Raw genomic sequence first — 115,343 nt, 5'->3', positions numbered from 1 at the left:
TGCTCTCGGCGAACCCGGCGCGGCACCAGGCCGGCGCGGCGCTCATCCTGGAGCTGCTCGCGGCGAATCCCGAGTGGCAGGAGCCGCTCGAAGCCTCGTGCGACGAAGCCCAGCGCAAGACGCTCGCGCGCCTGCAGGAAGACGGCTCCGCCGGCGTGGCCGACGCCCCCGCCGCCGACTGGCCCGCGCTGCTGCGCCGCCCACCGTGGAAGAACCGGCAGGCGCTGCCCGTCATCCCGGTACTGGCGCTGCAGCCGCTGCCGCCGACGGCCCGGCTCCATTGGACCGACCTGAAGCCGCCGCAGTACCTGCAGGCCACGGGCGACCTGTCCGACTGGCTGGCGCGCGAGGTCCGGGTTTCGCGCGATCGCTCGAACCAGTGGATGACCGAGTTCACGCGCCACCAGCCCGATGCGCCGGACGCCATCCGCGAAGGCGGCAACCTGCACAAGGCGCTGTGGATGCTGGGCCTGCGCCCCGAACTCATCGACGACGTCATCGCCGGCCGCCACGAGATCACCAGCCCCGAGGACTTCGGCCAACTGCCCGGCTCGCGCTGGGGCGTCGCCGAATACATCTGGCAACTGCCCCCGCCGCTGGCCGTGGCGGCGTTCACGCACGGGCCGGCCGTCGATCACTTCATGGGCGACGTGGCGCGCGTGCGGCCCATCCTCCACGCCCTCGGCACGGACGCGCTGCCGGGGCTGCCGCGCTTCCTCAAGCAGGGCTCGCGGGCGATGTTCGAGCTGGCCTCGGTCATCGAATGGGACCCGCTCGCCGGCTGGATCGCCAAGGGCTTCCACACCAACCGCTGGGTGCGGCGCGAGGCGGCCGCATGGCTGGAACGCTACCCCGACACGGCCGCGCGCGGCCTCGTCCCCGTCGCGCTGGGCGAGCCCGGCCCCGCGCACGAATCGGCGCAGGCCGCGCTGCGCTGGCTGCACGACAACGGCCATGCCGATACGGTGCGCGTCCAGGCACAGGCCTACGGCGCCGAAGCCGCCGACGCGGTGGCGCAGCTGCTGTCCATCGCGCCCGAAGACGTTCTGCCCGACAGCCTGCCCGTGGTGCCGAAGACGCTGCCCCTGCCGTCGCTGCCCCGCCTGATCCTCAAGGAAGGCGGCCTCGCGCTGCCGCAGGCCGTGGTGCCCGACGTGCTGATGGCGATGATGCTCGGCAAGCCCGACGCGCCATACCCGGGGCTCGCCCCGCTGCTGGACGCGCTCGCGCCCGACTCCCTCGCGCGCTTCGGCCGCGCGCTGCTGGCCTGGTGGATCGGCAACGGCCGGCCGGCCAGGGAGCGCTGGATGTTCGCGCTGCAGGGCCGCCTCGGCGACGGCGAAACCGCACGCCAGCTCTACAGCCTGCTGCGCCAGTGGCGCGCCGGGCTCGACCGCGTGCGCGCCTACGACGCCATGGCCATGCTCGGCGAGATCGGCAGCGACGCCGCGCTGATGCACCTGGCCGAACTCGCGCGCCAGACCCGCTACGACGACCTGCGCACCCGCGCCGACCGCATGCTCGGCGAGGTGGCCGAGCAGCGCGGCCTGAGCCTCGACCAGCTGGCCGACCGCACCGTGCCCGACCTCGGCCTGGACGCCCGCGCGCGCCTCACGCTGGACTTCGGCCCACGCAGCTTCGAGGTGCGCATGGACGACAGCTTCCAGCCCGTGGTGCACGATGCCCGCGGCAAGGCACTCAAGACGCTGCCCAAGGCCGGCGCGAACGACGACGCCGGCAAGGCCGCCGCCGCGGCCACGCAGCTCAAGGAACTGCGCAAGCTCGCGAAGACAGTCGCCACCACGCAGATCCGGCGGCTGGAGGCCGCGATGTGCGCGCAGCGCCGCTGGGGCCCCGACGAGTTCATGCCCTTCTTCGCGAACCACCCGGTGCTGCGGGTGTTCAGCCGGCCGCTGGTCTGGGGCCTGTTCGATGCCGACGACAAGCTGCAGGGCACCTTCCGCGTCACCGCCGAAGGCGAGCTGGCCGACCTGCACGACGACCCGGTGAAGCTGCCGGAGAACGCGCGCATCGGCCTGCCGCATCCGCTGGACTTCGCGGCGCTCGATGCGTCGCTCGTCACCGCATGGGCGCCGGTGCTCGCCGACTACGAGATCCTGCAGCCCTTCGAGCAGCTGGCGCGCCAGTCCTTCGTGCTCGATCCGGCGTTGCGCGCGGGCCGCGAGTTGCCGCAGTGGGCCGGCCGCGCGGTGTCGAACGCCGCGCTCATGGGCCTGGAAACGCGCGGCTGGGTGCGCGAGATCGGCGACGGCGGCATGGTCAACAGCTTCAACAAGGGCGTGCCCGGCGAGGGCCAGGTCTGCCTGCGGCTGGAAGAGGGCTGGTTCGTGCAGGACAGCCCCGACGGCAAGGTGCTGCAGACGGTGCACGGCGTGGCGCTCACCGGCACCGAGCGCACGCTGGGCGACCTGCCTGCCATCGCATTCAGCGAGATCGAGCGCGACCTGCAGCGCGCGGTAAGGGAGACAAGCGCATGAACCGCAATCTGTGGCTGCTGGCCATCTGCCAGGGCCTGCTGCTGACGAACAACGTGACCTTCATCGCCATCAACGGGCTGGTGGGCCTGGCCATCGCGCCGCGCGGCTGGATGGCGACGCTGCCGGTGATGAGCTACGTGATCGGCGGCGCGCTCTCCACCGGGCTGGTGGCGCGCACGCAGCAGCGCTTCGGCCGGCGCGGCTCGTTCCAGACCGGGCTGGCGGTGGCGCTGGTGTCGGCACTGCTGTGCTGCTTCGCGGCGGTCACGAAGAACTTCTGGCTGCTGTGCTTCGCCACCGTCATCGCGGGCTACTACAACGCCAACGCCGGGCTCTACCGCTTCGCCGCGGCCGAGCTGGCGGCGCCGCAGTGGCGCGAGAAGGCGGTGTCGATGGTGATGGCCGGCGGACTGATCGGTGCCGTGGCCGGGCCCAACCTCGCCAAGGCCACGCGCGAAGCCTTCGCCGTGCCCTTCGCCGGCGCCTACATCGCGCTGGCGGCGGTGGCGCTGCTGTCGATGGCGGTGATGCACTTCATCCAGTTCCCGCCCGCGCCCGCGCGCAAGGAAGCGGCGGGCGGACGGCCGCTTTCGGAGATCGCGCGCCAGCCGGTGTTCATCGTCGCGGCGGCGGCCGGCGCGCTGGGCTACGGCGTGATGAACCTGCTGATGGCCGCGACGCCCATCGCGATGCAGATCTGCAGCCTGCCGTTCTCCGACGCCGCGCTGGTGCTCGAATGGCACGTGATCGGCATGTTCGCGCCGGGCTTCTTCACCGGCCACCTGATCCGCCGTTTCGGCGCGCTGCCGGTGATGGGCGCGGGGCTGCTGCTGAACCTCGGCTGCATCGCCATCGCGCTCTCGGGCGTGGAGCTGCATCACTTCATCGTGGCGCTGTTCCTGCTGGGCGTGGGCTGGAATTTCCTTTTCACCGGAAGCACCACGCTGTCGCTCACCGCCTACACGCCCGAGGAGCGCGACCGCGCGCAGGGCGCGCTCAACTTCTGCGTGTTCGCCACGCTGGCGCTGACGTCGTTCGCCTCGGGCGTGCTGGTGACCACCCAGGGCTGGCGGCTGCTGAACTTCGGCTCGCTGGTGCCGGTGGTGCTGACGGGCGCGGCGCTGCTCTGGCTGGCGCGCAAGCGCGCCGTCAGCCCCGCTGCGGAAAGCGCCGGTTGAGCCAGCGCTGAAGGGCTTCGAAGACCGGATCGGCTTCGAGCTCGTTGAAGATCTCGTGGTACAGCGTGTCGAAGCATTGCGCCTCGACCTTGCCGCTTGGCGCGGCGGCTGCGGCAAAAGCGTGGCTGGCCGCGGGCCGCACCAGGCGGTCGTCGCCCGCGTAGAGCAGCAGCGTGGGCACCGGCCAGTTGGCGGCGCGCTGCTGCACGGCTTCTCCTTCGTAGGCCAGGAAGCGCGCGAGCCGGCCGCCGATGCGGTCGTGCGTGAGCGGATCGTCACGATAGGCCTGCACCACCGCCGGGTCGTGCGATAGGTAGTTGTCGTCGAGGCCGTTGCCCACGCGAAGGTCGGGCGCGATGCGCGGCAGCACCACGAGCAGCAGCTTCTGGAAACCGTTCAGGCCGGGATCGAGCCCCGGCGAGGACAGCACTGCGGCGTTGACGTGCCGCACGCCGCGCGCAATCAGGCTCGCCACGACAAGCCCGCCGAGGCTGTGGCCCAGCAGCACCACCGGCAGGCCGGGGTTCTCGCGGCGCGCGTCGTCGATCACCAGCGCGAGATCGTCCACCAGCCGCAGCTCGCTCGGCAGGCCGCCGCGCGGGCCGCTGGATTCGCCGTGCCCGTAGTGGTCGTGCGCCCACACCGCGAAGCCCCATTCGTGCAGGCACTCGGCCAGGCCGTGGTAGCGGCCGGCGTGCTCGCCCAGCCCGTGGACCACGACGACCACGGCACGCGCCGGCCCGGGCGCCGGCAGCCGCCGCAATGCGAGCGTCTCGCCGTCCGGCGCGGACAGCGACACGCGCTGCGGCAGGGGCAGGACCGCGCTCAAGCCGCCGCCGGCTCCGACGACGCCGCGCGGTGCGCGGCCGGCAGCGCGGCGATCACCTCGGCCACGGCCGCGGTGAGCTTCTTGGCGTAGGGCACGTGCAGGAACTCGTTGGGGCCGTGCGCGTTGCTCTTGGGGCCGAGCACGCCGCAGACCATCATCTGCGCCTTCGGGAAGCCGGCGCTGAGCATGTTCATCAGCGGGATGGTTCCGCCCTGGCCGATGTAGCCGCAGGAAGCGCCGAAGTGCGCCTGCGAGGCCTTGTTGAGCGCGTCCTCGAACCACGGCGTGATGGCGGGCGCGTTCCAGCCGGTGGCGCCGCCGTTGCTCTCGAAGGTCACGCGGGCCTGGTAGGGCGCGTTGTCCTCCAGCAGCGTCTTGAGGTTCTGCACCGCCTCGGCCGCGTCGACCAGCGGGGGCAGGCGCAGCGACAGCTTGAAGGCGGTGTAGGGGCGCAGCACGTTGCCCGCGTCCTTCAGCGCCGGGAAGCCTTCGGCACCGGTCACCGACAGCGTGGGTTTCCAGGTGCGGTTGAGCAGGGCCTCGACCGGGTCTGTGGTGGTGGGCAGAGCGAACACGGTCGAGCCGCCGCAGTCGTAGTGCGCCCACGGGAAGCGCTTGTAGACCTCGTCGCCGAGGATGGCGGCGGTGGCCTTGGCCTGCGCGAGGCGGTCGGCCGGCACTTCGCAGTGGAAGCTCGCGGGCAGCAGGCGGCCGGTGGCGCTGTCTTCGAGCCGGTCGAGCACCTGCCGCATGATGCGGAAGCTCGAGGGCACGAGGCCCGAGGCGTCGCCCGAGTGGATGCCCTCGGTCAGCACCTCGACCTTGAGCGTGCCGCTGGCCATGCCGCGCAGCGAGGTGGTGAGCCAGAGCTGGTCGTAGTTGCCGGCGCCGGAGTCGAGGCAGATCACGAGCTCGACGTTGCCCAGGCGCGGGCGCAGTGCGTCGACATACGGCAGCAGGTCGTAGGAGCCGCTTTCCTCGCAGGTCTCGATCAGGCCCACGATGCGCGGGTGCGCAGCGCCCTGGTTCTTGAGCGCCTGCAGCGCGGCGATGCTGGCGTACACCGCATAGCCGTCGTCGGCGCCGCCGCGGCCGTAGAGCAGGCCGTTCTCGTACTTGGGCGTCCAGGGGCCGAGGTCGTTGCGCCAGCCGGTGAACTCGGGCTGCTTGTCGAGGTGTCCGTACATCAGCACGGTCTCGCCCATGTCGGTGCCGGTGGCCGGCACTTCGAAGAACAGCACCGGGGTGCGCCCTTCGAGCCGCACGATCTCCAGCTTCAGGCCCTCGACCTTCTGCGCCTCCACCCAGGCGGCGGCATTGCGCAGCACGGTCTCGAGATAGCCGTTGGCCGACCAGTCCTTGTCGAAGCCGGGCGACTTGGCCGGGATGCCGATGTAGTCGGTGAGTTGCTTGAGGATGTCGCCGTCCCATTGGGCGGTGACGTCGGACAGGGCGCGCTCGGCGTCGAGCGTGCCGGCGGGCATTTCGCGGTGCAGGGGGGCGTTCATCGGTGGGTTCTCCGCGGGTGACGAAAGAAAGGACGCATTTTGCGCCCAGCAGCGTCCGCGCGTAGAGTGCGGGCGATCTCAACCCGGAGGGCCACGTGAGCAAGGCAAACATCAAGGTGGGCATCGGCGGCTGGACCTACGAGCCCTGGCGCGACAACTTCTATCCCAAGGGGCTCGCGCACGCGAAGGAACTCAACTACGCGAGCCGCAAGGTCAGCGCCATCGAGATCAACGGCACCTACTACAGCACCTTCAAGCCCGAGACCTTCCGCAAGTGGCACGACGACACGCCCGACGACTTCATCTTCTCGATGAAGGCCTCGCGCTTCGCGACCAACCGCAAGCTGCTGTCGGGCGCGGGAGACTCCATCAAGCGCTTCATCGACAGCGGCGTGGCCGAGCTCGGCGACAAGCTCGGGCCGATCGTGTGGCAGTTCATGCCGACCAAGCAGTTCGACGCGGAGGACTTCGAGGCCTTCCTGGCTCTGCTGCCGAAGAAGGAGGGCAGCCGCGTGCTGCGGCACGTGATGGACGTGCGGCACGAGAGCTTCATCGTGCCCGCCTACAAGGCGCTCGCGAAGAAGTACAAGGTGTCGACGGTGTTCACCGACGCCAAGAAGTTTCCGTCCTTCGAGGAGCCCGAAGGCGACATCGCCTACGCGCGGCTGATGATGGCCGATGGCAAGCTGAAAGCGGGCTATGCGCCCAAGGCCCTCGACACATGGGCCGAGCGCGCGCAGGGGTGGGGCGCGTCGTCGAAGAAGCGTGACGTGTTCGTCTACTTCATCAACGGCGCCAAGGAAAAGGCACCGGCGGCTGCCGGTGCCTTGCTGGAGCGTCTTGGCTGGACCGCACCTACCGCGTGAAAGACGCCTGCGGGCGCCGCCGGGCCGCTCCCAAGGCGGCCCGCGCCTCCCCCTCGGGGGGTGGAGTTACACGCAGCGAAGCGGAGTGAAAAGCCGGGGGGCCTGTTTCAGGCAGCGGCCTGAAGCGAGGGCTTGGCGGCGCCGAAGCTGATCTCGCCGGAGATCTGGCCGCCTTCCTCGATCACGATCTTGCCGTAGCGGATCTTGCCGGTGACCTTGCCGGTCGAGTGGATGACGAGCTTCTCGCGCACGGTGAGGCTGCCGTCGAACACGCCGCGGATCTCGGCGATGTCGATCTCGGCCGAGCCCTTGAAGGCGCCCTGTTCGGCGATCTGCATCAGGCGCGAGTCCATGGTGGCTTCGACCAGGCCTTCGACCACGAGCGTGTCGCAGTCGGTGATCTCCACGCCCTTGAGCTTGATGTTGGGGCCGACGGTGAGCTTGCTGCCGCCTTCCTTGGCCACGGGCGCGGCCGCTGCGGCGTTCAGGCCGCCTTGCTGTGCGGTGAGCGAGGAGGGATTGACGGGGGTTCCGGAGAGGTTGGTGCCCGAACCGACGAGCGGCGCGGGGCGCGATGTCAACGAATCGGTGTCACGATCACGCTTGCCGAAGAAGGGGGACTGTGTAGCCAAAGGGGAGCTCCTCAAGAAAGGGGACTATCGTAAGAACGCACTCACGGCCTGCGGCACTTCATTGCGCAAGAAGCGTAACTGAATAAGTCGATCGGGCGCATGACAATGTGGCGCCATGAGCTCTCCAAACGTCGAACGGAACACCACATCGCGCGCGATGTCGTCCAGCACCGACTCGCGCTTCGACAAGCCCGCGCACGGCTGGCGGCGCACTCTCTTCACCGTGATCTTCGAGGCCGACACGCGCGCGGGCCTGATGTTCGACCTCGCGCTGATCGCGGTGATCGTGGCCAGCGTGCTGGTGGTGATCCTCGACAGCGTGCAGTCCATCCGCGAGCAGTGGCGCCCGGTGTTCAACGTCCTCGAGTGGATGTTCACCATCCTCTTCACGCTGGAGTACATCGCTCGGCTGAGCTGCGTGAACAAGCCGCTGCGCTACGCGACGAGCTTCTACGGCGTGATCGACCTGCTGGCGCTGCTGCCGACCTTCCTCGTGGTCTTCGCGCCGCAGATGGGCCTGGGCTATCTGATCGACGTGCGCATCCTGCGTCTGCTGCGCGTGTTCAGGATCTTCAAACTATCGCGTTACTCCGTGGAGTACCGCGCGCTGGTCTCGGCGGTGGCAGCGAGCCGGCGCAAGATCACCGTGTTCGTGGGCTTCGTGATGCTGGTGGTGCTGGTGATGGGCACGCTGATGTACGTGGTCGAAGGGCCGCAGCACGGCTTCACCAGCATCCCGGTGGCGGTCTACTGGGCGATCTCGACGATGGCCACCGTGGGCTTCGGCGACCTCGTGCCCAAGACCGACCTCGGCCGCGCGATCGCGTCGGTGATGATGCTGGTGGGCTGGGGCGTGCTCGCGGTGCCGACCGGCATCGTGACCGCCGAGATGGCGCGCCGCGGCGGCGACGACGAATCGGTCGCGGTGCCGGTGGCGCAGCGCGGCGTTCTCGCGATGGTCGAACCGGCACCGGCGGTACCGGCCAAGAGGCTCACTCCCGCGGCCAGACGACGCGCCCTTGCGCAGCATCGCCGAGGCGCACGATGAAGGCATCGGCCTCGGGCTCCGGCAGCGAGAAGGCGAAAGCCACGTCGTCGCCGTGCTGCACGCCTTCGAGCACCGCGCCGGCTGCAGCGAGCTCGCGCCGCACCAGCCCTTCGAGCGCATACGGCACCGAGCAGCGCAGGCTTCGCTGGCGCAGCAGCGGCACCAGCGTGGCGCCGAGCAGGGCCTGCGCGATCGCATCGGTGTAGGCCCGCACGAGGCCGCCCGCGCCCAGCTTCACGCCGCCAAAGTAGCGCACCACGGTCGCGAGCGCGCCCTCGACCTGCTGGTGGCGAAGCACTTCCAGCATCGGACGTCCTGCGGTGCCGCCGGGCTCGCCGTCGTCGTTCGCGGCCGACTGCCCGCCCGCCATGAGGGCCCAGCACACGTGCGCCGCCGCGGGATGCTCGGCGCGCAGCGAGGCGACCACCGCCAGTGCCGCCGCCCGATCGGCCACCGGCTGCACGCAGCCGATGAAGCGGCTCTTCTTGATGACGAGTTCGCTGTGGACCGGCTGTGCGAGCGTGAAGCTCATTGCGCCGTCAACCGCCGCCGCGCTCGAACTTGAACACCGCCGTGCTGGCGCGCGCATTGGGCAGCCAGCGCACGTCGCGGCCGTCCTGCAGGCCGAAGGCGTCGAGGATGCGCAGGTTGTTCTTGCCGGCCAGCACCTCGAAGTCCTTGAAGGTGCCGACGCGGATGTTGGGCGTGTCGTACCACTGGTAGGGCAGGCGGCGCGTGACGGGCATGCGCCCGCGCGCCACGCTCAGGCGGTTGGGCCAGTGCGCGAAGTTGGGGAAGGCGACGATGCCGATGCGGCCCACGCGCGCGGTCTCGCGCAGCATGACTTCGGCATTGCGCAGGTGCTGCAGCGTGTCGATCTGCAGCACCACGTCGAAGGAGGCGTCGTCGAACATCGCGAGGCCTTCGTCGAGGTTGAGCTGGATCACGTCGACGCCGCGGCGGATGCACTGCAGCACGTTGCCGTCGGCGATCTCCACGCCGTAGCCGGTGCAGCCGCGCTCGCGCTGCAGCAGGTCGAGCAGGGCGCCGTCGCCGCAGCCGAGGTCGAGCACGCGCGAGCCCTGCGGCACGAGCTCCGCGATCAGACGCTGGTGTTCGAGGTCGCTCATTGCTGGAACTCCTTGGCGACGCGCTCGAAGTAGGAACGCACCACGCCCATGTAGCGCACGTCGTCGAGCAGGAAGGCGTCGTGGCCATGCGGCGCGTCGATCTCGGCGTAGCTCACGTTGCGGCTGTTGTCGAGCAGCGCCTTGACGATCTCGCGGCTGCGCGCGGGGGAGAAGCGCCAGTCGGTCTTGAAGCTCACGAGCAGGAACTTGGCGCGCGCCTGTGCGAGCGCGGCGCTGAGCTTGCCGCCGTGGTTGCGCGCGGGGTCGAAGTAGTCGAGCGCGCGGGTGATCAGCAGGTAGGTGTTGGCGTCGAAGTACTCGCTGAACTTGTCGCCCTGGTAGCGCAGGTAGCTCTCGATCTGGAACTCGACGTCCTGGGTGGAATAGCGGTAGTCGGCGCCCGCCGCCTCGCCATTGTTCTCACCCTCCACGGCGCTGCGCAGGATGCGGCCGAACTTGGCGTTCATCACGTCGTCGCTGAGGTAGGTGATGTGGCCGATCATCCGCGCGATGCGCAGGCCGCGCTTGGGCACCACGCCGTGCTCGTAGAAGTGGCCGCCGTGGAAGTCGGGGTCGGTCACGATGGCGCGGCGCGCCACCTCGTTGAAGGCGATGTTCTCGGCCGTGAGGTTGGGTGCACTGGCCACCACCACCGCGTGGCGCACGCGCTCGGGGTACTGCAGCGTCCAGGAGAGGGCCTGCATGCCGCCGAGGCTGCCGCCCATCACGGCGGCGAGCGTCTCGATGCCGAGCGCGTCGAGCAGCGCGGCCTGGGCGTCGACCCAGTCCTCGACCGTCACCACCGGGAAGTCGGCGCCGTAGACGCGGCCGGTGGCGGGGTTGACGTGCATCGGGCCGGTCGAGCCGAAGCAGGAGCCGAGGTTGTTGACGCCGATCACGAAGAAACGGTCGGTGTCGAGCGGCTTGCCCGGGCCCACCATGTTGTCCCACCAGCCCTCGGAACGGGCCTGGCCCTGGTAGACGCCCGCGACGTGGTGCGAGGCGTTGAGCGCATGGCAAACAAGCACGGCGTTGCTGCGCTCGGCGTTCAGGGTGCCGTAGGTTTCGTAGGCGAGCGTGTAGTCGCTGATCGATGCGCCGCTGCGCAAGGCCAGCGGGCCTGCGAACTGCATCGACTGCGGAGTGACGACCAGAGGTGGTGACGACGACATGAATGAAAAAACCCGGCCTCGCCAAAAACGAGCCGGGTCTGCCGCGCCTGTCTTTAGCTGAATTTATAAAGCGCCCGCAAGCTGAAGCAAATCGGCGCAAGGCAAAGTATATCCCCCAGGCTGCGCGCACTGCGTGTCGCTTCGCCAACCCCCTTGGGAAGGGGGCAACACCGGCGGCCCGGCAAAGCCGGTTCCGCGGTGTTCCTGGAAGGGGCCGGGCTCCGCCTTTTTCTTTTCTTACCAGCCGACGATCATCACGATGCCCAGCACAAGGAAGATCGCGGCGGAGATGCCGTGCACGAGCTTGATCGGCACGCGGCGCACGATCTTCTCGCCGAGCCACACCACGGGCGCATTGGCCAGCATCATGCCCAGCGTGGTGCCCATGACCACCCAGAGGTAGTCGTGCGTGAAGCGGGCGGCGAGCATGACGGTGGCGATCTGGGTCTTGTCGCCCATCTCGGCGAGGAAGAAGGCGATGACCGTGGTGCCGAAGACGCCGAACTTCGATGTGCCGGGGGCATCGTCGTCGTCGAGCTTGTCGGGAATGAGCATCCAGACGGCCATGGCGATGAAGGAGCCGCCCAGTATCCACCGCAGCACCTCGGGCCCGAGCCAGCGCGTGAGGTAGTTGCCGACCGCGCCCGCGAGCGCATGGTTGATGACGGTGGCGGCGAAGATGCCGAGGACGATGGGCCAGGGTTTCCTGAAACGCGCGGCCAGAAGAAGGGCCAAGAGCTGGGTCTTGTCGCCCATTTCCGCGAGCGCGACGACGCCCGTTGCTACGAGAAAAGCTTCCATGATGACGTGGGGTTCCTTGGGCCGAAGGACGCAATTGACCGTGCAACACCTTCGGCCATATTCCCGAAGTTGCACGGTCAAAGGTCTCGCCAGGTGTGTTCACTGCACGCGCCATATCCTGGTGGGACAGGACAAGTCTGTTGACGCGGGCCCTTCTCGCAGATCGGAAGGCGGCTACTCCCCAATGACGGGCGGAATTCTACATGCACGCACGGATGTAGGGCGAAGGACCTCGCTCAATCGTGCAAGTAGGCGCTAGCTTTCGAATAGTTTTGACAGGTGCTACCTCAAGAAGCAAATTCCCGCTTGCAATTCGGATATTTCACCCATAATGCACGAGCCTCCCTCTTCACTTTGGTCGGGGGGCAGTTCGGTGATCGGTCAGTTTCGCGCGACTCGACGCTCTCGTTTGAGTGATGCTTTCGGGACTCCATCGCTTTTCTTGATGTGTTTATAGGAGTCCCTTGATGGGCAACAAACTGTACGTCGGCAACCTGCCTTACTCGGTGCGCGACGGAGATCTCGAACAGGCCTTCGGGCAGTTCGGCGCCGTGACCAGCGCCAAGGTCATGATGGAACGCGACACCGGCCGCTCGAAGGGCTTCGGCTTCGTCGAGATGGGCAGTGACGCGGAAGCACAGGCCGCAATCAACGGCATGAACGGCCAGCCCCTGGGCGGCCGCAGCGTCGTCGTCAACGAGGCACGTCCGATGGAAGCGCGTCCCCCGCGCAGCGGCGGCTACGGCGGCGGCGGCGGCGGTGGTGGTTATGGCGGCGGTGGTGGCGGTGGCTACGGCGGCGGCGGTGGTGGCGGCTACGGTGGTGGCGGTCGCTCCGGCGGCGGTGGTGGCGGCTACGGCGGCGGTGGCCGCAGTGGCGGCGGCGGTGGTGGTGGCGACGGCGGTTTCCGCAGCCCCTACGGCGCTGGTCCCCGTGGCGGCGGCCGCTCGGGCGGTGGCGGCGGTGGTTACGGCGGCGGCAACAGCGGCTACTGAACCCTGCGACTCTCCGAACGAATCACACTCAGACAGGCAAAAGGCTCCCTTGGGAGCCTTTTTCTTTGGGCGGTCGGCGAAGCTGGCCCGATCAGGCTTCGCCGCTGCGCTTCTTCCGTTCGCGCCCCTGCACCGCCCGGTCGAGCACGGCGTTCGGCAGCATGCGCATGATCTTGGCGACCACGCCCATCTGCCAGGGAATCACGCGATAGCTGGTGCCCGCCTCGATGGCGCGCAGCGCCTGGTTGGCGAAGTCTTCCGCTTTCATGAGGAAGGGCATGCCATAGCGGTTGCCCTGCGTGAGGGGCGTGTCGATGTAGCCCGGGCACAAGGTGACGACTTTCACGCCGCTCCCGTGCAGCTCGCCGCGCAGGCTCTCGCAGTACGCCACCACGCCGGCCTTGCTCGCGCAGTACGCGCCGTGCCCCGGCAGCCCGCGGATGGAGGCCACGCTGCCGATGCCCACCAGCCGCCCGCTGCCGCGCCGGACCATCGCCCGCACGAAGGGATGGAAAGTGGCCATCAAGCCCACGTTGTTGGTGGCGAAGGTGCGCGCCATCACGTCGATGTCCTCGCGCTCCCCTGTGTCGATGCCGACGCTGATGCCCGCGTTCGCGATCACCACGTCGGGCAGTCCCTGCTGCTCGATGCAGGCATTGCCGGCGGCGACGATGCTGTCGGTCTGCGCCACGTCGGCGCCGTAGACCCGGTAGCGGTCGGCGCCCAGCTGGCGGGCGCTCGCCCACGATTCGATTTCCCCCGTGCGCCGCGCGACCAGCGCCAGCCGGTAGCCGGCGTCGTAGAAGCTCGCGGCCAGCGCCTGGCCGATGCCGCTGGAAGCGCCGGTGATGAAGACGAGCGGGGAGGTCGTCATGCGGGAGATGCCTTCCTCAGCGCTTCCTGGCGGGAGCAGGAGCTGCCGCCGCCGACGGAATCAGCACGCCGCGCACCCGGCCGTTGAGATTGGCCACGCCGCTCAGGTTGTCGTAGTCGAGCGTGTCGCCGGTGAACTGGTCGGTGCCACGGATGAGCGTGACCGGCTTGTTCGAGGTGACGCGCTCCGTGTCGACGTAGGCATGCAGGAAGTCGCCGCGGAACTCCAGGCGCGGCGTGGGCTTGCCGTTCGGTCCCACCGACGGGTCGCGGATGACGATCGCGTTGCCGAAGAGCTGGATTTCGCTGCCGTCGGAATTCGACAGCCCCCGGTCGGCGCTGCCGCGCGTCACGAGCCCCTCGGGGGACACCGAGCGCATGCGCACCTTGTCGATCTCGATGGTGTCGGTGTCGGGGTAGTGCCGGCCTTCGACGCCGTGCAGTTCGCTGCGCAGGTCGCCATTGGGCAGGAAGTTCTTGATGACGAAGTCGCGCATGAAGTAGTCGGGCTCGTGCGTGGGCGCGACCTTGGGAGCAGGCTCCAGCAGCTTGGGCGCGTTGCGCACCAGCCAGTAGGTGCCGAGCGCGACGGCCGCCGTCAGGATGATCGGCAGGTAGATCGTGGCGCGGTCGAGGACATCGCGCGCCATGCCCCATGCGCGTTTCACGCCGCTCATGCGCCAGGCCCCCGCGCCGCGTCGAGCATGACGCGGTACTGGCCGCAGGCGGTGAGCAGCAGGTCGCACAACTCGCGCGCAGCGCCCTCGCCGCCGCGCGCCCTGGTCACGTAGCGCGCGATGCCGCGCACTTCCGCATGGGCATTGGCCGGCGCCGCCGGGAAGCCGACGCGCGAGAGCACCGGCAGGTCGGGCCAGTCGTCGCCGATGGCCGCGGCCTGTGCCCAGCCGAAGCCGAGCTGGTCGAGCATGGCCTGGGCGGCCGGCAGCTTGTCCTCGGTGCCATAGCGCACGTGCTCGATGCCCAGCGCCTCCAGGCGCACGCGCAGCGGCTTGGAGTCGCGCCCGGTGATCACGGCCGGCACGATGCCCGCCTTGCGCAGCAACTTCAGGCCGTAGCCGTCGAGGATGCTGAAGCGCTTGAGCGTCTCGCCATGCTCGGTGAAATACACGCCGCCGTCGGTCAGGACGCCGTCGATGTCGAAGAAGACGATGCGCACGTCCTGTGCGGCGAGAAGCGTCTCGGCCTGGAACTCGAGGGGCATCAGATGACCTTCGCGCGCATCAGGTCGTTGGTGTTGATCGCGCCGACGACCACGCCTTCGCCGTCGATCACGAACAGCCGGGTGATGCCGCACTGTTCCATGAGCTCGGCGGCTTCCACCGCCAGCGCGTCGACGCGGATGGTGCGCGGGTTGCGGTGCATGACGTCGACCGCCTTGGGACTGCGCAGGTCGGCACCGGCCTCGATCAACCGGCGCAGGTCGCCGTCGGTGAAGATGCCCGAGGCGCGGCCGTCGGGCTCCACCACCGCGGCGGCGCCGAAGCCCTTGTTGCTCATGGCACGCATCAGCTCGCTGATGCTGGCGTCGGGCGCCACGCGAGGAACGTCGTCGCCCGAGCGCATGACATCGCTCACGTGGGTGAGCAGCTTGCGCCCGAGCGCGCCGCCCGGGTGCGAGCGAGCGAAGTCTTCCGAGCCGAAGCCGCGCGCGTCGAGCAGCGCCACGGCCAGCGCGTCGCCCATCGCCATCTGGGCGGTGGTGCTGGCGGTGGGGGCGAGGTTGAGCGGGCAGGCCTCCTTCGACACGCCCGCGTCGATCACGATGTCGGCATGGCGGGCGAGGGTGGATTCGGTGCGGCCGGTCATGGCGATCAGGGGCACGCCCTGGCGCTTGACGACCGGCAGGATGACGGTGAGCTCGTCGACCTCGCCGCTGTTGGAGATGGCGAGCACCAGGTCGACCGCCTTGATCATGCCGAGGTCGCCGTGGCTGGCCTCGGCCGGGTGCACGAACATCGCGGGCGTGCCCGTGGAGGCGAGGGTGGCGGCGATCTTGCGGCCGACGTGGCCGCTCTTGCCCATGCCCATCACGACCACGCGGCCGCGCACTTCGAGGATCTTGCGCACGGCCTCGACGAAGCTGGGGCCGACGCGGTTCTTCAGGCCGGAGACGGCTTCGGCTTCGATGTCGAAGGTGAGGCGTGCCCGGGCCAGGATGGCTTCGGGGTCGACCACGGGGGCCGGGGCGGGACGGGAGCTCATCGCCGGATTTTACGGGCCAGCGGCTTGCCCCCGCGGCCGCCGGGGCGCCTCCGGGTGTCCTCCCTGAGGCGCCGCGCACGGCTCTTGCTCTAGCATCGGCGCATATGTCTTCGTTCGATCTCACGCTGTTGTACTTGCTGGCCGCGGTGATCGGCGTGGTGGCGTGCCGCTCACTCAAGCTGCCGCCGATGCTCGGCTATCTCTCGGCCGGCGTGCTGATCGGGCCGCACGCCTTCGCGCTGGCCCAGAACACCGAGGGCATCCAGCACCTCGGCGAATTCGGCGTGGTGTTCCTGATGTTCGTGATCGGACTGGAATTCAGCCTGCCCAAGCTGCGCGCGATGCGAAAGCACGTGTTCGGCCTGGGCCTGCTGCAGGTGCTGCTGACCATGGCCCTCGCCACCATCGGCGCGCTGCTGCTGGCGCGGCTGCTGCCGGCGGCCTGGCACCTGGGCTGGCAGACCGCGCTGGCCCTGTCGGGCGCGCTCACCATGAGCAGCACCGCCATCGTGGTCAAGCTGATGGCCGAGCGGCTCGAACTCGAAAGCGAGCACGGCAAGCGCGTGATGGGCGTGCTGCTGTTCCAGGACCTGGCGGTGGTGCCGCTGCTGGTGCTGATCCCCGCGCTGGGCGCCCCGCCCGAGGCGCTGGCCAAGGCGCTGGGGCTCGCGCTGCTGAAGGCGAGCTTCCTGATCGGCGTGCTGCTGTACGGCGGCCCGCGGGTGATGCGCTGGTGGCTCACGCTGGTGGCGCGGCGGCGCAGCGAGGAGCTCTTCATCCTGAACGTGCTGCTGATCACGCTGGGGCTTGCCTGGCTGACCGAGCTGGCCGGCCTGAGCCTGGCGCTGGGCGCCTTCATCGCAGGCATGCTGGTGTCGGAGACCGAATACAAGCACCAGGTCGAGACCGACATCCGCCCCTTCCACGACGTGCTGCTGGGGCTGTTCTTCATCACCGTGGGCATGTCGCTCGACTGGCACATCGTGGTCGAGCGCTGGCTGCTGGTGGGCGTGCTGCTGCTGGTGCCGCTGGCCTTCAAGCTGGCGCTGGTGACCGTGCTGGCTCGGGTGCTGGGCGCCACCTCGGGCGTGTCGCTGCGCACCGGCCTGTATCTCGCCCAGGCCGGCGAGTTCGGCTTCGTGCTGCTGACGCTGGCGCAGGAGCGCAGCCTGCTGCCGCCGTGGCTGGCCAACCCGGTGCTGGCGTCGATGGTGCTGTCGATGCTGGCGACGCCCTTCATCATCATGTACAGCAACGCCATCGTGCGGAAGCTGGTGGCCAGCGACTGGCTGCAGCAGTCGCTGCAGATGACGACCATCGCGCGCAAGACCATCAACACCGCGCAGCACGTGATCATCTGCGGCTACGGGCGTTGCGGCCAGAACCTGGCGCGCATCCTGGAGCGCGAGGGCATCCCCTACATGGCGCTCGACCTGGACCCCGACCGCGTGCGCCAGGCCGCCGCCGCCGGCGACTCGGTGGTGTTCGGCGACGCCGCGCGGCTGCAGGCGCTGATGGCGGCCGGCCTGGCGCGCGCCAGCGCGGTGGTCGTGACCTACCTCGACGTGCCCGGCGCGATGAAGGTGCTGGCCAACACGCGCGCCCACGCGCCGCACGTGCCGGTGATCGTGCGCACGCAGGACGACCACGACCTCGAGAAGCTGCAGGCCGCCGGCGCGACCGAAGTGGTACCCGAGGCCATCGAGGGTTCGCTGATGCTCGCGAGCCACGCGCTGGCGCTGGTCGGCGTGCCGATGCGGCGCGTGATCCGCGTGGTGCAGGACCAGCGCGATGCCCGCTACAACCTGCTGCGCGGCTACTTCCACGGCGCGGACGACGACAACGCCGACGAGATCGATCACGAGCGGCTCAACAGCTTCACGCTCGATGCAGGCGCCCGCGCGATCGGCCAGACGCTGCAGGGACTGGCGCTGCAGACGCTGGGCGTGCGCATCGCGAGCCTGCGCCGGCACGACGGCCAGCCGCGCCCGCTGGCCGACGACACGGTACTGTCGGACGGCGACACACTGGTGCTCTCGGGCAAGCCGGCCGCGCTGGCGATGGCGGTCGAGCGGTTGCAGAAGGGCTGAGCGGCAGCAGGCCGCTTTCCGCCGGGACGCTCAGTTGATGAGCGTCGGGTTGCGCTTTTCTTCCTCGATGCGCTGCTGACGGCGCACCGCCTCGCACTGCGCATGGGCCTTGTACTCCGGCTTCAGGCACTGCGCCGCCATGCATTGCGCCCTGGCGATGAAATTGCGGTCGCCGCACATGGCCGCGGGCTCGGCCGCAGCCGCCGGTGCGGGTGGCGGAGCAGGCGCCGCGACGGGAGCAGCAGTCTCCGCAGCTGGCTGGGGCGCCGCAGCGGCGGCCGGCTGCTTGCGCGCCTGCTTGGCGGGCTTGGGCGGCGGGGGTGCTGCCGGCGCGGCTTCCGCCGCAGGCGATGGCGCGGCCTGCTCGGCAGGCTGTGCATCCGTCGCGGCGGGCTCGGCGGGCGGCGGTGATGGCGGTGATGGCGGTGGTGGTGACTCGACGGCAGGCGCCGCAGCGGCGGGAGCCGGCGCGACGGCGGGCGGGGCCGTCTCCTCGACGGCAGGAGCCGTCTTTCGCGTTCCGTAGCCGGACCAGCCCGCCACGATCATCGCCACAGCCACCGCGAGCAGGCCCACCCACAGCAGGATCGCGCGCTTGCGCGGCGGCCGGTCGACCGGAGCGGGCTTGCGGATCCTGACCCGGGGCTTCTTCACCCTTTCGGGCGACGGCGCCCAGCTCGATTCCAGCCCCTGCGGGGTGGCCGGCGGTGCGGGCACGCGCGGCGAGCCGTCGTCGTGCAGCATGAAAACGGTCTGCTCGTCGTCGTCATGCCGCGGCGCGGAGGCAGGCGAGCGGCTGAAGAAGGACTGGCGCGCGGGCGACGGTGCCGGCGGGAGTTCTTCGAGGGGCGCCGGGATGGTCGGCGCGCGCAGTTGGGCGGGCGCCGTGGTGGCCCATTCGCGTTCGGGGGTCGGCGGCGGCGGGATCCGGTCTCCCGCGGCGGACAGCTTGATGCCGCAGCTCCTGCAGAAATTCGCGCCGTCACGGTTCTCCGTGCTGCAGACCGGACAGATCGAGGCCATGGCTTGCTTGCTGACTACTTCTTGCTTCTCGGCGTCCTGAACTGAAATGGCTGGCCTGCATCCGTAGGATCGATCCGGTGGCGGGCGAGTGAGGAGGCCTTCCCGATCAGGTCACCGCGACGCGCTTGGAGCGGTGCGCCATGCGCTTGGCGATCACGGCGCCCAGGGCCATCGCGATCTCCAGCGCCATGTTGGGCTGGCGGTTCGACATCTCGGCGAAGCGGATCGCGGTGAGCCGCCAGACGCGGCCCGCACCGGTGACCACCACGTTGGCAGAATGCGGCTGCCGCGAGAAGAACGAGCCTTCGCCGACCACCGAACCCGCGGTAAGCACGGCCAGCTTCATCTGTTCCTTGCTGCTGACGCGGTGCACGCTGATGGCGCCGCTCTCGACGAAGAACACCGAACGGTCGGGCGTGCCCTGCTCGATCAGCACGTCGCCGACGCCGGTCTCGATGGGTTGCAGGTAACCCGCCAGCGTTTCCCACTGCTGGACGTTGAACGTCAACGCGAACGCGTCGGTGTTGATGTTCTCCGCGATGGCGCGGCTCAGGTTCTGGATTGACATGTGTTTCTCGGCCCCCGCATGTGAGCCGAAGTATCCGCGATGGCCGCGAACTTCGGCTACAAGTGTTTACGTTTTTCGAGGGCGGCTGCCGCTATCTGTGGCTATTTACCAATGCAGAAGCGCGAAAAGATGACGCCCAGCAGGTCGTCGGCGCCGAACTCGCCGGTGATCTCGTTCAGCGCGTTCTGCGCGAGGCGCAGTTCCTCGGCCAGCAGGTCGAGCAGCTGTGCCTGTGCCTCCAGGTGGCTTGCAGCCAGCGCCAGGTGCGTTTCGACCCGGGCCAGCGCCTGCACGTGGCGCGCTCGCGCAAGGTACACGCCCTCGGGCACTGCCTGCCAGCCGGCCATGGCCAGAAGCTGATCGCGCAGGGCCTCGATGCCCAGCCCGGTCTTGGCGGAGAGGGCGATGCCCTGTTCGGGATGGGCCGTGGGTGCCGCGTCCTGCTTGTTCCAGACGTCGAGCACCGGCACGCTCGCGGGCAGCTTCCGCTGGAGACCGGCCAGTATCTCGGCGTCGGCAGCGGCGTAGTCGGTCTGGCTCGCGCGCGTCAGGTCGTGCAGGAACAGCACCGCATCGGCGCTCTCGATCTGCCCCCAGGCGCGTGCCACGCCGATCTGCTCGACCTCGTCGCTGCTCTCCCGCAGGCCGGCGGTGTCGGCCACGTGCAGCGGCACGCCGTGGATCTGGATGGTCTGCGAGACCACGTCGCGCGTGGTGCCCGCCACGGCACTCACGATGGCCAGCTCCGCGCCGGCCAGCGCATTGAGCAGCGAGCTCTTGCCGGCGTTGGGCTGGCCCGCGATCACGACCTTGATGCCCTCGCGCAGCAGGGCGCCCTGGCGCGCGCGCTGCTGCACCGCAGATAGCTGCGACCGCAGCTTCGCCAGCTGCCCGGCCGCGTCGGCCTTCTGCAGGAAGTCGATCTCCTCCTCGGGAAAGTCGAGCGTGGCCTCCACCAGCATGCGCAGGTGGATCAGCGCGTCGCGCAGCGTGTGGATCTCGCGCGAGAAGGCGCCCGACAGCGAGCGCCCGGCGCTGCGCGCGGCCGCCTCGGTGCTGGCGTCGATCAGGTCGGCGATGGCCTCGGCCTGCGCCAGGTCGATCTTGCCGTTGAGGAAGGCGCGCTGGCTGAACTCGCCGGGCTCGGCCACGCGCAGGCCGGGCAGGCGCGGGCGGCCGGTGACCGGGTCGGGCTCGGCCGCCGCTTCCAGGCAGCGCGCCAGCAGGAGCTGCAGCACGACCGATCCGCCATGGGCCTGCAGTTCGAGCACGTCCTCGCCGGTGAAGGAGTTGGGCGAGGGAAAGTGGATGGCCAGGCCGTGGTCGACCGGCTCGCCGTCCGCGTCGCGGAACGGCAGGTAGGTGGCCTCGCGCGGCTTGAGCGCGCGGCCGCAGATCGCGTCGACCAGCGGCGCCAGCCTGGCGCCCGACACGCGCACGATGCCGACCGCGCCGCGCCCCGAGGCGGTGGCGATGGCGACGATGGGGTCGGAGGTGCGGGCGAGCATGGTGCGGATTCTTTCAGTCTTTCAGCAAAAAGGGCCGCTTGCGCGGCCCTTCGTGGGATGGCTTGGAGCGATCGGCCGGCTTACTTGGCGCCGAGCACGCCCAGGCGCTTGTTGATGAACCACTGCTGCGCGATCGACAGCACGTTGTTCGTGATCCAGTACAGCACCAGGCCGGCCGGGAAGAAGATGAACATCACGCTGAACGCGAGCGGCATGATCCACATCAGCTTGGCCTGCATCGGATCGGGCGGCGTCGGGTTGAGCCAGGTCTGGAAGAGCGACGTGGCCGTCATCACGATCGGCAGGATGTACCAGGGGTCGGGTGCCGAGAGGTCGGTGATCCAGCCGATCCAGGGCGCGTGGCGCATCTCGACCGACGACAGCAGCACCCAGTACAGCGCGATGAACACCGGGATCTGGATCAGGATCGGGAAGCAGCCGCCCATCGGGTTGACCTTCTCGGTCTTGTAGATCCGCATCATTTCCTGCTGCATCTCCTGCGGCTTGTCCTTCAGCCGCTCGCGCATTTCCATGATCTTCGGATTGATGGCCTTCATCTTGGCCATGCTGGCGTAGGCCTTGGCGTTGAGCCAGTAGAAGGCCGCCTTCAGCAGCACCACCAGCGCGACGATCGACCAGCCCCAGTTGCCCAGGAGGCCGTGCAGCTGGGTGAGCAGCCAGTACAGCGGCTTGGAGATGATCGCGAAGATGCCGTAGTCCTTCACCAGGTCCAGGCCCGGGGCGATGGCTTCGAGCTTCTTTTCTTCCTCGGGACCCGCGAACAACGCACTGTTCACGACCTGCGTGGCACCCGGGGCGATCTTCGGCAGCGTGGCCACCATGGCGATGGAGAACTGGTTGTCGCCCAGGTCCTTCACGCGGAACTCGCGGCGCAGCTGCTCGCTGGCCGGGTCGCCCTTGAGCAGCCACGCCGAAGCAAAGTAATGCTGCACCATCGCGATCCAGCCGTCGTTGGCCGGCGGCGGCGGTTCGATCTTGCCCTTGGCGATGTCCTTGAAGTCGAGCTTGTGGAACTTCTTCTCGTTGGTGTACGCCGCAGGGCCCGTGAAGGTGTTGGTGCCGAACATGGTGCTGGCAGCCACCGTGCCGTGACGCAGCAACTGCAGGTACAGCTGCGCGTCGCGCGGCTGGTCGCTCACGTTGACCACTTCGTGGCGCACGCCGATAACGTAGTCGCCACGGTGAAACACGTAGGTCTTGATGTACTTCAGGCCGCCGGCGGGGGCGCTTTCGAAGCTCACTTCCAGCGTGTTCTGGCCGTCGGCCATCTCGCGCGGGCCGGGCCTGGGCGTCATCTGCGTCAGGTGGTTCGGGAAACGCTCGCCGGTGTCGACCTGGTTGAGCAGGCCGGTCTGCGCGACATAGCGGGTGGCGGGCGAGCCGTTCTCGAACAGCACCACGTGCTTGGTGCGGTCGGCTTCGTCGTACTTGCGCAGTTCGAGGTGGTTGACCGTGGCGCCTTCGCTGTCGATGCTGGCCTGGAACAGGTCGGTGGTCACCTTGACCTGCTCACGCGGAGCCGCGGCCACCGCTTGCGTGGGCACGGCGCCGGCATTGCCGCTGCCGGAGGCAGCCGGTACGCCGTTGCTGTTGGCCGCGGGCGCGGTGGTTGCGGGAGCGGCGGCCGTGGCGGCCGTGGCGGCCGTGGCGGCCGGCTTGGTCGACGGCAGGAAGGTCGGCTTGTTGCCGTTGAAGACCTGCCATTGGTCCCACAGCAGTACCAGCGAGAAACCAAAAATCACCCACAGTATCGTGCGGCGGATATCGTTCATGACGAAGACTTCTTGTCGGAAGAGAGAAGAGACGAAAACAGCGATCCTGACCTGTCAGTGCGACGCTGGGATTTCGGCGGAACCGGATCGTGGCCGCCCTGGCACCAGGGCTGGCAGCGCGCGATGCGGTGCAGGGTGAGATAGCTGCCCTTGAGCGCGCCATGCACTTCCAGCGCCTCGATCGAATACACGGAGCAGGTCGGCGTGAAACGGCACGACTGGCCGAGCCAGGGGCTCAGCAGCAGGCGGTAGGCCTTCACGATGCCGATCAGCAGGCGTTTCATGGCGAGGAGGAAGGGGCTGCGGCCGGCGCAGGGGCGCGCGCGGCCCGTGCCAGCAGCTGCTGGAGTTCGGCGCGCACGGCGGCCTTGAGCTTGTCCGAAGAGGCGCTCACGAACTCCTTGCGGTCGAAGCCCGCGCGCAGCCGCACCACGTGCGCGGCGCGAGGCAGTGCTGCACCGGATGCGGCGCTCACCGAATAGATCTGGCGCTTGATGGCGTTGCGCGTGACGGCGCGACGCGCCCAGCGCTTGGGCACCATGGCACCCAGCCAGACGTCGTCGGACGCGAACAACGGCTGTGCGCTCGATGCGAGATCGAGCGCACAACGATGCAATGCGAAATGAGCAGTGCGCGCCACGGTGGCACCTGCGAGGACGGCCTGGAATTGCGCGCGGGACTTGAGCCGCTGCATGGAAGCCGGGCCGCTTGTGTCATGCCGGCCCGGGCCAGAAGCCCTGGCGGATGGAGCTGGCGCTGACGGGTCGGCTGCTGGCAACGGCAGGTGGACTGCCGTCAGACGGCCAGGCGCTTGCGGCCCTTGGCGCGGCGTGCGTTGATGACGGCACGGCCGCCGCGGGTCTTCATGCGGACCAGGAAGCCGTGGGTACGGGCGCGGCGGACTTTGGATGCTTGGTAGGTGCGTTTCATGGTGATTTCCTAATTCCCTGTTCGCGCTGGCCCTTCGCGCTTTCGTACTGAAAGCATGAAGTTCCTGCGGGGCGCCGGGGCGGGCGTGTTTCGGATGGCCCCCGAAAGACGCAAAGAGGTTTTCAGGGAAACCCGCAATTATCGCAAACATTGGGGCCCTGAACAATCTTCGAGCAGATTTGCGGGCCTTTCGACACACTCGCCGGCGTGTGGATAAGGTTTTGACAAGTTAGAATGCCGGGCGCCTTCCAGCAGAGAATATCCACAATACCTATACCAAGAAATGCCCGAGGGTCCCTTCACTTTTCCCCACGCCCATGTCGACTGACGGCATCGGCGAAAGCCTCTGGCAGGCCTGCGTCGACCAGCTCGCGCAGGAGCTGTCCGAGCAGCAGTTCAACACCTGGATCAAACCCCTGACGGCCCAGGTCGCCGACGACCTGTCGCGCATGACCGTGTTCGTCGCCAACCGGTTCAAGCTCGACTGGATCCGTGCCCAGTACGCCGGCAAGATCGCCGCCATGGCGGAGAAGATGTACGGCCAGCCGGTTGCCATCGAGTTAGCGCTTGCTCCTCGCGAAATCCCGGTGCGTGCTGCACCCGTGGCCGTCATGACCGAAACGGACGTGCCGCGCGACGTGGCGGGCCCGGGCGAGGAGCCGGCCGCCGCCGGCTTCAAGAACCGCCTGAATTCCGGCCTCACCTTCGACACCCTGGTCGAAGGCACGGCCAACCGCATGGCGCGCGCCGCGGCGATGCACGTGGCCGGCATGCCGGGTCACCTGTACAACCCTCTTTTCATCTATGGCGGCGTCGGCCTGGGCAAGACCCACCTGATGCATGCTGTGGGTAACCGGCTGCTGGCCGACAAGCCGGACTCCAAAGTTCTCTACATCCACGCCGAGCAGTTCGTCTCGGATGTGGTCAAGGCCTATCAGCGCAAGACCTTCGATGAGTTCAAGGAGCGCTACCACTCGCTCGACCTGCTGCTGATCGACGATGTGCAGTTCTTCGCCAACAAGGACCGGACGCAGGAAGAGTTCTTCAACGCGTTCGAGGCCCTGCTGGCCAAGAAGTCGCACATCGTGATGACCAGCGACACCTATCCGAAGGGCCTGGCGGACATCCACGAGCGCCTGGTCTCGCGCTTCGATTCCGGCCTCACGGTTGCCATCGAGCCGCCCGAGCTCGAGATGCGCGTGGCCATCCTGATCAACAAGGCGCGCGCCGAATCGGCCGAGATGCCGGAAGAAGTCGCCTTCTTCGTCGCCAAGAACGTGCGCTCCAACGTGCGCGAGCTCGAAGGCGCGCTGCGCAAGATCCTCGCCTACTCGCGCTTCAACCAGAAGGAGATCTCGATCGCCCTGGCGCGCGAGGCTCTGCGCGACCTGCTGTCGATCCAGAACCGGCAGATCTCCGTCGAGAATATCCAGAAGACGGTGGCCGACTACTACAAGATCAAGGTCGCCGACATGTACAGCAAGAAACGCCCGGCCAGCATCGCGCGGCCGCGGCAGATCGCGATGTACCTGGCCAAGGAGCTCACGCAGAAGAGCCTGCCGGAAATCGGCGAGCTGTTCGGCGGGCGCGATCACACGACGGTGCTGCACGCGGTGCGCAAGATCTCGGGCGAGCGCCAGCAGCTCACCGAGCTCAACCAGCAGCTCCACGTGCTCGAGCAGACCCTCAAGGGCTGACCGGAAAGAAATCGGATGTCGTCCAGGAAGCTCCCCGCGACAGCGGAGAATGGCGCCCTGCAAGCTGATTCAAAGAGATAGGAAGAGGAAGAAGACATGATCGTTTTGAAGGCAACCCAGGACAAGGTCCTCGCCGCGCTGCAGTCGGTGGCGGGCATCGTGGAGCGGCGTCACACCTTGCCGATCCTGGCGAACGTGCTGATCCGCAAGACCGGCGGCCAGCTGCAGCTGACCACCAGCGACCTCGAGATCCAGATCCGCACCACCGCCGAGCTCGGCGGCGACGACGGCAACTTCACCACCACCATCGGCGCGCGCAAGCTGATCGACATCCTGCGCACCATGCCGGCCGACCAGACCGTGAGCCTCGAGTCGAACGCCAGCAAGCTGGTGCTCAAGGGCGGCAAGAGCCGCTTCACGCTGCAGTCGCTGCCCGCGGAAGATTTCCCGCTGGTGCAGGAAGCCGCCAACTTCGGTCCCGTGTTCAGCGTGCCGCAGAAAACGCTCAAGGACCTGCTCTCGCAGGTCTCGTTCGCGATGGCCGTGCACGACATCCGCTACTACCTCAACGGCATCCTCTTCGTGGCCGAGGGCAAGCAGCTGAGCCTGGTCGCCACCGACGGCCACCGCCTGGCCTTCTCTTCCGCCACGCTCGACGTGGAAGTGCCGCGCCAGGAGGTGATCCTGCCGCGCAAGACCGTGCTCGAGATGCAGCGCCTGCTGTCCGACGCCGAAGGCGCCATCGAGATGCAGTTCGCGAACAACCAGGCCAAGTTCAGCTTCGGCGGCATGGAGTTCGTCACCAAGCTGGTCGAGGGCAAGTTCCCCGACTACAACCGCGTCATCCCGAAGAACCACAAGAACACCGTCACGCTCGGCCGCGCGCCGCTCTTGGCCAGCCTGCAGCGCACCGCCATCCTGACCAGCGAGAAGTTCAAGGGCGTTCGCCTGAACATCGAGCCGGGCACGCTGCGCATCGCGTCGAACAACGCCGAGCAGGAAGAAGCCCAGGACGAGCTCGACATCGACTACGGCGGCGACACCATCGAGATCGGCTTCAACGTGACCTACCTGATCGACGCGCTGTCGAACATGGACCAGGACATGGTCAAGATCGACCTGGCCGACTCCAACAGTTCGGCGCTGCTGACCATTCCCGAGAACGCATCCTTCAAATACGTCGTGATGCCGATGCGCATCTAACAGACAGAAACCACGGCGCCTTGCGCACACGACCCGCGGCCTTCCGCGGGTTTGCGCTTTCAAGAGGCGGCGAATTGAGCTTTTGAGAGCCCGAAAAATCACGCGCGAATGCCGTGAGAGACTGAGGAATATCCGAATGAGTGCTGAAGAAAACAAGCCCGACGTGCCGCACACCGAGCCCGTCTACATCCCCGAGATCGAAACCGTGGCCGCCGACACCAGCTATGGCGAAGGCTCGATCACGATCCTCGAAGGGCTTGAGGCCGTGCGCAAGCGCCCCGGCATGTACATCGGCGACACCTCGGACGGCACCGGGCTGCACCACCTCGTCTTCGAGGTGGTCGACAACTCCATCGACGAGGCGCTGGCCGGCCACTGCGACGACATCGTCGTGACCATCCACACCGACAACTCGATCTCCGTCACCGACAACGGCCGCGGCATTCCCACCGGCGTGAAGATGGACGACAAGCACGAGCCCAAGCGCTCGGCCGCCGAGATCGCGCTGACCGAGCTGCACGCGGGCGGCAAGTTCAACCAGAACAGCTACAAGGTCTCCGGCGGCCTGCACGGCGTGGGCGTGAGCTGCGTGAACGCGCTGAGCACCATGCTGCGCCTGGTGGTGCGCCGCGAAGGCAAGATCCACGAACTCGAATTCAGCCGCGGCTTCGTGCAGAACCGCCTGCTCGAGACGGTGAACGGCGTCGAGGTCTCGCCCATGAAGATCATCGGCGACACCGACAAGCGCGGCACCGAAGTTCACTTCCTGCCCGACACCGAGATCTTCAAGGAGAACTCGGACTTCCACTACGAGATCCTCAGCAAGCGCCTGCGCGAACTGAGCTTCCTGAACAACGGCGTGCGCATCCGCCTGAAGGACGAGCGCACCGGCAAGGAAGACGACTTCTCCGGCGCCGGCGGCGTGCGCGGCTTCGTCGAGTTCATCAACAAGGGCAAGACCGTCCTGCACCCGAACTCGTTCTACGCCGAGGGCGAGCGCCCGGCCGACACCTACGGCGGCATCCCCGGCACGCACATCGGCGTCGAAGTGGCGATGCAGTGGAACAGCGGCTACAACGAGCAGGTGCTGTGCTTCACCAACAACATCCCGCAGCGCGACGGCGGCACCCACCTCACGGGCCTGCGAGCGGCGATGACGCGCGTCATCAACAAGTACATCGAGGAGAACGAGCTGGCCAAGAAGGCCAAGGTCGAAGTCACCGGCGACGACATGCGCGAAGGCCTTTGCTGCGTGCTGAGCGTGAAGGTGCCCGAGCCCAAGTTCTCGAGCCAGACCAAGGACAAGCTGGTGTCCAGCGAAGTGCGCGCGCCGGTGGAAGACATCGTCGGCCGCCTGCTGACAGACTACCTCCTGGAACGCCCGAACGACGCCAAGATCATCTGCGGCAAGATCATCGAGGCCGCCAAGGCCCGCGAGGCCGCGCGCAAGGCCCGCGAAATGACGCGCCGCAAGGGCGTGCTCGACGGCATGGGCCTGCCCGGCAAGCTGGCCGACTGCCAGGAGAAGGACCCGGCGCTGTGCGAGGTCTACCTGGTGGAGGGCGACTCCGCCGGCGGCTCCGCCAAGCAGGGCCGCGACCGGAAGTTCCAGGCCATCCTGCCGCTGCGCGGCAAGATCCTGAACGTCGAGAAGGCACGCTACGAGAAGCTGCTGACCAGCAACGAAATTCTCACCATGATCACCGCGCTGGGCACCGGCATCGGCCGCGCCGGCGCGAGCACGCCGGGCGGCGGCGCCGATGACTTCAACGTCGCCAAGCTGCGCTACCACCGCATCATCATCATGACCGACGCCGACGTCGACGGCGCCCACATCCGCACGCTGCTGCTGACCTTCTTCTACCGGCAGATGCCGGAGCTGGTCGAGCGCGGCCACATCTACATCGCGCAGCCGCCGCTGTACAAGGTCAAGGTCGGCAAGGAAGAGCAGTACCTGAAGGACGGCCCCGCGCTCGACGCCTTCCTGCTGAAGGTGGCGCTGAAGGACGCGCGCATCGAGACCGGCGGCGCCAGCTCGACCACGCTCAGCGGCGACACCCTGGCCGAACTGGCGCGCAAGCACCAGGTGGCCGAGGCCGTCATCGCGCGCCTGCGCAATTTCATGGACGCCGAAGCGCTGCGCGCCATCGCCGACGGCGTGGCGCTCGACCTCGACACCACGCCCGCCGCCGAGGCCTCGGCCGTCGCGCTGCAGGCCAAGCTGCGCGAACTCAACACGACCGGCGTGCCGGCCGAGGTGAGCAGCGAGTTCGACGCCCGCACCGACAAGCCCCTGCTGCGCATCAGCCGCCGCCACCACGGCAACGTCAAGAGCAGCGTGCTCACCCAGGACTTCGTGCACGGCGCCGACTACGCCGCGCTCGCCGAAGCCGCCAACACCTTCCGCGGCCTGCTGAGCCCCGAGGGCGCGGTGGTCAAGCGCGGCGAGGGCGACCGTACCAAGGAAGAAAAGGTCGACGACTTCCGCCAGGCCATGAAGTGGCTCATCGGCGAAGCCGAACGCGCCACCTCGCGCCAGCGCTACAAGGGCCTGGGCGAGATGAACCCAGAGCAGCTGTGGGAAACCACCATGGACCCGAACGTGCGCCGCCTGCTGAAGGTGCAGATCGACGACGCGATCGAGGCCGACCGCGTGTTCACGATGCTGATGGGCGACGAGGTGGAACCGCGCCGGGAGTTCATCGAGCAGAACGCGCTGCGGGCGGCGAATATCGACGTGTGATTCTCCCTGTGGGGTGACACGGAAAGCAAAAAGCGGCTCAATCAGCCGCTTTTTTTGGCAAACAAAGGCTCAACAGTCCTGAGCGGCGGATGCGTTCCGAATCAACCTGGCGGACCGCTTTCTACGGGTGCAGCGAGGCATGGGAACAGGTACAGAATTGAGCGACGCACCACACTAGGTCCCAGTGCCAGTCGCAAGATCTGCTCGGGCGCGATCACGCATAAGGGTAAATTGCCGGAGCATGTCCGCCCTGTCATAGCCCCGATACCAATTCACCTCTGTGTCACGGCGCTTCTCGGCTGTTTCGTGGTTGAAATGGGCTGCAAATCTTGCGCTCCGATCTACAGTGAATATGTATGGAACGCCGCCGGAATAGTGCCTGATCGCGCCAGTTCTCATCAGCACCGTCTTGCCATTCGGTGCATATTGCGCGTCGATGCGAACGACCACGAAGTTTGCGGCAACGAAATCGCGAAGCGCTTTTGCCTCAACATCTTGGGCACCTGAGGGCTCCTCGAACATCTTCTGCGTATACCGGGCTTCTGGTCCCGTGGACAAGCCATAGGTATAGCGAAACTCTCCATGCCCACCGCTGATATGGGCATCGAAGACGTGGCACCAGATGCACCACTCTGCGCCATATTCCACGAGCAAAGTCTTGCCCCCGCTGTCAGCTTTTGCCAAGGCCGTTGTGAAAAGAGCCAACTGGTCCCCGCACTCATCGAAAACGCGCGCCTTTCCATTGCGACACTGAGGATCGATCCTCTCCGGAAAGCTGACATACGCCTTGGGCAAGTTCTTCGAATCCTGGCTGCACGCAGCCTGCAGCGCGATGAGAACTGCCGCCCAAATCCATTTCCTTCTCATTACCCTCTCCCAGTTTTTTTTGAATCAACCTGCCCGTTTTTGACAGAGCATGAGGCCGCTCCCGATGCCCGGGCAATGTGACGCACGAGTATCGAGACTTCGAGCGCCGCACATCAGGATGCGCTTGCGTCCCGCGAGCACAGTAAAACTTGGTGTGTTGGACGACACCACCTGGCCATCTGCTGGGATTTCGCGAACTTCGCTGGTGTCCCTGACGGTCATTCACGAAGTGCACGAATCTTTCACCTTGCGTGGGACAGACTGCGGGATTCCTAAAGTAGGTGCCATTCCTCTGTCCCATCCGGCACCGTCACGAGAACGCGCTACCGCCGGTCTAGCCAACAGTAGCGCGCCTTCTGTTCGGTGGCGTGCAAAACAGGCGTTGCGTGACTTATTTGCTGCAGGTTCCCGGCGCAGCGAGGCCCAACGCGGTCACCGCCTTCTTGCCCTCGGCCTCAAGCATCACTTCAAGGTTGGCGCCGCCCACGAAGGCGCCCATCTTGATGTACTGGCGCACGAAGTAGTTCTTCCCCGTCTCGAACATGAGCTTGAGCGTATTGGGCGAAAACTCGGATTCGGTCGCGATCTCGTGTTCCTTGCCACCCGTAACCTCCGTGCGGAAGAACACGTCGGGCGCCGACTCGCCGAGGCACTTTCCGTCGATCCAGATGTCCTTCTTGAGCGCCTTTCCGACAAAGCTGTCTCGATAGACATAGAGGCCGGAGTTGCCCGGCGACGGCGGCGAGAACTTCTTGGCCTGTGCCGAGGCCTCCGCACTTTCCATCTTCACGGAAGCACAGCCTGTAAACAAAACGGACATCAGGGCGATAACTGCGATTTTTCTCATGATCCCTCCGATCGAGTAATTGAAGTTGCTTTATGCCGAAGGCCACTGACGACTACTTCGGCGCATGAAATGTAACTTCATTTCGAGGGATTTCTGAAGTGTCTCTGACGCGCCGTTGTTTACCAGTCTACCGGTAGCAGAATCAGGCCTCGATCGAACGTGAAATGCGCGCAGCTAAGTTAACTACGAGATATCAGTATCTGCAAAGGAGGGCTGCCCAGCCTTGTCAAACTCAGAGCATCGCGGCCTCCTAAATTCGATCTTTTGAACCCCAATTTGTTAATAGCCGGAACTGTCACAGAACAGTTGTTGCAAGTCGTTTTCCACCCGAGTATCGTGTCAACTCAAAATCTAAAAGAGGGTTGGAAAATGGGAGTTAAGAGAACTGCACCTAAGCGCAGGAGGCTGTCGCGCATCTGCGTGCGCCCCCAAAGCAAGCATCAACAACGGCTCTTCGCCGATGGATTTGTTGTCCCTGTCGTCGAGCATCGATTGAACGATGGCATCGATTCGTCGAGACCGCCCATCGGCCTCTCTCCAATGCGAGCGTGATTGCCTCAGCCACGAGCTGATGCGTGATCTGGCGTGAAAAGCCGCAGCTCGTTCACGTCAATTTTTCTACAGCCAGCGCGCCAGCTTTCCCGCGCATGCTGCCTTTCCTTTTCAGGTTTCGATAGCGCCTGACCGCCACCCTTGTCGCCATTCAAAACCGCTCGAACGAGGCGGGAGAGGCTCACGGGAATTCGATGCTGCTTTCCTCGCAGCCAATTGTTTTCAGGGAGTTTTCAATGTCGTCCAAGTCTTTTCGCGCCCGCGCCGGCGCAGCCCTGCTGCGTTCGGCCAACGCCGTCAGTTGCAACTCGGCAAGCCAAACCGAGCCACCGGCTTCGAATTGGAAAATCGAAACCCTCGAACCGAGACTTCTAATGTCGGCGGACTTGGCCCCCGGAGTGCACACCCTGGAAGGAGCCATCGATCAGCCCGGCGAGCAGGACAGCTTCGAATTCGTGGTGACGGAAAAATCCCGCTTTCTTTTCGACGGTGTTCGGGGTGACGAAATCCAGTGGCAACTGAAGGGAAGCAACACCTCCGACCAATTCGACTATCGCCCCCTTACCTCGACAGGCGATCGATTTCTGGAGCTTGATCCGGGTACCTATACCCTGACCGTCGACGGCATCAACGACAAGACCGGAACCTACGCATTCCGGCTCATGGGCGTCGAAGCCGCGCGCCCCCTGACATTCGGCGACAGCACGAAGGGCGTCTTGGCAGCGGGCGCGCAAGCGGCGATGTACAGCGTCCAACTCGAAGCGGGCGACCGTCTTTACTTCCAGCCGGAAAGTGGCAACGGCAGCGGCGGCTGGACGTTGTTCGATCCAGATGCTGCGACTGTCTGGGGCAGGAACAGTCTGCAGGTCGACAGCGGACCTTTCATTGCTCAGCGTGCAGGAACCTTCTGGATGTCGGTGGAAGGACAGAGCGGCGCAACGTCGAGCGTCGACTACGGCTTCACCATGTACAAGCATGCCGCACGCAGCGAGGCGCTCGTACTGGGACGGACCTACACGGCAGCACTCGATGGCCCTGGCGACGCCGCCAGTTATTCCTTTGAAGTGGACCGCGCCACACAGGTGCAATGGGATCAGCTCTCGGCCTCTCTGAGCAACGTCAACTGGGTGATCGCCGATGCGAAGACCGGCAACACGATTACCAGCGGCACACTGAGTACGCAAGACGGCGTGCAGAGCCCTGTGCGACTCGCCGCGGGAAGCTACGTTCTGCGCGTCGAAGGCACGTGGCAGGGCCAGGGTAGCGCATCGTTCCGCTTGCTGACGGCCAGCCAGGCGGCCGAAGGCAATTCCGAGGTCCAGGCGTCTCCCGAGGGCAGCCTGGGAGGTCAGGTGGTGCGGGTCGATGCGACGTCACCCGGCACGCTATCCCTGGCGCATGCACCGCAGAAGGATGCTACCGGGGCACCACCCGATGCACAGTGGTTCATTACCGACGGCAACGGCGTACGGCTGGGCAACGGCAGGTTGAGTTCCGGGCAGATAGCGACGGTCGCATTGCCCCGTGCGGCCAGCTACTACCTGTGGACCAATACCGCATTGAGCGGAGGCCGGCCAGGTGTCCTGCGCGTGGCGCAATGGTCCGATGAGGCGCCGACACCCGTCGCTGTAGACCAGGTCACGCCGAAGACTCTGAGCAGCAACTTGCGGCACAGCGGCCAGACCCTGGTCCACGACATCACGGTGAGCGAGGGCGGCGTATGGGCCTTCGAGCCGACGCAGTTCGTCGAGGGAGCACAGTGGCGCCTTGTCGGCCCGCGTGGCACTGAATTCGACTGGACGGCGCTTTCCACGAGCCGGGGCGCGTCTGCTGCTATGCGTTACCTCGCTCCGGGAGCATATCGACTCGAAGTGCGCGCCGCGGGGCTCGGTACGGGCGTTGTTTCCACTTCGGTGACGCCCTTCGGGCCTGCCACCACGCTCGTACCAGGCACGGCCTCGAATGCTGTTTCGAATCTAGCGGTGGGCGCATCGGCGCTGCTGCGTGCCGACTCAAAGCGGTACGACGATTTCAGGCTTGCCTTCTCGGCCAACAACGCCGACTTCCTGGTCCATTCTTACGACGCGTATGGCCGCGCGTTGACAGTAAGCGCCGCAGGCGCGTTCTCGGCCGGACAGGCCAGCGGCGCGGTATTCATGCGCATCACGCGGCTGAGCCGCTCCAACGAAACGCCTGTCGAACTCAGCCTGACGCGCACTCCCGGCCAGGCTGCCGGGCTGGGCGACGTACCCGACACGATGAAGGCGCAAACCACCATTGTTAAAACGATCGAGCCGGGCGTCGAAGTCAATGACACCAACGAGGAAGGCGGCATCCCGACCTATCGCTTCACACAAGCCGCGGATGGCTGGATGGCGCTCCAATGGCAGAGGGGCAACTGGACCAACTGGAAGCTCGTTGGCCCGCGTGGCATCGAAGCCGATGGCGCCATCCGCGAAATCTTCTCCAGCGATCGCAGCCGCACTTGGTCGGCTCCGGTACGCTGGCTGCCAGCCGGCGAATACACGATTGAACTAACGGGCGGCACTGGCGCGGCACGTTTCACGGTGAGCAATGCGGCTCAAGCGATGCCGCTTGCCGTCGACACCCCGGTGGCGGTCGACCTCGCATCGACGGATGCCTATGCAGCGTTCGATGTAGTGCTCGACGCCGAGGTCAACACCTACCTGCGCGGACTGGCCGGCGCGGGTGACGACAACTGGTATCGGTTGTACGACGCTGGCGGGGTGCTGGTGTCCCAGGGCAACCCGGCCACTGCTGCGCCGACCGCACTCAGCGTGCCGCGCGATGGCCACTACCTCTTGATGGTAGCGCGCAACACCTTCGCCGCGGGCGGCGATGCACTGCGCTTCGACTTGCCCACTACGCCGAAGGCAGCGCAGGCAATCGCCATCGGCGACACGATCAGCGGCCGGTTCGTGACCAGCTACGAGGCGCGAGACTTCATCTTCGATGTCAACACTGCGTCGCACCTGGTCCTGACGCAGAACGGCAGCACCGGTCATGCCAAGACCTACCAGATTCTCGATGCAAGCGGCAATGCGATCGAAAAGCTCGCTGCCTACGGGGGCAGCGCATGGGGATTGGCAACTGGCCGATACACCCTGCGCGTGAGTCTCAACGAGTACTACAGGACACCCGGCCTGGACGACACGTTCGACCTGACGCTGGCTGCAATCAACGCTCCGCGCTCGCTCGACACCGTGAGCAGCACATCACTGAAAGTGAGCGACGGGATAGCAGACGGTGTGCTCAAGATCGATCTCGAGGCCGGCCAATCCTACCGGCTCAACGCTGCGGCACCTTTGGACTACTACTCGTCCATACGCGCGCGCGTGTTCGATCCCAGCGGGAATCTGGTGGTGCACTCGATCATGGGGGGTGGATGGTGGTCGACACAAGGAGACATCAAGATTGCCGCCTCTCAGACTGGCACCTACACGGTCGTTCTTGGAGCCTGGGACTCGTCCAAAGGCTTGACTGGAAACTATGCTTTCAAGCTTCGGCAGGCAAGCCTCACGACGACCGCCCTGCCGTTGGAGGGAGAGACAAGCGGCTCGCTCAAACTTTCCATCGACGAGGCACGCTACTCCTTCACGCTCACGCAACCCACTAGGGTCTGGCTGAGCGTTTCGGGCGACAACTACAACGCAAGCCTGGTGCGGACGGACTCGATCGGCAATGGCACCGTCATTGGATCGACGAACATCGTCAATGGCGGTTTGATGCGCGTCGTCGAACTGCCGCCGGGCAGCTATGAGGTACGCCTGCTGCCCACACGAGACGATCCGGGCAGCTACCGTGTGACGATCAACGATGTGTCAAAGCTTTCCACGCTTGCGCTTGGCACCACGGCAAGCACTTCAGTCGCGCAAAGCCGGTGGGCGACAGCCTGGGCCTACGACGGAACCGCTGGGCAGAAGCTGTTGGTCGATCCACGCACAACGACGGCTGCCTACGGTTACTGGGAGCTCGTCGGCCCCAGTGGCGAACGCGTTGCCTCGGGCAACCAATACGGTTCCGACGCCACGCTCCAGCGCGTAACGCTGCCGGAGACCGGTCGCTATGTGCTTCATCTGCAAGGACCAGGCTCGATCTCCGCCCCGCGTACTTCCACGATCCTGCTTCGCGAATTCAGCGAGCCCACGACGCCCTTTGCCCTAGGCAACCAAGTCAACGCGACCATCGCCGCTCTGGGCAATATCGACCGCTACAGCTTCACTTTGCCCGAAGACACCACGATCGTGCTCGACCCCCAAGGCGGCGCCGCGAATTTGGTGCTTCGGGGCGCGACCGGCAGAGAGCTGGACCTGGGGCTCCACCGCGTGGAGAACTTCTACACACGTCGCCTTGCGGCCGGCAGCTACACCATCGACGTCACGCCGCAGAACATAGCTACGACGCCCAACTACGGGTTCAAGCTCGCTAAGCTTCAGGACATGGCGGTCGTACATGGCCAAGCCACCCAACTCAGCGGCGACATGCCTGCCGGTCGAAACCTGGCGGTCCACGCGTTCGACGTCATCGCCGGGCGCGAATACAGCTTGGCATTCACTGCCCCGACAGCCAATCCCGATCACTTCCTTTACGCAGTGGTCGATGCGTCGGGCAGGACGGTCACTGGAACTACTTGGACACAGAGCCCTGCTGTGAACTTCACGGCCCAACAGAGTGGCCCATTGTTCCTCGTCGCCAAGCAGTACTACAACGCAACGTCACCCGTGCATTTCGAGACGACGCTGCGGCAACCTTCCAGGTCAAGCCAGGAGCTGTCTTGGGACGCGCCCATGGCGGCTTCGCTCGCCACACACAGCGACGTACAGGACTACCGATTCACGATGGCAAAGGGAGGCTGGCTGGAGCTGCAGGATATCGCCACCTCGGCGGGTCAGGCGGCGCTGCAGGTGATGGCCTCCAGCGGAAGGGTTTTTTCCTCAGGCAGCTACGGCACTGATGCGGGCCAAGTCCAGCGGGTGTACCTTTCTCCAGGGCAGTATGTGGTGCGCGCCACCGGCGCAATAGACAGCACGACTGTCGCGCTCCAGTTCACTGCGCGCCAAGTTCCCGAGGCGCACCGCCTCGATCGGCTCGCCACCACCCCTAATGCACTTGAGGAAGACACTGGCAGCCAAACGCTCGGGCTATGGACCCTGGGCGCCGCGGCAGGGGATCATCTGCGCCTGAAGACCACGGCCTGGAGCGGAACTGGAACGGTCCAGGTCCTGAACCCCGCAGGCACTTGGCTGGCAACGTGGGACCCGGGCTCCGATGCTCCGCTGGACCTCGACCTGAGTATCGCAGGCACATACCTGCTGCGCGTCGAGCGTGCAGCGCAAGGTGGCTCCGTTGGCAGCAACGCCTACCGCATCGAAGCCTCCTGGGCTACGGCTGCCACGTTCGATCCCGACGCAAGCACCGTTTCCGCGGCGGGCACGCTGGAAGAATACGGAAAGCGGAACTACTCCTTCGAAGTCTCGGAGCCTGGGCTGTGGTATCTGGACCGCAACAGCAACCTTCTCGATTGGGATTCGTTCTATTACAACACCGCACGCGTGTTTGATGCCAACGGTACTCAGGTCGTCATCGGATGGGACCGGGCCATTTGGCTGAAACCCGGCAGGTACACATTGGAGATCACCTCCGACCCCTACGCCACGACTTATGACTTCTCGTGGCGCCGACTAGATACGGCATCGCTCATCAGCTACGGCCAGTCGACCACCAGTGCAGCGGCTTCTGATTTCCTGGAGCGCAGCTATCGCATCGAAGCCGCGGCGGGCGAGAAGATCCGCTTCAAGGCGCTGGCGACCACTGGCAAGAGCGTGCCGGATTGGGCGTTGTTTGACGGCTTGGGCCAAAAGCTGACCGAATGGACCACGGCCAACAACGACGGCGATGAGATCGCCATTGCGTCCGGCGGCCCGATATATCTAGTCTTCGACTACGTGAAGTACGACTACGGCATAGACCTGAATAGCGCCGTGACATTCCAGGTCGACAAGGTCACGAATGCGCAGCCGCTGGAATTAGTGCTGGGACAAGCCGTCTCGGGAACGCTCGATCCGCAGCATCGGTCGCGCAGCTACACCTTCACGCTCAACGAACCGAAGACGCTGCAGTTCGACCGCTTGAATGCGAGTGTCGGTGGCGATGGCGACTCTTCACGATGGCATCTGAGTGGCCCGTACGGCACCAGCATTGTCAGCGGCGAGTACTTGCCTCTTGGCACCAGCGAGCCCTACACGCGCGTTCTCACGCTCTCGCCCGGCGTCTATCGGCTCGACGTATCGAAGACGTCGCTGACAACCTCCACCTACGCCTTCCGCCTGCTCGACCAAAGCACTGCGGTGCCGCTCGCCAGCGGCCAGGTGGTGGAAGGCCGCGTCGAACCTTCGGGCGAAATGATCGCCTACAGCATCGATGCCGACGCCGGCGACCGCCTCTTCGTCGATTTCCGCGACCTCACGGCGCGGACCTATGCCTACGACCCCGTCGTCGGGCAGTACCGCTACAACTACACCGGCGGTGTGCGCATCGTCGACCCCTATGGCCGCGACGTCACGAGCGCCGCCCTGGGTGATGCGGAAGCCGTGGCCACCGTGTCGGGCCGCTACACCGTGCTGCTGGACGGCTACTACGCTGCCGACACTGCAGCCGCCTACCGCATGGTGGTGTTCGTCAACAAGCCCGGCCAGCCGCGGGTGATCGACCTGAACTCGACCGTCACGGCCATGGACCTCGCAGTCCAGGGAGTCGCGGTAACCCCCGCCGTGGCAGGCGCCGCGATTGCATCGGGAACACCGATCAATGTGAGCTGGCGCACCACCAACCAGGGCATCAGCACCACGCTGGGCGACTTCAGCGAACGCGTGATCGTGCGGCGCGCGTCCACCGGCGAAGTGATCGCCCAGCTGAACTTGCCCTACACCGAGGCCGATGCGGCCAACGGCCCGCTGCTCCCGGGCCAGTCGATCGTGCGATCCGCGGTGCTCAGGCTCCCGGACGGTCCGGCGGGCGCAGGCGATCTGACGGTAACCGTCGAAACCGATGCGGACGACACGCAAGCGGAAGGCAGAAGCGCGGAAGAGAACAACCGCGCGTCCACGAATTTCTCGAGCACGCTGGCAGCCTATGCGAACCTGCAGCTTGCCGATCTCGCCATCGAGCCCACCGGCAACTGGACAGCGGGGCAGGAAGTCACGGTGCGCTGGAACACGCGCAACGGCGGCAACCTCGCCGCGACCGGCGGATGGACCGAGCGGCTCGAACTGCTAAACCAGTCCACGGGCGTGATGGTGGTCAACATCGGTCAGATCCTGACGGCCCAGGACATCGCCCCGGGCGAATCGGCAGCGCGCAGCGCCACCTTCAACTGGCCTACCGGCCTCAACGCCATCGGCAACTACCGGCTGCGTGTGGTGGTGGACGCGCTGTCCGAAATCCCGGAATACGACGCGAGCGGCTCCCTGGAGACCGACAACATGGTGCAGCAGGCGGTCACCGTCGGCCCCGACCTCATCGCTCGCAACGTGCGCCTGCAGCAGTCTTCGGCACAAGCCGGCGACACCGTCACGCTCCTGTGGGAGGACATGAACCAGGGCAGCGTGCCGACGCCCACGAACTACCAGGATCGCATCGTCATCCGCCAGCGCAATGCCGATGGCAGCCCGGGGACGATCGTGTTGAACAGCTCGGTGGCCTTCGCCGGATCGGCGGCACTGCCGCTGGCTCCGGGGGAGGCGCGTGCGCGTTCGTTCACTTTCAATCTGCCAGACGGTCTCTTGGGAACAGGCACGTTCGACGTGGTCGTGAGCGTCGACAGCGCGACGACCGGCGCCGGTGTTCTCTTCGAGACCAACGCGGTCGGGAACGCAGAGACCAACAACGACGCAGATGGCAGCTTCAACACCACGATGCGCCTCTACGCGGATCTCTCCGTGACCAATCTGGCGGTGCCGCCCAGCGCCGAATCCGGCGGGAGCGTGAGTGTGACCTGGACGGTCGCCAACGTCGGCGCCGCAGATGCCCAGGGGCCGTGGGTCGACCGGATCGTGCTGAGCGCCGACTCGGTGATCGGCAACGCCGACGACGTGGTGCTGGCCAATGTCACTCGCAGCGACGCACTGCCCGTCGGCGGCAGCTATGTGGGCAACGCCACCGTGCGTATTCCGACGCGCCTCGAGGGCACCTACCGCATTGCCGTGGTCAGCGACGCCAACGCCAGCGTGCGGGAGCCAGATACGCGGGCCGACAACCGCCGCATCTCCGGGACGGTGAATGTCATCCAGACCTACGCCGACCTTACGCCGAGCATCACCGTACTGCCTGCTGAAATCTTCGCGGGACGCGACGCACGCGTGGAGTGGTCGGTCCGGAACAACGGGACGGTGGCCACCGACGTTAGCCGGTGGACCGACGTCGTGTACCTCTCGACCACGCCTGCGCTGACCTCGAACGCGGTGCAGGTCGGATCCATCACGCATGTCGGCGCGCTGGAGGTCGGTGCGAGCTACGGCACCGGCATGGACGTGCAGATTCCACGCAATCTGTCGGGCCCGATGTATTTCATCGTCAAGACGGATGCTTTCAACCTGGTCTACGAGCTGGGACGCACTACAAACAACGCGGCCGTGGCCAGCAAGCCTCTCAACGTGCAGGCCGAGCCCCAGCCTAACCTCGTGGTCGAAAACCTCGGTGCGCCTGCCACCTGGCAGGTCGGTCAGACCGTGCAGGTGAGCTACACGGTGCGCAACATGGGCAACGACCGCGTCGCTTCATACACCAGGGAGCTCGTGCGTCTGGTCGATGCAGACGGTGTCAAAGCGCCCGTGGTTCTGGCCGACTGGGACAACTGGGCCTCGCGCACGCTCGAGCCCAACGGCAGCTTCTCGCGCAATCTGCGCATCGACGTGCCAACCCTGGCGACGGGAGCATGGCGGCTCGAGGTACTGGCCGACAGCGGCAACTACGTCAGCGAGTCCGTCGAAACGGACAACACGGCGAGCACCACGGTTGAAGTAGTCAGCCCCGACCTCGTCGTCGGGCAACTGAGCACGATCGGCTTGCTGCAGGGAGGCGAGGCGATCACATTGCGATGGAACGTCACAAACGGCGGCACGGCCGTCGCGAGCAATGTGCGCGATGTCGTCTACCTGTCGCGCGATGGCGTCGTGGGCACGGGCGACATCAAGCTGGGCGAAGTACTGCACGCCAGCGTGGACGCAAGCGCGAGCGCGGCGGGCGAGCTCGCCTTCACGCTGCCGGTGGATCTCGAGGGCGAGTGGCGACTGGTCGTCGTCACCGACTCGGCTAACGCCAACAACGAGAACGGCGCTGGCGAGGACAACAACGTGCAGAGCCTGGGCGTGAGCATTGCGCGCGACTTCCATGCCGACCTCGCCGTGACGGCGGTGCATGCACCGACGCGCGTCATCGACGATCCTGCCAGCGCGACCATCGAATGGACCGTGTCCAACCTGGGCACCGGCGTCGGCCGCACGCTGAGCTGGACAGACCGGATCATCTACACCACCAACGACGTCATAGGCGACGGCGACGACATCGTGCTCGGGAACGTCGTGCATGAAGGAGGCCTTGCCGCCGGCTCGAGCTACACGAAGAGCCTCGACTACCGCTTCGGTCCGAACTTCAGCCGTCGCGGCACCGTCGTGGTGCGTAGCGATGCCACCGGCGCCGTCTGGGAAAACGCGCAGGAAGCCAACAACCAGCGCGCCGCAGCGCAGCCGATGGACGTCATGCCCATCCCCTACGCCGACCTGCGCGTGGAAGCGGTCGGCACGCCGAGCGACGCCTTCAGCGGCCGCACCATCGTTGCCCAGTGGACCGTCGCCAACCGCGGTATCGGCATCACCAACAGCGGTTCGTGGTCGGATCGCGTATGGCTCAGCAGTAATGCCGACGGCACCGGCGCGCGCCATGAACTGGGCTCGGCCGGCCATCTGGGTCAGATGGCCGCCGGAGACAAGTACAACCGTGGCATCCAGGTCACCCTGCCAGAAGGCATCTCGGGCACCTGGTATCTCAACGTCGCCACCGGCGGACCGTTCGAGTTCATCTACACCGACAACAACATGGGCAGCTCGCTCGCAGTGCCGGTCCAGCTGTCTGCCTCGCCCGACCTGGTGGTGGAAAGCGTCAGCAGCCCGGAGACTACCAGCGAAGGCGCCCTGGTCGACCTGACCTGGACCGTGCTCAACAAAGGCGAAGCGCGCGCCAGCGGGCAGTGGCAGGACACCGTGCTGCTGGTGGCGCCATCGGGCGGCACCGTGGTGCTGGGCAACTTCACCTACGACCGCGGACTCGACGCAGGCCTGCGCTACACCCGTACGGAGCAGCTGCGCCTGCCCGCCAAGATCGAAGGTGGCTATCGGTTGCGCGTAGTCACCAACAGCATGCTGGGGACCAGCGGCGCCCAGCAGGTCTACGAGCACGGCGCGGCTCGCACCAACAACACGACCACCGCGACTCAGTCGATGGACGTCAGGCTCAACAAGCGTGCAGACCTGCGTGTCGGGACGATCACCGTGTCCGACCGGGTAACGGCCGGCACCAGTACAGCCGTGCGCTTCACCGTGGCCAACATGGGGCCCGAGGCGACCTCAGGACAGTGGACGGACTACATCTACCTGTCGCTCGACGGCATGCTGGACGCCAGTGACCTGCTGGTCGGCCGCGCCGACAGCGGCGCCGCGTTGGCGCCGAGCGAGAGCTACGCCACCGAATCGGCAACAGTCGAGGTCATCAAGGAAGGGCAGGCCCCGAAGCTGTTGACCATCGACATACCGATCCGCTATCGCGGGGATGCATACATCATCGTCGTGGCCGACGGCAACAACCGGATCGACGAATACCCCAACGAGACCAACAATGCCAAGGCCCAGCGGGTGTACATCGATCCCGTGCCTTTGGCCGATCTGGTGACGAGCAATGTCGTTGCACCCGACCAGGCGGTGCATGGCGGGACCGTCGAGGTCCGCTACAAGGTCACGAACAAGGGCTCCGCCACCACGCGCGGCGAGACTGCCGCGGTCAACAGCTGGACGGACACCGTCTGGCTCACCACGGACAAGCGCCGTCCCTCGCCGGGCAAGGGCGACATCCGCCTCGGCCAGGTCACCCACACGGGCCAGCTCGCCGTGGGCGAGGACTACCTGGGCGCGCTGAACGTGCAGATTCCCGAAGGTACGCGCTCTGGACAGTATTACCTGATGGTCTGGAGCGATACCTACGACGCGATCCTCGAGGACACGCTGGCCTCCAACATCAATCCCGACGATGCGGGACAGGTCGACAACAACAACTACCAGGGGCAGGCCGTCAAGGTGCTGGGCATCACGCCGCCCGACCTTGCCGTCGTGCAAGTGGCGGGCACACCTTCAGTCACCGCCGCGGGCGACTACAGCTTCAGCTACACGGTGCAGAACCGCGGCGACGCCTTCAATGGCAGTTGGACCGACAGGGTCTGGGTCAGCGACAGCGCCGACCTGAGCACGGCCAGGGTCAAGTGGCTGCTGGGCTCCTACGAACAGAAGCGCAGCCTGGGGCAGGGCGAGAGCTACACCACCGCACAGACACTGTCTCTGGCGCCATCGATCAGCGGCGGTTTCATCGCGATCGAGTCGGACGCATTCTCGAACGTCGCCGAGTTCGATGAAACCAACAACCGCCGCTCGGCAGTCTCCGTCGTGGACAACCGGCCTGCGGACCTGCGCGTGACAAGCGTGACGACCGAGCCTGAAAACTTCTCCGGCGAAGAGACGCTCGTCACATGGACCGTGACGAACTTCGGTGCCGACGTCTGGTCGGGCACGCGCGGGTGGATCGACAACATCTACATCAGCGCCGATCCGGAATTCATCGCCAGCCGCGCAACGCAGATCGGATCCACGGTTCACGTCAACATCACGCCGCTCGCCAGCGGCGCGAGTTACAGCGCGAGCGCCCGCGTACGGCTGCCGGTCGGCGCCGAAGGCAAGTACTACATCTACATCGTCGCCGATGGCCTGCATCCGGCGGACTCGCTCACACCGCATTTCGGGGAAGCGTCGCAGAAGCTGGCACAGAACGAAGCGCTGGCCGGCGATCCGATCACCAACGCTGCCGCGCGCGACGCCCTATACGCCACCTCGGCCTTCGAAGGCCTGCGCAACGACAACAACCTGGCGCAGGGCACGCTCAACATCTCGTACCGAGAGCCCGACCTGCAGATCGATTCTGTCGCGGTCAGCAACCCGAACCCCTCGTCGGGCGAGACCATCACCGCCACCTGGACCGTGACCAACCGCGGTACGCGCGCAACCCGCGTGGCGGGCTGGTCAGATGGGGTCTACCTATCGCGCGATGCCTCGCTGGACGCCAGTGACTATCCCGTCGTCGACCGAGGCTCGTACGGCGAAATCCTGTCACGCGTGAAGAGCACCTACCTTGTGGATGCCCAAGGCAGACCGCGCTACCTCCAGCCCGGCGAGTCATATACGAACTCGACCACATTCACGCTCCCGTCTTCAATCAGCGGGGACTTCAAGCTCATCGTCAAGACCGACACGAGCGAAGTCAACGACCCAGATCGCAGCACCGCCAGCACCGTTCGAGCCAAGCTGCCCGTGATCGCCCCGCGCGGCGCCAACTCGGTGCAGGAGTTCGCGGACGAAGGCAACAACGTCAGGATGATCGCGCTGCCGATCTCGCCGTCGACGCCCCCCGACCTGCAGGTCACGCTGGTCAAGGCGCCCGACGCGGTGCTCGCCGGCCAGGCCTTCACGGTCGAATACACGGTCGAGAACAAGGGCGGCAAGACGCCCGCCGACCAGGGCAGCTGGTACGACATGGTCTACATCTCGAAGGACCGTTTCCTCGACATCGAGAAGGATCGCTACCTCGGCTATGTGCAGCATTCCGGCGGCCTTACGGCCGGCGGCAGCTATGGCGGGACGCTCAGCTTCACGGCGCCGCGCGACCTCGAAGGGCCGTACTACGTGTTTGTCGTGACCGACCCGGCGCGTGCCTGGGGTACGGGCGATGGCGGCCGCGTGCTCGAATTCGGCCTGGACGACAACAACAACGCCGCGGCCGTCCAGCCGATGCGCATCGAGACACCGCCGCCCGCCGACCTGCAGGCCACCGACGTGGCGGTGATCAGCGGTGGCGATGTCGGCGCGGATGTGGAGATCGGCTTCACCGTCACCAATGCATCGGCCAACCCGGCCTACGGCCGCTGGACCGATGCGCTCTATCTGTCGGCCGACAACGCCTGGGACCTGTCCGACACGCTGCTCGGGAAGGTATTGCATGTGGGAGACCTGCAGGGCAACGGCAGCTACACCGCCACGCTCAAGGCCAAGCTGCCGCCGTTGAAGGATGGCGCCTGGCGCATCGTGGTGCGACCCGACATCTACAACGAAGTCTTCGAAGGCCGCATCGTCTATACCGATACCGGCCTCGATCTGCCGCCCGGAGAGGCCAACAACCGTGTGGCCTCCGCGACCACCCTCAAGGTGACGGTGCCTCCGCTCGCAATCGGTTCGCCAACGAAGACCACGCTCGCCACAGGCAGCGTGCAGTTGTACAAGGTCAGCGTGGCTGCCGGTGAAACGCTGCGGGTCGTGCTCGACTCCAGCGCGACCGAGGGTGCCAATGAGCTCTATGTCCGTTGGGGCGAAGTTCCCAATGGCTACGCCTTCGACGCGGCCTACAGCAACCCGGTGTCCGCCGACCAGGAGGTGGTGATCCCCACCACCAGGGCGGGTGACTATTACATCCTGGTGCGCTCGCGCCAGTCGGCCGCAGCAACGCCGGCAACCTTGCGCGCGGACCTGATGCCGCTCGCGATCACGCGCGTCACACCCGATCAAGGCGGTACGGGCGACGATGCCCATCGCTGGGTCACGGTCGACATCGAGGGCGCCCGCTTTGCAGCGGGCGCGCTCGTCAAGCTCAGCCGCCCGGGCGAGTTCGAGATCGAACCCGAACGCTGGCAAGTGCTTGACGCGACGCACATCCGGGCGGTGTTCGACCTGCGCCATGTGCCGCACGGCCTGTACGACGTCACCGTCATCAATCCGGATGGCCAGCGCGTCACCGAGCCTTACCGCTATCTGGTTGAGCGTGCGATCGAGGCCGACGTCACCATCGGCATCGGCGGTGCGCGCAGCATCAACCCGGGCGACTCGTCCACCTACAGCGTGTCGCTGCAGAGCCTCACCAACGTCGACACGCCCTACGTGCGCTTCAACGTCGGCGCCACCGACATGGGCGACAGCACCAATGTGCTGGAAGGATTGAACCTGCCGTACGTGGTGTTCTCGTCCAACGTCGGCGGGCGGCCCGACGGTGCCATCGCTCCAGGGGCCGGCAACACACAGGGTTACGGGGCCACCCCCACCAAGGCGATGCGCAGCGACATCCCGTGGGCCTCGCTCGACGGCAGCAGCAACACCAGCGGCTGGAACCTGGCGCCGGGCTATGCCTTCGACGTCAGTGCCAACGGCTTCGCCGGCTTCACCTTCAACGTGCAGACCTATCCCGGCCTGGCCGAGTGGATGGCCTACGACTTCGAAGGCCTGCGCGCCAAGCTCTACGCGATCCGGCCCGAATGGAAGGCGAAGGGCCTGCTCGACGGCGGCGTGGGCGACCTGAACAAGATCTCCGCCGGCCTCGCGGCCAGGTTCCTGTCGCTAGACCCGGAAATCCATCTCACCAAGCTTGAAGCGCTGGCGCTGCCGTTCCGTTTCGACACGCTGGGATCGGCCACAGCGCTGACGCGCGAGGATTTCATTGCCGACCAGACGGGCTATGCCAAGAAGCTTCGAGCGGCCATCCTCGCCGATGCAAGCGCCCCCAGCGCCCTTGGGGTGCTGGCGGCGGACGAGGTCCAGTGGGTGCAGGGTTGGCTGGCCGCGCTGGAGGCGGGCGGCCTGCTGAGGCCCGCCGCCGAAGCGCCGCCGATCCGCAATGACGTCAAGGCGCTGAGCCTGAACGCCACGCTCGCCACCGGCATCCTGCTGAGCAAGGCCGGTGACAACTACCGCACGCAGGCCGATCTGCTGGGCTTCTTCTCGAAGGTGCAGCAGTGGTATGGCGACACGGCGCGCTGGGCAGGCGATCCGGGCGCCAAGCATGCTCCCATCGACTACGTCGAGGTACGCCGCACCGATGACGGCGAGGTCCAGGTGCCCGTGCCGGTGGCACCGAACCCCGCCAACTACGCCGTCAAGGCCGCGCGGGACACGCACTTCATCAGCTTCGACGTGTTCGCCGGCGGCCGGGCCGAACTCGAGTACCTGCGTCACATCGGCGTGCTTGACGAGAACTTCGCGCCGGTCGGCCCCCAGGCGCTCAACCTCACCCAATACCTGCAGCAGGCTGCGGCGCGCGACAACGCTGCCAACGTCTCTGTACGGGGTCCGCAGGCGCTGCCGTCAGGCAACGGCTCGTCGTACGTGCCTGCCGACTACGCGCTGCCGTACACGGTCGCCTTCAGCAACCCCGCCGCGCGAGCCGTCGGCGAGCTCCGCCTCGTGACGCAGCTCGATGCGGACATCGATCCGCGCAGCCTGCGCCTGGGCGACCTGAAGATCGGAGACATCAACATCCACGTGCCCTCAGGCCAGGCCGTCTTCCAGGGTGACTTCGACTTCACCGGCAACAAGGGCTTCGTGCTGCGCGTGAGCGCCGGTATCGACGCCGAGACGCGCGTTGCCACATGGCTCATCCAGGCCATCGATCCCGACACCGGTGAAGTGCTGCGAGATCCAACCCGGGGTCTGCTGCTGCCTGACGCCAACGGAAAGGCCGGCACGGGCTTCGTCGGCTACACCGTTCGGGCGCTGGATCTTGCGACAACCGGCGCGACGATCGAATCCTCCGCCCGTGCATTCTTCGACGACGCACCGCCGATCGACAGCGCGACGGTATCGAGCACGCTCGATGCCAAGGCACCGGTAACTGCGCTCACCGTGATTTCGAACGGGAACGACATTCAGGGCCGCCCCACGTACAGCGTGGCATGGAAGGCAACGGACGATGCCAGCGGCGTCAAGCACGTGACCGTCTACGTGTCCGAGAACGGCGGAGACTTCCGCATCTGGCGCAAGCAGATGCCGGGCGGAACGAGCGAGTCGCTATTCACCGGAGAGGTTGGCAAGCGCTACGAGTTCCTGGCGGTCGCCACGGACAACGCGGGCAACCGCGAAGCCGCGGCGGTGGCCAATGCGGTCCTGCCCGACGACGGCAGCCGAGAGGAGGCGCAGCGCGGGCTCGGGGGCATCGACGTGGTCGACTTCACCGCCGAATTGCCCGCGGCCACACCGGGGCGCAGCTACCCCGGCAACACGCTCTTCGAGCAGGCCACGAAGCGCCTGCCAGGCTTTGTCGCTCAGGCACAGCCCGGCGACCTGCAAAGCGTGCTCGCACCCATGCAGGTGCGAGGCTTCGCCAGCGGCTTCACCGGCAGCAACGGCGACATCGGTGCCCTGGCACTGGTTCAGCTGGCTGATAGTTCAGTGCTCGCCAGCGCGGGTGCAGCGCGCAACGAAGTGTTCCGCTTCGACCTGAACGGCGGACGCTCGACCACGCCGCTGTTCACCCTCGATTCGCCGGTGTTCGACATGGCCGTCGACACACTCGGCCAGCTATGGGTCATGACGGGCAAGGAACTGCTGCTGGTGGATGCAGACAGCGGCGTCATCATCGAGCGCCGCGTCGGTCCCGGCGACGACCCGCTGACGCATGCGCTCGCGATCGACCCGAACAACGGGCTGATCTATGCATCTTCCGGCAACGGCATCGAGATCTTCGACCCCAAGGCCACAGATGCCACGCGCGCGTGGCGCCATTTCTCGAACACCCGGGTAGGCGACCTGGCCTTCGGGCCGGATGGGCGCCTGTGGGGCGTTCGCTGGACCGGCTCCACCATCAGCGGTGCGTCGCCCGATGCCGTCACCGAGATCATCAGCTTCCCGATGAGCGGTCGCACTGCCGGCCGCGCCGAAGTCGAGTACCGCCTTGCGGGCCTGATCGACAGCATCGCCTTCGGTCGCGAGGGCTCGCCGCTCGACGGCGTGCTGGTTGCCAGCAGCAATCTGTCGCAGCGCCCCGTGTCCGCCTCCGGCTCGGAGGCGTCCCATTCCAGCAGCGTCTGGATGGTCGAGCTGCAAAGCCGGCGCACGCTGCAGCTCGCCAGCGGCGGAACGCGCGGCGAAAGCCTGCTGACCACGGCCGACGGCCGCATCCTCGTGGCCCAGACCGGCCACATCGACGAAATCGCGCCGATCAAGGCGCCGAAGGTGGTCGCCTCGAGCATCGCGGACGGCGCCCTCGTGCCGCTGCCGCTCACACAGGTTTCGGTCACTTTTGACCAGGCCATGTGGACGGGTGCGTCCGGCATCGACACGGCCGATCTGTCGAGCGTGCTCAATCCGGCGAATTTCCGGCTGGTCGCCACTGGTGCCCACAGCAGCCTGGTGCTGCAGCCTCAAAGCGTTCGCTGGGACGCGGGCTCGCGCTCAGCCGTGCTCACGCTGCCCAATCTGCCGGCCGGCGGCTGGCGACTCGAAATCGCTCCCGACATCCGCAGCGCGGCACAGGTGCGCCTGGACCAGGGCTACATGGTGGCCTTCACCGCGGTGGCCGACCTGAGCAACGTCGTGCAACTGGTGTTCACGGACACCCGCGCCGATCGGCTGACCGGCGAGGTGAGCTATGACGTGAGCATCACCAACATCGGCACCGACGACCTGCGCGGCCCGATGATGCTGCTGCTCGACCCGGGCCGCTATTTCGGCGACCAGGTGGTGGGCGGCGCGCAAGGCAGCGGCAACCAGTCGGATCTGTGGGTCATCGATCTCAATGCGGCGCTGCTTGCCGCGGGCGGCCGTCTGGCCACCGGTGCCACGCTCCAGAAACAGACGGTGAGCGTGCGCCCGGCCAGCGTGTTCGGCACCACGCCTGGCTCGAGCAGCCTGGTCAAGTTCAACCTGGGCCATGGCATCTACGCCGTGCCGTATGACAACACGCCGCCCACGGTGGCGCTGGTCGATGCATCTACCGCGCCGGACCCCGATGTGCTGCCGCCCGCAACCGCGGGCCAGACCTGGACCGCCACGCTGCAGGCGACCGACACCGACGGCTCGCTCTTTTACTGGGAGCTTGTGCAGGCGCCGCAAGGCCTCACGCTGACGCAAGCGGCGCTGGTGGAAAGCTCCGCCAGCGGCTACGGCAATCGCGCCACGCTGAGCTGGACGCCGAGCGCCACCGACCGCGCCGACAGCGAGGTGCTGGTGCGCGTGGTCGACAGCCGCGGCGGCGTGGCATTGCGTCGTTTCACCCTCGCGGTGGCCGGCGCCAACCATGTGCCGGTGATCGATTCGATCCAGTCCGTCACGCTCGCGGAAGGCGGCACGCTTCGCCTGCCGATCCTGGCTGCGGATGCGGACGGCGACGTCGTCACCGTGACGCTGCGCAACCTGCCGGCCGGCGCACGCTTCGACGCCGCCAGTGGGCTGCTCATCTGGACGCCGAGCTACGACCAGGCGGGCGAGTACAAGGACATCACCGTGGTGGCCAGCGACGGCAAGCACACGGTGCTGCAGCGCTTCAACCTCAAGGTCGAGCAGGGCTATGCGAAGCCCGAACTCGGCGCGCTGCTCGCGCAGACGCTGCGCGAAGGCGAGCGCTTCTCGCTGCAGCTGCCGGGCACGATGCCCGGTGGCCTGACGCAGGCCGACGGCACCACCATCAAGCTCGAATACTCGAGCCCGTGGCTGCCCGGAGGCGCCACGCTCGACAGCGAAACCGGCTGGCTTCAATGGCAGCCGGGCTTCGCCCAGGCCGGTACGCTGCGCCTGCCGGTGACCTTGACGGCCACCTACACGCCGGCCGACGGCGGCAACCCCGTCGTCACCTCCGTCACGCGCGAGCTGGTGCTGAACGTGCTCAACGCCAACGGTGCCCCGGTGTTCGACGCGGTCGAGACCTGGAACGTGCTCGAGGGCCAGGCGCTGCGCATCGGCGTGTTCGCGTTCGACCCCGACAACCCTGCTTTCGAACCCAAGGTGCGATTCGCACCGGGAGGTGCCGCTGGCGGTGCCGAGAGCACGGCCGCCACCGTGAGCTACCAGGTCACCGGCCTGCCGCCGGGCGCCAGCTTCGACGCCGAAACGCTCGAACTAGTCTGGACACCGGGCTATGCCCAGGCCGGCACCTACTACGTGACCGTGACGGCCACCGATGACGGCAACGGCACAGGTACGCCTGCCGTCAGCCAGATCACCTTGCCCATCGTGGTCAACAACGCCAATCGCGCGCCAGAGATCGGCAGCGTAACCAACGCCTTCGTCGATCGCGGCGCCGTGCTGGAGATTCCGGTCAGCGCCGTCGATGCCGACGGCAACCCGCTCACCGTGACGGTGCTCGGACTGCCGCCGTTTGCGACCTACACGCAAACCGGTGCATCTGGCAGCACCGTGACCGGTGTGATCCGCTTCGCACCGGATGCACTGACCGGCGGGCAACGCGGCGACTACAACATCACCATCGTCGCGCAGGACAACGGCGACGGCGATGTGAACCAGGTCGCCTCCCAAGCCAGAAGCTTCGTGGTGACCGTGCGCAGCCCGAGCGAGGCGCCGATCGTCAACGTGCCACGCCAGGTCGTCGCCGTGGCCGGCCAGGAGTTGCGCATTCCGATCACGGTGCGCGACCTCGACCAGGACACGCTGAACTACGCCGCACAAGGCCTGCCAGCGGGTGCCATCATCGTCACAGAGCCGCAGTACGGACGCGCCTACATCCGCTGGACGCCGACCGCCGCACAGGCCGGCACTTACGACCTGAGCCTCGAAGTCACCGACCGCGGCCTGCCGCCGGCCGATTCGGGCTATGTGCTGGACCCCGACCATCCGCCAGTGCCCAACACCACGGTGCGCGACCTGCGCATCGTGGTGCGCGCCGCCAATGCCGCGCCGCAGTTGATCGCCGTATCCGCCACTGGCGGCAGCGTCGAGGGCAACGGCTTGTCCGGCACCATCACCACGGTGACCGCCGACGAAGGCGTACCTCTGGCCATCGAGCTTTCAGCGCTCGACTCCGACCTCGACTTCTTGAACTGGACCGTGGAGGGCCCGCAAGGCGGGTTGCCTCAGGGCATGACCGTCGAGCCAGCAGCGGGCACCGGCGGGCAGACGCGGCTCGTGCTGCGCTGGACACCGGGCCTTTTTGCCGCGCAGAGCGACAACACCGACGGTGCAACGCCCGGCCACTATCGCCTGGTAATCAAGGCCGGAGACGGCAGCGCCGCCGTCGCGCGCGAGATTGACCTCGTGGTGCGCAACACCAACCAGGCGCCTCGCTTGCTGGCCATGCCACTGCAGCTCGTTCAGGAAGGCCAGACCCTGGCCTTCACGATGATCGCCGCCGACGGCGACAACGATGCCACGCGCCTGTCGCTGATCCATGACGGAAACACGCCCAATGGCGTGAACTTCGATCCCAATACCGGCTATTTCGAATGGACGCCGGACTCTGACACGGTCGACAACGCCAACGGCGATTCGCGCGCCTTCACGCTCACCTTCAGCGCCACCGACGGCACCGCCACGACCTTGCGGACCGTGCAGGTGCGCGTGTTCGACGTGAACCGCGCGCCCCAGATCAGCACCGCGAGCCATGCGCTTCTGGTGGGCCAGAGCTTCAACCTTCCGGTGGTCAAGGCTGCGACGGCTGCGACGGCTGCGTCGGGCGCGCTGCGCGTTAGCGATGCCGACGGCATCGTGCAGACGCAGAACCTCACGGTGAGCTTCAGCAACCTGCCCGAGGGCGCCAGCTACGACGCCGCAGCCGGACGCCTGCTGTGGACGCCAGGCCCGGGGCAAGTGGGCGACTTCGTCGTGCTGGCCCGCGTCAGCGACGGCCGCAACACGGTCACCCAGAGCTTCACGCTGCGCGTGGTGGCCGAGGCCACGGCCAATGCGCCGCAGATTCTTGTCAACCTCACGCCGAGCACACCCGTGTTGCCGGGCCAGGCCGTGCTCGCCACGGTGCGCGCACAGAGCTTCAGCCCTGTAGCAAGCATCGCCGTGCAGATGCGCGGCGCCGGCGTGGGAACGGGAGACTGGGCGCCGGTCGCGCTCGACAGCCTGGGCCGCATCCGCATCACGCCCACCGCACCGGGCCTCGTCGAGCTGCAAGTCACCGTCACCGATGCAGACGGCTTCGTCTCCACGCAGGTGCAGACCGTGCGCGTGCGCGACCCGCTAGACACCAGCGCGCCGCAACTCGCATGGGGCGGTGCGTTGAACGCGGGTATGGCCGGTCTTGCGCCGGCCACGCTGCAGCAGCCGACGCTGCTGCAGGCCCGTATCGCCGATCTGCAACTCATGGGGTGGGTGCTCGAAGTCGCGCCATCCAACGGCAGCGTCGTGAACGACCGCGCATGGCAGACCATCGCCGAGCACAGCTATGCGGCTGCGGCCAGCACCGGCCTGCTCGACCTCGCCACGCTCGACCCGGCCCAATGGGCCAACGGCGTGTATCAACTGCGACTGCGCGCGTGGGACCTGTCGGGCCGCACGAGCGAGATCACCAGCCGCGTGCTCGTCGATTCGAGCGCCAAGACGCTGATCCAGGCCACGGCCACCGATGCCGTGTTCCAGCTTGGCAACCATGCGCTCGCACTCACGCGCACGCTCGGCACCCGGAATGGGACGTCCGGCGACCTTGGCAACTGGAGCCTGCCGCTGGTCGACACCCGCCTGACCCATGACCAGGGACGTCTGAGTGCGCTCGGCACCGTCGCACCGTGGATGGAAGGTGCGCGCGTCTGGCTGCAGGTGCCGTCGAGCATCTCGCAGCCGGATGCCGCAATTCAGTACCTGAGCTTCACGCTCGGCACGACCGGCATGCCGCTGAACAACCAGCCCGGCGCACCGGTGATGGTGCGGCCGGTGTTCAGCACCAGCGATGGATGGACGCTGCAGGCCAACGATGGTGACGAAGCCGCACCAGTTTCGCTGCAGCGCCAGGGCCTGCGCCTGCTCGACCGATCCACGGGCCTGCCATGGGTGCCGCAAGGCTATGTGCTCACCGGCCCGGATGGCACGCGCTACAGCCTCGATGCGCAAGGCAAGGTGCAAGCCATTCGCCATGCCGACGGTGAGCAGTGGCTGGTCAGCAATGCCGGCGTTGCGCTGGTGGGCGCGGCCGACGCGGGAGCACGCATTGAATTCGTGCGCAATGCCGCGGGTGCGATGGACCGCGTGTCCGGCCCCAAGACCGGCGGCGAAAGCCAGTCCATTGCGTACCGCTACGACACGCAAGGCCGCCTCGTGCTGGCGCGCAGCCTGTACTCCGCGGACGCAGGCAACATGATCGACTACCACGCCGACGGCCGCGTGATCAGCGACACGATCACGGCCAATCTCGGTGCTGCGGTTGGTTGGCTCGCCAACGCCACGGTATCCACCAATAGCTGGAGTGGAACCCTCGTCAGCGGTCAGCCCGTCAACCTTGGATTCAGCGTGCGTGAAAGCGAGCTGGCCTCCACCGTCAAGACACCGGGCGCCCAAGGTGCGGTCATCGTCGCGGTCGAGGTTCAAGGCGCCGGCGTACAACTGCAGACAGTGGGTGCGACCGTGCTCGGCCAGTCGACCAGCGGAGACCGCACCGTCATGCTGCTGCGCGTGACCGAAGCGGGGCTGAAGCTGCTGACGCTGCAGGGTAACGGAAGTGCGAGTGTTCGCATCAGCCTGGCGGGGGACATGAACCGCGACGGCACGATCGATGCGAACGACAGCGCGGCTTGGGAACAGGCGGCTGTGCAGAGCGGCGCGGTCGCCGACCTCAATGGCGATGGCATCGCCAACGCGAGCGATCGTCAGGTGCTCTATGCCAACTACGGCTGGCGTGCCAACCAGGCGCCGGTGACACAGGTCAATCAGCCGGTCTTGAAGACGCACAAGGATCTGACGGCAGGCCTCGCGTTGGATGCGATTGCCGTCGACAACGAAGGAGATTCGCTGTTCTGGCGGGCGGCGGGGGCGACTCATGGCAGCGCGCGGCTTGCAGGTGATGGCAAGACGGTGCTGTTCACGCCCGAAGCTGGGTACGCAGGAGAGGCCGTCATCACCGTACAGGCCGATGACGGATATGCCCTGGGCGCACCGATCGGCCTCAAGGTGCAGATCAGCTCCGCCCCCTTGGTGGGCATCAAGGTCGAGCGCCTGCCGGTGCTGAACACGGGGACCGCACAGGCCCTGAGGATCACGGGTGACTTCGCCGACAAAACAGGTGTCGTCCTGCCTGCGGACTATGGCGAGATCGTCTCGGGCACCCCGGATGTGGTCTCGGTGGACGCGCACGGCTTCCTGCATGCAAAGAAGGAGGGCGTCGCGGTCATCACGGTCCGGGCGGGCGGGCTGTCGACCCAGAACGTCATCAGCGTCGGCTCCTTCCTGCGCGCGCCCGATCTGGATCGCTTCGGCAACGAGTTGAATATCTATCCGGTTTCCATCGACCTGGCCTCGCAAGGCGGACAACGCCAGATCGACGTGCATCTGCTGGACGGCACCCTGCTGGGGCCGGACATCGATGCAGCGCTCAACGGAACGCGCTATTTCATCAGCGCCCCGTCCATTGCCGACATCTCGGCCGATGGCCTGATCACGGCCAAGGCCAGCGGCGAAGCGACGATCACGGTCATCAACGGTGGCCGCCAGGGCACGATGCAATTGAAGGTCCGGGCCGCCAACACGGGCCTGAGCGTTGCCACCGTCGAGCGCGGGCTCGTTGCGCAGGATGCGCAAGGCAATACTCTGACGATCGGAGCCAATACGCTGTCGAAGGGCACGCTCGCATCCATCGGCAGCATCGGCCTTGGAACACTTCAGACGCCGCCGCCCGCCGCGAATCTGCTGTCGCCGCTGGCTGCAGTGCGCGTCGACCTGGGCGGTGCCACGTCCAAGGTGCCGTTGCAACTGGCGGTGAAGGTCGATGGCCCCATCGATCCCTCAACTGGGCAGCCGACGACCTTGGCTGCCGGCACCGAAGTTTTCTTCTGGCAGGAAGGCGAGATCCGCGATGCCGATGGCGTGCTGCACAAGGCCTGGTGGCTGATGGACAACGGCGTGATTGGCGCCGACGGCTTGGCGCGCACCTCGAGCACGCCCTACGTCGGGATCACCGGCGGGGGCAACATCCTCGTCACCGGGACGGCCAAGATCGACAACCAGACCGGCGCCGCCAAGATTTCCGGCGCGCTGATCAACGTCAACGCCATCTGGTCATCGCTGGCAGGCGCCGCGATCATGCCGACCTCGATCATGGCGCTGGGTGCGCTTGGTGCTTTCAGCCAGATGGGGGCACTTCAAGCCATCTCGTATACCGTTGGCGGTTCGTACCAACTGCAGATTCCCCAGGGTGCGTTGCTGCCCAACTCATCGGTGAGCATCCCGGCGCCTCCTTCGCTGCCATTGGCCAAGCCGGCCATTACCGGAGTGCAGTACAACCCGACGACCCGGCAGTTGACGGTGAGTGGTTTGAACTTCATTCCGCCTTACCAATCGCCCGGGCTGTTCAAGCTCAAGCTTTGGCTAGTGCCGATCGGCGACCAGATCGAGAGGGTCACGAAATCGGCTACAGCACCTGTCAATGGGCTGATCTGGCAGGCCTTCGAGGTTTCGCTTCAGACCGACGGGACGCTGAAGTTCACGCTGCCCGAAGGCGTCGCGCTGTCGCAGCACGATATGTACATCGAGCGTTCGTCCAACGTCTCGCTGCCGCCCGGCTGGTTCCAGCAGGAAGAAAGCACCCAGTCCGCGTTCGAAGAGGAACTGAACCTGCTGCAACAGAACGCGCCGGTGGTTCTGGCTCCAACGGTGGGCTCCCATGCCGACGCTGCGCAATTGACGGCCGGTACCGCTCAGGCGGCGCTCGCCGCCGCGCGGCTGATCTGGCAGCAGGCCGGAGCGGACATGAGGGCGCTGGAAGGCGTCACGATCCGGATCGCCGATCTTCCGGGCAACATGGTTGCGCTGGTCAACGGCAAGACCATCACGCTGTCGACCAACGCGGCGCGATGGGGTTGGTATGTGAATAACGATCCAGACACCGACACGAACTATCTGGACGCGTATGCGGGCTCGACGGTGGCGCGCGCGATCCCGGGTGGCGCCGCGGAAGGCAGGATCGACCTGTTGACCACTCTGCTGGCCCAACTTGGTGGGATCCTCGGCGTGGTCGGCGACGGCAGCATCGACAGCCTGATGAACGCCGAGTTGCCCCCGGGCGTGCGGCGATTGATCGGCGCGAGCGATATCCCTGGCGAAGCCAAGCCAACCAACGGCGGTGGCTCGGGAGCGGCATCGCCCACCGAGGCAGCGCTGCGGGACCTGCTCAACAACACGCGGGCTCAGGAAGCCCCGGTCTACAGTGCACTGGTGGCCGTTGCGCCGACCGCACCGTCGCTCGACACCCTGGTGACGACTGCACGCGCGATCGACATCTTCCAGCCGGCCAGCGTCTTCCAGCCCGGCACGAACCCTCAGCCCGTGCTGATCGGCAAAGTGACCAAGGACAACGAGGGCAATCCGCTCGACTTCACGGGCTCCTACGTCCATCAGATCGTCTTCAACGACGACGGCACGCTGGCGTTCATCGCGGCCCGCAACAACAAGATCTACGTCTTCGACACGATGACGCAAGACATCGTGTCGACCTTCAAGGTCAGCGGTGCATCCTCGCCGATCAGCAGTCTGCTGTTCCATGACGGGTGGCTGTATGTGGCAGAGAGGGGCGGCTCCGGCGCTAGCGGGCGGTTGATCCGCATCAACGTTGATTCGGGGCCGGACTTCCTGAAGAAGCAGCAATCGCTGGGCATCCCTGGCGTCGAGGCCGCCTTCGGCTTCGGGGACATCGCCATCAACAGCGGACGCTATCTGGCAGTCACTGCGGCCGCCGGTCGCATCGGCCTCAACAACTACCCGGTGCCTTCACCCGGGAATGTGTACGTGATCGATCTCTACGGCGTCAATGCGAAGAGCAACATCGATCCAGCCTATGTCGTGAAACTGGACCTGCTGGCCTACCCGTCGCCCTACCTCGGCAAGGGGCCGTTGTACATCGGCAGCGGCCAGGAGCGCGGCCAGTTCCTGGTCTCCAATGCCAAGGACTACAACAAGGGCGCCGCGGGCATCACTTTCGGCACCGACCCCGCCACCGGCAAGCTCACCGGCAGGGCCAAGGCGGCGGACACGGCTCTCAAGCCCGAGAACGTGCCGGGCTGGCTGCAGGCCAAGTACCAGCAGAACATCCAGCGCGCCGCCGGGACCGTGGTCATCGACTACCGGGGCAAGACCTATGCGCTGGTTGCAGACTACAACTTCATCTTCAACGACGTTCATTTCGTGGACTACGAGAACTACGGGCTGGGCAAGCAGATCGGCGGCAAGATCGGCGTCATCGAAGACCCGTTCGGCACCGCGGGCGGGCCGGTCTATCTCGGCGCCACCACGCCCATCCCGGGCGTGGCTCTGGATCAGATGAGCCTGGACCAGAACGGCATGCTCTACGCAGGAGGGTTCGTGGAAGACACCTCGGGCCAATACACGGGCAACATCTATTCCGACTTGATGTATCGCTCCATCTTCGTGTGGAACGCCGGCCAGCTGATCCAGGCCGCGCTTGATGCGCAAACCAATGGCAGGCCGTTGACCACGCCAATCGACCGCGACGGCACCGGCTCGCAAAGCAAGCAGTACCCGGCCGTCACCCCAGCCCGCTACGACACGGCAGGCGATGGAAAGCTGTTCGGCTGGATCTACGGCATTGGCACCTATTCGTCCAGACAGGCCTTGCCCACGCTGACCCTGCAGGACCTGCCGTTCCTGAAGGAGCTTGCTCCAAGCGTCTACACGGCGGCGCAGTCTGCGGCGGTCGCGGCCAAGGTCCCGACTCTGAGTGCACCGGAACTGGACAAGAGTAACGGGACACTGAACACCTTCATGATCCGCACCACGGCGCAGCTCGTGGCGCTGGGCTCTTCGATCGGCGCCTCGGCGCTGGCGATCTTCGGCAGCGACAATTCCGAAATGCTGGCACAGATTGACGACGCGCAGCGCGTACTGAGCACGATTGCATACGACACCGCAGGCGGCGGCATCGTTGCGCAGAACCTGGCCAGTGCAGCGCAAGCGGTCGATGGTTTGATTGGTGGCCTGACGCTGATCCAGACCAACGCAACGGTGGCACTTGCCAAGGCACTTGCCACGGAAAACACGATCAAGCTGCCAGATCACACGGACTTCACGAAACTGCTCGCGAGCGATGCTTCGGCGAGCGAGATCGTCAATCACGTGGCGTTGGCCTTCCTGAAGTACAACCCGGTGACGATGGGGGCCGAAGGCCTCTACAAGATGGGCTCGGCGCTGGTCGAAGGCAACTACGAAGCGCTGCGGAATGAGGCCTACAACATGCTGGCGCTGTTCGGCAGCATGCGATTTGGTGAAACTCCGGCGGCCAAGCGGGAATTGCAGCTCAAGGTCAAGCAGGTCGAGTTCCTGCAGCAGCAGATGCGGCGCGGCGTGATCGAGGAAACGCCGCTGCGTTCTCTCGAATCCAAGGCCATCAACACCAAGGAATACGTCATCGAGTCGGCCCGCAAGGATGCGAACGGAGTGCCCATTTCCGAGGGGCGCGTGGTAACTGCGGAGGCCTATGCCAAGGCGGCCCAAGGGATGATGGAGGTGACTGAAACCGGTCGAGTGTCTTTCTGCTTCGCGGCGGGCACGCTGGTTCATACCGACAAGGGATTGGTGCCGATCGAGCGGGTTCGCGTGGGCACGCGCGTGCTGTCGCAACCGGAGTTGGGTGGCGAGCAGGGCCACCGGCCGGTGATCAATACCGTGGCGTTCCTGGACCAGAGTGTCCATGTGGTGCAAGTGAAGGCGGGTGAGGCGGATCCCCTGATCACGGTGATCGCGACACCCAACCATCCGTTCTGGGTGGAAGCGCCGTTGACCGAAGGCGGCCACTGGATGGCAGCGGAATACCTCGAGCGAGGTTTCGTGCTGCAGTTGGCCGATGGCCGCAAGGCCACCGTGCACGCGACCGGTCTGGTGCGCCGCACGCAGTACGCGCATATCGCCTTCGCTGCGGACGACAAGGCGGGCTTGGGCATCGTGCTGGACATCGGTAGCAAGCAGATCATGCTGGCCAGCGATGAGCAGTCATCGAAGCTCGAACAACTGCAATTGGGCGATCCGTACCTCACGCCTGTCTACAACTTCGAGGTGGAGGAATTCCACACGTACTACGTGGGCGATGCGGGTGTGTGGGTGCACAACACCAATTGCCCCAAGGAAGAAGCTCTGCGATCTCAGCAAGCGGCGGTTGCCGATGCGATGCGGAATGCGGAACTTGCGGGCACCTGCTTCGCTGACGACACCGCTGTTCATGTCGATACTGTGAATGTGATGGGCGCCAAGCTAAGGGCAATAGGGCACATCGAGGTTGGCGACAAGGTTCTTTCGCGCTGCGAGAAGACGGGCGAAATGGCGTACAAGCGGGTCACGAAAGTATTCGCGCATGGATTTGCGCCGGTTTATACGATCTCCTGCAAATATGGACCAGAAATAGATCCTTATATTGGATCTATGTACGGCCTTATTCATGTAACCGGAGAACATCCTTTCTGGGTGCAAGAAAAGGGTTGGGTAAGGGTCAGTGACCTTCAGCTGGGCGACGTGCTGCAGACGTACGACGGTGTTTATGCAGAGCTGGAATTTATTGAAAAGGTGTTGCGCTACGACTGCGAGGTGTTCAATCTCGAGGTAGAAGACTTTCATACTTACTTTGTTCATTGGAGTGGACTCTGGGTTCACAACAAGACCAAACTCGATGTATCGAGCGTGCCTTTGAACAAAGTGGCGAATACTTCTCCAGAATGGACGCCTCTGTACAAAAGTACCGCTGAGCTGACTAAGCCTGACGGAACGCCTCTCAGCGGAGAGGCGAGAATTCAACTGCGGGAGCAAACACTAGATAGAAAACTCGCGAGTGGAGAAGTAAAAGCGACATCGTTGCCGGAGAGAAACCTCGTAAACGCCAATTCGACTGAAGGTTATTTCTCAAATACCTTGGGCAAACTGAATGCAGAAGGAAAGCCAATCGGGTATCCCGACAAAGTATTGGAGCACTCCACTGATACGCGCATTAATGGATTGGTGGTGGACTATTACCAACCCGAGGCGAGTGGCTCGTTGGGCATGATGGTCAAGACGCTTTCGAGCAAGAGCGAACGCCAGTCCTCTGCCATTGTTTTGGATATGGAGAGATTGCCCACCGGAGTCACGCTAGATTCCCTTTTGGAAGTGCTGCGGGGAGAGAAGACCGCGAGCTATACGGACACGGTGGGTGGCGTGGCTACGGTTACTCCCCTCAACGGCCCTCTACCCGGCTTGAAGAGACTGCTGGTGGCCGAGGTCGACGGCTCTTTCAGAGTCATTGATTTTCCGGATACCGGCTTCAATCAACTCACTTATGGTCAGGTATACGTCGCTGAAACTGGCATCTGGACACAGCGCTTGAATGGGCCGTTGCGCCCCGGTGTCTCGCCGATCATCAAGCTCTACCCACCCAAATCGACGCCTGTTGCCTGGTTGCAGGCCCAAGGCGAAGGGAATGCATCGAGTCTGGACGAGCTCACCGATTCCAGCGTCCAGGCTCTGCTCCCCATCGCGCGCCAATACTGGCTCGACGCTGGCGCCACGGCCGCGCAATTGGACGGCATCGTCTTCAACATCGACACCCTGGCCCCGCGCATGGCCGCGGTGACCATCGGCCGGCAAATCACCTTCTCGGCGGGTGGTGCCGGTTGGGGCTGGTATGTCGATGGCACGCCGGCCAGCCAGGAAGAATTCGGTCCGGGCGACTCGTTCAACGAGTTCAAGGCCCAGGCCGATAGCGCGGCCTACGGCCGGATGGACCTGCTGACCGTGCTCATCCACGAAATGGGTCATGCAGCGGGCCTGGAGCATGCGGCGGGAGACGACGACGTGATGGCCGAGTACCTCACTCCCGGGGTGCGACGGCTACCCACCGTGGAAGACATCGCATCGCTGCTGGCGCTGGGCACTGATCGCACGTTCGTCAGGATCGGCGTGACGCTCGCCCTGGAGGCACCGGCGCGAGCGGTGACGAGCATCGTTCAGGCTCAGGCGGTCGATGGTTGGAGCAGCCGTGGCAACGCCAACGTCGACAGCACTTCCACCCAGTTGACGCTGAATGAAAGCTCGGTTGTGCAGACGAATGTGAGTCGTGTTTTCACGCTGACCGAGAACGATCGCATGTTGAGCTTCAACCTCGCGCGTTCGAGCTTGGCCGCCAACACCAACGGACCCTCCGACGCCTTCGAAGTCGCCTTGCTCGACGCCAACACGGGCCTGCCCCTAGTCAGCACCGTCGGCCTCACCCGCACAGACGCCCTGCTCAACCTCCAGACCAACGGCACCGAACGCCTGGCCCAAGGCGTACGCAAGATCGTCAACACCGACGCCAGCGCAACCTACTACATCGACCTGCCGCAAGCCCTGGCCGGCAAGCCGGTGCTGCTGTCCTTCGACCTGCTCGGCTTCGGCGCGACGCAAAGCAGCGTGACCCTGCGCGACATCCGCGCCATCAGCGACCCGGTCGCCAACGACGACGCGATCATTACCGACGAAGACACCACCGCCACCGGCAACCTGCTGGGCAACGACATCACCGGCGGCATCGCCATCGACCGGATAGAGCGCGTTAAAGAGCCCGCACACGGCACACTCAGCATCGCCGGGGACGGCAGCTTCAGCTACGTGCCCGAAGCCAACTACTTCGGCGCCGACAGCTTCAGCTACCGGCTCGTCGATGCCGGGGGCCGCGTATCCAACATCGCCAGGGTGTCGTTCACGGTGCGCCCGGTCAACGACGCACCGGTGGTGCCTGCGGCCAAAGTTGTCAGCGTGGTCGCCGGCAAACCGTTCACCTTCAATCCGCTGGCCGGCGCCACCGATGTCGAAGGCGGCCCGCTGTCCGTGCAATGGGTGTCGCAGCCCGCGCACGGCAGCCTGCTGGCCAACGCAGACGGCAGCTATACCTACACGGCCGATGCCCGCTACGCTGGCGCTGACAGCTTCAGCTGGCTCGTCAGCGACGGCGAGGCGCTCTCCGCGTCGGCGGGCAGCATCGCGGTGATGGTAGAGCCTGCCAACGTCGCTCCGGTGGCGCGCGAAGCCAGCGTATCGCTCGATGAAGACGGCAGACTGGTGATCGACTTCACCAGCTTCGGCAGCGATGCCGATGGCGATGCGCTCTCGGCCATCGTCAAGGTGGGGCCGCAGCACGGCACGCTGGTGCGCCGCGCCGACGGCCGCTTCGTGTACACGCCCGCGGCCGACTTCAACGGCACCGACATGCTGCGCTTCACGCTCGACGACGGCCAGTTCGTCTCCAACGAAGCCACGCTCACGCTGGTCGTGGCCCCCGTCAACGACGCTCCAACCGCTGGCGGTGGAATCGCCGCGGGCATCGAAGATACGGCATTGCCGCTGCGCTGGAGCGACCTTGCGGCGCACGATGTGGACAGCCCCATGCTGGTGGTCAAGCTCACGGCACTCCCAGCCGACGGCGCGTTGCAGGTGCGCAATGCACAAGGCATCTGGACAGTCGTCCGGGTGGGCCAGCTCCTATCTCAAGCACAGTTCGATGCCGGCAGCGTGCGCTTCGTGCCCGCTGCCGATGCATCCGGCGGGCCTGGCTATGCGCACGAAGGCTATGGCAATCGCAAGGCCCACTATGCACGCATCGGCTACACGGTGAGCGACGGCCGGCTGTCCAGCGGCGAGGCCTGGTTGACGATCGACCTCGCGGCGCAGGCCGATGCCCCTTCGCTGCAACTCGAGGGCAGCATCGGCACCACGCGCGAGTTGTTCCGCACCGGCTGGGAGAGCGGCCCGAACCTGGATCAGACTTCGTCTCTGGTACCCGGCAACAGCTTCGAAGGATGGTCGCTGGTTGCCGGCACCGATAGGCTACAGGGAGGCACCAACGGCTTCGAGATCTGGGCCACCGGCGACAGCATGAGCGATGCGTCGCGCAACCTGCGCACGGTGCAGGCCGCTGCAGGCAATGGCACGCGCTGGCTGGAACTCAACGACGCGAGCACGCAGATCCAAACCCTGGGCATCGAACGCATAGTCAGTACGCAAGCCGGAGCCGAGTACACGCTCAGCTTCGACCTGGCAGGGCGCGTTGGCTACAGCAGCGCCTACACACGCATCGCGGTGCTGGTGGACGGCGTGCGGATCGCGAGTTTCGACAACACCAGTTCTTCTTCAGCGCTCGACTGGCGTGCGCTGAGCTGCAGCTTCGTGGGCACTGGCACAGCGCAGACGATCCGCATCGTCACCGACAGCAGCGCTCAGGAGGCGGGCGGCCGCGGCATGATGATCGACGACATCGCGCTGACCGAAATGGTGTACCGCCAGCGAGAGCTCTTCCGCACCGGCTGGGAGGCTGCGGCCTATGCCGAAACGCTGATCGCAGGACCGGTCTTCGACGGGTGGACCTTGGTAAGCACGGGCGACAGACTGGCCGGGGGCAACAACGGCTTCGAAATCTGGCACACGGGCGAGTTCATGGCCGACGTGCACGGCAACCGGCGCACTGTGAGCGCTGCCGCGGGCAACGGACAGAACTGGCTGGAACTCAACGACGCGGGTGGAAGCCAGCATCAGACGCTAGGTATCGAGCGCCGCGTTGCCACCACGGCCGGTGCGCGCTACACGCTGAGCTTCGACGTCGCGGGCCGACTTGGTTTCAGCAGCGCCTACACGCAAGTCGCCGTTTATATCGACGGCGTGAAGATCACCAGCCTGGACAACACGAGTTCGACCGACTCCCTCGACTGGCAGACTGCGAGTTACAGCTTCACGGGCTCTGGGGGCTTGCAGGCCATTCGCATCGTGAGCGAATCCACTGCGCAGCACGCAGGCGGCCGCGGGATGATGATCGACGACATCGCGCTGACCGAGCGCGTACGCCTGAACCATGGACAGGAAGACGCAACGATCCTGCTCCAGGGCCTGTCGGCCGCACTCCGCGATACGGACGGCTCGGAGTCGCTCGTGCTGACGCTGGTGGGCATGCCCATCGGCAGCGTGCTGTCGGACGGCACGCGAAGCTTCACCGTGACGGACGACCATCGCGTGGCCGACCTGCGCGGCTGGAACACGTCTGCGCTGAGCCTGCGTCCTCCGGCCGGCTTCAGCGGCCAGCTCGCGCTCCAGGCGCAGGCCACGGCCATAGAAACTGCCACGGGCGAACGGGCAACCGTCACCCAGACTCTCGATGTGGAGGTGACCGCGGTGGCAAACGCGCCGACGCTCACGCTGTCTGCACGCACCGTGGAGCTGAGCCGCGAACTCGTCGCCACGAGTTGGGAGAACGAGCCCAACTGGACCAGCGGCGCCAATCCGGTCTACGCCGGCAACCTGCAGGGCTGGAAGCTGGTTCAGCCGACGTCCTTCAAGTTCGGCGCCTTCGAGATCTGGGCGGCCAACGACCGGATGCGCAACGCTGCAGGCACCCTGGTTCCTGTACGGCCTGCCGCAGGCAACGGCAACGCCTGGCTGGGCCTGACCAACGGCACGAACGAGCCCTACCAGACGCTGGGCATCGAACGCGAGGTGCAGACCATCGAACAGGCCGTCTACACGCTGACGCTGGACTACGCCGGCACACTGGGCCTGGCGGCTTCGTGCACGCAGATCGGCGTGTATGTCGATGGCGTGCGCATCGCGACCTACGCCAACACCAGCAGCAACAGCGCGCTCGACTGGAAGGTCTTGAGCTTCCAGTTCACCGGCAACGGGCAGGCGCGCACGGTGCGCGTGCAACTCGAAGGCGGCAGCGGTGCATGGGCCCGCCGCGGCGCGATGATCGATGACCTCCGCATCGTCGAGACCTTGCCAGTGGGGACCGGCACGGTCTATGGGCTCGCCGATACCTTCGTTGCGCTGCCACGCATCGATGCGCAACTGACCGATACGGATGGGTCCGAAACGCTGAAGCTGGAACTGCTGGGGCTGCCCGTCGGGGCGGTGGTAAGCGACGGCGTGCGCAGCACGACGGTCAACAAAGCAGACCTAGCGCTCGACCTCGCGGGCTGGGATTGGAGCAAGCTGGGCATGAAGCCGCCGTCGAACTTTACGGGGACGTTGCAGCTTCAGTTGCAAGCTTCGAGTGAAGAGCACAGCAACGGAGCCAAGGCCACGGTGACGCAGGCCATTGCAGTGAAGGTGGTGAGCGGCTGCGCCGTGGCGACGCCTGTGGGGGTGAATCCGTTCGTCGCATTTGCGGCGCAGGCGACGACAACTACGACCACAAGCGGTACGGCGGCACCGTCGCATATCACGGTGAGCGCGCCGATTGTTGCTGCGACCGGGATTCTTCAATTCGCAGTCTTGCCGCCGACCGCAGGCCGCAGTTCGGAAGAAAAAGAATCGATAGAACGGTCCAGGGCCCAACTGCTTGGTGATGAGTGGCTGCGTGAACTCGAACACGCAGCCAACGCCAAATGGGCATCACTTGCAGGCGGGTGATTTGCATATGAACTGCGCTGCTGGCATCTATTCAGGAAATCCAGACGTCTCTAAAAAGTCTCCGGCGCAAAAAGCGCAACGTGGATTTGATTCTTTAAACGCCGATATTTAATTTATTTGCTATGAGCTACGACCTTCGCGTTTGGGAGCGCCCTGTGGGACAGCCCGACCCCGTGAGTTTTGAAGAAGCCAGCCGGACCTTGCTGGAGCTTGAACGGCTCGAGCCCGGCCCGAACCCCAAGTTCATTGCGTTGGGGGAGCAGATGGCTGCGCGCTACCCGGTAATGGGCAAGAAATCAGCTGTCGAGCGCGACGACAACGACAGCGATGCCGTATGGATCGGCGATCCGGTGGCTGGCGCAAAACGCTGCGCCGGTGCCGTGTGGGCATTCGAACTCCAAGGGGCATGTGGTGACTGCTGAGGCCTATGCCAAGGCGGCCCAAGGGGTGATGGAGGTGGCTGACAAAAGTCGAGTGTCTTTCTGCTTCGCCGCGGGTACGCTGGTCCACACCGACAAGGGATTGATGCCGATTGAGCAGGTGCGCGTGGGTACGCGCGTGCTGTCGCAACCGGAGCAAGGTGGCGAGCAGGACTACCGGCCGGTTATCAATACCGTGGCGCACCTGGACCAGCGGGTTCACGTAGTGCAAGTGAAGGCGGGTGAGGCGGATGCCCTGATCACGCTGATCACGACACCCAACCATCCGTTCTGGGTGGAAGCGCCGCTAACCGACGGCGACCACTGGATGGCTACCGAGTACCTGGAATCCGGGTTCGTGCTGCAACTGGTCGATGGCAGCAAAGCCACCGTGCATGCGACTGGACTAGTGCACCGCACGCAGTACGCGCACATCGGCTTCGCCGCGGACGATAAGACGGGCGTGGGCATCGTGCTGGACATCGGCGGGAAGCAGATCGTGCTGGCCAGCGCCGAGCAGTCATCGAAGCTCGAACAACTGCAATTGGGCGACCCGTACATCACGCCTGTCTACAACTTCGAGGTGGAGGAATTCCACACGTACTACGTGGGCGATGCGGGTGTGTGGGTACACAACACCAATTGCTCCAGCCAAGAAGCTCCGAATGCTCTAGAAGCTCATCGATTGGCGGTTGCCGATGCGAGGCGGAATGCGGAACTTGTGGGTACCTGCTTCGCTGACGGCACGTCTGTTCATGTCGAGAAGCCGAATGTGGTGGGTAATAAGCGAAAGCTGATAGAGCACATCGAAGTCGGCGACAAGGTTCTTTCGCGTTGCGAAAGAACGGGCGAGATGGCCTATAAGCGAGTCACAAAAGTGTTTGCGCATGGATTTAGACCCGTCTACACCATCGCTTGCAAATATGGTCCTGAAATAGATCCAGAATTTGGCCACACACATGGCCTTATTCATGTAACCGGAGAACACCCTTTCTGGGTAGAAGAAAAGGGATGGGTCAAGGTCAGCGATCTTCAGTTGGGCGATGTACTGCTGACATACGACGGTGTTTATGCGGAATTGGAGCATATTGAAAAGATATCGCACTACGACTGCGAGGTTTTTAATCTCGAGGTAGAGGACTTTCACACCTACTTTGTTCATTGGAGTGGGCTCTGGGTTCACAACAAGACCAAGCTCGATGTATCCAGTTTGCTCTTGGACAAGGTGAAGAATCCGTCTCCGGAATGGACGCCTCTGTGCAAAAGTACCGCTGAGCTGACTAAGCCCGATGGAACGCCGCTCAACGGAGAGGCGCAGAATTCAATTGCGCGAGCAAACACTAGATAGAAAACTCGCGAATGGAGAAATAGAAGCGACATCGTTGCCGTAGAGAAACCTCGTAAACGCTAATTCATCAGTTGGGCATGGTCTTCATCTCGCCAGATCGCGTGCTGCCGCCGGAGCAGGCCGTCATCTGGGAGGGCGCCAAGCGAGAGATGGATTCCGCGCCTGCGCGGTGGACACTGGCAACGGCACGCAAGGCGATCAAGCCGCGCCTGAAGGCATTGCTGGAGGCGCATGGGTTCGTGTCGGTGAAGCTGCCGCCCAAGTCGCAGTTCGATGTTGAGCATTAACGAAAACTCAAGCCGAAATTCAGCTAACAACCATGCATAGCCACTCGCTTTACAAGAAGCATGAGATACGTTGTCGGTCAAATACGGGCGGGTGTTTTGCCAAGGGCACCCGCGTGCACACCAAGGATGGACTCAAGCCCATTGAAGACATCAAGGTGGGTGACTATGTGCTTTCCAGCCCCGAAGACGGCAGTGGTGGTCAGGAATACAAACGCGTGCTCAAGACCTTTGTGCATGAGCAGAAGGTGATCGTTGGCGTCCAATTCACAAACGTTGGTGCACCGAGTGTCTTGCAGGGTGGTGACATCTATTTTGTGACGACAACAGAAAACCATCCATTCTGGGTGGAAGGCGTGGGCTGGACGCGTGCCGATGCGCTGAAAGGTGGGGATGTTGTTCGCAAGGCCGATGGCAGCCTGGCAAATGTTTTTGGGCTCAAACGCATTTATCGCACCAGTCGCGATGGCGTTGGTTGGACTTTCCTCGGTGGCGACATTAAGAGCAAGAATCGCTCCTTGTTCTGGTATCAGCTGGGATATGACACTTACGAGGAATACTTCTTTGCAGAAGAAATCGGAACGCTCTTCGACTACGCCAACTACGATCTAACAGAAGATGATGGACGCGACAAATACATCTCACCTGAGGTCTATCACAGCGAGGATCCCTACCTAAAGATACGTGTCTACAACCTGGAGGTCGAGGACTTCCATACCTACTACGTCGATGCCCAAGGCTTCTGGGTTCACCACATCAATTGCGAGGGTGTGCATCCTTCTGGTGGTTGAAAATTGCTGCCGGTTGGCCTCTTGCAAGTTGAGCAGGACGCAAAGCTTTAATCGACAGCCTCTTGAGTGCGCCACCTTGGCTTCGGCGAACGAGACTGCAAGGTGTGACCTCCAAGCAATCGCAATAGCGCGTAAGGGCTTCGTTCATTGACTTAGAGCGAGGTTGTGACGCACGTAGTTTTTTTACAAGCTCGCCGAGCGCAGCCCGTCGCGCTGAGCCCGTACTAGGCCGAATGCCTTGTTTGAACGCGAGAGTTGGCTTTTTATGTGCTGAAGCGATCAAAAATAAGGCTGTTAAATCTGACGGCTAAGTTGAAGTGCCACGCCGTGGACGGAGCGGCAGATTGGGGCAGGGGGAAAAAATTGAAAAATCTCAAGCGACCCGTGCGAGAACGCCCGGTCCATTTTCTGTGGTTCAAACGATCAACATTGCATATGGCCTCGGCCTATGTAATGGTGCTTCTGCCGTGGCTGGTGCAGACGCCTCTCGCTAAGGCCCAATCCTTACCCGATCTCTACATTCGGGCCCTGGCCCGCGACCCCGCCGTCGCAGGTGCCGAGGCCCAGTTGCACGCGGCCGAACAGCGCCATGTCCAGGCGCGCGCCAGTTTCGGGCCTACCGCCGCGCTGGTCGGCAACTACAACGAGACGCGCTATCGCGAAGCGCCCAAATACGAACAGCGCAAGTTCCAGGGCAAGCAGTTGAACCTGCAGATCACCCAGCCTCTGCTGCGCAGCGCGTTGTTCCCGGCTCTGGATTCCGCCGAAGCACAGCTCTACCAGGCCCAGGCCGCGCTCGATCAGGCGCGCGCCGATTCGGCACAGCGGCTGGTCGAAGCCTGCTTTGAAGTGCTGAAGGCACGAGACGCGCTCGACCTTGCGCGCGCCCAGCGCGTATCGACCGCCGAGCAGCTGATGCTGGCGCAACGCAGTTTCAAGATAGGCACGGCGCCCATCATCGACGTGCGCGAAGCCGAGGCCAAGGCCGACTCGGTGGCGGCGCAAGTGTCGGCCGCCGAGTTCGAACTCGATCTCAGGCTGCAGATCGTGGCCGAGTTGACCGGGCAGACCGCATCGACACTGCTGACGAGAGGCCTCGACGGCAAGCATCTGCCGCCGCTGGAGGCCGGCTCGGCATCGCTGTGGCTGGCTACCGCGCAGGACAACAGCGCCCAGCTTCAGCAGGCCCGGCAAGCGCTGCTCGCTGCAGAAGCCGAAGTCCGCAAGGCCTGGCATGGGCATGCTCCCACGGCCGACCTCACCTACACCTATGGCCGCAGCAGCGACACCGGCACCTTGACGACCGCCTTTCCTCGCGGCGGCAACAGTTCGGCGGTGGGAGTCAACCTCAACATTCCGCTGTTCGCGAGCGGCGCCACCCATTCGAAAGTCAATGAGGCACGCGCGCTTCGCGACAAAGCCCAAAGCGATGTCGATGCGGCGCGGCGCACGATAAGCCTGGGTGTACGCCAGAACACTTCGGCCACGCTTTCCGCCATCGGTCAGGCGCATGGGCTGGAGGCCGCTGTCCGATCGCAGGAACTGGCATTTCGCGCCAACAGGCGAGGCTACGAAGTGGGAATGAAGGTGAATGCCGAGGTTCTCGACTCGCAAAGCCGCTTGTTCGAAGCCCGGCGCGACCTGTCTCGCGCGCGTTATGACGCATGGGCGGGCTACATCAAGCTCAAGGCGCTGGCGGGCAGGCTCGATGAGAGCGACATCTCTACGCTCGATGCCTTGCTGGTCTCCGTGGCGCAGGCGGACATGCGGCTTCCGCGCCGACAGCAATGAGGGACGCATCCGTGGCGAAAGCGCGTGAGGAGCACGCGTCCAGAGCCGGCAGCGCTGCTCCTGAGACTGCTGAGGAGGCAGGTGGCCACGCAAGCCTCGACAGCGAAAACCCAGCAATCGACAGCGCTCCCGGATCGCCCGACAACAAGCTGCTGCTCTCTGCCCTGGAAGGCTGGCGTGCACGTCTTTCGAATGCCGGAGTGACGTGCGGCGCCGCAGCCATGCACAGCGCCGATGCTGCATGGAGCCTGCCTTTTTCCGACTCCGACGGCGAATTGAACAAGAGCTGGGCCGATCTGCGGATGCGCGTGTCGATGGAACACCCTGTAGCGCTCGCCAAAGTGGGCAGCGTCCGCTCGGAGATGCTGGTGGCTACGGCCGTGCAGCTGCCCTCCGGCCACATGGGAGTGGTGGGACTGACGATGGCACCGCCGCACAGCGAACGAACGATCCAGTTGGTGCTGCTGTCGTTGGGATGGCTGCAGCTGGCGCTCTCGGCTGCCAGCCTGGCCCACAACCAGCGCTCTGCCCGACTGCTGGAACTGATGGGACACGTCGGTTCTCAGGAAAGCGCGCGCGCCGCGGCGTACGAGTGGATCAACCGCACCGCCGCATGGGTGCGGGCCGAGGCACCGGAACCGGATGCGGGGTTCATGCTGTTCGAGGTCCGCAACAATCTGCCGAGCTGGTGGGTCGCAGCCGACACTTCCTGGGCCGAAAAGGCATCGCCGGCACTGCACGAAGCCAGCGAGATGGCCATGCGCGCCATGGTCGAGATGCAGGAAATCGACCAGCATCCATGGTGGGCGTTGCCGCTGCTGGGCAACGGTGAACCCGTCGCGGTGCTGGTGGTACGCCATCGCGAGGCTGGCGCCGCTGCCTTGCAGCCTGACGTGCTGGCCATGCTGCGTGCCAGCTCGGGGCTGGCCGAGCCCCTGCTTCGACATTGGCGCGAAGCGCAGCGCAGCCTTCTCCGGCATGTGGCGGACACTGCCCGCTCCGGCTGGCGCAAAGTATGGGGCCCGGGTCATCTGACCTGGAAGGCCGGCACGGCAGCACTGTGCGGCGTGCTGGCCATATTGTTGTTGTGGCCCGTGGCGGACCGGGTCACGGCCCACACGGTGATCGAGGGCCGGACGCGCCAGGTCGTGACGGCGCCCTTCGAAGGCTTCATCGAGCATGTGCAGGTACGCCCCGGCGAGCAGGTGTCGAAAGGGCAGTTGCTCGCCCGCCTGGATGATCGAGAACTGAAGCTGGAACAGCGCAGGTACAGCAGCGAGCGCAACCAGGCCGCAGGCAAGCTGCGCCAAGCGATGGCCGAGCACGACGCCCCCGCGGTGGCACTCGCGCAGGCAGATGTGCAACAGGCCGAAGCCCAGCTGGCACTGGTGGAGTCCAAGCTCCTTCGTGCAGGGCTGGTCGCGCCGATGGACGGCCTGGTGGTAACCGGCGACTGGGCCCAGCAGATCGGCGGTCCGGTGGAAATCGGCAAGGAGATGTTCGAGATCGCCACCACGGGCGGTTATCGGGTGGTGCTGCACGTCCCGGACCGCGACATCGCCCGGGTCAAGGTGGGCCAGAACGGCATCCTGCGCCTGACCGGACAGCCGCATGCCACCTACGACTTCGAGGTGAAACGCGTCACGGCCACGGCCAAGGTGGAAGAGGGGGTCAACGGTTTCCGCGTCGAGGCCGAATGGCGCGGTGACGTGCCTGCGTTGAGTCCGGGTATGCAGGGTGTCGGCAAGGTCGAAGTGGGCAAGGCCAGCCTGCTATCGGCATGGACGCGATCTTCGGTCGACTGGCTGCGGCTGAAGTTGTGGAGCTGGTGGTGGTGAGCATCCATCGCCACTGAGAAAACAGCACCATGCAGACACTACTTTCCGAGCACTGGCACGCCGTACGCTTTCTGCGCCCGCGCCTGCGCGAGGGCGTGCAGCCGCTGCATCGCCTGCTGCGGGGCAAACCGTGGGTGCTGCTGCTCGATCCGATGACGCAGCGCTTCCATCGGCTGACCCCTCGGGTATGGCGTGTGTTGCAATTGCTCGATGGCCGCCGCACGCTGGATGAGGTTTGGAATGCGGCCTGCGAAAACGCCGCGGCGTCGGGTACCGACGATGCAGCGCGCGACGCCGCGATCTCGCAGCATGAACTGGTGCAGCTGATGTCGTCGCTCTACTCGAACGATCTGCTGCAAACGCAGGTGTCGCCCGATGCCGGCGAGGTTTTCGAGCGCTATCAGCGGCAGAAGCGCACCAGATTCAAGCAGAGCTGGCTCAATCCGATGAGCATCAAGGTACCGCTTCTGCATCCGGATGCCTGGTTCGAGCGCTGGGCTCGGCTCGCGCGCCTGCTGTTCAGCTGGCCTGTACTGCTGATCTGGCTGGTGATAGCGGCGCCGGCAGGCTTGCTGGCCTGGCAGCACTGGGCGGCGCTGACCGATAACCTCTCCGACCGGGTGCTTGCCGGAAGCAACGTGGTTGTGTTGTGGTTCACCTATCCGCTGGTCAAGGCGGTGCACGAGTGGGCGCACGGCATGGCGGTCAAGGCCTGGGGCGGCCAGGTGCGCGAGATCGGGGTGATGTTCATCCTCTTCACGCCGGTGCCCTATGTGGACGCGACATCGTCGTACCGCTTTCCTTCGAAATGGGCGCGCGCGACCGTGGCGGCGGCCGGCATCCTGGCGGAATTGCTGCTGGGGGCCATTGCGGTCTATGTCTGGCTCATGGCCGAGTCGGGCCTGGTGACGGCCATCGCCTTCAACGTGATCCTGATCGCCGGGGTGTCCACGGTGCTGGTCAACGGCAATCCGCTGATGCGCTACGACGGCTACTTCATCGCGTGCGATCTGCTGGAGCTTCCCAACCTAGCTCAACGTTCCACCCAATACTGGGCCTATCTGTTCGATCGCCATGCGTTCGGCGCGCGCGATGCCCGGCCGCCTGTAGAGGCGCGCGGCGAGCGCACGATCATGTTCGTGTACGGCGTGGTGTCCCCGCTTTACCGGCTGCTGATCAGCATCGGCCTGATATGGTTCGTGGCGTCGGAGTACCTGTTCGTGGGCATTCTGATGGCGTTGATGTCGGCCTGGTCCACACTCGCCATGCCGATCTGGAAAGGCTGGAAGCACCTGACCGAGGGCGCCGGGCTGGCCCGCCGCCGCGAGGTCGCCATGCGCCGTACGGCCATCGCACTGGCTCTCTTGGCGGCTTTCGTCGGATTGGTGCCCTTGCCTTTTCATTCGGTCGAAGAGGGCGTGGTGTGGCTGCCTGAAGAGGCGATCGTTCGTGCGGAAGTAGCGGGTCACATCGCGCACGCCGAGCGTGCCGCCGGCGAAACGGTGGCCGGCGGGGCCGTGTTGCTTCGACTCGACAGCCCTCAGCTCTCGGCCGATGCAGCGACATCCGCCGCAGCCGTGGCCCAGACACAGGCTCAGTTGCGCAAGGCCGAAGTCGACGATGTGCTGCGCGCCGCGTCGTTGCGACACGAGCTCGCGGCACGTCAGGCTCGACTCGATGAAGCGGTGCGCCGCGCTGATGCAATGGAGGTCAAATCCGCCATTGCGGGAAGATGGGCGCCGGCTGCGCCCACCGAACTCCCCGGCCGCTACGTCAAGCGCGGCGAGATTCTGGGCTACGTGATCGACGGACCTTCGCGCCGGGTTCGCGTAGCAGTGACGCAGGAGGAACGGGATCTGATCGGCTCCCGGTTGCGTGGTGTTGCCGTGCGCTTGAACAACTCTCCGGAAGAGGCCATCGGCGCACGTGTGCGACGTCTGGTTCCAGGGGGTGAGAACGATCTGGTGTCGCCGGCACTCGGGACCAGCGGCGGCGGCAGGATTCCGGTCGATCCCGCTCAGCAAGGCGGCACGCGCACGCTGAAGCGGGTGTTCGACATCGAGGTGGAGCTCGATCGCGATTCGCCCAGTGCCGTATTCGGAGACCGCGCCCATGTGCGTTTCGATCTCGGGCCGACGCCGCTGGCATGGCAGTGGTTCCTGCGTCTGCGTCAGGTGTTCCTGGCGCAGTTGAGCGTCTGAAGCCGATGGCTGCCACCGCCAGCCCGGACCCGACCCTGGCACGCACGCTGGCCGGCAGCAGCTTTCGTCGTGCCGACACCCTGCGCGACGAGCGCGGTGCAGAGCCGGGCCACAACTTAGAGCGATTCTTGCGCAGCCTTTCAGGTTGGCTGCCACCGGCCCGTGAGGGCAGCAGAAACATCGCGTCGTTCAACAAGGCGATCGTCGATTCGGCGGCCAGGCTGCGCGAGCTGCCCGACGAGGAGATCGCTCAGCGCTTTCGTTCAGAGCTGCAGGCCATGAAGGCATCCGGAGCCGGGCTGCGAAATTCTCCGCGTGTGGTGGCGGTGTTCGCCTGCATCGGTGAAGCGAGCCGGCGCGCGCTGGGCATGTGGCCGCATCCGGTGCAGTTCACGGGAGCCTGCGTGCTGCTGAGCGGTTGCCTGGCCGAGATGCAGACGGGCGAGGGCAAGACGCTGGTGGCTGGCTTGGCCGCAACAGCCATGGCGGGCTCGGGCGCGGTCGTGCATGTGATCAGCACCAACGACTATCTTGCAAGGCGCGACTATGAAGAGATGCGGCCTCTCTTCGAGTTCTTCGGCATGACCGGAGCGTGCATTCAGGGCGAAATGGAACCCGACGAGCGGCGTGGCGCTTACCGGCATTCGATCTGCTACGTGAGCGGCAAGGAACTCGTCTTCGACTACATGAAAGACCGACTGGCAGGGCACGGCACCATGCCCACGCGCGTTGCACAGGTGAGGCAGCTGTGGACATCAGGTTCTGCAGCGGACAGCAATGGCGAACCGCTGATCCCCGCGCTGCACTTCGCCATCGTCGACGAAGCCGACAGCGTGCTGATCGACGAGGCGCGCACACCCATGATCATCTCGCGCGAGGCGCCAGGCCTCTACGAACCGGAGCTTCTGCAATGGGCCATCGCCGCCGCCAGGAGTTTGCTGCAGGGGCAGCACTTCCGCCTCGTCGGGGCGCGCGAGCTCGAACTCCTGCCGGGTGCGCTCGAGGCCTGCCCATCCTTGCCGGAGAACATCCGCCCGGTATGGCGTTCGACGCAATGGCGCACGTTGCTGCTGCGCCAGGCTTTGACCGCTGTCCATCTGTTCCTCAAGGATCAGCACTACATCCTTTCTGAGAACAAGGTGCAGATCGTCGACGAATCCACCGGCCGCGTCATGCCTGACCGATCCTGGGAGCAAGGCCTGCACCAGTTGATCGAGGTGAAAGAAGGCGTGGAAATCACACAGGGCCGCGAAACGATGGCCCGCATGACCTTCCAGCGATTCTTTCGTCGCTACTTCCTGCTGGCGGGGCTGACAGGCACCGGCGCCGAGGCGTCGCGGGAGCTGTGGTCCGTCTACCGGCTCAAGGTGCGGCGCATTCCGCCCAACCGGGCCAGCCAGCGGGTTCGCCTGGCCGATCGATGCGTGGCCAGCAGCGCAGAGAAATGGCGCCTCGTGGCGGAAGACGCGTGTGCCGCGGCCGCCCGGGGCCAACCCGTGCTGGTGGGGACGCGCAGCGTGGAGGCGTCGGAGCAGGTCGGGGCGGAACTCGCGCGACGCGGCGTAGAGCACGTGGTTCTCAATGCGCGGCAGGACGCCGACGAAGCCGGGATCGTGCGAGAAGCCGGCCAGCCCGGGCGCATTACCGTGGCGACCAACATGGCGGGGCGCGGCACCGACATCAAGCTGAAGGCGCAGGCACGTGCGGCCGGCGGCCTGCATGTGATCCTGTCCGAATTCCACGAGTCGCCGCGCGTCGACCGTCAGCTGTTCGGGCGCAGCGGTCGACAGGGAGAGGCAGGGTCCGTCTGCGCCGTGATTTGTTCTGAAGACCCCCTGTTCGCGTCGCTGCCCGCATGGTGGCGACGAGCCATGAGTTGGCGCACCGGAAGCTTGCAGCGCCAAGCGGTGCGCCTGGCTGTCCTCTGGTCGCAATCGCAAGCCGAGCGCCGCGCCTACAAGGGCCGGATGCAGACCTTGCGACAGGATCGCGAACTCAATCGATTGATCGGATTTGCTGGGAGCGGGATATGAGTGTCATGAGTTTTGCCATACGTTTTCTGAGCCTGTCGTGCTTCGTACTTGCGTGCATGCAAGCGCAGGCCGCCCCGGCTGAGTTCGACTGCATGATCGAGCCTGCCCAGACCGTCGAGCTGCGCAGTCCGGTGGCAGGCATCCTGCAACAGGTACATGCTCGGCGAGGCCAGCCGGTGCGCAAGGGCGATGTGCTTGTGACGATCGAATCCGGTGTGGAGCGCAGCGCGACGGATACGGCCCGGTTTCGCGCACAGGCGCAAGGCGCATTGCTGACGGCACGGCACAAGGTGGCGGCAACAAGGGAAAAGGCACGGCGAATGGATGAACTGCTCCAGGAGGAGTTCGTTTCCGTCCAGGCGCGCGACGATGCCCGTGCCGAGATGCAGCTGGCCGAATCGGAACTCGCAAGCGCCCAGGAAAACAGCCAGCTGGCGAAACTGGAGCACCGCCAATCGCTGGAGCAGTTGAATCGGCGTGTGCTGCGCAGCCCGTTCGACGGCGTGGTGGTCGACCAGTACCTCCATCCCGGCTCGATGGTCGACGGGGGAGAGGGAAAGAAGCCGATCCTCAAGCTCGCGCAGACCCAGCCCCTGGTGGTTCAGGCCATCTTGCCCTTTGGGCTGTTTCCGGAAGTCCATCCAGACGATGCCGCGACGATCGTGCCGGAGAAGCCGTTCTCGCGCGAGATCGGCGTGCGCATCAAGACCGTGGATCGTGTGATCGATTCGGCTGCGGGAACATTCGGCGTCCTCGCAGAGCTGGACAACACGAAGCAGGCGTTGCCTGGGGGCATTCGCTGCAGGCTACGCCTGGGAGCAGGCAAGAACTCGTCGTGAGGCGGCGGTGGAGCCGGCCCGGCCTCAGTGCTGCAGGATCTTCGAAAGAAACTGCCGCGCCCGATCCGACCGCCCGTCAGGGTTGCCGAAGAACTCATCCTTCGCGCAGTCTTCGACGATGCGGCCGCGGTCCATGAAGATCACGCGGTTCGCCACCTTGCGGGCGAAGCCCATCTCATGGGTGACGCACATCATGGTCATGCCTTCGCGGGCGAGTTCGACCATTACGTCGAGCACCTCGTTGACCATCTCGGGGTCGAGCGCGGAGGTGGGCTCGTCGAAGAGCATGGCGACGGGGTTCATCGCCAGCGCGCGGGCGATGGCCACGCGCTGCTGCTGGCCGCCGGAGAGCTGGCTCGGGAACTTGTGCGCATGGGCGCGCATGCCCACGCGCTGCAGCAGCGCCATCGATGCGGTGCGGGCCTCCGAGGCCGAGCGCCTGAGCACCTTGACTTGCGCGATGGAGAGGTTGTCCTCGATCGAGAGGTGCGGAAACAGCTCGAAGTGCTGGAACACCATGCCCACGCGGGCGCGCAGCTTGTTGAGGTCGGTCTTCGGGTCGCCCACCGACACGCCGTCGATGGTGATGCGGCCGCGCTGGAAGGGTTCCAGCGCGTTGACGCACTTGATGAGGGTGGACTTGCCCGAGCCCGAAGGCCCGCAGACCACCACGACCTCGCCCTTGCGGACCTGGGTGGTGCAGTCGGTGAGTACCTGGAAGGCGCCGTAGCTCTTGTCGACGTGGCTGATTTCGATCATGTCGTGTCCCGGTGAGATGAAATTCAGCGCGCGAGCAGCCGGTGCAGGGTATTGGCGACCACGCGCGTGGCCTTGCGCAGTTCGTCCAGCGGCACGCGCTCGTCGGCGCGGTGGCCGTTGGCTTCGAGCAGCGACTCGGGGCCGGCGCCGTACATCACGGTGGGAATGCCGGCCTCGCTGTAGAGGCGCGCGTCGGTGTACAGCGGCACGCCGATCGGCGTGACCGGCTTGCCCATGACTTCGCTGGCCTCGCGGCACACGAGCGCGGCGAACTCGTCGGCGCCGGGTGCGGGCGCGAAGGGGCGGGCCAGCAGGATCTGGCGGATCTCCACCGAGATGCCGGGCAGCGGCCGGCAGGCCGACTCGATCACCTCGCGCAGCTCGGCCTCGACGGCCTCGGGCGATTCCTCGGGCACGATGCGCCGGTCGATGCGCAGGCTCAGCACGTCGGACACCACGTTGGTGTTGATGCCGCCGTCGATGAGGCCCACGACCATCGTGGGATGGGTGATGCCGGGCGTGCGCGATGGGCGGCCGGCGAGGCTGTCGCGATAGCGGTAGAGCGCGGGCAGCAGGGTGGCCGCGGCTTCGATCGCGTCGTGGCCGGTGTCCGGCCGCGCGGCATGCGCCGAGGTGCCGCGCACGACGACTTCGAGGTGCAGGCAGCCGTTGTGCGCCACGACGACGTGGTGCGAGAACGCGGCGGAGAGCACGAAGTCGGGCTTGCTCAGGCCCTTGGAGAGGATCCAGCCGGGTCCCGTCATGCCGCCGGTTTCCTCGTCGTAGGTCAGGTGCAGCTCGACGCTGCCGGCCAGCGGCGTACCCGAGGCCGCGAGATGCTTGAGCGCGCGCATCGCGAAGGCGTAGGTGGTGAAGTCCGACTTCGACACGGCGGCGCCGCGCCCGTAGAGCCAGCCGTCGCGTACCTCGCCGCCGTAGGGGTCGACGCTCCAGCCTGCGCCGGGCGGCACCACGTCGCCGTGCGCGTTGAGCGCCACCACCGGGCCGTCGCCGAAGCGCTCGCGCACGATCAGGTTGGTCACGCTGCGCATGCCGTGCGCAGCCGCGAACTCGGCCGGCACCTCGTGGCGCTCCACGGTGAAGCCCATGGCCTCGAGCAGCCGGGCGGTGAGCTCGGCGTGCGGGGCGCAGTCGCCCGGCGGGTTGTCGGACGGGCAGCGCACGAGTTCTGCGAGCGTGCGGACCTGCTCGTCGAAGTGCGCGTCGATGTAGTCGCGCAGCGTGTCGCGCGGGGATGCGTTTTCGGTCATGGCGGTCAGAGGAAGCGGTCGATGAGGAAGGGACTGATGTCGATGTCGGTGCGGCCGCGCACGATGAGGTCGGTGACCAGCCGCGCGGTGACGGGGGCGAGCGTGTAGCCGTTGGAAGTGACGGCGTTGTAGAAGCCGGGGCGGCCGGGCACTTCGCCGAGGATGGGTGCGCCGTCGATGTTCACGTTCATGCCGGCCCAGCAGCGCACCATGTGCAGCCCGCGCACGGCCGGCAGCACGTGGCCGGCCACCCAGAGATTGCCTTCGATGCTCTCGCGCTCGGCGCGGTTCAGGCGCATGCCTTCGTTGAAGGCCGCCGTCCAGCCGCCACCGACGATGAGGCCGCCGCTGGCGGCCTGCTTCAGGCTCAGGTGCCGGTCGGCATGCGCAACGAGGTGGTTGACCAGCGGCGGCGCGGGCTCGGTCACGATCATCTGCAGCGGCGCGCCCTTGACGGGGATGTCGATGCCCAGCATGCGGCCGACGGCGCTCGACCAGGCACCGCTCGCGTTCACGACGCGCCCGGCGTGGATGCTGCCGCGCGAGGTGCGCACGATGAAGCCGGCGCCTTCGCCCGGCAGCGCCTCGATGGACTGCACATCGCAGCCGCGCAGCATGCGCGCACCCTGCTGCTGCGCGCGCCGGGCGACGGCGTAGGTGGCGCGCAGCGGGTTGATCTTGCCTTCCATGGGGCAGAGCTCGGCGCCCAGCAGCTGCCCGGAGAGCGCGGGCGAGAGTCGCCGCAGCTCGGCGCCGTCGATCACCTGCGCGTCGATGCCGTGGCTGCGCTCCAGCGCGGCCTTGGCTTCGAGAAAACGCATGCCGGCTTCGCTGTCGGCCACCATGAGGCCGCCGGTGATCTTGATCTCGAGGTCCTCCCCGCAGTCGGCCTCGATCTCCTGCCAGAGGCGCACCGACATCGGCCCGAGCGGCAGCGTGGCCGCGGCCGGGCCACCGCCTTCCTGCGCCTTGGCACCGAAGTCGAACGAAAGAAGCTGCACGTGCAGGCTGCCGGCGTTGGCACCCGAGGCCTGCAGGTTGATGTCGTCGCGGTCGACCACCGTCACGTCCTGGCCGGCCTTCGACAGGTAGTAGCCGAGGCAGGAGCCGAGCACGCCGGCGCCGATCACCAGCACGTCGGTGCGCAGCGTGCCATCGAAGGGCGCCTGTTCCACCGGCCTCGCGAGGTTGGGCGTGATGGCGGGCTTGTGGCCGCCCCACTCGGGTTTCTCGAAGCCGAGCGCGCCGGCCGGCACCGGCTTGGCGGGCGGACGCGGGGCGAAGTACTGCTCGACCTGCGGCGGCCGGCCGGTCATCTCGGTGAGCAGACGGCCTGCAGTGACGCCGCAGTAGCGCGCCTGGCAGCGTCCCATGCCGAGGCGAGTGTTGCGCTTGAGCGCGGCCAACGTGTCGCTGCCGGCGCGGATCTGCTCGCGTACCGAGCCGAAGGTGATTTCCTCGCAACGGCACAGCAGGGTTTCGTCTGGCACCGCCGCGAGGGTGACGGGCGGCGGCGCGTAGATCGACCACAGCGCCTGCTGGAAGCATTCGGCGCGATGCAGTTTTTCAGCGGCCTCGTCGGGCTCGGGGGCGTTCAGGCCGAGGTTGCGTGCGACTGCAGCGCCAGCCAGCGTGCCGCGCGCGAGCGCGACACGGGAGCCACCGAGGTCGGCGCCGTCGCCCACCACGTACACGCCGGGCAGGCTGGTGGCGCCGTCTTCCTGGGTGACGGTTGCCAGATAGCCAAGATGGCGGGGCGCGAGGCGGTGCTCGCAGCCCAGCATGCGCGCGAGTTCGGTGGAGGGAATGAAGCCGTAGCCGAGGCAGAGCGTGTCTGCTTCGAGGCGGCGTTCCGTCGCGGGCATGGCCTGGCCCTGGGCGTCGATCCGGGCGATCTGCACTGCGTGCAAGCCGGTGGAGCCTTCGGCGGAGACGACGGCGTGCTTCCACAGCACGGGCACCTTGCGGGCGCGCAGTTTTCGCAGATAGCGCCAGCCGTCGAGCAACAGGTCGGGGGCCGTGCGCGCCGCAGTCAGCAGATGGCGCCATTGCTTCGGCGAGGGGCGCGAGGCCGACTCCAGCACGGCGACGACTTCGGCGCCGCCGGCGAGGAGCTCGGCGGCGAGCTGCAGGTTGAGCGGTCCGTTGCCCGCGATCACCACGCGGCGGCCAGGCGCCACGCGATAGGCGCGAGCGAGCGTCTGGCCGGCGCCGGTGGTCATCACGCCGGGGAGGGTCCAGCCGGGGAAAGGCACGGGGCGCTCGTAGGCGCCGGGGGCGATGACGAGTTGCCGGCAGCTGATCACGCAAGCGCGACCGTCGATGAGCGCGGCGACTTCGTGTGCAGAGAAGGCCGCCCAGACCTGCGCGCCCTGGGCGATGGCGACGCCGGCAGCGCGGACATCGTTTTCCAGCGCGAGGCCCTGCGCGAACTGGCGGTCGGCCGGGGAGGGCGCCGCATGCGAAGGCGCGAGCGGCTTGTAGAACTGGCCGCCGGGCTGGGGGCGCTCGTCGAGCACCAGCACGTCGGCGCCGGCGCGGCGCGCGGCGAGCGCGGCGGAAAGGCCAGCCGGACCCGCGCCGACGACAAGCACGTCGACCTGCCGGCGCTCGGGCTCGGCGCCGGGCTGGGGGGTGAGCGGCTGCAGCGGATCGTCGGGCGTGCCGGCGGGCTGGGTCGAACGCACCTGCTGTCCGTCGGCCACTTTGGTCAGGCAGGCGCGCTGGCTGGCCTGGCCGTCGACGGTGACGAGGCAGTCGAAGCATGCGCCCATGCCGCAATAGAGACCCCGGCGCTTGCCGCCCCGGGTGTGGCGCATCGCCTTGATGCCGCCGGCCGCCAGCGCCGCGGCGATGGTCTCGCCTTCCAGGCCCTCGACGGGCTGGCCGTCGTACCAGAAGCGCACGGGGCGCCCGGCCGGGGTGATGGAAGGGTGGATCAGTCTGGCGCTCATGGTCAGTGCGATGGAAGAACGTCAACTTACGGTTGACGCGCTAAATTGTATACGTATACTCGACGTATACATATACCGAATCGCCCGAATTTTCCCCTAAGGACTGCCCATGACAGCGTTCCGCGGCACCTATACGGTGCTCATCACCCCCATGACCGCCGACGGCAAGCACGTGGACGTGCCTGCGCTGAAGAAGCTGGTCGACTGGCAAATCGAGGAAGGCATCCACGGGCTGATCCCCCTGGGGAGCACCGGTGAGTTCCTCTCGCTGACGCCCGACGAGCGCCAGCTGGTGATCGAAACCTGCGTGAGCACTGCTGCAAAACGCGTGCCGGTATTGATCGGCACCGGCGCGGAGTGGACCGACGAGTGCGTGCGGCTGAGCCGCGAGGCCGAGAGCATGGGCGCCGACGGCGTCATGATCATTCCGCCCTTCTACAGCACGCCCACCGACGACGAGCTGTTCGAGCACTACCGCAAGGTGGGCGAGGCGATCGGCATTCCCATCATGGTCTACAACAACCCGGCCACCGCCAACGTCGACCTCAAGCCCGAGCTGGTGGCGCGCCTCTCGCGCATCGACAACTGCAAGTACATCAAGGAGTCGACGCTCGAGGTCACCCGCGTGCGCGACATCATCGAGTTGTGCGGCGACCGCATGACCGTGTTCGCGGGCATCCTCGGCTACGAGTCGTTCTGGCTCGGCGCACAGGGCTGGGTGGCCGTGTGCTCCAACCTCATTCCGAAGATGTCGGCGCGCCTTTTCGAGCTGGTGGCCGACGAGCGCGACATGCCCGCGGCACTCGAGCTCTACAAAAAGATGCTGCCGATCGTGCGCTGGGTCGGCGGCCATCGCTACGTCGCGGCCTCCAAGGACGGCCTGTCGATGATGGGCCTGCCCGTCGGCAAGCCCCGCGCGCCGCGCCTGCCGCTGCCCGATGCCGATGCGGCCGACCTGCGCCGCGAACTCGCGCGCCTCGAACTGCTGGACTCGATCCGCACCTGACGCGGCCAGCCCCGTTCCGCTTTCCCTTTCCCACCTCGTCGCCTCGATCCCTTCCTCAAGGACCACACCATGAAACTGCTCCCCGCTCTCGCGTCGGCAACGGCACTCTTCATCTCCTGCGCTGGCGCCGCGAACGCGCAGCAGGCCTGCAAGTCGCCGGTGCCCGACTCGGCCCTCGTCAAGAAGGGCACGCTGACCATGTCGGTCAACCCGACGCTGCCGCCGATGCAGTTCGTCGACCAGTCCGGCGCGCTCAAGGGCATGCGCGTGGAGCTGGGCGAGCAGATCGCCAAGCGCCTGTGCCTCACGCCCGAGTACGTGCGCATCGAGTTCTCGGCCATGATCCCCGGCCTGCAGGCCGGCCGCTGGGACGTGATCAACACCGGCATCTTCTTCACCGAGGAGCGCGCCAAGCTGATGCAGATGCTGGTCTACGAAGACCAGGCCATCAGCATCAGCGCCGCCAAGGGCAACCCGCTGAAGATCGCCAAGCCGGAAGACCTCTCGGGCAAGAGCATCGGCGTGGAGATCGGCGGCTTCGAGGAACGCAAGGCGCGCGAGCTCGACAAGCAGCTCACCGACAAGGGCATGAAGGGCATGACCATCCGCACCTTCGAGAACTTCGCGATGGCCTTCCAGGCGCTGCGCGCGGGGCAGGTGGAGGTGGCGCTGTCCATCGACTCGACCGGGGCCGAATACCAGAAGCGCGGCGACTTCGAGCGCGTGCTCAACGGCCTGTTCCCCACGCCGGTGGCGCTGGCCGCGCGCAACAAGGAGCTGGCCGCCGCGATGGCCAAGGTCATGAACGACATGAAGGCCGACGGCAGCTTCCAGAAGCTGTTCGACCAGTACGGCGTCAAGGCCGCCGACGGCGCCGTGACGGTCAAGGGCCCGGCGAGCTGAGGGCGCGCCGCCGTCCGCATCGCCATAGAGCAAGCAAGCGAAGGAACTTCCATGGGACAAGGCTGGAGCTGGTCGGGCTTCTTCGACTACCTGTTCAATCCGTACATCCTCAGCGGCGCGGTGACCACGCTGTGGCTCACGCTCGCGGCGATCGCGGGCGGGCTGGTGGTGGGCTGCGCGCTGGCCCTGGCCCGCCTGTCCAGCCACCGCTGGCTGTCGGCGCCGGCGCACTTCTACATCTGGGTGTTCCGCGGCACGCCGCTGCTGGTGCAGCTCATCATCATCTTCACCGGGCTGCCGCAGCTGGGGCTGAAGCTATCGGTGATCGAGTCGGCGCTGCTGGGGCTGATCCTCAACGAGGCGGCCTACCTTGCGGAGATCGTGCGCGGCGGCATCCAGTCGATCCCCGCCGGACAGACCAACGCCGCGCGCGCCGTCGGCTTCAGCAGCGCGCAGACCATGCGCTACATCGTGCTGCCGCAGGCCATGCGCCTGATCGTGCCCACGCTGGGCAACAGCATCAACGGGCTGCTCAAGACCACGTCGATCACCTCGGTGATCTCGATGGAGGAGCTGCTGCGCCGCACGCAGGTGCTGATCCAGGAGAAGTTCATGGTGCTGGAGCTCTTCATCGTCGCGGCCATCTACTACCTGCTCATGACCACCGCCTGGGACTTCATCCAGCGCCGCATCGAGCGCCACTACGGCCGCGCCTACGGCAGTGCCGCCGATGCGCCGGTCGTGCCCGCGGAGCCCGCGCTCGAGCAGCGCTAGAAGGAACCCGAGCCCATGAACACCTACGACCTGATCCTGCGCAACGCGGACATCGCCACCGCCGGCGACCGCTACACCGCCGACATCGGCGTGCGCGACGGGCGCATCTGCGCCATCGCGCAGGGGCTCGACGCCAGCGCCGCGCGCGAGATCGACGCGCGCGGCCGGCTGGTCACGCCCGGCGGCGTCGACGGCCACTGCCACTTCGACCAGCCCACCAGCGACGGCTCGCGCTTCGCCGACGATTTCCTCTCCGGCACGCGCTCGGCGGCCTGCGGCGGCACCACCACCGTGCTGCCCTTCGCCGCGCAGCAGAAGGGCCGCAGCGTGCAGGAGGCGGTGGACGACTACCACCGCCGCGCCGAGGGCAAGGCGGTGATCGACTACGCCTTCCACCTCATCGTGGCCGACGCCACGCGCGACGTGACGCAGCGCGAGCTGCCCGCCCTGATCGAGAAGGGCTACACCTCCTTCAAGATCTACATGACCTACGACGACCTGAAGCTGGACGACCGCCAGATCATCGAGGTGCTGGCCACCGCGCGCCGCCACGGCGCGATGACGATGATCCACGCCGAGAACAGCGACTGCATCGCCTGGCTCACCGAGCAGCTGCTCGACGCGGGCCTCACCGCGCCGCGCTACCACTCCAGCTCGCGGCCGATGGCGGTGGAGCGCGAGGCGACGCACCGCGCCATCGCGCTGGCGGAACTGGTCGACACGCCGATCCTGATCGTCCACGTCTCGGGCCGCGAGGCGGTCGAGCAGATCCACTGGGCGCGCGGGCGCGGGCTGCCCATCCATGCCGAGACCTGCCCGCAGTACCTGTTCCTGAGCGCCGAGGACCTGGGCATCGACCCCGACGACCCGATGCACGGCGCGCGCTGCATCTGCAGCCCGCCGCCGCGCGACAAGGCGAACCAGCAGTTCATCTGGAACGGCCTGTCGAGCGGGCTCTTCACCATCTTCTCGTCTGACCATGCGCCCTTCAACATGAGCGGCAGCGACGGCAAGCGCGTGGCCGGCGACAACGCCTCCTTCGACCGCATCCCCAACGGCATTCCCGGCGTCGAAACCCGCCTGCCGCTGCTCATGAGCGAAGGCGTGCTCAAGGGGCGCATCGACATCCACCGCTTCGTCGAGCTCACCGCCACCAACCCGGCGCGCCTGTACGGCCTGTACCCGCGCAAGGGCACCATCGCCGTGGGCAGCGACGCCGACTTCGTGGTGTGGGACATGTTCCCCGAAGGCCAGGAGAAGCTGCTCGCCAACGACATGCTCCACCACGACGCCGACTACACGCCCTACGAGGGCATGCGCCTGCGCGCCTGGCCGGGCCTGACCGTCTCGCGCGGGCGCATCGTGTGGCAGGACGGCGTGTTCCAGGCCGAGCCCGGCTCCGGCCAGTTCCTGCCGTGCCTGCGTCCTCGTGCGCCCAACGACGGCAATCCGCTGGACAAGTGGCTCTGAAAGAATGGCTCTGAGCGCGCCTGGCCGCCCCTGCTAAGCTCACCCGCCCTCGTGGCTTTCGCCCATCCCCGCATGCCCAGCCTTCCCAGCCCCACGCAGCCCGCCACCATCACGATCGCTCCGCTGGAGGTGCGCTCCGCCAGCCTGGCCGAACAGGCCTACGACCGGCTGCGCACCCTGATCCTCGATCGGCAGATCTCGGCCGGCAGCCCGCTGCAGGAGGCGCGGCTGGCGGAAGACCTGCGCATCTCGCGCACGCCCATGCGCGAAGCGCTGGTGCGGCTGGCGGGCGAAGGGCTTCTGGTGCGACGCGACGCGCGCTCCTACGCCGTGCGTGCGCTCGGCACCAAGGAGTACTTCGACTGCATGCGCGCGCGCGAAGTCATCGAGTGCGAGGCCATCGCGCTGGCGGTGGGCAAGATCACCGACGCCGAGATCGATGCCCTGGAGGCCGACATCGCCACGCTGGGCGGCGGCGAGCACAGCGAAACCGAGCACTGGCACTTCGACGACCGCTTCCACCTGCTGATCGCCAAGGCCAGCGGCAACGTCGTGTTCCCCCGGCTGGTGGAGGAGCTTCGCGTCAACGCACGGCTCTTCCGCCTGCACAGCCCGCTGCACAGGCATTCGGAGAACCACGACGAGCACGGCGAAATCATCAGCGCCCTGCGCGCGCGCGACGCCGAACGCGCGCGCGTGGCCATGCGCGACCACCTGCGCAGCCTGCAGGAAGACGTCAAGCGCGCGCTGATCGAGTAGCCGGATAGCGACGGGCGCGCGCAGCTTCGTCGATCAATCGCCCTCGAGCTGCGTCTCCAGCTTCTTCGCGACGCCGCTGTAGTGCCGCGCCGAGGCCGCGTTCTTCTGTCCGGCATAGTGCGCGCTGACAGCGCGCGCCGCGCGCAGCGCCGTCTCGAAGCCGTCGTGCCGCTCCTGCCATTCGGTGTCGCGCGTGCCGATGTCGCCCCGCACGAACCTGCCCACCTGGAAACCGCCATCGAGGTCGACGGTGCCGATCACCGGAACGCCTTCGCGCAGTTCGCCGTAGAACGCGTGGCCCGCGGTGGTGCCGACGCGCGTGCGGAGCATGCCGAGGCCGGCGGCCTTGCCGCCGGAGCAGGCGCCAATCCAGTAGGTCGGTGCCGTGCCCAGCGAGGAGGGCGCCACGAAGCGGCATCCCGTAGCGGGGTCCTGCGACCACTTCATGCCGCCGCCGCTTTCCTGCCCGACCGCCAGCATCGGTGCCGATGAGAGGACCAGCGCCACGAGCATGGCGGCACCCGGTCCGGTACCTGGAGAACTCTTCTTCTTGCGCGAAATGCGGCATTCCAGTTGCATGACATCGTTCCTGTAGAAGCCCGTTGGCCGACCCGCCTGCGGTAAGTGGCGGCCCCGAACAGCCGGGGATTCTCCTATGGCTGCGGGCGTCCGGCACCTCTTCCGGCCGCGCAAGGTGCCGGCCACGGAATTCGGGCCGGTCCATTTAAAAACTGCCAACGAATTCATTAATAAAAAGGCCTCGGGCATTGCCGGAGGCCTTTTTCTTTTTCCCCTACCCGCAGTGCGGCAATCCCTTTGCCGTGGTTGCCCTGCCTGATTTTTTCGAGCGCCCGGTTCAAAAACTCCCAACGCTTTCTTTTTTCTACAAATGAATTTCTAAACAGAATTACTACGCCGGCCCGGCCGATTTCCGGGCCCGATCCGCCAACCTGTCCTGCACCTGAACACCTCAGGGGAGACAAGGTGTTGCACTTCGGATTTGACTCTCCGTGCCCTTTAGGGTCTGCGCCACAGCCTTTCCGGGTCGTCCGATGCCATTCGCATTGCCCCGTTCGCCTGCAAACGGAACAGATCTTCGTAATTCCAAATACGCTTCAATTCCGAAGTTCTCGTGCTTCCACGTCAACAAATTTAACTGATGCGTCATTTGTGCGAGCACCCCAATTACAGTGCTGCAGCGCGGAATAATCGTGCAACGCCCGCGGCCCGGCCGCGCAAATATTCATCCCGCCACCCGAAGTACCTGCGCTTTTTTATTAATTGACAGAGCGCGGACCCTGGAGAGCGCACGTTATGCAGGAAGTGACCGTGGAAGCCGCTGCGACTCCAACCCGTGACAACCCGGCCAGGCCGCCGCCCCTGCAACAACAGGAGCAGCAACAGGCCCGGGGCACCCGCTCCACTTTCGCCCTGCTGTGGCTCAGCGAGACCGCCTTCGACCTCGGCACCACGCTGGTCAGCTTCGCGGTGGGCGTCTGGATCTTCTCGCGCACCGGCTCCGCGCAGGACTACTCCTTCTCGGTGCTCGCCGCCGCGCTCGCGGCGATGCTGGCCACGCCTTTCGCCGGCGTGCTGGCCGACCGGCACGACCGGCGCCGGGTGGTGCTGTGCTGCGACCTCGCCGCCGTCGCCGGCACCTTCGCGATCGTGCTGGCGCTGACCTCGGGCCGGCTCGGCACTGGCGCGCTCTACGCCTATGCCGCGGTCGCGGCCGCCGTCGGCGCGCTGCGGCGGCCGTCGATCCGGGTGGCCGTCAGCCGTTTCGTGCCCAAGGACCGCTTCGCCCAGGTCGGCGGGCTGACCGGCATCTCCCGCGCGCTGGTGCAGGTCGGCGCGCCCGCCACGGCCGGTTTCCTGATGGCGCACGCGGGCGGCCTGCAGGGCGTGATGGCGACGCAGCTGTGCCTGCTGCTGGCCGCCGCCGCGCTGGTGTTCGCCGCGCTGACCCGCGCCGGCGCGGACGTACGCGGTGGCGCGGACGTACGCAGTGGCGATGTGCCCGCGCAAGGCGGCGCGCTTTGGCGCGGCGCGGGCGCCAGTCTTTCCGGCGCGCTCGCCTACCTGCGCGAACAGCCGCTGATGCGCGCGCTGCTCGGCTACGGCGCGCTGGTGCAGTGCCTCATGGTGCTGGCCACGGCCATGGTGACGCCGATGGTGCTGTCCACGCACTCCAGCGGCGTGCTGGGCCTGGTGATGTCCGTCGGCATCGTCGGCGGCCTGCTCGGCTCGATCCTGGTCGCCACCGCGCGGCTGCGGCACGGGCTGATGCGATGGGTGCTGGCCTGCGACGCGCTGCAGTGCGCGGCGGTGCTGGCCGCCGGCTGCGCGACCACGCCGGCGCTGTGGTGCGCCGCGGCCTTCGTCTGCCTGTTCTGCGGCAGCACCTCGGTCGCGTGCTCGCATGCGCTGTGGATGCGCAAGGCGCCCATCGGCCGGCAGGGCAGCGTCTTCGCGCTGATCGCCGCGTCCAACATGCTCGTGATGTGCGCCGTGCTGCTGGCCGGCGGCTGGCTCGCCGACGCGGTGCTCGAGCCCGCGCTACGCCCCGGCGGCGCGCTCGACGGCACGCCGGTGGCCAGCCTCTTCGGCACGGGGCCGGGCCGCGGCATCGGCTTCCTGTTCTTCGCGAGCGGCGCGGCCGGCCTCGCGCTGACCGTTTTCGCGCTCTTCCATCCGCGCCTGCGCCGGCTGGAAACGCTGGTCCCGGACGGCGGCCAATCGTGAGCGGCCCGCACGTGCACCCCCTGAGTTCGCCCCAGCAGGCCGTCTGGCTCGAGCAGTCGCTGGCGCCCGATGTGCCCTGCCACAACATCGGCGTGACGGCCAGCCTCGACGGGCCCACCGACGTCGACCGGCTGGAAGCGGCGATCCGCGCCGTCGTCTCGTGCCACCAGGCGCTGCGCACCGTGCTCGAGCGCGGCGACAACAACGGCGAAGCCATGCAGCGCTTCGCCGCGCCCGACGACGATGCCGCCGGCGCGCCGCTGCAGCGCTTCGATTTCACCGGCGAAGCCGACCCTGAGGCGAGCGCATGGGCACACCTGCGCGCCGCCTTCCTCGCCCCCTTCGCGCTCTACGGCCAGCGGCTGTGGCGCATGCAGTGGCTGCAGGTCGCGCCCCGGCGCGGCTACTGGCTGGTGTGCTTCCACCATCTCGTCGCGGACGGGTGGTCGGTCTCGCTGACCGGCAATGCCGTCGCCGATGCCTACAACCGGCTCGGGCGCGGCGAGGCAGCGCTCGGGGAAGAAGAAAAAGACGAAGGCGGCGACTATGCCGGCTTCATCCGCCTCGATGCCGAGTACCAGGCCTCCCCGCGCTACGCCCGCGACCGCGCCTTCTGGCTGCAGCGCCACGCACGCCTGGCCGCGCCGCTGTTCGAAGACACCCCCGCGCGGCGCAGCCAGGCGGCCCGCCGCAAGGTGGAGCAGGCCGTCTGGCACCTGGACCGCGCCGACCACGACCGCCTGACCGAAGTGGCCGCCGCGCAGGGCGCGTCGAGCACGCACTTCCTCGCCGCGCTGCTGGCGGTGTACTTCGCGCGCCTTCATCAGGAACGCGAAGCTGGCGACGAAGTCGTGATCGGCATGCCGGTGCACAACCGCACCAGCGCCGCGCACAGGCGCATGCCCGGCATGTTCTCGGGCGCGATCCCGGTCGGCATCGCGGTCGATCCGCGGCAGAGCTTCGCGCAGACCCTGCGCGGCGTCGCGGCCGAACTGAAGCAGTGCTACCGCCACCAGCGCTATCCCCTGGCCGAGCTGCACCGCGAGCTGCTGGCCGGCACGGGCGAGCGCCGCGGCCTGTTCGACATCTCCCTGTCGATCGAAAGCTTCCAGGGCGACCTGAGGCTCGAAGGCATCCGCAGCACGGTGTTCCCGCTGCACAACGGCCACGAGCGCCAGCCGCTCGCGGTCTACGTGCGCGACTACGAACCCGGGCGCCCGGTGCACGTCGAGTTCAACCACGACCCGGCGCTGTTCTCCGCGCCGCAGATGGCCATGCACCTGCGGCGACTGCAGGCGCTGATGCGCGCCGCAACCGATGCGCCGCATACACCCGTGCGCGACCTGCCGCTGATGGACGAAGCCGAGCGCGACCTGGTCGTGCACGGCTTCAACCGGCCGCTGCTCGACACCGGCGCCCCTTCGCTGATCCACGCGCTGTTCGAGCAGCAGGCCGCGCGCGACCCGGACGCCATCGCCGTGCAGTTCGAAGACCAGCGGCTGAGCTACGGCGAACTCGACCGGCGCGCCAACCAGCTGGCCCACCACCTGCGCGGGCTGGGCGTGGGCCCCGACGCGCTCGTCGCGATCTGCCTGGAGCGCGGGCCCGGCATGGCGATCGCGATCCTCGCCACGCTCAAGGCCGGCGGTGCCTACGTCCCGCTGGACCCGGTGCAGCCCGACGAACGCCTGGCCCACATGCTGCGCGACAGCACGCCGGTGGCGCTGATCGGCGACCGCGCGTCGCTCGATCGCCTGCCCGCGCTGCCCTGGTGCCAACGGCTGCGCCTCGACCAGCCATGGGAAGAAGCACCGTGGTGCGACGCACCCCTCGGCAGTCCTCAAATCGAGGGCTTCGCGCCCTCGCACCTGGCCTATGTGATCTACACCTCCGGCTCCACCGGCCTGCCCAAGGGCGTGATGGTCGAGCACGCGCAGGTCGGCCGACTCTTCGCCGCGACGCGCGGCTGGTTCGGCTTCGGCCGCGACGACGTGTGGACGCTCTTCCACTCCTTCGCCTTCGACTTCTCGGTGTGGGAGCTGTGGGGCGCGCTGCTCCACGGCGGCCGGCTGGTGATCGTGCCGCACGCGGTCAGCCGCTCGCCGGCGGAGTTCCACCGCCTGGTGTGCGAGCAGGGCGTGACCGTGCTCAACCAGACGCCGAGCGCATTCCGCCAGTTCGCCGCCGCATGCCGGTCTGCCCCGAAGGAGCTGCCGGCGCATGCGCTTCGCCACGTGATCCTCGGCGGCGAGGCTCTGGAAACGGCCACGCTCGCACCCTGGTACGCGCTGGCGCACAACCGGCGCGCGCAGCTGGTCAACATGTACGGCATCACCGAGACCACCGTGCACGTCAGCTGCCGGGTGCTCGGCCCCGACGATGCCCATCGCGCCGGCGCGAGCCCGATCGGCACGCGCATTCCCGACCTGAGCCTGTACGTGCTCGATGCGCAGGGCCGGCCGCTGCCGGTGGGCTGCGCGGGCGAGATCTGCGTCGGCGGCGCCGGCGTGGCCCGCGGCTACCTGCGCCGGCCCGAGCTGGACGCGCAGCGCTTCGTGCCCGATCCGTTCGGCGGCGTGCCGGGCGCGCGCATGTACCGCAGCGGCGACATGGGCCGCCTGCTCGCCGACGGCAGCCTGGAGTACCTCGGACGCAACGACCAGCAGCTCAAGATCCGCGGCTTCCGCATCGAGCCCGGCGAAATCGAGGCCCGGCTGTTGCGGCTCGACGGCGTGGCCGACGCGGTGGCGATCGCGCGGGAGGACCAGCCGGGCGATACGCGCCTCGTCGCGTACCTCGCGTTCGCCGACGCAGATGCCGAGGCCAGGGCGGCCTTCGATCCCGCCGCCGCGCGCATCGCCTTGGGCAGGCACCTGCCCGACTACATGATCCCGGCCGCGTACGTGCCGCTGGACGCCCTGCCGCTGACCCCCAACGGCAAGCTCGACCGCAAGGCGCTGCCCCCGCCGGAGCCTCGCGCATGGCACGGGCAGCGCGAGCATGAGCCGCCGCAGGGTGCCACCGAGCAGGCAATGGCAAGGCTGTGGTCCGAAGTGCTCGGCATCGAGCGGGTGGGGCGCGGCGACAACTTCTTCGAGCTCGGCGGGCATTCCATCCTCGCGGTGCGGCTGGTCGAGCGCATGCAGCGTGAAGGGATGGAGGCCGATATCCGCCAGCTCTTCACCGAGCCGACACTGGGCGCGCTCGCAGCCCGCGTGGCGGCGCAGGACAAGGCCGCGGCACCTGCAACGGTGCCGCCGAACGCGATACCCGCGCAATGCGGGCGCATCACGCCGCGGATGCTTCCGCTCGCGAGCCTGACGCAGGCGCAGATCGACCTGATCGCCGCCGCCGTGCCGGGCGGCATGCGCAACATCCAGGACATCTACCCGCTCGCGCCGCTGCAGGAAGGCATCCTCTTCCACCACCTGCTGCAGGTCGAAAGCAGGGGCGAAAACAGGGGCGAGGGCGACGCCTATGTGCTGCCGGCACTGCTGCGCTTCGACGATCGCGCGCGGCTCGACCGGTTCGTGGCCGCGCTGCGGCAGGTCATCGCCCGCCACGACATCCTGCGCACCGCCGTGCAGTGGGAAGGGCTGGACACGCCCGTGCAGGTCGTCTGGCGCAGCGCCGGCCTTGCGCTGCGGGAGCACCGCTTCGACCCGGCCGATGGCGACGTACAGGCGCAACTGCAGGCCCGTGCCGATGCGCGCACGGTGCGCCTGGACCTGCGCCGCGCGCCGATGCTGCAGGCCCATGCGGCCTTCGACCCCGTTTCGCAATGCTGGCTGCTGCAGTTGCTGCATCACCACCTGACGCTGGACCACACCACCACCGAGCTGATCCTGCACGAGGTGGTGGCGCTGCTGCAGGGGCGCGGAGACAGCCTGCCCGCGCCCGTACCGTTCCGGGATTTCGTGGCCCGCTCGCGCCAGGGCACGAGCGAGGCGGAGCACGAAGCCTTCTTCGGCGCGATGCTCGGCGACGTGGACGAGCCGACGGCGCCATTCGGCCTTCTCGACGTGCAGGGCGATGGCTCGCAGGTCGAGCAGGCGAGGGCGACGCTGCCCCCGGCCTTGTCGCTGCGGCTGCGCGCGCTCGCCATGCGCCACGGCGTGAGCACGGCCAGCATCTTCCATCTGGCCTGGGCGCGTGTGCTGGCTTCATGCAGCGGGCGTGACGACGTGGTGTTCGGCACGGTGCTGTTCGGCCGCATGCAGGGCGGCCCGGGCATCGAACGCGCCATGGGCATGTTCATCAACACGCTGCCGGTGCGCATCGCGCTGGGCGGGCGCGGAACGCTGCAGGGGCTGCGCGAGACCCATGCGGCGTTGAGCGAGCTGCTGCGCCACGAGCATGCATCGCTCACGCTGGCGCAACGCTGCAGCGGCCTTGGGCCGGGCGTGCCGGTCTTCCCGGCGCTGCTCAACTACCGGCACAGCGGAAGCGAGAGCTTCTCCGCGGAGGGCGGGATCGCGATCGCCGATGGCATGCACTACCTCGGCGGACGCGACCTCACCAACTATCCGTTCAGCCTGTACGTCGACGACCTGGGAGAAGGTTTCGTGCTCAGCGCCGAGATTCACGACTTGGTGCCCGCGCAGCGCGTGTGCGGGTTCGTGGTGCGGGCATTGCAGGCTGTTGCCGAGGCGCTGGAAGAGGAGCCCGGCCGCGCGCTGATGGCGCTCGAAGTCTTGCCGACGGAAGAGCGTCGGCGCGTGCTGCACGGCTTCAACGATACGCATGGTACGTACAGCACGGCGGCGCTGGCGCACGAGGCCTTCGAGCAGCAGGCGGCGCAGCACCCGGAACGCATCGCGCTCGAACTCGATGGCGCCCAGCTGAGCTATCGCGCGCTCAACGAGCAGGCCAACCGGCTCGCACGGCATCTTCATGGGCTCGGAGTCGGGCCGGACACCCGTGTCGCGATCCGTGCCGGGCGCAGTTTCGCGATGGTGATCGCGATCCTGGCCACGCTCAAGGCCGGCGGCGCGTGCGTGCCGCTGGACCCTGCGTATCCGCGGGAGCGGTTGGTCCGCATGCTGCGCGACAGCGGGGCAGCGGTCGTCCTGGGGCAGATGGAAGGGCTCACGCCCGACGTGGCGTCGGTGCCGCTCGATGAAGCGGCCTGGGCCGGAGCATCTGCCGACAACCTTCACGTCGAAGGGCTCGCGCCATCGCACCTGGCTTACGTGATCTACACCTCCGGCTCCACCGGCGAGCCCAAGGGCGTGGCGATGCCGCATCGCGGGCTCGTCAATCTGCTCGCATGGCAGCGGGAGCAATTGCCCGAACCCGCGCGCACACTGCAGTTCGCGGCGCTCGGCTTCGATGTCGCCTTCCAGGAGATCTTCTCGACGCTGGCCAGCGGCGGCACGCTGGTGCTGCTGCGCGAGGGCTTGCGCCAGGACCTGCCAGCCTTGGCCGAATGGCTCGCCGAAGAATCGGTCGAACGGCTGTTCCTGCCTTGCATCGCGCTGCAGAACCTGTGCGAGCTGTGGTCGCAGCGCGGTGCGCTGCTGCCGATGCTGCGGGACGTGATCACGGCAGGCGAGCAATTGCGCATCACGCCCGCGATCCGGCTCATGTTCGGCAAGCATCCGCAGGCCCGGCTGCACAACCACTACGGCCCGACCGAGACGCACGTGGTCAGCACGCACACGCTGGGCGGCGCGCCCGGGCAATGGGAAGACCTGCCGCCGATCGGGAAGCCCGTCGGCAACAGCCGCATCTACGTGCTGGATGCGCAGCGCAATCCGGCTCCCGAGGGAGTCGTGGGCGAGCTGTATCTGGGCGGCGAACAGGTCGCCCGGGGATATCTCTCGCAGCCCGATCTCACCGAAGCACGCTTCCTGCCCGATCCGTTCGGCGGCCCGGGCGCACGCATGTACCGAAGCGGCGACCTCGGCCGCTGGCGCGCCGACGGCAGCATCGAGTATCTGGGGCGCAACGACCATCAGGTGAAGCTGCGCGGCTACCGCGTCGAATTGGGCGAGATCGAAGCACAGCTCGCCCGCATCGAAGGCGTACGCGAAGCTGCAGTGATCGCCCGCGAAGACCAGCCGGGCGACAAGCGATTGGTCGCCTACCTCGTCCTCGCCGGTGCCCTCGATCCATCCGCACTGCGCGCCGCCTTGCGCGAACGCCTGCCGGACTACATGGTCCCCTCGGCCTTCGTCGCACTCGACGCGCTGCCGCTGACCCCCAACGGCAAGCTCGACCGCAAGGCACTGCCCGCGCCCGGGGCCCATGGCCACGGCACCTCCTCGCCACCCCAGGGCGAAGTCGAACAGGCCCTCGCCGGCATCTGGTCCCAGCTCCTCGGCATCCGCCAGATCGGCCGCGACGACGACTTCTTCGAGCTCGGCGGCCATTCCCTGCTCGCCATCCGGTTGCTCGAACAGCTGCGCCGGCGCGGCTGGTCCACCGACATCCGGTCGCTCTTCACGCACCCGAGGCTGCATGCATTCGCCTCCACGATCCGGCGCGACGAAGAGACTGCATCGGTGCCGCCCAACCTGATCCCGCCGGGCTGCGAAGCCATCGAGCCCGCGATGCTGACGCTCGCCAGGCTCGACGCCGCCGATATCGCGCGAATCGTGCAGGCCACGCCGGGCGGCGCGGCCAACATCCAGGACATCTATCCGCTCGCGCCGCTGCAGCAGGGCATCCTGTTCCACCACCTGCTGCAGCGCGAAAGCAAGGGCGAGGGCGAGGGCGACGCCTACGTGCTGCCGACGCTGCTCGAGTTCGACAGCAGGCCGCGCATGGACAGCTTCGCCGCGGCGCTCTCCCAGGTGATCGGGCGCCACGACATCCTGCGCACCGCGATCCACTGGGAGGGCCTGGCCGAGCCCGTGCAGGTGGTGTGGCGAAACGCCGGATTCGCGCCCGAGACATTGACGCTGGCACCGGGCGAGAGCCCCGCGCAGCAGCGCCTGCGCGAGCATCCGCGCGTGCGGGGCCTTCGCATCGACGTGCGGCGCGCGCCCATGCTGCAGGGCTTTGCGGCCCGTGACGACGCGAGCGGGCGCTGGCTGCTGCAGCTGTCCTATCACCACCTCGTGATGGACCACACCGCGCTGGAGCTGCTGGTGGAGGAGATCGCGGCCATCGAGCGCGGCGTCGCGGGCAGCCTGCCCGCGCCGGTGCCGTTCCGGGATTTCGTGGCCCGCTCGCGCCAGGGCACGAGCGAAGCGGAGCACGCGGCCTTCTTCGGCGCGATGCTCGGCGACGTGGACGAGCCGACGGCTGCGTTCGGCCTGCTCGATGTGCAGGGCGATGGCTCGCGCATCGTGCAGGCGAAGTCGATGCTGCCTGCGGCCTTGTCGTCGCAGCTGCGCGCGCTCGCCATGCGGCATGGCGTGAGCACCGCGAGCCTTTTCCATCTGGCCTGGGCCCGCGTACTGGCCTCGTGCAGCGGACGCGAGGACGTGGTGTTCGGCACGGTGCTGTTCGGCCGCATGCAGGGCGGCCCGGGCATCGAACGCGCGATGGGCATGTTCATCAACACGCTGCCGGTGCGCATCGCGCTGGGCGGGCGCGGAACGCTGCAAGGGCTGCATGAGACCCATGCGGCGTTGAGCGCGCTGCTGCGCCACGAGCACGCCTCGCTGGTGCAAGCGCAGCGCTGCAGCGCGATGCCCACGCATGTGCCCCTGTTCTCTGCGCTGCTCAACTACAGGCACGGCCAGCTCGCGCGCGCCGAGGTGCTCGACGGCGTGCGCCTGCTCGACGTGCGCGACCGCACCAACTACCCCTTCGGCCTGCATGTGGACGACGACGGCAGCGGCTTCGGGCTGACGGTGCAGGTCGATGCCTCGGTGGGCGCGGAACGCGTTGCCGGGTTCGTGCGGCAGGCGCTGCAATCTGTTTCGCGGGCTCTGGAAGAAGAGCCGGGGCGGCCGCTGATGACGCTCGATGTGCTGCCTGAGCAGGAGCGTCGGCGTGTGCTCCATGGTTTCAACGACACGCATCGCGCGCACGACCCGACAGCCCTGGTCCACGAAGCCTTCGAACGGCAGGTGGCGGTGCACCCCGAGCGCATCGCGCTCGAACTCGATGGCGCGCAGCTGAGCTATCGCGCGCTCGGTGAGCAGGCCAACCGGCTTGCCCGGCATCTGCGCGGCCTCGGCGTGGGGCCCGATACCCGTGTCGCCATCTGCGCCGGGCGCGGCTTCGCGATGGTGGTGGCGATCCTGGCCACGCTCAAGGCCGGCGGCGCGTGCGTGCCGCTGGACCCTGCGTATCCGCGGGAGCGGTTGGTCCGCATGCTGCGCGACAGCGCGGCGACTGTCGTGCTGGGCCAGCAAGCCCTTATCGAACGGCTTGCGCCGGACGTGGCAACGGTCCCGCTCGATGAAGCAGGCGCGGCCTGGGCCGAAGCCTGCGCCGACAACCTGCAAGTCGAAGGGCTCGCCGCATCGCACCTGGCCTATGTGATCTACACCTCCGGCTCCACGGGCGAACCCAAGGGCGTGGCGATGCCGCATCGCGGGCTGGCCAACCTGCTGGAGTGGCAACGGGAGCAGCTGCCCGAGCCCGCGCGCACCCTGCAGTTCGCGGCGCCCGGCTTCGATGTCGCCTTCCAGGAGATCTTCTCGACACTGGCCTGTGGCGGCACGCTGGTGCTGCTGCGCGAAGGGCTGCGTCAGGATCTCCCGGCGTTGGCCGAGTGGTTGGCGCGGGAGTCCGTCGAGCGCCTGTTCCTGCCCTACATCGCGCTGCAGAACCTCTGCGAACTGTGGTCGCGGCGCGTCGAGCCATTGCCGATGCTGCGCGATGTGATCACTGCCGGCGAGCAGTTGCGCATCACGCCGGCGATCCGCCGCATGTTCGCGCGGCATCCGCAGGCAAGGCTGCACAACCACTACGGCCCGACCGAGACGCACGTGGTCAGCACGCACACGCTGAGCGGCCTCCCCGAAAAGTGGAAAGACCTGCCGCCGATCGGAAAGCCCGTCGGCAACAGCCGCATCCATGTGCTCGACGCGCAACGCAATCCGGTGCCGGTGGGTGTCGCCGGCGAGCTGTACCTGGCCGGCGCCCAGGTCGCCCGCGGCTACCTGTCGCAGCCCGAACTGAGCGCGGACCGATTCGTGCCCGACCCGTTCAGCCGCGGCGGCACGCGCATGTACCGAAGCGGCGACCTCGGCCGCTGGCGCGCCGACGGCAGCATCGAGTACCTGGGGCGCAACGACCATCAGGTGAAGCTGCGCGGCTACCGCGTCGAGCCCGGTGAGATCGAAGCGCAGCTGGCCAGGCTCGACGGCGTCAGGGAAGCAGCGGTGATCGCGCGAGAAGACCAGCCGGGCGAAAAACGGCTGGTCGCGTATCTCGTCCTCACCGAGACCGCAGATCCGGACGCATTGCGCACCGCCTTGCGCGACCGCCTGCCGGACTACATGGTCCCCTCGTCCTTCGTCGCACTCGACGCGCTGCCGCTGACCCCCAACGGCAAGCTCGACCGCAAGGCGCTGCCCGCCCCCGAAGCCCGCGGCCGGCGCACCGACGAGCCGCCGCGAGGCGAAGTCGAGCAATCCCTCGCCGGCATCTGGTCCCGGCTGCTGGACATCCGGCGGATCGGCCGCAACGACGACTTCTTCGAGCTCGGTGGCCATTCCCTGCTGGCCATCAGGCTCATCTCGCAGATCCGCGAGCGCCTCGGCGCGGAACTTCCGCTTGCCACGCTCTTCGCCCGCCCACGCCTTGCCGCGCTCGCCGAGGCCATCTTCGAGGCAGGTCCGGGCGCACCGGACGCGATCACGCCCGCCGACCGCAGCCGGCCTCTGCCCCTGTCCCCGGCACAGCAGCGCCTGTGGTTCATCTCCGGTGTCGATGCCAAGGCCAGCGTCGCGTATCACATCACCGGCGCCCTGCGCCTGCGCGGCGCGCTCGACGGCACGGCCCTGCGTGCCGCGCTGGACCACGTCGTCGCCCGGCACGAGGCCCTGCGCACGCGCTTCGTCGAAGCGGATGGGCAGCCATGGCAGCACATCGACCCGCCGCGCGGCTTCGAGCTGCGCGAGCAAGGCGTCAGCGCCGCGGACCCCGCGGACCCCGCGCACATCGAGGCGCTGTGCCGCGAAGCCGCCGCCGAGCCCTTCGACCTCGCGGCCGGCCCGCCGATCCGTGGCCGACTGCTGCGCGTCGCGGCGCAGGACCACGTGCTCGTGGTCTCGATGCACCACATCGTCTCCGACGGCTGGTCGCTGGGCGTGCTGATGCGCGAGTTCGCCGCCGCCTACAGCGCGCTGCGCGAGGGGCGCGAGCCTCGCCTGCCGGCGCTGGCCGTCCAGTACGCCGACCATGCGGCGTGGCTGCACCGCCACCTGCAGGGCCCCGCCGCACAGGCCCGGCTGCGGGAGTGGGCCGGGCATCTGCAAGGCGCACCGGCGCTGGTCGAGCTGCCGCACGACCGCGCGAGGCCCGCGCTGCAGGACTATCGCGGCGCGAGCATCGAGGTCGGCGTCGATGCCGAAACCACGCGGGCCCTGCGAACGCTCGCCCGGCGGCACGGCGCGACGCTGTACATGGTCGTGCTGGCGGCGTGGGCCGCGGTGGTGGCGCGCTACGGCGGCCAGCGGCAGGTGGTGATCGGCAGTTCGCATGCCGGCCGCGGCCGCGCCGAGGTCGAGCCGCTGATCGGCTGCTTCATCAACACGCAGGCGATGAAGATCGCGCTGGACGACAACCCGAGCGTGGCCGGCCTGCTCGCGCAGGTGCGCGAGACCGCGCTGCAGGCGCAGGCCCGGCAGGACGTGCCCTTCGAGCGCCTGGTCGAGACGCTGAACCCGCCGCGTTCCATGGCCCACCACCCGGTGTTCCAGCTGATGCTGGCCTGGCACAACACGCCGCCGATCGCGCTGGAGCTCGCGGGCCTCGCCGTCGAGCGGGTCGAGAGCCTGCCGGGCAGCGCGCAGTTCGACATGGCGCTGGACCTGCAGGAAGCCCAGGAAGAGGGCGGCCGCATCGTCGGCAAGCTCAACTACGCCACGGCGCTTTTCGACGAGGCCACGGTCCGCCGTCACTGGCAGGCGCTGGTGGCGATGCTGCGCGGCATGGCGCAGAGCGACGAAGGCCTGCCGGTCGAGCGCATCGCGCTGCTCGAGGACACGGAACGCGACCGCCTGCTGCACGTCTTCGCCCAGGGCGCATCCGCAGTTCCCGCGCACCCGTTCGCGCACGCGGCGTTCGAACGGCAGGCCGCGCTGCGGCCGCAGGCGGTCGCGCTGGAGCACGATGGCGAACGCCTCGGCTATGCCGAGCTCGACCAGCGGGCCAACCGGCTCGCACACCACCTGCGCGGCCTGGGCGCCGGGGCCGGCGAGCGGGTCGCGCTGTGCCTCGAACGCGGGTTCGACCTCGTCGTCGCTGTGCTGGGCACGCTCAAGGCCGGGGCCGCGTATGTGCCGCTCGATCCCTCCCACCCCGACCAGCGGCTGGCCTGGCAACTGGAAGATTGCGCGCCGGCCGTGCTGCTGACGCATTCCGCGCTGAGCCCGCGCCTGCATCCGCCGCCGCGCTGCACGACGATCGCGCTCGACAGGCACGAGCCGCTGGCGAACGAGCCCGCGCACACGCCCGATGCAGGCGGCCTGCCCGGCGACGGCTCGCACCTGGCCTACGTGATCTACACCTCCGGCTCCACCGGCACGCCCAAGGGCGTGATGGTCGAGCACCGGCAGCTCTCCCACCAGGTCGCGGCGCTGCAGGCGCTCTACGGCTTCGGTGCGCAGGACAGGGTGCTGCAGTTCTCCGGCCTGAGCTTCGACGTGGCGGGAGAGGAGATCTTCGGCGCGCTCAGCCATGGCGCGACGCTGGTGCTGCGCACCGACGAATGGCTCGCCGAGCCCGCGCGCTGGTGTGCGCTGTGCGGCGAGCACCGGCTCAGCGTGGCCAATCTGCCGACGCTGTTCTGGCAGCGGCTCGCGCTGTCGCCCGAAGCGGTGTTTCCGCCGTCGCTGCGCCAGATCGTGATCGGCGGCGACACGGTCGGCACGGCCGCGCTCGACGCATGGTGGCGGCGCGGGGGCCATCGCCCGGCGCTGGCCAATGCCTACGGGCCGACGGAAACCACCATCAACGCCACCGTCGCGCGCTGCCGTGCCGGAGATTCGCCGCTGGACATCGGCCGGCCGGTCGCCAATGCGCGGGTCTATCTGCTCGACGCGCATCGCGAGCCGGTGCCGGTCGGCGCCATCGGCGAAATCTGGATCGGCGGCGCGGGCGTGGCGCGCGGCTACCTGCATCGCCCCGAGCTGACGGCGCAGCGCTTCGCGGCCGATCCGTTCGTGAAGGCGCCCGCCGATGCATCGCGGCCGCGCATGTACCGCAGCGGCGACCTCGGCCGCTGGCGCGCCGACGGTTCCATCGAATTCCTGGGCCGCGACGACCGGCAGCTGAAGATCCGCGGCTTTCGCATCGAGCCGGGCGAGATCGAAGCCGAGCTGATGCGCCTGGGCGGCATCCGCGAAGCGGCGGTGATCGCCAGCGAAGGGCAGGACGAAGACAGGCGCCTGCTGGCCTACGTGGTGGCCGCCGACCCGACCAGCCCGCCGCCCGAACCGGCGCAAATGCGCGCACGCCTGGCCGTGCGCCTGCCCGAGCACATGCTGCCGGCCGCCTTCGTGCTGCTCGATGCATTGCCGCTCAACGCCAACGGCAAGCTCGACCGCGCCGCGCTGCCCGCGCCGGACGACGAAGCCCATGCGCGGCGCGGCTACCGGGCGCCCGAAGGCGAGCACGAAAGGGCGCTGGCACAGACATGGGAATCGCTGCTCGGCATCGAGCGCGTCGGCCGCGACGACGGCTTCTTCGAGCTGGGCGGCCATTCGCTGCTGGCCGTGCGCATGATCTCGCAGCTGCGCCAGCGCTTCGGCGTCGAGCTGGCGCTGACGACGGTGTTCGCGCGGCCCCGGCTGGCGCAGCTCGCGCAGGAGATAGCACGCGAGGCGCCCGGCGCGGCAGACCCGATCGTCGCGGCGGATCGGGCAGCGCTGGATCGCGGCACGTGGCCGCTGTCGCACTCTCAGCAGCGCCTTTGGTACGTGACGCGCATCGACGCACAGGCCGGCGCGGCCTACCACCTGCCCGCCGCCCTGCGCCTGCGCGGTGCGCTCGACCGCGTCGCGCTGCAGCGCGCGCTCGAGCGGATCGTCGCGCGGCACGAGTCGCTGCGCGCGCGCTTCGTCATGGTCGACGGCCAGCCGCGCCAGCGCATCGAGGCGGCGCAGGGCGTCGCGCTGGAGCTGCAGGAAATCGACGGCCTCTTCAGCGGACCCGGCGGACCCGACGAGCTCGGCCGCAGCACCCTGCGCGCGCTGTGCCAGGCCGAGGCCGCCGCGCCCTTCGACCTGGAGCGCGAGCCGCCGCTGCGCGTGCGCCTGCTGCGCCTCGCGGCCGACGAGCATGTGCTGCTGCTCACGATGCACCACATCGTGTGCGACGGCTGGTCGCTGGCGGTGCTGGCGCACGAGTTCTCTGCGCTGTACGCGGCCTTCGGCCGCGGCGAGCCCGACCCGCTGCCGGCGCTGCCGGTGCAGTACGGCGACTACGTGGCGTGGCAGCGGCGGCGCCTGCAGGGCGAGGGCGCGCAGGCGCGGCTGGGCTACTGGGTGGAGCGGCTGCGCGACGCGCCGCCGCTGATCGGCCTGGCCACCGACAGGCCTCGCCCGCCACAGCAGGACTATCGCGGCGCCAGCATCGAAGTCGGCATCGACGAGGCGTTGACGCGCGAGCTCGGCGCGCTGGCGCGGCGCCATGGCGTCACCGTCTACATGGTGGTGCTCGGGGCATGGGCGGCGGTGCTCGCGCGCCTGAGCGGCCAGACGCGCGTGGTGCTCGGCAGCGCCGTCGCCGGGCGCGACCGGGCCGAGCTCGAGCCGCTGATCGGCTTCTTCGTCAACGCGCAGGCTCTGCGCTTCGACATCGGCGAGGGCCTGGACGCCGAAGGCCTCCTGAAGCAGGCACGGCAGGTGGCGCTCGAAGCGCAGCAGCACCGCGACGTGCCTTTCGAGCAGGTGGTGGAAGCGCTGAACCCGCCGCGCTCCAGCGCCTTCAACCCGGTCTACCAGGTCCGGCTGGCATGGCAGAACACGCCGCCGGCCCGGCTGGAGCTGGAAGGACTTGCCTTCGACAACCTCGCCAGCCACGCGGGCAGCGCGCAGTTCGATCTCTCGCTGGACCTGGAGCCGGCCGGCGAGCGCATCGCGGGCCAGTTCAACTACGCCACCGCCCTCTACGACGAGGCCACGGTGCGGCGCCACTGGCACGCACTGGTGGCAATGCTGCGCGGCATGGCGGCCGATGCCGCCGCGCCGGTGGACCGCATCGCACTGATGGCGCCACGCGAGCGCGAACTGGTGCTGCGCGGCTTCAACGACGGCGGCGAGGCCGGCGGGGGCAATGGCCTGCTGCACCGCCTTTTCGAGGCGCAGGCCGCAAGACGGCCGGGGACGCTGGCACTGGCCTGCGAGGGCGAGTCGCTGGACTACGCGGGGCTCAACGCCCGCGCCAACCGCATCGCGCATCACCTGCGCGGCCTGGGCCTGCGCCCCGACGACCGCGTCGCGCTGTGCCTGGAACGCAGCGTGGACCTCGGCGTGGCGCTCATGGCCACGCTCAAGGCCGGCGGCGCCTGCGTGCCGCTGGACCCGGTGCACCCCGACGACCGCCTCGCCCACATGCTGGGCGACAGCGCCCCGGTGGCGGTGCTGACGCAGGCCCGCCTGCTGGAGCGCCTCGCGGTGCCCGAAGGATGCGTGGTGCTGGTGCTGGACGGCGATTCGCCGCCGCCATGGGCCGGTGCGCCCTCGCACGACCCCGACCCCGAAGCCGTGGGGCTGACCCCCGCGCACCTGGCCTACGTGATCTACACCTCGGGCTCGACCGGCGTGCCCAAGGGCGTGATGGTCGAACACCGCAACGTGCTGAACTTCCTGCGCGGAATGGAGCGGCGCATCCATGGCCCGGCGCCGGACTGCAGCCGCGTGGCCTGGAACTCCTCCTTCGGCTTCGACATGGCGGTGAAGGCATGGGGCCAGCTCGCCTTCGGCCGCAGCGTGTTCCTGCTGCCGGAGCGCACACGCCTCGATGCGCAAGCGCTGCTCGACTTCCTGGAGCGCCATGCCATCGAGGCGATGGAGTGCACGCCCTCGCACCTGCGCATGCTGCGCGCGGCCGGCTTTCCGCCGCGGCGCGGCACCTCGCTCCGAAAGCTGCTGCTGGGCGGCGAGGCGCTCGACGCCGACACCTGGCAGGGCCTCGCGGAGAACGGCACGGAACTCCGTTTCCACAACATGTACGGCCCGACCGAATGCAGCGTGGACGCCACCTGCGGCCCGGTCGCGGGCGCGGTGCCGAACATCGGCCGGCCGATGCCGGGCGCGCGTGTCTACCTGCTCGACGCGCATGGCGAGCCGGCGCCCATCGGCGTTGCCGGCGAGATCCACATCGGCGGCGCCGGCGTCGCGCGGGGCTACCTGGGGCAGCCTGCGCTCACCGCCGGGCGCTTCCTGCCCGATCCCTTCGCGGCCGAAGCCGGCGCGCGCATGTACAGGACCGGCGACCTCGGCCGCTGGCGCGCCGACGGCAGCATCGAGTACCTGGGCCGCAACGACCATCAGGTGAAGATCCGCGGCTACCGCATCGAGCTGGGCGAGATCGAGGCCAGGCTCGCGCGGCTGGAAGGCGTGCGCGAGGCCATCGTGGTGGCCGATGGCAGCCAGCCCGGCGAGCCCCGCCTGGTCGCCTACCTGCTCGCGCAGCAGGGCGCGGCGCCGGAGCCTTCCACGCTGCGCGCGCAGCTCGGCGCGCAGCTGCCCGACTACATGCTGCCCGCCGCGTGCGTGGTGCTCGCGGCCTGGCCGCTCAACGCCAACGGCAAGCTCGACCGCATGGCGCTGCCGCCGCCCGGCGACAGCGGCCTCGCCCGCCGCACCTACGCCGCGCCGCGGACCGACATCGAGGCCCGGCTGGCCGCCCTCTGGGGCGAACTGCTCGGCGTGGCGCAGGTCGGCCGTCACGACAACTTCTTCGAGCTCGGCGGGCATTCGGCGCTCGCGATACAGCTGATCCACGCCATGGGCGAGCAGCAGCTGCAGGTCGACGTGCAGATGGTGTTCAACGCGGCGACGCTGGCCGAGCTCGCGGCGGCCACCGTGCAGCTGGAGGAAATCGTCCTGTGAGCAACTTCGACGCGACGCCCTTGCAGCTGCTCGAGGCGCTGGCCTCGCGCGGCCTCGCGCTGCGGCTGGACGGCGAGCGGCTCGCACTGCAGGGCGATGCGCGGCTGCTGGCCGACCCGGCGCTCGTGCGGGCACTGCGCGAGCGCAAGGCCGAGCTGATCGCGCTGCTGCGCGAGGGCCAGGGTGCCGATGCGCTGCCGGCGCTGGAGCAGGACGCCATCGACCGCCTCGCGGCGAAGGTGCCCGGCGGCCTGCGCAACGTGCAGGACATCTATCCGCTCGCGCCGCTGCAGGAGGGCATCCTGTTCCATCACCGCCTTCATCGCGAGAGCGAGGATGGAGGCGACGCCTACGTGATGCCGACCCTGCTGCGCTTCGACAGCCGAGAACGGCTGGAGGGCTTCGTGCAGGCGCTGCGCGAGGTGATCGCGCGCCACGACATCCTGCGCACCAGCGTGCACTGGCAGGAGCTGGAGCAGCCGGTGCAGGTTGTGCAGCGCGAGGCAGACCTGGAGATCGCGATGCTGGCCGCCGCGCCCGCAGAAGAAGCACTGCAGCGGCTGAGCGCGCTGGCCGACCCACGCAGCTGCCGCCTCGACGTGCGCCGCGCGCCGATGCTGCGCGGCCATGCCATCGGGGAAGAGGGCAGCGGGCGCTGGCTGCTGCAGCTGCTGCACCACCACCTGATCCTCGACCACACGGCCTCGCAGCTGCTGGTGCACGAGGTCATGCTGATCCTGCAGGGCCGGCGCGATGAATTGCCAGTACCGGTGCCGTTCCGGCGCTTCGTGGCGCAGGCGCGCCGCGGCGGGTCGGAAGCGGGGCATGAGGCCTATTTCCGCCGCGTGCTGGGCGACGTGGAGCAGGCCACCGTGCCCTTCGGGCTGGACGAGGTGCGCGGCGACGGCAGCGGCGTGCTGCAGTCGCGCGGCGAACTGGAGCCCGGGCTGGCGCGGCGTCTGCGCGAACAGGCGCGACTGCACGGGGTGGGCGCGGCCAGCGTGTTCCACCTGGCCTGGGCGCTGGTGCTGGCGCGCTGCTGCGGCGCAAGCCGCGACGTGGTCTTCGGCACGGTGCTCTTCGGCCGGCTGCAGGCGGGCGCCGAGGCGACGCGCGCGATGGGCATGTTCCTCAACACGCTGCCGCTGCGCGTGCGCATCGACGACGGCGCCGAAACGGCGCTGCGCCGCGTGCACGCCGATCTCGCGCAGCTGATGCGCCACGAACACGCCTCGCTGAGCCTGGCGCGGCGCTGCAGCGGACTGCCGGCCGAGGCGCCGCTCTTCACCAGCCTGCTCAACTACCGCCACAGCCATCGCGAGGGCAGGGGGGGGGCCGCGAGCATGGCGGGCATCGAATCGCTGGGCGGGCACGACCGCACCAACTATCCCTTCGTGCTGCACGTGGACGACCATGGCGACGGCTTCGGCATCACCGCCGAGATCGACCGCCGCATCGATGCGCGGCGCATCCGCGGCTTCGTCGAGCAGGCCCTGCGTTCGCTGGCCGATGCGCTGGAGGCCGAGCCCGGTCGGCCGCTTCATCGCATCGAGGTGCTGCCGGAAAGCGAGCGCCTGCGGGTGCTGAGCGGTTTCAACGCCACCGCCGCCGACTATCCGCGCGGCCTGCTCCTGCACCAGCTCTTCGAGCGCCAGGCCGCGCAACGCCCCGACGCGACCGCCGTGGTGTTCGAAGGCCGCAGTCTCAGCTATGCCGGCCTCGACGCGCACGCGAACCGGCTGGCGCGGCGGTTGCGCGCGCTCGGCGTGGCGCCCGACGCGCGCGTGGGCATCTTCATGCAGCGCAGCGAGATGCTGGCGGTGGCGCTGCTCGCGGTGCTGAAGGCCGGCGGCGCGTACCTGCCGCTCGACCCCTCGCATCCGCCGCAGCGGCTGCGGGAAATGATCGACGAGGCCGGCCCTGTGGCGGTGCTGGCCGACGCCGGGCTCGCGGCGGACCTGCCGGCAATGGTGCCCACGCTCGCGCTGGATCGCGGCGCCCTCACGGATGCGCCCACCGAACCGGACGAACGCGCCCCCGAAGTCCGCGAAAGCCACCTGGCCTATGTGATCTACACCTCCGGCTCCACCGGCCGCCCCAAGGGCGTGATGAACGAGCACCGGGGCATCGTCAACCGCCTGCACTGGATGCAGCAGGCCTACGCGCTGGCACCCGACGACGTGGTGCTGCAGAAGACGCCGCTGGGCTTCGACGTGTCGGTGTGGGAGTTCTTCTGGCCGCTGATGGCGGGCGCGCGGCTGGTGCTGGCGCGCCCCGAGGGGCACAAGGACCCCGCCTATCTGTGCGAACTGATCCGCGAGAGCGGGGTGACGACGCTGCACTTCGTGCCTTCGATGCTGCGGCTTTTCCTGGCGCGGCTCGACGGCGATGCCGATGGCGCCGCCGCCTGCGCCGGCCTGCGGCGCGTGGTCTGCAGCGGCGAGGCGCTTTCCGCCGGCCTTGCGCGCCGCTGCCGCGAGCGCCTGCCGCATGCGCGCCTGCACAACCTGTACGGGCCGACCGAAGCGGCGGTGGACGTGAGCGCCTGGACCTGCGGCGATGGCGACGGCGATGGCGATGGCGACTGCGTGCCCATCGGCAGGCCGGTCGCCAACACCCGGCTCTACCTGCTCGACGACGCACTGCGCCCGGTGCCTGTCGGCGTCGCGGGCGAGCTCTACATCGGCGGCGTGCAGGTGGCGCGCGGCTACCTGGGCCGGCCGGAGCTGACGGCGCAGCGCTTCATCGCCGACCCCTTCGGCGGGAACGGCCGGCTCTACCGCACCGGCGACCTCGGCCGCTGGCGCGCCGACGGCGCCATCGAGTACCTGGGCCGCACCGACTTCCAGGTCAAGCTGCGCGGGCAGCGCATCGAGCCGGGCGAGATCGAGGCGCGGCTGCGCGCCGTCGATGGCATCGCCGATGCCGTGGTGCTGGCGCGCGAGGACCGTTCCGGCACGCCGGCGCTGGTGGCCTACGTGGTGCCGGGCTCGTCCGGCGACGCGCCGGAGCCCGCCCGGTTGCGCGGCCGGCTCGCCGAGCACCTGCCCGAACACATGCTGCCCGCCGCCTACGTGCGCCTCGCCGCGCTGCCGCTGGGCGCCAACGGCAAGCTGGACCGCAAGGCGTTGCCCGCGCCCGGCGACGAGGCCTTCGGCCGCCGCGACTTCGAGCCGCCGCAGGGCGAGGTCGAGGAAGCGCTGGCGTCGATCTGGTCGCGGCTGCTCGGGGTGGAGCGCATCGGCCGCCACGACAGCTTCTTCGCGCTCGGCGGGCATTCGCTGCTGGCGGTGCAGATGCTGGAGCAGTTGCGCGGACGCGGCTGGGGCATCGACGTGCGCGCGATCTTCGACCGGCCGGGGCTGGCCGCGATGGCCGCGGCCGTGCGCACCGCGCCGGGCGCGCACGAGGTGCAGGTACCGCACAACGCCATTCCGGCGTATTTCGCCCACCAAGAGCCCGAAGCGCAAGCCGGGTGTGACACCGAATCGGAAACCGAGGAGTTCAGACTGTGAATCTGGAAGCAGCGAACACGCAATCCATGGACGCGCCGGCGCTGATCGGCCTGCTCGAGCAGCGCCGGGTCCTGGCGCGCATCGAGCAGGGCGAGCTGGTGCTCAAGGCGCCGCGCGGCGTGCTGACGCCGGGCGTGATGGCCTCGCTGAAACTGCACAAGCAGGCGCTGCTGAGCTGGGCTGCCGCGAAGGGCGACGCAGCTGCGCGGGAACAGCAGCCGCACGAGCCCCGCACCACACCCCGCACCACTCCCCGCATCACGCCCCTCATGCTGCCGCTGGTGCGGCTGGAGCAGGCGCAGATCGACCGCATCGTGGCCGCCACGCCCGGCGGCGCGGGCAACGTGCAGGACATCTATCCGCTCGCGCCGCTGCAGGAGGGCATCCTGTTCCATCACCTGCTGCAGCAGCAGGGCGACGCCTACCTGACCCGGCTGCTGATGGCCTTCGACAGCCGCGAGCTGCTGGACGGCTTCGTCGCCGCGATGGACGAAACCATCGCGCGCCACGACGTGCTGCGCACCGCGGTGCAATGGGATGGCTTGCCCGAGCCGGTGCAGGTGGTGTGGCGGCGGGCCCGGCTGGAAATCGAAATGCTGGAAGCCGGTGACGGCGGCAGCGAGAGCGATGTGCAGGCGCGGCTGCAGGCCCATGCCGACCCGGCGCGCTGCCGCCTCGACGTGCGGCGCGCGCCGATGATGCGCGGCTTCGCGGCGTTCGACGCACCTCGCGGACGCTGGCTGCTGCAGATGCTGCATCACCACCTCGCGATGGACCACGTCACGCTGGAGCTGCTGGCGCAGGAAGTCGGCCTGGTGATGCAGGGCCGCCGCGCGGAACTGCCGCCGCCCGTGCCTTTCCGAAACTTCGTCGCGCAGGCGCGGCTGGGCGCACGCGAGGCGGAGCACGAGCAGTTCTTCCGCGCGATGCTGGGCGACGTGGAGCAGCCGACCGCGCCCTTCGACCTGCTCGACGTGCAGGGCAACGGCAGCGACGCGGTGCAGGCGAGGCTGCGGCTGGAACCCGCGCTGTGCGCGGACCTGCGCCGCGTGGCGCGGGCGCGCGGCACCAGCGCGGCCAGCGTGTTCCACCTGGCCTGGGCGCAGCTGCTCGCGCGATGCAGCGGCAACGGCGGCGGCGACGTGGTGTTCGGCACCGTGCTGCTGGGCCGCCTGCAGGGCGGCGCGGGTGCCGACCGCGCCATGGGCATGTTCATCAACACGCTGCCGCTGCGCGTGCGGCTGGAGGGGCGCGGCGCGGGGGAGGCGCTGGACGAAACTGCCGCGGCTCTTGCCGAACTGCTGCGCCACGAGCACGCATCGCTGACGCTCGCGCAGCGCTGCAGCGGCCTGACCGCGAACACGCCGCTGTTCTCGGCGCTGCTGAACTACCGCCACAGCCGCGAACAAGCGGCGCAAGGCGGGCAGGGCATCGCCGGCATCCATCACCTGGAAAGCCGCGACCGCACCAACTACCCCTTCGTGCTGCACGTGGACGACCATGGCGAGGACTTTTCCATCACCGCCGAGATCGTCGAGCGCGTGGACGCCGCGCGCATCGCCGGCTGGATGCGCGAAACCCTCGGCAACCTGGTGCGCGCGCTCGACCGGGCACCCGACACGCCGATGCACCGCATCGAGACCCTGCCGCCGGCCGAGCTCGAACAGGTGCTGCGCGGCTTCAACGGCACACGCCGCGACCACGCTGCCGAAGGCGAACTGGTGCACGCGCTGTTCGAGCGCCGGGCCGACGGCGATCCGTCCACACCGGCGCTGGAATCCGCCGCCGGGCGGCTGACCTATGGCGAGCTCGAAGCGCGGGCGAACCAGCTGGCCCGGCATCTGCGCACGCTGGGCGTGGTGCCCGACCAGCGCGTGGCGATCTGCCTGGACGGCGGCGCGGCGGCGGCGATCGCCATCGTGGCCACGCTCAAGGCCGGCGGCGCCTACGTGCCGCTGGACCCCACGCTGCCCGACGGGCGCCTGGCGCACATGCTCGCCGACTGCGCGCCGCGCGTGCTGCTCACGCAGCAGCGGCTGTTGCACCGCCTCGCCGCTGCGCCGGCCTGCGAACGCGTGCTGCTCGACGACATCGCCGGGGCGCCATGGGCGCAGGCCGCCGCGCCGCGTCCCGACGCGCATGCGATGGGCCTGCGCGGCGACCACCTGGCGTATGTGATCTACACCTCCGGCTCCACCGGCGTGCCCAAGGGCGTGGCGATGCCGCACCGTGCGCTGGCCAACCTGCTGGCCTGGCAGCGCGAGCAGCTGCCGGACGCGGCGCGCACCCTGCAGTTCGCGGCGCCGGGCTTCGACGTCGCGTTCCAGGAAATCTTCTCGACGCTGGCCACGGGCGGCACGCTGGTGCCGGTGCCCGAGGAGCTGCGCCGCGACCTGCCCGCGCTGGCCGGCTGGCTGGCCGGGCAGGGGATCGAGCGGCTCTTTTTGCCCTGCATCGCGCTCCATGCGCTGGGCGAGCTGTGGTCGCAGCAGGGGGAAGCGCTGCCGCCGGCGCTGCGCGACCTGATCGTCGCGGGCGAGCAGCTGCGCATCACGCCGGCGATACGGCGGCTGTTCGACGGCGGCGGCGCGGCGCGGCTGCACAACCACTACGGCCCGACCGAGAGCCACGTGGTCACGACCCACACGCTGGCGGGCCCGGCCCGGGACTGGGACGACCTGCCGCCCATCGGCACGCCGGTCGACAACTGCCGGCTGTACCTGCTCGACGCGCTGGGCCGGCCGGTGCCGCGCGGCGTGGCGGGTGAAATCCACATCGCCGGCGCGCAGGTGGCGCGCGGCTACCTGAACCAGCCCGCGCCTGGCGCCGAGCGCTTCCTGCGCGATCCGTTCCCGGACGCCGAAGGCGCGCGCATGTACCGCAGCGGCGACCTGGGCCGCTGGCGCGAGGACGGCACGATCGAATACCTCGGGCGCAACGACTTCCAGCTCAAGATCCGCGGCCACCGCGTCGAGCCGGGCGAGATCGAGGCGCGCCTGGGCGAGCTGCCCGGCGTGCGCGAGGCGGCCGTGGTCGCGCGCGAGGATGTGCCCGGCGAGAAACGCCTGGTCGCCTACATCGTCGTCGCGGACGGCGCGCCGACCGAAGACCCCCTCGACCCCATCGACCCCATCGACCCCATCGACCCCATCGACCCCGCCGAACTGCGCCGGCAACTGGCCGCGCGCCTGCCCGAGCACATGCTGCCCGGCGCCTTCGTACCGCTCGCCGCCCTGCCGCTCACTCCCAACGGCAAGCTCGACCGCAAGGCGCTGCCGGCGCCGGAGAGCCTGGCCTTCGCCCACCGCAGCTACGAGGCGACGACGGGCGAGATCGAGGACACCCTGGCGCGCATCTGGTGCGATCTGCTCGGCATGGAGCGCGTGGGGCGCAACGACGACTTCTTCGAGCTCGGCGGCCATTCGCTGCTCGCCGTGCGGCTGGTCTCGCAGCTGCGCGAGCGGCTCGGGGTGGAGCTGCCGCTGCCGGTGCTCTTCACCCACCCGCGGCTCGCCGACCTGGCGCGGGAGGTGGCCGAGGCAAGCCAGAACACGCTGGGCGCGATCGCGCGCGCCGACCGCTCGGCGCCGCTGCCGATGTCCTTCGCGCAGCAGCGGCTGTGGTTCATCGCGCGGGTCGATCCCGAGGCGAGCAAGGCCTATCACGTGCCCGACGCGGTGCGGCTGCGCGGCCCGCTGGACAGGGCGGCTCTGCAAGCCGCCTTCGACCGCATCGTCGAGCGCCACGAGGTGCTGCGCACCCGCTTCGTGGGCATGGCGGGCGAGGCGCGGCAGGTCATCGACGCGCCGCGCGGCTTCGCGCTGCTGCATGAAGACCGGCGCGGCATCGACGACGAGGCGCTGGAACGCATCGTGCGAGAGGAGGCGCTGCGGCCCTTCGACCTGGCGCTGGGCCCGCTGATCCGCGGCCGGCTGCTCGCGCTGGGCCCCGACGACCACGCGCTGCTGGTGACCATGCACCACATCGTGTCCGACGGCTGGTCTGGCGGGGTGCTGGCGAAGGAGTTCTCGGCCCTGTACGGCGCCTTCCGCGAAGGCCGCCCCGATCCGCTGCCGCCGCTGGCCATCCAGTACGCCGATTTCGGCATGTGGCAGCGCCAGTGGCTGCAGGGGCCGCTGCTGCAACAGCAGCTGCAGCAATGGGTGCGGCAGCTGCGCGGCGCGCCGGCGTTGCTCGACCTGCCGACCGACCGGCCGCGCCCGCCGGTGCAGGACTACCGCGGCGCCAACATCGCGGTCGAGCTCGACGCGGCGCTCGGCCAGGGCCTGCGCGCGCTGGGCCAGCGCCACGGCACCACGCTCTACATGACGCTGCTCGCGGCATGGGCTGTGGTGCTGGGCAGGCTCGCCGGGCAGGAGCAGGTGGTGATCGGCAGTTCGCACGCCGGGCGCAACCGGGTGGAGGTGGAACCGCTGATCGGCTTCTTCGTCAACACGCAGGCGCTGAAGATCGACATCTCGGGCGGCCCGAGCGTGGGCGCGCTGCTGGCGCAGGCGCGGCAGACGGCGGTGCTGGCGCAGAGCCTGCAGGACGTGCCCTTCGAGCGGCTGGTGGAGGCGCTGAACCCGCCGCGCTCGCTGGCCCATCACCCGGTGTTCCAGGTGATGCTGTCGTGGCACAACACGCCCGGGGCCGCGCTCGACCTGCCCGGCCTGCAGGCGCAGAGCCTGGGCGGCGGCGCCGACAGCGCGCAGTTCGAGCTGTCGCTGGAGCTGCGCGAGAACGGCGAAGGCATCGCCGGCCAGCTCAACTACGCCAGCGCGCTGTTCGACGAGGCCACGGTGCGGCGCCACTGGCGCTGCCTGGAGGCGGTGCTGCGCGCCATGGTCGCCGACGACGGCCAGCCGGTCGACCGCATCGACCTGCTGGATGCCGAGGAACGCGCGGCGATCGTGGAAGGCTTCAACGAAAGCCATGCCGCGGCGGCCGAACCGGTGCTGGTGCATGCGCTCATCGAGCAGCAGGCGGCGCGCCAGCCCGACGCGCAGGCGATCGAATACGCGGGCGAAAGCCTGGGTTATGGCGAGCTCAACGCGCGCGCCAACCGGCTCGCCAACCATCTGCGCGCGCTCGGCGTGAAGCCCGACGACCGCGTGGCGATCTGCGCCGAACGCAGCCTCGAACTGGTGGTGGCGATGCTGGCCACGCTCAAGGCCGGCGGCGCGTACGTGCCGCTCGACCCGGTGCATCCGGACGA

General features: G+C 67.5%; 53 protein-coding genes and 1 riboswitch (2 of these 54 running past the window's edge). Of the genes, 28 read left to right on the top strand and 25 right to left on the bottom strand.

Annotation, left to right across the window (positions count from 1 at the left end):
- Positions 1-2,498: the 3' portion of a DUF4132 domain-containing protein gene (locus ACAM57_RS32230; RefSeq protein ID WP_369660256.1), read on the top strand. It extends 448 nt beyond the left edge of the window; 2,498 of the gene's 2,946 nt are visible here — the last part of the coding sequence; its start codon lies off the left edge, out of view; its stop codon occupies positions 2,496-2,498.
- Positions 2,495-3,676: an MFS transporter gene (locus ACAM57_RS32225; RefSeq protein WP_369660255.1), complete on the top strand. Its 1,182-nt coding sequence runs from the start codon at positions 2,495-2,497 to the stop codon at positions 3,674-3,676. The genes ACAM57_RS32230 and ACAM57_RS32225 overlap by 4 nt, the downstream gene beginning before the upstream one ends.
- Here ACAM57_RS32225 and ACAM57_RS32220 read toward each other — a convergent pair.
- Positions 3,648-4,505 (bottom strand): lysophospholipase, encoded by an 858-nt coding sequence (locus tag ACAM57_RS32220; protein WP_369660254.1) that lies wholly within the window; start codon positions 4,503-4,505, stop codon positions 3,648-3,650. The genes ACAM57_RS32225 and ACAM57_RS32220 overlap by 29 nt on opposite strands.
- Complete coding sequence (locus tag ACAM57_RS32215; RefSeq protein WP_369660253.1) at positions 4,502-6,013, bottom strand: M20 family metallopeptidase; 1,512 nt, start codon at positions 6,011-6,013, stop codon at positions 4,502-4,504. Before ACAM57_RS32215 ends, ACAM57_RS32220 begins: the two co-directional genes overlap by 4 nt.
- Before the next feature lie 95 nt (positions 6,014-6,108).
- Here ACAM57_RS32215 and ACAM57_RS32210 point away from each other — a divergent pair, with 95 nt between their 5' ends.
- On the top strand, positions 6,109-6,879 hold the full coding sequence (locus ACAM57_RS32210; protein WP_369660252.1) for a DUF72 domain-containing protein: 771 nt from the start codon (positions 6,109-6,111) through the stop codon (positions 6,877-6,879).
- A gap of 107 nt (positions 6,880-6,986) precedes the next feature.
- Here ACAM57_RS32210 and ACAM57_RS32205 read toward each other — a convergent pair whose 3' ends face one another.
- Positions 6,987-7,511: a polymer-forming cytoskeletal protein gene (locus tag ACAM57_RS32205; RefSeq protein WP_126020878.1), complete on the bottom strand. Its 525-nt coding sequence runs from the start codon at positions 7,509-7,511 to the stop codon at positions 6,987-6,989.
- A gap of 115 nt (positions 7,512-7,626) precedes the next feature.
- Here ACAM57_RS32205 and ACAM57_RS32200 point away from each other — a divergent pair, with 115 nt between their 5' ends.
- Entirely contained in the window at positions 7,627-8,559 is a 933-nt protein-coding gene (locus ACAM57_RS32200; RefSeq protein WP_126020876.1) for an ion transporter, read from the top strand.
- On the opposite strand, the gene ACAM57_RS32195 is transcribed toward ACAM57_RS32200, so the two are convergent.
- The 4 genes from ACAM57_RS32195 to ACAM57_RS32180 form a co-directional block, all read right to left on the bottom strand.
- Positions 8,504-9,091 carry a YigZ family protein gene (locus ACAM57_RS32195; RefSeq protein WP_369660251.1) on the bottom strand — a complete coding sequence of 196 codons (588 nt, stop codon included), beginning with the start codon at positions 9,089-9,091 and terminating at the stop codon, positions 8,504-8,506. The genes ACAM57_RS32200 and ACAM57_RS32195 overlap by 56 nt on opposite strands.
- A 7-nt stretch (positions 9,092-9,098) precedes the next feature.
- On the bottom strand, positions 9,099-9,689 hold the full coding sequence (metW, locus tag ACAM57_RS32190; protein ID WP_126020873.1) for a methionine biosynthesis protein MetW: 591 nt from the start codon (positions 9,687-9,689) through the stop codon (positions 9,099-9,101).
- Positions 9,686-10,861, bottom strand: a complete 1,176-nt coding sequence (locus ACAM57_RS32185; protein WP_184639147.1) for a homoserine O-acetyltransferase — start codon at positions 10,859-10,861, stop codon at positions 9,686-9,688. The genes metW and ACAM57_RS32185 overlap by 4 nt, the downstream gene beginning before the upstream one ends.
- Positions 10,862-11,098: 237 nt before the next feature.
- Positions 11,099-11,662, bottom strand: coding sequence for a TMEM165/GDT1 family protein (locus ACAM57_RS32180; protein ID WP_369660250.1), 564 nt, complete (start codon positions 11,660-11,662; stop codon positions 11,099-11,101).
- A gap of 17 nt (positions 11,663-11,679) precedes the next feature.
- Positions 11,680-11,857: riboswitch (yybP-ykoY riboswitch) on the bottom strand.
- Between the two features lie 272 nt (positions 11,858-12,129).
- On the opposite strand from ACAM57_RS32180, the gene ACAM57_RS32175 reads away from it, so the two are divergent.
- The gene (locus ACAM57_RS32175; RefSeq protein ID WP_369660249.1) at positions 12,130-12,657 is read left to right on the top strand and encodes an RNA recognition motif domain-containing protein; all 528 of its coding nucleotides are present in this window, start codon (positions 12,130-12,132) and stop codon (positions 12,655-12,657) included.
- Between the two features lie 91 nt (positions 12,658-12,748).
- On the opposite strand, the gene ACAM57_RS32170 is transcribed toward ACAM57_RS32175, so the two are convergent.
- Genes ACAM57_RS32170 through ACAM57_RS32155 form a run of 4 tightly spaced genes read right to left on the bottom strand, consistent with a single transcriptional unit; the run spans position 12,749 to position 15,753 of the window.
- Positions 12,749-13,531, bottom strand: coding sequence for an SDR family oxidoreductase (locus tag ACAM57_RS32170; protein ID WP_184639141.1), 783 nt, complete (start codon positions 13,529-13,531; stop codon positions 12,749-12,751).
- A 16-nt stretch (positions 13,532-13,547) separates the two neighbouring features.
- Complete coding sequence (gene lptC, locus ACAM57_RS32165) at positions 13,548-14,207, bottom strand: LPS export ABC transporter periplasmic protein LptC (protein WP_184639139.1); 660 nt, start codon at positions 14,205-14,207, stop codon at positions 13,548-13,550.
- Entirely contained in the window at positions 14,204-14,752 is a 549-nt protein-coding gene (locus ACAM57_RS32160) for an HAD family hydrolase (RefSeq protein ID WP_126020863.1), read from the bottom strand. The genes lptC and ACAM57_RS32160 overlap by 4 nt, the downstream gene beginning before the upstream one ends.
- Entirely contained in the window at positions 14,752-15,753 is a 1,002-nt protein-coding gene (locus tag ACAM57_RS32155; RefSeq protein ID WP_126020861.1) for an SIS domain-containing protein, read from the bottom strand. The genes ACAM57_RS32160 and ACAM57_RS32155 overlap by 1 nt, the downstream gene beginning before the upstream one ends.
- A 104-nt stretch (positions 15,754-15,857) precedes the next feature.
- On the opposite strand from ACAM57_RS32155, the gene ACAM57_RS32150 reads away from it, so the two are divergent.
- Positions 15,858-17,843, top strand: coding sequence for a monovalent cation:proton antiporter family protein (locus tag ACAM57_RS32150; RefSeq protein WP_184639137.1), 1,986 nt, complete (start codon positions 15,858-15,860; stop codon positions 17,841-17,843).
- 30 nt (positions 17,844-17,873) lie between these two features.
- Here ACAM57_RS32150 and ACAM57_RS32145 read toward each other — a convergent pair whose 3' ends face one another.
- From ACAM57_RS32145 to rpmH, 7 genes are all read right to left on the bottom strand, one after another.
- Positions 17,874-18,866, bottom strand: a complete 993-nt coding sequence (locus ACAM57_RS32145; protein ID WP_369660248.1) for a zinc ribbon domain-containing protein — start codon at positions 18,864-18,866, stop codon at positions 17,874-17,876.
- A gap of 106 nt (positions 18,867-18,972) precedes the next feature.
- Complete coding sequence (locus ACAM57_RS32140) at positions 18,973-19,434, bottom strand: Crp/Fnr family transcriptional regulator (protein WP_126020855.1); 462 nt, start codon at positions 19,432-19,434, stop codon at positions 18,973-18,975.
- A gap of 101 nt (positions 19,435-19,535) precedes the next feature.
- Positions 19,536-20,942, bottom strand: a complete 1,407-nt coding sequence (gene mnmE / locus ACAM57_RS32135) for a tRNA uridine-5-carboxymethylaminomethyl(34) synthesis GTPase MnmE (protein WP_369660247.1) — start codon at positions 20,940-20,942, stop codon at positions 19,536-19,538.
- An 80-nt stretch (positions 20,943-21,022) separates the two neighbouring features.
- Positions 21,023-22,735 (bottom strand): membrane protein insertase YidC, encoded by a 1,713-nt coding sequence (gene yidC / locus ACAM57_RS32130; protein WP_369660246.1) that lies wholly within the window; start codon positions 22,733-22,735, stop codon positions 21,023-21,025.
- The gene (gene yidD / locus ACAM57_RS32125; RefSeq protein ID WP_126020849.1) at positions 22,732-23,019 is read right to left on the bottom strand and encodes a membrane protein insertion efficiency factor YidD; all 288 of its coding nucleotides are present in this window, start codon (positions 23,017-23,019) and stop codon (positions 22,732-22,734) included. Before yidD ends, yidC begins: the two co-directional genes overlap by 4 nt.
- Complete coding sequence (locus ACAM57_RS32120; RefSeq protein ID WP_184639131.1) at positions 23,016-23,429, bottom strand: ribonuclease P protein component; 414 nt, start codon at positions 23,427-23,429, stop codon at positions 23,016-23,018. Before ACAM57_RS32120 ends, yidD begins: the two co-directional genes overlap by 4 nt.
- A gap of 101 nt (positions 23,430-23,530) precedes the next feature.
- Entirely contained in the window at positions 23,531-23,665 is a 135-nt protein-coding gene (gene rpmH, locus ACAM57_RS32115) for a 50S ribosomal protein L34 (RefSeq protein ID WP_007834827.1), read from the bottom strand.
- Positions 23,666-23,982: 317 nt separating this feature from the next.
- Between rpmH and dnaA the strand changes: the two genes are divergently transcribed.
- The 3 genes from dnaA (at position 23,983) to gyrB (ending at position 29,308) form a co-directional block, all read left to right on the top strand.
- Positions 23,983-25,362 carry a chromosomal replication initiator protein DnaA gene (dnaA, locus tag ACAM57_RS32110; protein ID WP_126020845.1) on the top strand — a complete coding sequence of 460 codons (1,380 nt, stop codon included), beginning with the start codon at positions 23,983-23,985 and terminating at the stop codon, positions 25,360-25,362.
- Between the two features lie 96 nt (positions 25,363-25,458).
- The gene (dnaN, locus tag ACAM57_RS32105; RefSeq protein ID WP_369660245.1) at positions 25,459-26,565 is read left to right on the top strand and encodes a DNA polymerase III subunit beta; all 1,107 of its coding nucleotides are present in this window, start codon (positions 25,459-25,461) and stop codon (positions 26,563-26,565) included.
- A 136-nt stretch (positions 26,566-26,701) separates the two neighbouring features.
- Complete coding sequence (gene gyrB, locus ACAM57_RS32100; protein ID WP_369660244.1) at positions 26,702-29,308, top strand: DNA topoisomerase (ATP-hydrolyzing) subunit B; 2,607 nt, start codon at positions 26,702-26,704, stop codon at positions 29,306-29,308.
- Between the two features lie 174 nt (positions 29,309-29,482).
- On the opposite strand, the gene ACAM57_RS32095 is transcribed toward gyrB, so the two are convergent.
- The 3 genes from ACAM57_RS32095 to ACAM57_RS32085 form a co-directional block, all read right to left on the bottom strand.
- Positions 29,483-30,175 carry a hypothetical protein gene (locus tag ACAM57_RS32095; RefSeq protein ID WP_369660243.1) on the bottom strand — a complete coding sequence of 231 codons (693 nt, stop codon included), beginning with the start codon at positions 30,173-30,175 and terminating at the stop codon, positions 29,483-29,485.
- Between the two features lie 391 nt (positions 30,176-30,566).
- Positions 30,567-31,022 carry a DUF2846 domain-containing protein gene (locus ACAM57_RS32090; protein WP_369660242.1) on the bottom strand — a complete coding sequence of 152 codons (456 nt, stop codon included), beginning with the start codon at positions 31,020-31,022 and terminating at the stop codon, positions 30,567-30,569.
- A 557-nt stretch (positions 31,023-31,579) separates the two neighbouring features.
- The gene (locus ACAM57_RS32085; RefSeq protein WP_369660241.1) at positions 31,580-31,759 is read right to left on the bottom strand and encodes a hypothetical protein; all 180 of its coding nucleotides are present in this window, start codon (positions 31,757-31,759) and stop codon (positions 31,580-31,582) included.
- 51 nt (positions 31,760-31,810) lie between these two features.
- On the opposite strand from ACAM57_RS32085, the gene ACAM57_RS32080 reads away from it, so the two are divergent.
- The 10 genes from ACAM57_RS32080 to ACAM57_RS32035 all read left to right on the top strand — a co-directional run bounded on the left by ACAM57_RS32080 (position 31,811) and on the right by ACAM57_RS32035 (position 77,782).
- Positions 31,811-66,238 carry a CARDB domain-containing protein gene (locus tag ACAM57_RS32080; protein WP_369660240.1) on the top strand — a complete coding sequence of 11,476 codons (34,428 nt, stop codon included), beginning with the start codon at positions 31,811-31,813 and terminating at the stop codon, positions 66,236-66,238.
- A gap of 173 nt (positions 66,239-66,411) precedes the next feature.
- Positions 66,412-66,660, top strand: coding sequence for a hypothetical protein (locus tag ACAM57_RS32075; RefSeq protein ID WP_369660239.1), 249 nt, complete (start codon positions 66,412-66,414; stop codon positions 66,658-66,660).
- Complete coding sequence (locus tag ACAM57_RS32070; protein ID WP_369660238.1) at positions 66,650-68,005, top strand: polymorphic toxin-type HINT domain-containing protein; 1,356 nt, start codon at positions 66,650-66,652, stop codon at positions 68,003-68,005. Before ACAM57_RS32075 ends, ACAM57_RS32070 begins: the two co-directional genes overlap by 11 nt.
- A 77-nt stretch (positions 68,006-68,082) precedes the next feature.
- A complete protein-coding gene (locus ACAM57_RS32065) occupies positions 68,083-68,292 on the top strand; it encodes a hypothetical protein (protein WP_369660237.1) in 210 nt (69 codons plus the stop codon).
- Between the two features lie 113 nt (positions 68,293-68,405).
- Positions 68,406-69,080, top strand: coding sequence for a polymorphic toxin-type HINT domain-containing protein (locus ACAM57_RS32060; protein WP_369660236.1), 675 nt, complete (start codon positions 68,406-68,408; stop codon positions 69,078-69,080).
- Positions 69,081-69,443: 363 nt separating this feature from the next.
- Positions 69,444-70,871, top strand: a complete 1,428-nt coding sequence (locus ACAM57_RS32055) for a TolC family protein (RefSeq protein ID WP_369660235.1) — start codon at positions 69,444-69,446, stop codon at positions 70,869-70,871.
- Between the two features lie 11 nt (positions 70,872-70,882).
- On the top strand, positions 70,883-72,709 hold the full coding sequence (locus ACAM57_RS32050; protein WP_369660234.1) for an efflux RND transporter periplasmic adaptor subunit: 1,827 nt from the start codon (positions 70,883-70,885) through the stop codon (positions 72,707-72,709).
- 29 nt (positions 72,710-72,738) lie between these two features.
- Positions 72,739-74,910 carry a site-2 protease family protein gene (locus ACAM57_RS32045; protein WP_369660233.1) on the top strand — a complete coding sequence of 724 codons (2,172 nt, stop codon included), beginning with the start codon at positions 72,739-72,741 and terminating at the stop codon, positions 74,908-74,910.
- Positions 74,911-74,915: 5 nt separating this feature from the next.
- A complete protein-coding gene (locus ACAM57_RS32040) occupies positions 74,916-76,943 on the top strand; it encodes a DEAD/DEAH box helicase (protein WP_369660232.1) in 2,028 nt (675 codons plus the stop codon).
- A 5-nt stretch (positions 76,944-76,948) separates the two neighbouring features.
- Positions 76,949-77,782 carry an efflux RND transporter periplasmic adaptor subunit gene (locus ACAM57_RS32035; protein WP_369660231.1) on the top strand — a complete coding sequence of 278 codons (834 nt, stop codon included), beginning with the start codon at positions 76,949-76,951 and terminating at the stop codon, positions 77,780-77,782.
- Between the two features lie 24 nt (positions 77,783-77,806).
- Here the strand turns inward: ACAM57_RS32035 and ACAM57_RS32030 are convergent, their stop codons facing one another.
- Genes ACAM57_RS32030 through ACAM57_RS32020 form a run of 3 tightly spaced genes read right to left on the bottom strand, consistent with a single transcriptional unit; the run spans position 77,807 to position 82,766 of the window.
- Complete coding sequence (locus tag ACAM57_RS32030; protein ID WP_369660230.1) at positions 77,807-78,541, bottom strand: amino acid ABC transporter ATP-binding protein; 735 nt, start codon at positions 78,539-78,541, stop codon at positions 77,807-77,809.
- Positions 78,542-78,564: 23 nt separating this feature from the next.
- Complete coding sequence (locus tag ACAM57_RS32025; RefSeq protein WP_369660229.1) at positions 78,565-79,812, bottom strand: M20/M25/M40 family metallo-hydrolase; 1,248 nt, start codon at positions 79,810-79,812, stop codon at positions 78,565-78,567.
- 5 nt (positions 79,813-79,817) lie between these two features.
- Positions 79,818-82,766 carry an FAD-dependent oxidoreductase gene (locus ACAM57_RS32020; RefSeq protein WP_369660228.1) on the bottom strand — a complete coding sequence of 983 codons (2,949 nt, stop codon included), beginning with the start codon at positions 82,764-82,766 and terminating at the stop codon, positions 79,818-79,820.
- 109 nt (positions 82,767-82,875) lie between these two features.
- Between ACAM57_RS32020 and ACAM57_RS32015 the strand changes: the two genes are divergently transcribed.
- The 5 genes from ACAM57_RS32015 (at position 82,876) to ACAM57_RS31995 (ending at position 87,678) form a co-directional block, all read left to right on the top strand.
- A complete protein-coding gene (locus tag ACAM57_RS32015; RefSeq protein WP_369660227.1) occupies positions 82,876-83,772 on the top strand; it encodes a dihydrodipicolinate synthase family protein in 897 nt (298 codons plus the stop codon).
- Positions 83,773-83,841: 69 nt separating this feature from the next.
- Positions 83,842-84,675 carry an ABC transporter substrate-binding protein gene (locus ACAM57_RS32010; protein ID WP_369660226.1) on the top strand — a complete coding sequence of 278 codons (834 nt, stop codon included), beginning with the start codon at positions 83,842-83,844 and terminating at the stop codon, positions 84,673-84,675.
- Between the two features lie 51 nt (positions 84,676-84,726).
- Positions 84,727-85,449, top strand: coding sequence for an amino acid ABC transporter permease (locus ACAM57_RS32005; protein ID WP_126020829.1), 723 nt, complete (start codon positions 84,727-84,729; stop codon positions 85,447-85,449).
- A 15-nt stretch (positions 85,450-85,464) separates the two neighbouring features.
- A complete protein-coding gene (gene hydA, locus ACAM57_RS32000) occupies positions 85,465-86,919 on the top strand; it encodes a dihydropyrimidinase (protein WP_369660225.1) in 1,455 nt (484 codons plus the stop codon).
- A gap of 72 nt (positions 86,920-86,991) precedes the next feature.
- Complete coding sequence (locus tag ACAM57_RS31995) at positions 86,992-87,678, top strand: GntR family transcriptional regulator (protein ID WP_126020825.1); 687 nt, start codon at positions 86,992-86,994, stop codon at positions 87,676-87,678.
- Positions 87,679-87,711: 33 nt separating this feature from the next.
- On the opposite strand, the gene ACAM57_RS31990 is transcribed toward ACAM57_RS31995, so the two are convergent.
- Complete coding sequence (locus ACAM57_RS31990; protein WP_184639116.1) at positions 87,712-88,257, bottom strand: hypothetical protein; 546 nt, start codon at positions 88,255-88,257, stop codon at positions 87,712-87,714.
- Between the two features lie 735 nt (positions 88,258-88,992).
- Between ACAM57_RS31990 and ACAM57_RS31985 the strand changes: the two genes are divergently transcribed.
- The 4 genes in view from ACAM57_RS31985 to ACAM57_RS31970 are tightly spaced (each overlapping or abutting the next) and all read left to right on the top strand, a layout consistent with a single transcriptional unit that may run on beyond the window.
- Positions 88,993-90,423 (top strand): MFS transporter, encoded by a 1,431-nt coding sequence (locus ACAM57_RS31985; protein WP_369660224.1) that lies wholly within the window; start codon positions 88,993-88,995, stop codon positions 90,421-90,423.
- Positions 90,420-106,610, top strand: coding sequence for an amino acid adenylation domain-containing protein (locus ACAM57_RS31980; RefSeq protein ID WP_369660223.1), 16,191 nt, complete (start codon positions 90,420-90,422; stop codon positions 106,608-106,610). The genes ACAM57_RS31985 and ACAM57_RS31980 overlap by 4 nt, the downstream gene beginning before the upstream one ends.
- Positions 106,607-110,125, top strand: coding sequence for an amino acid adenylation domain-containing protein (locus ACAM57_RS31975; RefSeq protein WP_369660222.1), 3,519 nt, complete (start codon positions 106,607-106,609; stop codon positions 110,123-110,125). Before ACAM57_RS31980 ends, ACAM57_RS31975 begins: the two co-directional genes overlap by 4 nt.
- Positions 110,122-115,343: the 5' portion of an amino acid adenylation domain-containing protein gene (locus ACAM57_RS31970; protein WP_369660221.1), read on the top strand. Its footprint extends 3,181 nt past the window's final position; 5,222 of the gene's 8,403 nt are visible here — the first part of the coding sequence; the start codon lies at positions 110,122-110,124; its stop codon lies beyond the right edge, outside the window. Before ACAM57_RS31975 ends, ACAM57_RS31970 begins: the two co-directional genes overlap by 4 nt.

Origin of the sequence: Variovorax sp. V15, from assembly GCF_041154425.1 — a bacterium.
GTDB classification, from domain to species: Bacteria; Pseudomonadota; Gammaproteobacteria; order Burkholderiales; family Burkholderiaceae_C; genus Variovorax; species Variovorax guangxiensis.
Note: the sequence above shows the minus strand (reverse complement) of the source record. Positions and strands in the feature narration are given on the sequence as shown.

What these genes read in the sequence shown, in the direction of transcription:
- ACAM57_RS32225 (WP_369660255.1), top strand. Translation starts at nt 2,495, where the DNA reads ATGAACCGCAATCTGTGGCTGCTGGCCATCTGCCAGGGCCTGCTGCTG.
- ACAM57_RS32215 (WP_369660253.1), bottom strand. Translation starts at nt 6,013, where the DNA reads ATGAACGCCCCCCTGCACCGCGAAATGCCCGCCGGCACGCTCGACGCC.
- ACAM57_RS32200 (WP_126020876.1), top strand. Translation starts at nt 7,627, where the DNA reads ATGAGCTCTCCAAACGTCGAACGGAACACCACATCGCGCGCGATGTCG.
- ACAM57_RS32195 (WP_369660251.1), bottom strand. Translation starts at nt 9,091, where the DNA reads ATGAGCTTCACGCTCGCACAGCCGGTCCACAGCGAACTCGTCATCAAG.
- metW (WP_126020873.1), bottom strand. Translation starts at nt 9,689, where the DNA reads ATGAGCGACCTCGAACACCAGCGTCTGATCGCGGAGCTCGTGCCGCAG.
- ACAM57_RS32185 (WP_184639147.1), bottom strand. Translation starts at nt 10,861, where the DNA reads ATGTCGTCGTCACCACCTCTGGTCGTCACTCCGCAGTCGATGCAGTTC.
- ACAM57_RS32180 (WP_369660250.1), bottom strand. Translation starts at nt 11,662, where the DNA reads ATGGAAGCTTTTCTCGTAGCAACGGGCGTCGTCGCGCTCGCGGAAATG.
- ACAM57_RS32175 (WP_369660249.1), top strand. Translation starts at nt 12,130, where the DNA reads ATGGGCAACAAACTGTACGTCGGCAACCTGCCTTACTCGGTGCGCGAC.
- ACAM57_RS32170 (WP_184639141.1), bottom strand. Translation starts at nt 13,531, where the DNA reads ATGACGACCTCCCCGCTCGTCTTCATCACCGGCGCTTCCAGCGGCATC.
- lptC (WP_184639139.1), bottom strand. Translation starts at nt 14,207, where the DNA reads ATGAGCGGCGTGAAACGCGCATGGGGCATGGCGCGCGATGTCCTCGAC.
- ACAM57_RS32160 (WP_126020863.1), bottom strand. Translation starts at nt 14,752, where the DNA reads ATGCCCCTCGAGTTCCAGGCCGAGACGCTTCTCGCCGCACAGGACGTG.
- ACAM57_RS32155 (WP_126020861.1), bottom strand. Translation starts at nt 15,753, where the DNA reads ATGAGCTCCCGTCCCGCCCCGGCCCCCGTGGTCGACCCCGAAGCCATC.
- ACAM57_RS32150 (WP_184639137.1), top strand. Translation starts at nt 15,858, where the DNA reads ATGTCTTCGTTCGATCTCACGCTGTTGTACTTGCTGGCCGCGGTGATC.
- ACAM57_RS32145 (WP_369660248.1), bottom strand. Translation starts at nt 18,866, where the DNA reads ATGGCCTCGATCTGTCCGGTCTGCAGCACGGAGAACCGTGACGGCGCG.
- ACAM57_RS32140 (WP_126020855.1), bottom strand. Translation starts at nt 19,434, where the DNA reads ATGTCAATCCAGAACCTGAGCCGCGCCATCGCGGAGAACATCAACACC.
- mnmE (WP_369660247.1), bottom strand. Translation starts at nt 20,942, where the DNA reads ATGCTCGCCCGCACCTCCGACCCCATCGTCGCCATCGCCACCGCCTCG.
- yidC (WP_369660246.1), bottom strand. Translation starts at nt 22,735, where the DNA reads ATGAACGATATCCGCCGCACGATACTGTGGGTGATTTTTGGTTTCTCG.
- yidD (WP_126020849.1), bottom strand. Translation starts at nt 23,019, where the DNA reads ATGAAACGCCTGCTGATCGGCATCGTGAAGGCCTACCGCCTGCTGCTG.
- ACAM57_RS32120 (WP_184639131.1), bottom strand. Translation starts at nt 23,429, where the DNA reads ATGCAGCGGCTCAAGTCCCGCGCGCAATTCCAGGCCGTCCTCGCAGGT.
- rpmH (WP_007834827.1), bottom strand. Translation starts at nt 23,665, where the DNA reads ATGAAACGCACCTACCAAGCATCCAAAGTCCGCCGCGCCCGTACCCAC.
- dnaA (WP_126020845.1), top strand. Translation starts at nt 23,983, where the DNA reads ATGTCGACTGACGGCATCGGCGAAAGCCTCTGGCAGGCCTGCGTCGAC.
- dnaN (WP_369660245.1), top strand. Translation starts at nt 25,459, where the DNA reads ATGATCGTTTTGAAGGCAACCCAGGACAAGGTCCTCGCCGCGCTGCAG.
- gyrB (WP_369660244.1), top strand. Translation starts at nt 26,702, where the DNA reads ATGAGTGCTGAAGAAAACAAGCCCGACGTGCCGCACACCGAGCCCGTC.
- ACAM57_RS32095 (WP_369660243.1), bottom strand. Translation starts at nt 30,175, where the DNA reads ATGAGAAGGAAATGGATTTGGGCGGCAGTTCTCATCGCGCTGCAGGCT.
- ACAM57_RS32090 (WP_369660242.1), bottom strand. Translation starts at nt 31,022, where the DNA reads ATGAGAAAAATCGCAGTTATCGCCCTGATGTCCGTTTTGTTTACAGGC.
- ACAM57_RS32080 (WP_369660240.1), top strand. Translation starts at nt 31,811, where the DNA reads ATGTCGTCCAAGTCTTTTCGCGCCCGCGCCGGCGCAGCCCTGCTGCGT.
- ACAM57_RS32065 (WP_369660237.1), top strand. Translation starts at nt 68,083, where the DNA reads ATGGTCTTCATCTCGCCAGATCGCGTGCTGCCGCCGGAGCAGGCCGTC.
- ACAM57_RS32045 (WP_369660233.1), top strand. Translation starts at nt 72,739, where the DNA reads ATGCAGACACTACTTTCCGAGCACTGGCACGCCGTACGCTTTCTGCGC.
- ACAM57_RS32040 (WP_369660232.1), top strand. Translation starts at nt 74,916, where the DNA reads ATGGCTGCCACCGCCAGCCCGGACCCGACCCTGGCACGCACGCTGGCC.
- ACAM57_RS32035 (WP_369660231.1), top strand. Translation starts at nt 76,949, where the DNA reads ATGAGTTTTGCCATACGTTTTCTGAGCCTGTCGTGCTTCGTACTTGCG.
- ACAM57_RS32030 (WP_369660230.1), bottom strand. Translation starts at nt 78,541, where the DNA reads ATGATCGAAATCAGCCACGTCGACAAGAGCTACGGCGCCTTCCAGGTA.
- ACAM57_RS32025 (WP_369660229.1), bottom strand. Translation starts at nt 79,812, where the DNA reads ATGACCGAAAACGCATCCCCGCGCGACACGCTGCGCGACTACATCGAC.
- ACAM57_RS32020 (WP_369660228.1), bottom strand. Translation starts at nt 82,766, where the DNA reads ATGAGCGCCAGACTGATCCACCCTTCCATCACCCCGGCCGGGCGCCCC.
- ACAM57_RS32015 (WP_369660227.1), top strand. Translation starts at nt 82,876, where the DNA reads ATGACAGCGTTCCGCGGCACCTATACGGTGCTCATCACCCCCATGACC.
- ACAM57_RS32010 (WP_369660226.1), top strand. Translation starts at nt 83,842, where the DNA reads ATGAAACTGCTCCCCGCTCTCGCGTCGGCAACGGCACTCTTCATCTCC.
- ACAM57_RS32005 (WP_126020829.1), top strand. Translation starts at nt 84,727, where the DNA reads ATGGGACAAGGCTGGAGCTGGTCGGGCTTCTTCGACTACCTGTTCAAT.
- hydA (WP_369660225.1), top strand. Translation starts at nt 85,465, where the DNA reads ATGAACACCTACGACCTGATCCTGCGCAACGCGGACATCGCCACCGCC.
- ACAM57_RS31995 (WP_126020825.1), top strand. Translation starts at nt 86,992, where the DNA reads ATGCCCAGCCTTCCCAGCCCCACGCAGCCCGCCACCATCACGATCGCT.
- ACAM57_RS31990 (WP_184639116.1), bottom strand. Translation starts at nt 88,257, where the DNA reads ATGCAACTGGAATGCCGCATTTCGCGCAAGAAGAAGAGTTCTCCAGGT.
- ACAM57_RS31985 (WP_369660224.1), top strand. Translation starts at nt 88,993, where the DNA reads ATGCAGGAAGTGACCGTGGAAGCCGCTGCGACTCCAACCCGTGACAAC.